103 protein-coding genes, 6 tRNA genes, 1 other RNA gene and 1 pseudogene (2 of these 111 cut by a window edge) are annotated in these 115,343 nt (G+C 38.9%); 54 read left to right on the top strand and 57 right to left on the bottom strand.

Going from position 1 to position 115,343, the window contains the following annotated elements; genetic code table 11:
- Both lysS and FTV32_RS03935 read left to right on the top strand, forming a co-directional pair.
- Positions 1–671: the end of a lysine--tRNA ligase gene (gene lysS / locus FTV32_RS03940; protein WP_092766879.1), read on the top strand. It extends 859 nt beyond the left edge of the window; the window shows 671 of its 1,530 coding nt (coding positions 860–1,530); its start codon lies off the left edge, out of view; it ends in the stop codon at positions 669–671.
- 301 nt (positions 672–972) lie between these two features.
- On the top strand, positions 973–2,436 hold the full coding sequence (locus tag FTV32_RS03935; protein WP_180027977.1) for a capsule assembly Wzi family protein: 1,464 nt from the start codon (positions 973–975) through the stop codon (positions 2,434–2,436).
- A gap of 48 nt (positions 2,437–2,484) precedes the next feature.
- On the opposite strand, the gene FTV32_RS03930 is transcribed toward FTV32_RS03935, so the two are convergent.
- Together FTV32_RS03930 and FTV32_RS03925 are read right to left on the bottom strand one after the other, a co-directional pair.
- Positions 2,485–3,012, bottom strand: a complete 528-nt coding sequence (locus FTV32_RS03930) for a hypothetical protein (protein ID WP_092766877.1) — start codon at positions 3,010–3,012, stop codon at positions 2,485–2,487.
- Between the two features lie 15 nt (positions 3,013–3,027).
- Positions 3,028–3,471, bottom strand: a complete 444-nt coding sequence (locus tag FTV32_RS03925; protein ID WP_092766876.1) for a GNAT family N-acetyltransferase — start codon at positions 3,469–3,471, stop codon at positions 3,028–3,030.
- Positions 3,472–3,612: 141 nt separating this feature from the next.
- On the opposite strand from FTV32_RS03925, the gene cysD reads away from it, so the two are divergent.
- The 4 genes from cysD (at position 3,613) to FTV32_RS03905 (ending at position 8,105) form a co-directional block, all read left to right on the top strand.
- On the top strand, positions 3,613–4,527 hold the full coding sequence (cysD, locus tag FTV32_RS03920) for a sulfate adenylyltransferase subunit CysD (protein ID WP_035266686.1): 915 nt from the start codon (positions 3,613–3,615) through the stop codon (positions 4,525–4,527).
- 125 nt (positions 4,528–4,652) lie between these two features.
- Positions 4,653–6,269, top strand: a complete 1,617-nt coding sequence (cysN, locus tag FTV32_RS03915) for a sulfate adenylyltransferase subunit CysN (protein ID WP_180027976.1) — start codon at positions 4,653–4,655, stop codon at positions 6,267–6,269.
- Positions 6,270–6,859: 590 nt separating this feature from the next.
- Positions 6,860–7,108, top strand: coding sequence for a DUF2798 domain-containing protein (locus tag FTV32_RS03910; RefSeq protein WP_035266689.1), 249 nt, complete (start codon positions 6,860–6,862; stop codon positions 7,106–7,108).
- A 121-nt stretch (positions 7,109–7,229) separates the two neighbouring features.
- Positions 7,230–8,105 (top strand): SDR family oxidoreductase, encoded by an 876-nt coding sequence (locus tag FTV32_RS03905; protein ID WP_092766872.1) that lies wholly within the window; start codon positions 7,230–7,232, stop codon positions 8,103–8,105.
- Between the two features lie 56 nt (positions 8,106–8,161).
- Here FTV32_RS03905 and FTV32_RS03900 read toward each other — a convergent pair whose 3' ends face one another.
- From FTV32_RS03900 to FTV32_RS03890, 3 genes are all read right to left on the bottom strand, one after another.
- Complete coding sequence (locus FTV32_RS03900; RefSeq protein WP_257227580.1) at positions 8,162–10,582, bottom strand: glycerophosphodiester phosphodiesterase family protein; 2,421 nt, start codon at positions 10,580–10,582, stop codon at positions 8,162–8,164.
- A 264-nt stretch (positions 10,583–10,846) separates the two neighbouring features.
- The gene (locus tag FTV32_RS03895) at positions 10,847–13,306 is read right to left on the bottom strand and encodes a glycerophosphodiester phosphodiesterase family protein (protein ID WP_180027975.1); all 2,460 of its coding nucleotides are present in this window, start codon (positions 13,304–13,306) and stop codon (positions 10,847–10,849) included.
- 138 nt (positions 13,307–13,444) lie between these two features.
- Positions 13,445–13,735 (bottom strand): hypothetical protein, encoded by a 291-nt coding sequence (locus FTV32_RS03890; protein WP_155756968.1) that lies wholly within the window; start codon positions 13,733–13,735, stop codon positions 13,445–13,447.
- A 131-nt stretch (positions 13,736–13,866) separates the two neighbouring features.
- On the opposite strand from FTV32_RS03890, the gene FTV32_RS03885 reads away from it, so the two are divergent.
- Complete coding sequence (locus FTV32_RS03885; protein ID WP_180027974.1) at positions 13,867–14,859, top strand: NAD(P)H-quinone oxidoreductase; 993 nt, start codon at positions 13,867–13,869, stop codon at positions 14,857–14,859.
- Between the two features lie 82 nt (positions 14,860–14,941).
- Here the strand turns inward: FTV32_RS03885 and FTV32_RS03880 are convergent, their stop codons facing one another.
- The gene (locus tag FTV32_RS03880) at positions 14,942–15,619 is read right to left on the bottom strand and encodes a YetF domain-containing protein (protein ID WP_035266694.1); all 678 of its coding nucleotides are present in this window, start codon (positions 15,617–15,619) and stop codon (positions 14,942–14,944) included.
- Between the two features lie 309 nt (positions 15,620–15,928).
- Between FTV32_RS03880 and FTV32_RS03875 the strand changes: the two genes are divergently transcribed.
- From FTV32_RS03875 to FTV32_RS03865, 3 genes are all read left to right on the top strand, one after another.
- A complete protein-coding gene (locus FTV32_RS03875; RefSeq protein WP_218947332.1) occupies positions 15,929–17,590 on the top strand; it encodes a sensor domain-containing diguanylate cyclase in 1,662 nt (553 codons plus the stop codon).
- A 58-nt stretch (positions 17,591–17,648) separates the two neighbouring features.
- The gene (locus tag FTV32_RS03870) at positions 17,649–18,686 is read left to right on the top strand and encodes a molecular chaperone DnaJ (RefSeq protein ID WP_180027973.1); all 1,038 of its coding nucleotides are present in this window, start codon (positions 17,649–17,651) and stop codon (positions 18,684–18,686) included.
- Positions 18,687–18,872: 186 nt separating this feature from the next.
- Positions 18,873–19,289: an endonuclease domain-containing protein gene (locus FTV32_RS03865; RefSeq protein WP_180027972.1), complete on the top strand. Its 417-nt coding sequence runs from the start codon at positions 18,873–18,875 to the stop codon at positions 19,287–19,289.
- A 64-nt stretch (positions 19,290–19,353) separates the two neighbouring features.
- Here the strand turns inward: FTV32_RS03865 and FTV32_RS03860 are convergent, their stop codons facing one another.
- The 3 genes from FTV32_RS03860 to FTV32_RS03850 all read right to left on the bottom strand — a co-directional run bounded on the left by FTV32_RS03860 (position 19,354) and on the right by FTV32_RS03850 (position 24,247).
- A complete protein-coding gene (locus FTV32_RS03860; protein ID WP_180027971.1) occupies positions 19,354–20,043 on the bottom strand; it encodes an HNH endonuclease in 690 nt (229 codons plus the stop codon).
- Positions 20,036–21,283, bottom strand: a complete 1,248-nt coding sequence (locus tag FTV32_RS03855; RefSeq protein WP_180027970.1) for an AAA family ATPase — start codon at positions 21,281–21,283, stop codon at positions 20,036–20,038. The genes FTV32_RS03860 and FTV32_RS03855 overlap by 8 nt, the downstream gene beginning before the upstream one ends.
- Positions 21,284–21,352: 69 nt before the next feature.
- On the bottom strand, positions 21,353–24,247 hold the full coding sequence (locus FTV32_RS03850; protein ID WP_180027969.1) for a valine--tRNA ligase: 2,895 nt from the start codon (positions 24,245–24,247) through the stop codon (positions 21,353–21,355).
- A gap of 186 nt (positions 24,248–24,433) precedes the next feature.
- Between FTV32_RS03850 and FTV32_RS03845 the strand changes: the two genes are divergently transcribed.
- The gene (locus tag FTV32_RS03845; protein WP_180027968.1) at positions 24,434–25,114 is read left to right on the top strand and encodes a hypothetical protein; all 681 of its coding nucleotides are present in this window, start codon (positions 24,434–24,436) and stop codon (positions 25,112–25,114) included.
- Between the two features lie 18 nt (positions 25,115–25,132).
- Entirely contained in the window at positions 25,133–25,939 is an 807-nt protein-coding gene (locus tag FTV32_RS03840) for an SDR family NAD(P)-dependent oxidoreductase (RefSeq protein WP_180027967.1), read from the top strand.
- A 159-nt stretch (positions 25,940–26,098) separates the two neighbouring features.
- Here FTV32_RS03840 and FTV32_RS03835 read toward each other — a convergent pair whose 3' ends face one another.
- From FTV32_RS03835 to sdsA, 8 genes are all read right to left on the bottom strand, one after another.
- Positions 26,099–26,539 (bottom strand): YbjQ family protein, encoded by a 441-nt coding sequence (locus FTV32_RS03835; protein WP_092766865.1) that lies wholly within the window; start codon positions 26,537–26,539, stop codon positions 26,099–26,101.
- A 9-nt stretch (positions 26,540–26,548) separates the two neighbouring features.
- Entirely contained in the window at positions 26,549–26,899 is a 351-nt protein-coding gene (locus FTV32_RS03830) for a YbjQ family protein (protein WP_180027966.1), read from the bottom strand.
- A gap of 98 nt (positions 26,900–26,997) precedes the next feature.
- Positions 26,998–28,449, bottom strand: a complete 1,452-nt coding sequence (adeK, locus tag FTV32_RS03825; protein ID WP_180028035.1) for a multidrug efflux RND transporter AdeIJK outer membrane channel subunit AdeK — start codon at positions 28,447–28,449, stop codon at positions 26,998–27,000.
- The gene (locus FTV32_RS03820) at positions 28,449–31,625 is read right to left on the bottom strand and encodes an efflux RND transporter permease subunit (RefSeq protein WP_035267851.1); all 3,177 of its coding nucleotides are present in this window, start codon (positions 31,623–31,625) and stop codon (positions 28,449–28,451) included. The genes adeK and FTV32_RS03820 overlap by 1 nt, the downstream gene beginning before the upstream one ends.
- A 12-nt stretch (positions 31,626–31,637) precedes the next feature.
- Positions 31,638–32,879, bottom strand: coding sequence for an efflux RND transporter periplasmic adaptor subunit (locus FTV32_RS03815; protein WP_180027965.1), 1,242 nt, complete (start codon positions 32,877–32,879; stop codon positions 31,638–31,640).
- Complete coding sequence (locus tag FTV32_RS03810) at positions 32,879–33,514, bottom strand: phosphatase PAP2 family protein (protein ID WP_035267854.1); 636 nt, start codon at positions 33,512–33,514, stop codon at positions 32,879–32,881. Before FTV32_RS03810 ends, FTV32_RS03815 begins: the two co-directional genes overlap by 1 nt.
- Before the next feature lie 163 nt (positions 33,515–33,677).
- Positions 33,678–35,729 carry a site-specific recombinase gene (locus FTV32_RS03805; protein WP_180027964.1) on the bottom strand — a complete coding sequence of 684 codons (2,052 nt, stop codon included), beginning with the start codon at positions 35,727–35,729 and terminating at the stop codon, positions 33,678–33,680.
- A gap of 23 nt (positions 35,730–35,752) precedes the next feature.
- Positions 35,753–36,730 (bottom strand): All-trans-nonaprenyl-diphosphate synthase, encoded by a 978-nt coding sequence (gene sdsA / locus FTV32_RS03800; RefSeq protein WP_035267858.1) that lies wholly within the window; start codon positions 36,728–36,730, stop codon positions 35,753–35,755.
- Positions 36,731–37,137: 407 nt separating this feature from the next.
- On the opposite strand from sdsA, the gene rplU reads away from it, so the two are divergent.
- The 5 genes from rplU (at position 37,138) to serS (ending at position 40,921) form a co-directional block, all read left to right on the top strand.
- Positions 37,138–37,449 carry a 50S ribosomal protein L21 gene (gene rplU, locus FTV32_RS03795; RefSeq protein WP_035267860.1) on the top strand — a complete coding sequence of 104 codons (312 nt, stop codon included), beginning with the start codon at positions 37,138–37,140 and terminating at the stop codon, positions 37,447–37,449.
- 19 nt (positions 37,450–37,468) lie between these two features.
- A complete protein-coding gene (gene rpmA / locus FTV32_RS03790; RefSeq protein ID WP_035267862.1) occupies positions 37,469–37,726 on the top strand; it encodes a 50S ribosomal protein L27 in 258 nt (85 codons plus the stop codon).
- A 217-nt stretch (positions 37,727–37,943) separates the two neighbouring features.
- On the top strand, positions 37,944–38,642 hold the full coding sequence (lolA, locus tag FTV32_RS03785) for an outer membrane lipoprotein chaperone LolA (protein ID WP_035267863.1): 699 nt from the start codon (positions 37,944–37,946) through the stop codon (positions 38,640–38,642).
- Between the two features lie 109 nt (positions 38,643–38,751).
- Positions 38,752–39,537, top strand: a complete 786-nt coding sequence (locus FTV32_RS03780) for an RsiV family protein (RefSeq protein WP_180027963.1) — start codon at positions 38,752–38,754, stop codon at positions 39,535–39,537.
- 112 nt (positions 39,538–39,649) lie between these two features.
- Positions 39,650–40,921 (top strand): serine--tRNA ligase, encoded by a 1,272-nt coding sequence (serS, locus tag FTV32_RS03775; RefSeq protein WP_179997729.1) that lies wholly within the window; start codon positions 39,650–39,652, stop codon positions 40,919–40,921.
- A 54-nt stretch (positions 40,922–40,975) separates the two neighbouring features.
- Here the strand turns inward: serS and FTV32_RS03770 are convergent, their stop codons facing one another.
- The 5 genes from FTV32_RS03770 to FTV32_RS03750 form a co-directional block, all read right to left on the bottom strand.
- A complete protein-coding gene (locus FTV32_RS03770; protein ID WP_180027962.1) occupies positions 40,976–41,995 on the bottom strand; it encodes a helix-turn-helix domain-containing protein in 1,020 nt (339 codons plus the stop codon).
- A gap of 156 nt (positions 41,996–42,151) precedes the next feature.
- Entirely contained in the window at positions 42,152–42,994 is an 843-nt protein-coding gene (locus tag FTV32_RS03765) for a hypothetical protein (RefSeq protein ID WP_035267867.1), read from the bottom strand.
- Between the two features lie 60 nt (positions 42,995–43,054).
- A complete protein-coding gene (locus FTV32_RS03760) occupies positions 43,055–44,140 on the bottom strand; it encodes an LLM class flavin-dependent oxidoreductase (protein ID WP_179997731.1) in 1,086 nt (361 codons plus the stop codon).
- A gap of 30 nt (positions 44,141–44,170) precedes the next feature.
- A complete protein-coding gene (locus tag FTV32_RS03755) occupies positions 44,171–44,692 on the bottom strand; it encodes a flavin reductase family protein (protein ID WP_179997732.1) in 522 nt (173 codons plus the stop codon).
- A 45-nt stretch (positions 44,693–44,737) separates the two neighbouring features.
- Positions 44,738–45,988 carry a dienelactone hydrolase family protein gene (locus FTV32_RS03750; protein WP_180027961.1) on the bottom strand — a complete coding sequence of 417 codons (1,251 nt, stop codon included), beginning with the start codon at positions 45,986–45,988 and terminating at the stop codon, positions 44,738–44,740.
- Positions 45,989–46,187: 199 nt separating this feature from the next.
- On the opposite strand from FTV32_RS03750, the gene cysG reads away from it, so the two are divergent.
- From cysG to FTV32_RS03730, 4 genes are all read left to right on the top strand, one after another.
- The gene (gene cysG / locus FTV32_RS03745) at positions 46,188–47,573 is read left to right on the top strand and encodes a siroheme synthase CysG (protein WP_180027960.1); all 1,386 of its coding nucleotides are present in this window, start codon (positions 46,188–46,190) and stop codon (positions 47,571–47,573) included.
- 28 nt (positions 47,574–47,601) lie between these two features.
- Positions 47,602–48,081, top strand: a complete 480-nt coding sequence (locus FTV32_RS03740) for a tRNA (cytidine(34)-2'-O)-methyltransferase (RefSeq protein WP_035267879.1) — start codon at positions 47,602–47,604, stop codon at positions 48,079–48,081.
- Positions 48,082–48,531: 450 nt separating this feature from the next.
- Positions 48,532–49,866 (top strand): solute carrier family 23 protein, encoded by a 1,335-nt coding sequence (locus tag FTV32_RS03735; RefSeq protein ID WP_180028034.1) that lies wholly within the window; start codon positions 48,532–48,534, stop codon positions 49,864–49,866.
- Positions 49,867–49,974: 108 nt separating this feature from the next.
- Positions 49,975–50,946: an isopenicillin N synthase family oxygenase gene (locus FTV32_RS03730; protein WP_180027959.1), complete on the top strand. Its 972-nt coding sequence runs from the start codon at positions 49,975–49,977 to the stop codon at positions 50,944–50,946.
- A gap of 58 nt (positions 50,947–51,004) precedes the next feature.
- On the opposite strand, the gene FTV32_RS03725 is transcribed toward FTV32_RS03730, so the two are convergent.
- A complete protein-coding gene (locus FTV32_RS03725; protein WP_180027958.1) occupies positions 51,005–52,084 on the bottom strand; it encodes a hypothetical protein in 1,080 nt (359 codons plus the stop codon).
- A gap of 167 nt (positions 52,085–52,251) precedes the next feature.
- On the opposite strand from FTV32_RS03725, the gene FTV32_RS03720 reads away from it, so the two are divergent.
- Positions 52,252–52,704 carry a hypothetical protein gene (locus tag FTV32_RS03720; RefSeq protein ID WP_143047403.1) on the top strand — a complete coding sequence of 151 codons (453 nt, stop codon included), beginning with the start codon at positions 52,252–52,254 and terminating at the stop codon, positions 52,702–52,704.
- A 36-nt stretch (positions 52,705–52,740) separates the two neighbouring features.
- Here FTV32_RS03720 and FTV32_RS03715 read toward each other — a convergent pair whose 3' ends face one another.
- The 7 genes from FTV32_RS03715 to rpoD form a co-directional block, all read right to left on the bottom strand.
- Positions 52,741–54,258, bottom strand: coding sequence for an outer membrane protein transport protein (locus FTV32_RS03715; RefSeq protein ID WP_092766849.1), 1,518 nt, complete (start codon positions 54,256–54,258; stop codon positions 52,741–52,743).
- A 307-nt stretch (positions 54,259–54,565) separates the two neighbouring features.
- Complete coding sequence (locus FTV32_RS03710) at positions 54,566–55,960, bottom strand: APC family permease (RefSeq protein WP_035267885.1); 1,395 nt, start codon at positions 55,958–55,960, stop codon at positions 54,566–54,568.
- A 266-nt stretch (positions 55,961–56,226) separates the two neighbouring features.
- A complete protein-coding gene (locus FTV32_RS03705) occupies positions 56,227–57,411 on the bottom strand; it encodes an iron-containing alcohol dehydrogenase (protein WP_180027957.1) in 1,185 nt (394 codons plus the stop codon).
- A 2-nt stretch (positions 57,412–57,413) separates the two neighbouring features.
- Positions 57,414–57,947, bottom strand: coding sequence for a hypothetical protein (locus FTV32_RS03700; protein ID WP_035267888.1), 534 nt, complete (start codon positions 57,945–57,947; stop codon positions 57,414–57,416).
- Between the two features lie 77 nt (positions 57,948–58,024).
- Complete coding sequence (gene lipB / locus FTV32_RS03695; RefSeq protein WP_035267889.1) at positions 58,025–58,681, bottom strand: lipoyl(octanoyl) transferase LipB; 657 nt, start codon at positions 58,679–58,681, stop codon at positions 58,025–58,027.
- Between the two features lie 129 nt (positions 58,682–58,810).
- Positions 58,811–59,098, bottom strand: a complete 288-nt coding sequence (locus tag FTV32_RS03690) for a YbeD family protein (RefSeq protein WP_035270687.1) — start codon at positions 59,096–59,098, stop codon at positions 58,811–58,813.
- 127 nt (positions 59,099–59,225) lie between these two features.
- Positions 59,226–61,163, bottom strand: coding sequence for an RNA polymerase sigma factor RpoD (rpoD, locus tag FTV32_RS03685; RefSeq protein WP_228133303.1), 1,938 nt, complete (start codon positions 61,161–61,163; stop codon positions 59,226–59,228).
- Between the two features lie 297 nt (positions 61,164–61,460).
- Between rpoD and FTV32_RS03680 the strand changes: the two genes are divergently transcribed.
- Positions 61,461–61,667: a PA3496 family putative envelope integrity protein gene (locus FTV32_RS03680; RefSeq protein WP_092766845.1), complete on the top strand. Its 207-nt coding sequence runs from the start codon at positions 61,461–61,463 to the stop codon at positions 61,665–61,667.
- A gap of 66 nt (positions 61,668–61,733) precedes the next feature.
- Entirely contained in the window at positions 61,734–62,258 is a 525-nt protein-coding gene (locus FTV32_RS03675; RefSeq protein WP_179997742.1) for a YecA family protein, read from the top strand.
- Positions 62,259–62,284: 26 nt separating this feature from the next.
- Here FTV32_RS03675 and FTV32_RS03670 read toward each other — a convergent pair whose 3' ends face one another.
- The 3 genes from FTV32_RS03670 to FTV32_RS03660 all read right to left on the bottom strand — a co-directional run bounded on the left by FTV32_RS03670 (position 62,285) and on the right by FTV32_RS03660 (position 64,430).
- Positions 62,285–62,893, bottom strand: a complete 609-nt coding sequence (locus FTV32_RS03670) for a DedA family protein (RefSeq protein ID WP_257227579.1) — start codon at positions 62,891–62,893, stop codon at positions 62,285–62,287.
- 67 nt (positions 62,894–62,960) lie between these two features.
- The gene (locus tag FTV32_RS03665) at positions 62,961–63,302 is read right to left on the bottom strand and encodes a hypothetical protein (protein ID WP_180027956.1); all 342 of its coding nucleotides are present in this window, start codon (positions 63,300–63,302) and stop codon (positions 62,961–62,963) included.
- Between the two features lie 195 nt (positions 63,303–63,497).
- The gene (locus tag FTV32_RS03660; RefSeq protein ID WP_180027955.1) at positions 63,498–64,430 is read right to left on the bottom strand and encodes a rhodanese-related sulfurtransferase; all 933 of its coding nucleotides are present in this window, start codon (positions 64,428–64,430) and stop codon (positions 63,498–63,500) included.
- Between the two features lie 91 nt (positions 64,431–64,521).
- On the opposite strand from FTV32_RS03660, the gene FTV32_RS03655 reads away from it, so the two are divergent.
- Positions 64,522–65,028 (top strand): DUF1289 domain-containing protein, encoded by a 507-nt coding sequence (locus FTV32_RS03655; protein WP_180027954.1) that lies wholly within the window; start codon positions 64,522–64,524, stop codon positions 65,026–65,028.
- Between the two features lie 58 nt (positions 65,029–65,086).
- On the opposite strand, the gene panD is transcribed toward FTV32_RS03655, so the two are convergent.
- The 11 genes from panD to FTV32_RS03600 all read right to left on the bottom strand — a co-directional run bounded on the left by panD (position 65,087) and on the right by FTV32_RS03600 (position 71,189).
- Complete coding sequence (panD, locus tag FTV32_RS03650; protein WP_035269276.1) at positions 65,087–65,467, bottom strand: aspartate 1-decarboxylase; 381 nt, start codon at positions 65,465–65,467, stop codon at positions 65,087–65,089.
- Positions 65,468–65,614: 147 nt separating this feature from the next.
- Complete coding sequence (gene pth, locus FTV32_RS03645; protein WP_035269278.1) at positions 65,615–66,193, bottom strand: aminoacyl-tRNA hydrolase; 579 nt, start codon at positions 66,191–66,193, stop codon at positions 65,615–65,617.
- A 19-nt stretch (positions 66,194–66,212) separates the two neighbouring features.
- Positions 66,213–66,509, bottom strand: a complete 297-nt coding sequence (gene rplY, locus FTV32_RS03640; protein ID WP_035269282.1) for a 50S ribosomal protein L25 — start codon at positions 66,507–66,509, stop codon at positions 66,213–66,215.
- 98 nt (positions 66,510–66,607) lie between these two features.
- A complete protein-coding gene (locus FTV32_RS03635) occupies positions 66,608–67,561 on the bottom strand; it encodes a ribose-phosphate pyrophosphokinase (RefSeq protein WP_035269283.1) in 954 nt (317 codons plus the stop codon).
- Between the two features lie 36 nt (positions 67,562–67,597).
- Positions 67,598–67,672 (bottom strand) — tRNA-Gln (locus FTV32_RS03630).
- 91 nt (positions 67,673–67,763) lie between these two features.
- Positions 67,764–67,838, bottom strand: a tRNA-Gln gene (locus tag FTV32_RS03625).
- A gap of 19 nt (positions 67,839–67,857) precedes the next feature.
- A tRNA-Gln gene (locus FTV32_RS03620) sits at positions 67,858–67,932 on the bottom strand.
- A 30-nt stretch (positions 67,933–67,962) separates the two neighbouring features.
- Positions 67,963–68,037, bottom strand: a tRNA-Gln gene (locus tag FTV32_RS03615).
- Positions 68,038–68,042: 5 nt separating this feature from the next.
- Complete coding sequence (gene ispE / locus FTV32_RS03610) at positions 68,043–68,873, bottom strand: 4-(cytidine 5'-diphospho)-2-C-methyl-D-erythritol kinase (RefSeq protein ID WP_035269285.1); 831 nt, start codon at positions 68,871–68,873, stop codon at positions 68,043–68,045.
- 12 nt (positions 68,874–68,885) lie between these two features.
- Complete coding sequence (gene lolB, locus FTV32_RS03605) at positions 68,886–69,470, bottom strand: lipoprotein insertase outer membrane protein LolB (RefSeq protein WP_092766842.1); 585 nt, start codon at positions 69,468–69,470, stop codon at positions 68,886–68,888.
- A gap of 6 nt (positions 69,471–69,476) precedes the next feature.
- Positions 69,477–71,189: a tetratricopeptide repeat protein gene (locus tag FTV32_RS03600; RefSeq protein ID WP_180027953.1), complete on the bottom strand. Its 1,713-nt coding sequence runs from the start codon at positions 71,187–71,189 to the stop codon at positions 69,477–69,479.
- 76 nt (positions 71,190–71,265) lie between these two features.
- Here FTV32_RS03600 and hemA point away from each other — a divergent pair, with 76 nt between their 5' ends.
- Positions 71,266–72,549 (top strand): glutamyl-tRNA reductase, encoded by a 1,284-nt coding sequence (hemA, locus tag FTV32_RS03595; RefSeq protein ID WP_180027952.1) that lies wholly within the window; start codon positions 71,266–71,268, stop codon positions 72,547–72,549.
- Between the two features lie 23 nt (positions 72,550–72,572).
- On the opposite strand, the gene FTV32_RS03590 is transcribed toward hemA, so the two are convergent.
- Both FTV32_RS03590 and FTV32_RS03585 read right to left on the bottom strand, forming a co-directional pair.
- Entirely contained in the window at positions 72,573–74,468 is a 1,896-nt protein-coding gene (locus FTV32_RS03590) for a DNA primase (RefSeq protein WP_180027951.1), read from the bottom strand.
- A 129-nt stretch (positions 74,469–74,597) separates the two neighbouring features.
- Positions 74,598–75,614 (bottom strand): outer membrane protein assembly factor BamD, encoded by a 1,017-nt coding sequence (locus FTV32_RS03585; RefSeq protein ID WP_180027950.1) that lies wholly within the window; start codon positions 75,612–75,614, stop codon positions 74,598–74,600.
- 71 nt (positions 75,615–75,685) lie between these two features.
- Here FTV32_RS03585 and rluD point away from each other — a divergent pair, with 71 nt between their 5' ends.
- The 5 genes and pseudogenes from rluD to FTV32_RS03560 all read left to right on the top strand — a co-directional run bounded on the left by rluD (position 75,686) and on the right by FTV32_RS03560 (position 81,214).
- Positions 75,686–76,738, top strand: a complete 1,053-nt coding sequence (gene rluD / locus FTV32_RS03580) for a 23S rRNA pseudouridine(1911/1915/1917) synthase RluD (RefSeq protein ID WP_180027949.1) — start codon at positions 75,686–75,688, stop codon at positions 76,736–76,738.
- A 17-nt stretch (positions 76,739–76,755) separates the two neighbouring features.
- Complete coding sequence (gene pgeF / locus FTV32_RS03575) at positions 76,756–77,538, top strand: peptidoglycan editing factor PgeF (RefSeq protein WP_180027948.1); 783 nt, start codon at positions 76,756–76,758, stop codon at positions 77,536–77,538.
- Positions 77,539–78,100 (top strand): annotated as a pseudogene (locus FTV32_RS03570) (flavodoxin family protein). It abuts the gene before it with no gap.
- A gap of 294 nt (positions 78,101–78,394) precedes the next feature.
- Positions 78,395–79,657 carry a hypothetical protein gene (locus FTV32_RS03565; protein WP_257227582.1) on the top strand — a complete coding sequence of 421 codons (1,263 nt, stop codon included), beginning with the start codon at positions 78,395–78,397 and terminating at the stop codon, positions 79,655–79,657.
- 237 nt (positions 79,658–79,894) lie between these two features.
- Positions 79,895–81,214, top strand: a complete 1,320-nt coding sequence (locus FTV32_RS03560) for a hypothetical protein (protein WP_180027946.1) — start codon at positions 79,895–79,897, stop codon at positions 81,212–81,214.
- 29 nt (positions 81,215–81,243) lie between these two features.
- Here the strand turns inward: FTV32_RS03560 and smpB are convergent, their stop codons facing one another.
- Positions 81,244–81,720 (bottom strand): SsrA-binding protein SmpB, encoded by a 477-nt coding sequence (gene smpB / locus FTV32_RS03555; RefSeq protein ID WP_035269908.1) that lies wholly within the window; start codon positions 81,718–81,720, stop codon positions 81,244–81,246.
- A gap of 138 nt (positions 81,721–81,858) precedes the next feature.
- On the opposite strand from smpB, the gene coaD reads away from it, so the two are divergent.
- The 4 genes from coaD (at position 81,859) to FTV32_RS03535 (ending at position 83,174) form a co-directional block, all read left to right on the top strand.
- Positions 81,859–82,350: a pantetheine-phosphate adenylyltransferase gene (gene coaD, locus FTV32_RS03550; RefSeq protein ID WP_035269911.1), complete on the top strand. Its 492-nt coding sequence runs from the start codon at positions 81,859–81,861 to the stop codon at positions 82,348–82,350.
- A 1-nt stretch (position 82,351) separates the two neighbouring features.
- Positions 82,352–82,615, top strand: coding sequence for a YfhL family 4Fe-4S dicluster ferredoxin (locus tag FTV32_RS03545; RefSeq protein ID WP_180027945.1), 264 nt, complete (start codon positions 82,352–82,354; stop codon positions 82,613–82,615).
- Positions 82,616–82,643: 28 nt separating this feature from the next.
- Positions 82,644–83,025, top strand: an RNA gene (gene rnpB / locus FTV32_RS03540) — RNase P RNA component class A.
- A gap of 72 nt (positions 83,026–83,097) precedes the next feature.
- Positions 83,098–83,174, top strand: a tRNA-Met gene (locus FTV32_RS03535).
- Positions 83,175–83,231: 57 nt separating this feature from the next.
- Here FTV32_RS03535 and FTV32_RS03530 read toward each other — a convergent pair.
- On the bottom strand, positions 83,232–83,594 hold the full coding sequence (locus FTV32_RS03530) for a hypothetical protein (RefSeq protein ID WP_373683286.1): 363 nt from the start codon (positions 83,592–83,594) through the stop codon (positions 83,232–83,234).
- A gap of 202 nt (positions 83,595–83,796) precedes the next feature.
- Here FTV32_RS03530 and FTV32_RS03525 point away from each other — a divergent pair.
- Positions 83,797–83,873 (top strand) — tRNA-Met (locus tag FTV32_RS03525).
- Positions 83,874–83,908: 35 nt separating this feature from the next.
- Here FTV32_RS03525 and FTV32_RS03520 read toward each other — a convergent pair.
- From FTV32_RS03520 to FTV32_RS03510, 3 genes are all read right to left on the bottom strand, one after another.
- On the bottom strand, positions 83,909–84,928 hold the full coding sequence (locus FTV32_RS03520; RefSeq protein ID WP_373683285.1) for a hypothetical protein: 1,020 nt from the start codon (positions 84,926–84,928) through the stop codon (positions 83,909–83,911).
- Positions 84,921–86,546, bottom strand: a complete 1,626-nt coding sequence (locus FTV32_RS03515; RefSeq protein ID WP_180027943.1) for an NAD+ synthase — start codon at positions 86,544–86,546, stop codon at positions 84,921–84,923. Before FTV32_RS03515 ends, FTV32_RS03520 begins: the two co-directional genes overlap by 8 nt.
- A gap of 341 nt (positions 86,547–86,887) precedes the next feature.
- The gene (locus FTV32_RS03510; RefSeq protein WP_180027942.1) at positions 86,888–87,376 is read right to left on the bottom strand and encodes a hypothetical protein; all 489 of its coding nucleotides are present in this window, start codon (positions 87,374–87,376) and stop codon (positions 86,888–86,890) included.
- Positions 87,377–87,658: 282 nt separating this feature from the next.
- Between FTV32_RS03510 and FTV32_RS03505 the strand changes: the two genes are divergently transcribed.
- From FTV32_RS03505 to FTV32_RS03495, 3 genes are read left to right on the top strand one after another with little or no spacing between them, the layout of a single operon-like run.
- Positions 87,659–88,612: a metal-dependent hydrolase gene (locus FTV32_RS03505; RefSeq protein WP_092766832.1), complete on the top strand. Its 954-nt coding sequence runs from the start codon at positions 87,659–87,661 to the stop codon at positions 88,610–88,612.
- A gap of 15 nt (positions 88,613–88,627) precedes the next feature.
- On the top strand, positions 88,628–89,473 hold the full coding sequence (locus FTV32_RS03500) for an SDR family NAD(P)-dependent oxidoreductase (protein WP_180027941.1): 846 nt from the start codon (positions 88,628–88,630) through the stop codon (positions 89,471–89,473).
- Between the two features lie 15 nt (positions 89,474–89,488).
- Positions 89,489–91,066 carry an NAD(P)/FAD-dependent oxidoreductase gene (locus FTV32_RS03495; RefSeq protein ID WP_180027940.1) on the top strand — a complete coding sequence of 526 codons (1,578 nt, stop codon included), beginning with the start codon at positions 89,489–89,491 and terminating at the stop codon, positions 91,064–91,066.
- 155 nt (positions 91,067–91,221) lie between these two features.
- Here FTV32_RS03495 and gltA read toward each other — a convergent pair whose 3' ends face one another.
- Entirely contained in the window at positions 91,222–92,496 is a 1,275-nt protein-coding gene (gltA, locus tag FTV32_RS03490) for a citrate synthase (protein WP_035269948.1), read from the bottom strand.
- A 1,041-nt stretch (positions 92,497–93,537) separates the two neighbouring features.
- On the opposite strand from gltA, the gene sdhC reads away from it, so the two are divergent.
- The 10 genes from sdhC (at position 93,538) to FTV32_RS03440 (ending at position 106,024) form a co-directional block, all read left to right on the top strand.
- On the top strand, positions 93,538–93,936 hold the full coding sequence (gene sdhC / locus FTV32_RS03485; protein WP_179997761.1) for a succinate dehydrogenase, cytochrome b556 subunit: 399 nt from the start codon (positions 93,538–93,540) through the stop codon (positions 93,934–93,936).
- A complete protein-coding gene (gene sdhD, locus FTV32_RS03480) occupies positions 93,936–94,301 on the top strand; it encodes a succinate dehydrogenase, hydrophobic membrane anchor protein (protein WP_035268511.1) in 366 nt (121 codons plus the stop codon). The genes sdhC and sdhD overlap by 1 nt, the downstream gene beginning before the upstream one ends.
- Positions 94,302–94,313: 12 nt before the next feature.
- Positions 94,314–96,212, top strand: coding sequence for a succinate dehydrogenase flavoprotein subunit (gene sdhA, locus FTV32_RS03475; RefSeq protein WP_035268510.1), 1,899 nt, complete (start codon positions 94,314–94,316; stop codon positions 96,210–96,212).
- A 14-nt stretch (positions 96,213–96,226) separates the two neighbouring features.
- On the top strand, positions 96,227–96,937 hold the full coding sequence (locus FTV32_RS03470; protein ID WP_035268507.1) for a succinate dehydrogenase iron-sulfur subunit: 711 nt from the start codon (positions 96,227–96,229) through the stop codon (positions 96,935–96,937).
- Positions 96,938–97,675: 738 nt separating this feature from the next.
- Positions 97,676–100,498, top strand: coding sequence for a 2-oxoglutarate dehydrogenase E1 component (locus FTV32_RS03465; RefSeq protein ID WP_035268518.1), 2,823 nt, complete (start codon positions 97,676–97,678; stop codon positions 100,496–100,498).
- A 17-nt stretch (positions 100,499–100,515) separates the two neighbouring features.
- Positions 100,516–101,736 (top strand): 2-oxoglutarate dehydrogenase complex dihydrolipoyllysine-residue succinyltransferase, encoded by a 1,221-nt coding sequence (gene odhB / locus FTV32_RS03460; RefSeq protein WP_035268505.1) that lies wholly within the window; start codon positions 100,516–100,518, stop codon positions 101,734–101,736.
- Between the two features lie 60 nt (positions 101,737–101,796).
- On the top strand, positions 101,797–103,230 hold the full coding sequence (gene lpdA, locus FTV32_RS03455) for a dihydrolipoyl dehydrogenase (RefSeq protein ID WP_035268502.1): 1,434 nt from the start codon (positions 101,797–101,799) through the stop codon (positions 103,228–103,230).
- Between the two features lie 167 nt (positions 103,231–103,397).
- Positions 103,398–104,564 carry an ADP-forming succinate--CoA ligase subunit beta gene (gene sucC, locus FTV32_RS03450; protein ID WP_035268500.1) on the top strand — a complete coding sequence of 389 codons (1,167 nt, stop codon included), beginning with the start codon at positions 103,398–103,400 and terminating at the stop codon, positions 104,562–104,564.
- A gap of 12 nt (positions 104,565–104,576) precedes the next feature.
- Positions 104,577–105,467, top strand: coding sequence for a succinate--CoA ligase subunit alpha (gene sucD, locus FTV32_RS03445; protein WP_035268498.1), 891 nt, complete (start codon positions 104,577–104,579; stop codon positions 105,465–105,467).
- Between the two features lie 77 nt (positions 105,468–105,544).
- A complete protein-coding gene (locus FTV32_RS03440) occupies positions 105,545–106,024 on the top strand; it encodes a hypothetical protein (protein ID WP_051586602.1) in 480 nt (159 codons plus the stop codon).
- Between the two features lie 4 nt (positions 106,025–106,028).
- Here the strand turns inward: FTV32_RS03440 and rsmD are convergent, their stop codons facing one another.
- Positions 106,029–106,580: a 16S rRNA (guanine(966)-N(2))-methyltransferase RsmD gene (gene rsmD, locus FTV32_RS03435; protein ID WP_035268497.1), complete on the bottom strand. Its 552-nt coding sequence runs from the start codon at positions 106,578–106,580 to the stop codon at positions 106,029–106,031.
- On the bottom strand, positions 106,581–108,662 hold the full coding sequence (mrdA, locus tag FTV32_RS03430) for a penicillin-binding protein 2 (protein WP_180027939.1): 2,082 nt from the start codon (positions 108,660–108,662) through the stop codon (positions 106,581–106,583).
- 236 nt (positions 108,663–108,898) lie between these two features.
- Between mrdA and FTV32_RS03425 the strand changes: the two genes are divergently transcribed.
- The 4 genes from FTV32_RS03425 (at position 108,899) to FTV32_RS03410 (ending at position 111,758) form a co-directional block, all read left to right on the top strand.
- A complete protein-coding gene (locus FTV32_RS03425) occupies positions 108,899–109,414 on the top strand; it encodes a hypothetical protein (RefSeq protein WP_035268492.1) in 516 nt (171 codons plus the stop codon).
- A 64-nt stretch (positions 109,415–109,478) separates the two neighbouring features.
- Positions 109,479–110,795 (top strand): membrane protein, encoded by a 1,317-nt coding sequence (locus FTV32_RS03420; protein WP_035268489.1) that lies wholly within the window; start codon positions 109,479–109,481, stop codon positions 110,793–110,795.
- Between the two features lie 75 nt (positions 110,796–110,870).
- Positions 110,871–111,530 carry an adenylate kinase gene (adk, locus tag FTV32_RS03415; RefSeq protein ID WP_035268488.1) on the top strand — a complete coding sequence of 220 codons (660 nt, stop codon included), beginning with the start codon at positions 110,871–110,873 and terminating at the stop codon, positions 111,528–111,530.
- Between the two features lie 75 nt (positions 111,531–111,605).
- Positions 111,606–111,758 carry a hypothetical protein gene (locus FTV32_RS03410; RefSeq protein ID WP_171076785.1) on the top strand — a complete coding sequence of 51 codons (153 nt, stop codon included), beginning with the start codon at positions 111,606–111,608 and terminating at the stop codon, positions 111,756–111,758.
- On the opposite strand, the gene nth is transcribed toward FTV32_RS03410, so the two are convergent.
- Positions 111,755–112,456, bottom strand: coding sequence for an endonuclease III (gene nth / locus FTV32_RS03405; protein WP_035268485.1), 702 nt, complete (start codon positions 112,454–112,456; stop codon positions 111,755–111,757). The two genes, FTV32_RS03410 and nth, sit on opposite strands and share 4 nt — an antisense overlap.
- Positions 112,457–113,248 carry an RnfABCDGE type electron transport complex subunit B gene (locus tag FTV32_RS03400; protein ID WP_180027938.1) on the bottom strand — a complete coding sequence of 264 codons (792 nt, stop codon included), beginning with the start codon at positions 113,246–113,248 and terminating at the stop codon, positions 112,457–112,459. It abuts the gene before it with no gap.
- Between the two features lie 336 nt (positions 113,249–113,584).
- On the opposite strand from FTV32_RS03400, the gene gdhA reads away from it, so the two are divergent.
- The gene (gdhA, locus tag FTV32_RS03395) at positions 113,585–114,928 is read left to right on the top strand and encodes an NADP-specific glutamate dehydrogenase (protein WP_035268479.1); all 1,344 of its coding nucleotides are present in this window, start codon (positions 113,585–113,587) and stop codon (positions 114,926–114,928) included.
- 51 nt (positions 114,929–114,979) lie between these two features.
- Here the strand turns inward: gdhA and FTV32_RS03390 are convergent, their stop codons facing one another.
- Positions 114,980–115,343: the 3' portion of an META and DUF4377 domain-containing protein gene (locus FTV32_RS03390; protein WP_180027937.1), read on the bottom strand. It continues 413 nt past the right edge of the window; only the last 364 of its 777 coding nucleotides appear in the window; its start codon lies beyond the right edge, outside the window; the stop codon is at positions 114,980–114,982.

Raw genomic sequence — 115,343 nt, 5'->3', positions numbered from 1 at the left:
CAGACTACAAAGACTTGATGGAACTGACAGAGCAAATGCTAGAAAAACTAGCAATTGATATCTTAGGTTCGACAGATGTACCTTATGGCGAAGAAGTGTATAGCTTCAAAGGTCCATTCAAGAAAATCTCAATGTTTGATGCAATTCTTGAACATAACCCACAATTTACACCTGAAAATGTAAATGATCGCGAGTTCTTAGCTGAGTTTGTTAAGAATGAACTTAAAGAGCAAGTGAAGCCAGGTTTTGGTCTAGGTAAGCTTCAAACGATTGTATTTGAGGAAACTGTTGAAACGAAACTTCGTCAACCGACCTTCATTACTGAATATCCTGCGGAAACCTCTCCATTGGCACGTCGTAACGATGACAACCCGCACATTACTGACCGTTTTGAATTCTTCATTGGTGGTCGTGAGCTTGCAAATGGCTTCTCAGAGTTAAATGACCCAATTGACCAGGCTGAGCGTTTCCAAGCACAGGTAGCTGAAAAAGATGCGGGTGATGATGAAGCAATGCACTATGATGCCGACTTCGTTGAGGCGCTTGAATATGGATTACCTCCTACAGCAGGTGAAGGGATTGGTATTGATCGTCTGGTAATGCTATTTGCCAATGCGCCAAGTATTCGCGATGTGATCTTATTCCCACATATGCGTCACAAAAATGCGTAATAGTGAAATTAAAAAAGCCCTTCTTTGAAGGGCTTTTTTAATTTTTCTTAACATAAAATTAAATTTAAATGTTTTTTAGTGTGAGTGTATTTTGAGGTTTTAATCACAAAATATTTAATTAAGGTGATAAAAAATATAGAAAATTATCATTAAAGCTAATCTGTTTAACCAGCTGTATGTTTATCAAAATATTTATACAATGTTGTTAAATGTATCTAATTAAATACTTAATGTAAAGTTAATAGATTTATAAATTAAAAATTCAAATAATCAATAAGATATAATCCTAAATTGATTTGTGATGAACCCGAATAGACTTATAAAAATCCTATCATCGAGCTTACTATTTTCTAGTCCATTGGTCTTTGCCAATGGCATTCTCCTCAACGATGAAAACCTGAGAGATGATTTAAATTGGCTGAATCAACAAGGTGTGATTCAAATAAGCACCTCGACATGGCCACTAAGTGGTGATGAAGTCCAACGTGCCCTCACCAATGCTAAAATTAACTCGATTGAACAACAAAAGGTTATCCAGGAAGTCGAAAGAGCGATTCAGCAGCAAAATGAAACATTAAAAGTTGATGCTTTCGCTGAGAGTGATCAAAAGAAAATCCCACAATCTTTTGCCGATCATCAAAAAGCACAATATGCGCTTGGTGCAGAGTTAAATCTTGGGGGGCAAAATTGGGATGCGAAGCTCAAAGTTAGAGGTGAAAAAGATCTTCAGATAGACAATGGGCAAGACGTTAATCTAGAAGGCTCATATCTTGCGGGTAAACTTTGGAATCAATGGCTCATTGCTGGTCAGATTCCAACCTACTGGGGGCCTGCACACGATGGTAGTTTGATACGTGGAGATGCAAGTCGACCAGTATATGGTTTCACTCTACAGCGTGCTGAACAGGCTGCTTTTGATCATAAATGGCTCTCATGGATCGGGCCTTGGCAATACCAAGCTTTTGGCGGCCAATTGGATGATTATAAAGCTGTGTCAGGTACCCAGTTAATTGGCTTACGTTTTACAGCTCAGCCTCTACCTTATCTAGAATTGGGATTATCACGAATTTTTCAAATTGCTGGTAAAGGTCAACCAAATTCTGTTAAATCTTATTGGAACGCTTTCATTGGAAAAGATAATGAGTGTGAAAATAATAATTGTAGTGGTGAGGGTAATGCATCAAATCAAATTGCTGGACTCGATGCACGTTTGAATCTAAGCTATTTATCGAACCAACCAATAGGCCTTTATGCTCAATACGTGGGTGAAGATGAAGCTGGTGGTTTACCTGCTAAGAAAATGTATCAAGCCGGCGTGGATTATTCTTCATCTTTAAAAAAAATGCCTTATCAGATTTATGCAGAGTGGGTAGACACCACTACAAATGGTAAGGCTCGAGGGATATCTTATAATCATCATATTTACACAGATGGATATTATCAACATGGCTATCCTCTTGCACATGCGATTGGGGGAGATGGTGAGATGATTTCTTTGGGTGGAAATATTCGTTTTGATGCCATGAATAGACTTTCAGGTCGCGTATTATTTGCAAAAGTAAATCAATCAAATCGAGATACCAATGCTGCATTTTCTGAGGAAGATGATATCCAAGCATTAGATTTAACTTGGACGCATTTTGTGAAGCCGAATTTGCCATTAAAGATTAATGGTTGGATTGCAGATTCAGATCGTCATGGTAATGATGCAGGCGCTTCTGTTGGTATTGAAATACCTTTAGATGTCAAAAAACTGGGACGTTAATATTCTTAGATTAGTATTTGAAAAAGCCACCTAAAAAGGTGGCTTTTTTTACATGAGACTTGTTTGTATCCGAACTTTCATTTCTAAGCTAAGTTGCGCGATATAATCCTTCATCCATGGGTAATTCTGTCCCATTGGATTTACTTTAGTGGCTGTGTCTAAAAAACTAAGCTCAGGCTGAATGAATAATTGCTTTTCTAAGCAGTCTTTAAATTGCTCAGCGTTCGCATATAAATCTGTTTCAACTACAAAAAAATGTTTTGGATAATTGTAAAAGGCGTAGCACAAATTAAAAGCTTTTTGATTGCCTTTTAAATGACCAATACTAATTTCACTTCTATGATCTTGATTGCTATGTGTAACGCCAATCAAGAACTTTAGTTTTTGATCAGTATGTTCAACAGCAAACTGTAAGCCAATTTGATCAGCAGTTAACTCGTGCTGAACAAAAATATTTAAAGCAGAACCATTTTCAGTAAACGGTTCTTGTAACACTAGAATTTGATGATGCTGATAAATATGACCAGCAATTTGAGCTCGCTCTAAATGTTGTTTAAGAGATTCAAGGCTAAGCATGGGAGATAAAAATAACTAATTTAGAGATTTTTTATATTGAATGAATCCCGTTTCGGTTGCAACACGATTATACAAAAGTCTAGCATTATCATTGCTTTTATGGGTTAGCCAATACACTCTATCATAACTATTTTTACATTCGTCATAGCTAAATTCTATTAATTTCCTGGCTAAGCCCTGATTTCTATAATTTGCATCAATAAACAAATCTTGGAGATAACAATAAGGGAGTTTAGTCCAAGTGCTTGCGTGAGAAATGAGATGTACAATTCCGACGACGTTTTGATTTTTTATAATGGCATAGCCAAACATATCGGTTTGCGACGCATCAGATAATCGTTTGAAAGTCAGAGCCGCTTGTTGAGGATTCAATTCGGTCTTGTAGAATTCAAGGTAAGCTGACCAAAGGGCTAACCATTCTTGGTATTTTATATTAGAAAGGCCTGTAATTGTTATCATAATTAGATTGTCTCTTTGCTTATATTCTATTTGAGTATATTAATATAAAAAAACGAGATAAAGCTCCGTTGTCTAAATCACTATAATGAATATAAATTTTCAAAAGTGTCATAAGTACACATATTCTAGCTGGTGTTGTCCATGTCATTAAATGAGGAAAGACTTACTCATCTTAAACAGCTTGAAGCTGAGAGTATTCATATCATTCGCGAAGTTGCTGCAGAATTCGAAAATCCAGTCATGCTTTATTCGATTGGTAAGGACTCGGCAGTTATGCTGCATTTAGCGCTTAAAGCATTCTATCCTGCAAAACTCCCTTTTCCACTGTTACATGTAGATACAGGTTGGAAATTTAAGGACATGATTGCTTTCCGCGACAATATGGCTAAGCAACACGGTTTCGATCTTATCGTCCACCAAAATAAAGAAGGTAAGGATGCTGGGATTAACCCATTTGATCATGGTAGTTCGAAATATACTGATATCATGAAAACTCAGGGTTTAAAACAGGCATTAGATAAATACAAGTTCGATGCTGCATTTGGTGGTGCTCGCCGTGATGAAGAAAAATCACGTGCCAAAGAACGTGTGTATTCATTCCGTGATGATAAACATCGTTGGGATCCTAAAAACCAACGTCCAGAACTTTGGAATCTTTACAATGGTAAAGTGAACAAAGGCGAAAGTATCCGTGTGTTCCCATTGTCGAACTGGACTGAGCTTGATATTTGGCAATATATTTACTTAGAAAGTATTCCACTTGTTCCATTGTACTTGGCGGCAGAACGACCTGTTGTTGAGCGTAGTGGTACATTAATTATGGTGGATGATGAGCGTATGCCTTTAAAAGAAGGTGAAGTTCCACAAATGAAATCGGTTCGTTTCCGTACTTTGGGGTGTTACCCATTGACAGGTGCGGTGGAGTCAACTGCTAACACCTTGCCAGAAATTATCCAAGAAATGTTGCTTGCAACGAGTTCTGAGCGCCAAGGTCGAATGATTGACCATGATGAAGCGGGCTCGATGGAAAAGAAAAAGCAAGAAGGTTACTTCTAGAATCTCTCTGCCGCAGCAGTGCTGCTCATCTCTTTGTAAAAGAGAGGAGTCATCCCCCTTTTTCAAAGGGGGAACGAGGGGGATTCAAAAACACCGATTTCAACATATTTGTGGAGCTATGAGCCATGTCTCATCAATCAGATTTGATTAGCCAAGATATCTTGGGTTATTTAAAACAACACGAAAATAAAGACTTATTACGCTTTTTGACTTGCGGTAACGTAGATGATGGTAAATCAACTTTAATTGGTCGTTTACTTTACGATTCAAAATTGATTTATGAAGATCAATTGCAAGCCGTTACACGTGACTCTAAAAAAGTCGGTACAACAGGGGATGCACCTGACTTAGCGCTACTTGTAGATGGTTTACAAGCAGAGCGTGAGCAAGGTATTACGATTGATGTAGCTTACCGTTATTTCTCTACAGAAAAACGTAAGTTCATTATTGCCGACACTCCGGGGCATGAACAATACACACGTAACATGGCTACAGGTGCGTCTACGTGTGATCTTGCGATCATTTTAATTGATGCGCGTTACGGTGTTCAGACGCAAACACGTCGTCATACGTATATTGCAAGCTTACTTGGTATTAAGAACATTATTGTTGCGATCAACAAAATGGACTTGGTTGAATTCTCTGAAACTCGTTTCAATGAAATTCAAACAGAATACGCAGGCTTTGTTGCACAACTTGGCGATCGTAAACCATCTAACATCATCTTTACGCCGATTTCTGCGTTAAATGGTGATAACGTTGTAAACAAATCACCAAATACACCTTGGTACACAGGCGAAACTTTGATGGGTACGCTTGAATCTGTAGAGATTAATCGTACTTCAGCTAAAGCTGACTTCCGCTTCCCTGTACAGTATGTGAACCGTCCTAACCTCGATTTCCGTGGTTTCTGCGGTACGATCACCCTAGGTGATATCAACGTTGGAGATACGATTACTGCGTTGCCATCAGGTAAATCATCTACAGTTAAAGAAATCGTTACTTTTGATGGTAACTTAGAACGTGCAGTTGCCGGTCAAGCAGTGACATTAACGTTAAACGACGAGATTGATATTTCTCGTGGTAACGTACTTGTACGTGCAGACCAAGAAGTACCCGCAATTTCTCGTTCTGTTCAAGCGACTGTTGTATGGATGGCTGACCAACCGCTTGCGATTGGTAAGTTATATAACGTGAAGATTGGTACGCAAACTGTTCCTGCTAAGGTAACAGCAATTAACTTCCGTACAAACGTAAATACGCTTGAAAAAGTTCAAGTTGAAAACTTAGAGCTGAATGCGATTGCGAATGTAACGATTGAATTTGATGCACCAGTCGTATTTGACCGTTATCAAGATAGCCGTTACACAGGTTCATTTATCTTTATTGACCGCTTAAGCAACGTTACAGTTGGTGCAGGTATGGTTGAAGAGGCAGTTGAGTGGACTGCACATAATGAGCCTGTAACATCAGAAGCACGTGCGGCGCGTTTGGGTCAAAAACCTGCTGCGGTAACTGTATCAAATGCTGCAATTGTGAATGCACAAGTATTAGAAAGCTTATTGATCCAACAAGGTGTTGTCGCGATAGCTAAAGCTGGTTTAACTGCTGAGCAAGTTGCATTATTACGTGAAACTGGAGTGGTGGTCATTACTGATACTGCAACAGGTACGGATGCAAGTTTTGAAGTAGAAGCTGCTGAAGAATTGGCTGAGAAGATTGTGGAATTGGTTCGTCTTTAAGATTGACTGATTTAAAAAAACCCGCCTGATGGCGGGTTTTTTTATTTAAAATTCAATAACGACCACACTAGCCCTAATGAGCTAAGATAGAATGAACATTAACGATAAATTCGAGATATGATGAAAATAGTAGCGTATTTGCTTTTGATGCTCTTAACGGCATGTGTTAATGCTCCGATACAACAAAAACACCCTAGTAAAGCTTGTTTAGAATACCAACAAATGATGACAGCGCCTATGCCTAGAGAAGCTATGCAAAAACTGCAAAAAAAATGCTTCGAATCTAAAGAATAGAGATTAACGGTAAAATTGGACTAAAAACTTAAAACATTTTCGTAGAGTAGAAAAGCTAAAAAATAAAATCATCGTTTAAAGTTAAATATTTTTTTATTGCTCATGAGTCTTGATTAAGATGGAAACTAATCCATTCTATTTAATATACATTTACTAAGAAAAATTATTAAATCATGCCTCAAGGTTCAAAATTTTAACGATATTGGATTAGTTTTGTGTGCTTGAAACTTGAAAAATATAGGAATAGTGATTGCAATGGTGCTAAATTAAATGAGATGAAATGATTAGGCGCTACAATGAATAAAGCACTCCCAAAATTTCACCCCAAACATCTCAATTGGCTGATGCCGTTAATTTTGTCATGTTTGATGAGTGGTTCAATTTCTTTAATTAATATTGTAATGAATCGTGGATTTTTTGATGGGATCTGGGCGGTCTGGATAAAGACGTGGGCAATGTCTTGGTTAATCGCATTTCCATTGATCTTAATATTTTTACCTGTGGTAAGAAAAATCTTAATGCGTTTTGTAAAAACGATACCATAGCCCTTGAATGAAAGGTTTGATTAGCATTTAAAACAACAATTATAAAATTCTATGATCTTGCAACTGTTAAAAAATCGGGATAATTTTGCAAGTCGATAAAAATTACAACCTAAGGATTGGCATGACATATAACTCAGTATTCAAGGAAAACTTATTTCAGAATCAGGTCATCATTGTGACAGGAGGTGGTTCTGGTATTGGACGTTGTACAGCTCATGAGCTTGCATCATTGGATGCACAAGTGATTATTACAGGGCGTACCCAAGAAAAACTCGATAAAGTTGTTGCTGAAATCATGGAAGATGGTGGCAGAGCCTATGGCATCGCTTGTGATAATCGTGATGAAGCACAAGTGAAAGCCATGATTAGCGAAGTAACTAAAAAATTCGGACGAATTGATGGCTTGGTGAATAATGCAGGCGGACAATTTCCAGCGCATTTAGAAAAAATCTCAGCAAATGGATTTGATGCTGTCATTCGAAACAATCTACACGCTACATTCTATCTTATGCGCGAAGCTTACAATCAGTGGATGAATAAGCATGGTGGAAGTATTGTCAACATGACTGCTGATATGTGGGGAGGTATGCCGAATATGGGACATTCAGGGGCAGCCCGTGCAGGGGTTGATAATCTGACCAAGACAGCTGCTGTCGAATGGGGCAAATCTGGAGTTCGTGTGAATGCCGTAGCACCTGGATGGATTTTGTCATCAGGTATGGATACATATACTGGTGAAATGGCTGAAAAAGTGATTCCAAGTATGGCGGAGAAAGTTCCTTTGCAACGCATGGGAACAGAAGCTGAGGTGTCATCAGCGATCGTCTATTTATTGTCTGAAGCGTCTAAATTTATATCGGGTGTCACGATACGGATTGATGGCGCAGCTTCTCAAGGCACACGTATATTTCCATTAAGTCCGGCTGAGAATAATCAAGCCTATGATGGATTTCACCGTTCTTTTTTACCCGAAGTGATTCAAAATTTAAAAAAATAAGAAATGCCCAATTGAAGCTTTAAACTTAACAATTGGGCATGTAAATTTAAAGTTTCTTACTGAATCGTGACTGTGACGGGTTTACCGTACAGGGTGTAGCTATAATTCGGCGCAATCGTGTATTGATAGCTCGGCATGACATAGGCTTTGCCTTTTTCACTAAACGTAATCAACTGACCATTTTTACTATATTTGGCAGAACCAGGCAGAACAATCATTGAATTAAAGTTTTGTGCTGAAGCCTTACCTATTTGAGTAACTTTTTCTCCACTAAAAACAACAGGCTGTCCCACTTTCGCATTAATTTGACCTGGAGTATTGATCTTGACGACTAAATCAGAAGATTCATGAGCATAATCGGTGGTTAAGCCATGTGTTCCTTGTACATACATACGATTAAAATCATCTTTATTGGTACGGAATGTCCAAGGCCAGAAAGTTACGCCACGTAAGCTCGCCATTGACATTAACTCTTTGCTTAATCCTGCAAAAGACGGGTTAAATGTAGAAGAATATTTTTGAGTCGCGTCTAATATTCGACGTGTGTTTACAATATTGCTTTGTGCGTTCGGCGTACTCGTTAAGAAGCCTGTAGAAACACCCGGTAAGGTATTTTTCATCTGTAAGATTTGATCACCATTAAAACTAATAACAATCGATTGATCATAGGCATTATGCTTATCTAAAAGCTCTTTAATCTTCGCTACAATTTCAGGCTTAGCACTTTTAATTTCGATGAAATTGGTCACATGGGGGTATTTTTTGACTGCAGCCAAAACCTCATCCATGGTTGGAACTGGGCGACCATTGGGAATCGTACGTAACTGACGAATTTCAGCTAAGGTAAGATCTTCAGTATTTCTATTATCACCTGTGGTACGAGTTAATGTTCCATCATGCATCAGGAAAACATGACCATCTTTCGATAGATAAACATCATATTCAACTGCGTCAGCACCTACCTCAATAGCTTTAATTGTTCCTTCTAAAGTATTTTCATCCTCTAAAGCTGGAATACCACGATGGCCTGTGATGAGGGGTTTTCTTAACAAGGTATTCGGTGCCATCTGCTTCATAATGTTTTGGAAAACATCTGGCTGTTGAGTATAGATCCCATTAATCCCAGTGCTTAAAATATCAGCTGCTTTGAATGCATCAATGCCATCTTTTTGATCTGGATGAAGTGTGCTTGCCCAAGGTGTTATTAATAAGCGTTGTAGATGAGATACGACTTCTGATTGCACTAAGTGCGGCGGTAAAATGACAATTTTTGATAAAGAAGAGTTGGTATTATGCGCAATTTTCACAATATCTGATTTACTATTGGTTAAACCAGATTGTTTTGAATAGTCGAGTGCTGTACGCAATACAGGGATTTCAACACGAGCTTTACGTAAGAGTTCAGGCTGATCCGACACCAAGGTGATATCAGCGAGATCATAGTTTTCTGTCAACGTTTTCAGATTACGAATTGTTTTTTCTGAATTGATCGTTAATAGCGGAATATGACGTCGTGTTGAATCATTTAAATAATCTTTTAAATGAGTAATTTTCTTTTGATCTTGGTTAAGAAGATTGAGTTGCTCATCCAGTTGATAGGCAACATGAGTTGCTAATGGAGCTGAGTTCAGTGTAGTTGCGCCAGCAGGCTGAGCGAGTGCTGGTGCCATAGAGACTGGCAATTGCTGATCGATTAGATCTGTAACTCGATTAGACTCTGGTAGGGCTTCAAGTTGCTCAGTCACTTTAATTGAATCTACACGCATCAAAGCGCCAGCTGTAGAAATGCCGATGCCACCCTGATTTAAATTGTAAGGTAGCGTGCTATCGAGTACGAGTTCATCATTAATATAATGGCGTACGCGTTGGCCATGTACGATGACTGTTGCTTTGTAGGTTTTATTTAACTCAAAATTCTCTTTATGTGCAGATTTCTGTAAAACATTCCATGTGTTGCTAGGTTGACGCATAGACAGTTCAAGACCACTTTCACCTGATGCATCAGCACGAAATGCAAATTGGTAATACGGCGTAAAAGCTGGATCAGCATATTGATCAGCGGCACGATAAATCACGCTACCCCAACGACCACCATTGTTTTTTTCTAAGAACGCAAAATCCATATCAATACGATAATTACGATGTTGTTGTAGTTCATTTGGCAACATAATGGTCGTCATTTGTGTATTGTGCGCCGTACCATTGATGATTAGTGCTCCATCTTTAACCTCAATATTCCCAGGATTGCTACGAAGTTGAGTCCAATTGTTTGGAATAGCAGTTAAAGCATTGAAATTTTCTTCAAAAAGTATTTTGGGTACAGGAACTTCAATTTCTGGTGTTTCAGGTTCTGGAGATGGATTAGGATTTTCCGTTTGATCTGGATTTGATACAGCATTTTTTTGATCATCATCGGAGCAAGCTGTTAAGCTTAATGTTAATAATATTGCTGACGTCAGTGTTGTAAATTTCATCATTAAAAAGTACTCGAAAAGTATGTCCCTAAGCGAGACACAATCTAAGTACGTAAAATGACAATTCTATGGATTTGTCATAAAGTAAAAAAAATATTACATATTAAATATTTATGAAATTCATCAGTTTTAAATACTGTCGTGTTTAAGCGGTGAACATCATTAAAAGTCCAGTTGAAATCTTATGAAAAAATAAGGGAAAATGCGATTTTCGAAAAAAACCAACTCAGCGAACTGAATTGGTCTCCAAATATCAATGTGATGTGCTTATTGAATGGTCACAGTCACGGGTTTTGCATAGATGGTATAGGTGAAATTGGGTGCTATGGTGTATTGGTAGCTTGGCATGACATAGGCTGTACCACGTTCACTGAAACTCACAGATTGACCATTTAGACTATATTTTGCAGAGCCTGATAGTACGAGCATCGTATTGAAGCTTTGGTAACTAGATTGACCCAGTTGCGTTAATTTTTGCCCAGTGATTTGTAAAGGTTGACCAATAGTTGCTGATATTTGTCGTGGAGTTTCAATTTTGACCACAAAATTCGATGCATCTTGTGCATAATCTGTGGTCAATCCATGTGTACCTTGAATGTACATACGATAGAAATCATTTTTAATTAAACGGAACGTCCAAGGCCAGAAGGTCACCCCACGTAAACTTGCCAGATACATGACATCCTGATTCAAACCACTATAATTTGGATTGAATGTTGAAGAAAATTGTCGTGTTGTTTCCAAAATTCTTCGAATGTTTAGAAAAGTAGTTTGTTCCTTTGGTGGATATACCAATAAACCCGTTGATACACCTTTTAGAGTGTTCTTCATTTCAAGAATTTGTTGCCCATCAAAACTTATGACAATGGCTTGACCATATGCATCATATTTATCAAGTAAATCTTTAATTTTTGAAATTATTTCGGGTTTTGCACTCTTAATCTCGATAAAATTGGTGACATGTGGGTACTTTTTAACTACTGCAGCCAATACTTCATCCATCGTCGGTACGGCAAGTCGCTGCCCGGTCGTTTTTAGTTTACGAACCTCTTCGAGCGTCATGTTCTCAATATTTTTTGCGATACCCGTTGTGCGCAAAACCGATTTATCATGCATTAAAACGACATGGTCATCTTTCGTCAGATAGACATCATATTCCACGGCATCAGCACCAACTTCTATCGCCTTAAGAATACCTTCAAGCGTATTTTCATCAACTTGAGACGGGACTCCTCGATGACCTGTAATAAGTGGTTTACGAAGTAGGGTGTTGGGCGCCATTGAGCGCATGATGGAATGAAATAATTCAGGCTGATGTGTATAAATGCCATTTACTCCTGTTGTTAATATCTCAGCAGCTTGATAGGCATCAAGCTTAGGACTGGTCTGTCCAGAAGTATTGTGGGTAAAACCTGCCCAAGGTGTGATCAATAAACGTTGTAAGTGTGCAACCAGATGAGACTGAACCAAATGGGCTGGTAAAATCACAATTTTAGAAAGTGATGTATTGGTTGCCTGTGCAATTTTCACAACACTATTTTGATCTGAAATTAAATTGTCCTTTTCAGACCAATCCAATACTGTACGGATTTCTGGAATCTCCACACGCGCTTTTCTTAATAGATATGGATCATCAGAGACTAGCGTGACATCACTAAAATCATAATCTGAAGACAAAGATCTTAATTCAGCCAGTGTGTTTTCAGAGTCGATATGCAGAAGAGGAAGTGTTCTTTTGGTTTGATCAGAAAGAAGACTTCTGAGGTGCATCGAGGTCTTATTGTCGAAATCTTTTAAAAATAATTGTTCATCAAGTTGGTAAGCAATATAAGTGGCGGTATGAGCGTTATCATTTGTTAATGAGTCGGCTGGTTGCGCTAAAGCAGGCGCCATTGCAACTGGATATTTGTGATCAATGACATCTGTGATCCGATCTTGAGTAGGAAGGGCATCAAGTTGTTCAATCACCTGTATTGTGTTGACCTTCATCAGCAATCCTGCTGCTGAAAGTCCAATGGCACCTTGGTTTAGGTTGGTGGGTAATTCACCATCAAAAACCAATTGATCATTCAAGTAATGACGAACACGTTGATCATGAACAACAACTGTAGCCTTATAAGGTGTATTTAAAGCAATGTTTGATTCGAATTTGGATGTATTGATGACATTCCATGTGTTATTTGAGCGTCTAAGTGCGAGTTCTAGACCATTATAAGCAGATGCATCTGCACGAATAGCAAATTGGTAGTATGGTGTATATTCAGGTTGAGCAAACACATCTGAAGCTCTATAAATAATACTTCCCCAACGAGTACCGTTATTACGCTCAAGGTATTCAAATTCTAACTCAATTTTATAGTTGCGAAGCTCTTGAAAATCCGAACTTAACATGATGGTGGTGGGTTTGGTTAAATCTTTGCGACCATCAATCAGTAAGGCACCTTCTTTAAATTGAATGCTACCTGGATTTGAAGGCAGGATATTCCAATCAGAAGGTATTGAATAAATTTCAGTAAAATCCAGATTTAAATACGTTTTTGGTTGTGGAACATTGATCGGTGTTTCAGGTTCGAGATCCGGTGGTAGAGATGGTTCTGGATCTTCAGGCTGAATTGGTATGGTTGGCTCAGGAGTATTTGGTAAGGTTGATTTAGCTTGATCTTCCCCAGAGCATCCTGCTAAACCGAGCATGAGCGATAGTGTGACAACTAGAGTCTGCTTTTTCATTTTAAAATTCTCGAGTGTACGATCCATGACGACCTTAAAATCTATGAAATTAAGGTTACAATTCCTTTGTAAATCAGAAAAATACGAAGCTTTGTTTGTATTATTGAGTTATTTTAATATTCGTGTCTGAGGCAAGGTTCAAAATAAAAGATTTAAAACTTGCCATCCACCAATAATGACACGAATGATCCCCAAAGCGACGAACAATATCATTTCAAAAAAACAGAAAACTAAAAAAGTCCAACCTGCTGCACCATCCACTTTGCTCGCATCGTATTCAATGTATAGCAATAACAACACCAGCCCAATTTGGAAGTAGATCATCGCAATTACTGCTGAATCCCATGGAAAACTTAACAAAAAAGTCCAACAGATGATGACCAAGGCAGCAAAACTGCATGGCAAAATAAATTGCAGCAAGTAACGCATATTATTTTCCCCAAAAAATAATGATTCGTTTTCATCCTTATACATAAGTAATACAGGACTTTATCAATGCGATCAACTATGATGAAATTGATTGAAATGAATGAAAAGTATTGTAAATAAAGGATTTGATTATGGCACAAAGCATGCAACATGTGATCATTACTGAACCAGGCGGCGTTGAGAAGTTGGCTTATGAAACGGTTGATATTCCGCAACCTAAAGACAATGAAGTCTTGGTGAAAGTACATGCTTTCGGCATTAACCGTCCTGATATTTTACAGCGCCAAGGTTTATATCCAATGCCTAAAGGGGTCACACCTGTACCTGGGTTAGAGGTATCAGGGGAAGTCGTTGCAGTAGGGGCTGAGGTAAACGCCTATCAGGTGGGGGATCAAGTGTGTGGACTTACCAATGGTGGTGGTTATGCGGAATACTGTGTGGTGCCTGAATCTCAGCTGATTAATATTCCTGCAGGGGTGAGTCATATTCAAGCTGCTGCAATTCCAGAAACATTTTTTACCGTTTGGGCGAATATTTTTCAAATGGGCAAAGCTAAAGCGGGGGAAACGGCTTTAATCCATGGCGGAACCAGTGGGATTGGAACAACAGCATTAATGTTGTGTAACGCATTTGGCTTAAAAACTTTTGCGACTGTTGGCTCAGTTGAGAAAGTAAAAGCAATTCAAGATTTGACGCATGCAATTAATTATAAAACGGAAGACTTTGAACAGGTCATTCAGCAAGCGACGGAAGAAAATGGCGTAGATATTGTCTTAGATATGGTTGGAGCGCCTTATTTAGCCCAAAACTTGAATGTATTACGTCGTGATGGGCGTTTGGTTTATATCGCATTTCTTGGAGGAGCTAAAGCTGACGGCGTAAAATTAGGTCAAATCATGATGAAGCGTTTAACCATTACTGGCTCAACCATGCGTGCACGTACCACAGCAGAAAAAGCCAAAATCGCTCAAGATTTAAAGACACATGTTGCGCCGTTATGGGCAAAAGGTGAATGTTTACCGATGATTTATAAAACTTTTAATTTTGATGAGATTCAAGCGGCTCATTTGGCAATGGATGCAGGTGATCACATTGGTAAAATTGTGGTGAAAGTCTTGGATTAATCTCAACCACCTATGTTCGATTGAGTCAGCGCTGAGGATGAATAATCTGCTTCGTCCCAACAGACTTTAGATTATTCATCAGCTAACCAATTCTTAGACTGTTCATTGCTTGCGTCCAATCTTGGCAAGAACAGCGCGGACAATCTTGAAGTGGTTGTTGAAGTTCAGTACAGAATCCACAATGTGTACACGCATATATTACGCTAGGTTTTACCTTGTATATTGATTGAGCTTGATCTGGAAAAATTGGTAAGCCATATTTAACTTGCTCATCGGGATAAAACAAAATACTGAAATTCCCATCGGACTCTAATAGACCGACTCGAATTTGACCTAAATGCTCAACGGATTGACGACGCATTTCCGAAAAGAACTCATCATGCGACATATTACCTCGCTTGAATGCTTCAAGGACGAGCATGCCATCTTTTACGATGTAACAGGATTTACCTTCGACTAAGTCTTCGAAAGGCTGATATTTCATCATTAACCACGTTGTGGTGCGGTAAAGCAAGATGATCACACTCATGACGACTACGGCTTGAATTAAGGGTAAATCCTCCGTAAACATTGGATCTCCAGCAATTGATCCAAGACAAAGAATAATGGCAACTTCAAAGATGGAGAGTTGTCTAACCCCTCGCTTGCCAGTCAAACGAAGAAAAAGAATGATGAGTAAATACATCACCACACATCGGATTAAAATTTCGAAAACAAATACCCATGTGGTGTCGTAAAAAAAGATAGAAGCAAAATCCATTTGTTCCTCAATTTTCTAGGTGATTCTACTTAAGCTATCAAGCGCCAAAAAAAAGAAATACAGAATTATTGTCGAATTATTATGACTTTATGTAGATGTGGTGCGTGACTTGAATATTAAATCATGTTGTTTAAAAGATAGGGAGTGGAATTACAGTTGTTAATGTTAATCAGGATTTTGAATATATGAGATAAGGTTGGCATTTTTTATTCATTACAATGATCCGAAATGTTTGTTATGTATTTGTAATATTCTGTTATATTCTTATGGTTGCATGTTTCGGTGTTTAACCAAGAGTTAAGGTGTATTTTGGATTCATTCCGTAATCGCGTTCTGTTCATATTTGCTGGGTTAACCATCATCCTTGGGATATGCGTATCGCTGTATATTGGAAATATCGCATCTCAGCACTTGGCTAAAGCCAGTGGACAGACCCTACATGTCGCAGCAAAAAATATCAGTAATGCCTTGGCAGCTTCTCTTGCCGAACGCGAGCGCGAAATGGTGCTGCTCAGCCAATCTCCATTCTTTTCAGAAGCCAATCTAGATGATCCACGTGTTCGTACACGCTTGGAACAAGTCAAAAATGCGTATGTCTATTATGCTTGGATGGGGGTAACAGATTTAAACGGTGATGTTCAAATTGCTGCGGATGGTATTCTTGAAGGTGAAAACGTTTCTTCACGGCCATGGTTTAAGGCAGGTTTACAGGGTACATACTTAGGTGATGTGCATGAAGCTGTGTTATTGGCAAAAAAAATTCAAGCTTTAAATCCTCATGAGCCGATGCGTTTTATTGATTTCGCAACACCAATCTATGATCCAAATACTCAAAAATTAAAAGGAGTGTTAGCTGCACATGCAGATTGGGAGTGGGCACGTCATATTCTCAATAAAGCATTATCTCAAACAGCATCTCAGCGTGGCATAGAAGTCTTTATCTTAAACAAACAGGGTGAACTGCTGTATCCATTTAAAAGTATTGGACGAGTCCAGCCACCTCAATTTCAAGTCAACGATGCACTTTATTATATTGATGATTGGAATGAAGGGCAGGATTTCTTAACCGCAAATATTGCGGTGGAGTCCGAGACTAAAAGTGATATTGGTTGGCATGTGGTAATTCGTCAACCTTTGGCGATTGCTTTGGCAGATATGCGTGATTTGCAGTTCAAAATCTTCCTGATTGGTTTATTCGTCTCGCTGTTTATCTTTTATGTGATTTATCAACTTGCCAATAAATTGAGCAGACCCATTGAGGCTTTAGCTAAATCGGCTTATGCGGTCGAACAGGGAGACGTGCATACGGCATTTCATAGTCAAAGCAGCATCCGTGAAATCCAAGGATTATCACATTCTCTACAAAGCATGACGCAAACCTTATTGGAACAGAAACAACAATTGCTTGAGGCAAACCAATCTCTAGAGCGTAAGGTTCAAGAGCGCACTCGAGCACTTGAATTGGCTAATCTTGAGTTGATTCGATTGTCACGACATGACGCATTAACAGGTTTACACAATCGCCGTGCTTTAAACGAACAACTTGAAGACCTGTTTGCTCAACATAAAAGAAATCAAATTGGCTATGCAGCACTTATATTGGATGTCGATTATTTTAAGCAAGTCAACGATCGATATGGTCATGATCAAGGGGATCAAGTGTTACAACAAGTGGCAAAAATCCTTGATCAAGCAACACGTGAGACCGATTTTGTGGCACGTTATGGTGGTGAAGAATTTGTAATTTTATTGCCTGCAACACATCTGATGGGTGCGCAAGTTTTGGCAGAGAAAATTCGTACATTGGTGGAACAAGCTGTTATTTTGGCAGAGAAAACTTTGACCGTCAGTATTGGTGTCAGTGTGACTGATCTCAACGATGCTGATGCTTATGCCATTCTTAAACGAGCAGATCGACATCTTTATCAAGCAAAAGCGAATGGTCGAAATCAAACTGTGATCGATGCTTAAAATAAAGCATCCACAGTTAGTTAAACTCAGTATTCTCTCATTGGACTAAACACCTGACGTGACTTCATTCGAAATTCAATCCAGTTCTTCTGCACAACTTGTTCAAGATCATAAGCTACGGGTTTTGATTAATCAGATTGAGCAGCAAAAATTACAATTATCTGCATGGCAACACGCCCAAGAAGAAATTCGTACCTACACGCAGAAGAAACTTATTCTTGTCTATCGTGATGTTTATCAAGTGCTGTTTCAGCAATTACAAAGTCTATGGAATAGCCTAAGTCAAATTGATTTAAATAAGTCGTCTCAAAAGGTTGTAGAAGAGAAGTGTTTTAGTTTGACCCAAATGTTGAGCAAATCAAATATGCTCAATGAAACTCAACTTGAGACAGTTGAAAAATTACATATTTATTTCGAACAGGTGTTTGCTCAACCACGAAATAAGCAAGATAAAAAGAACAACTTCGAATCTAGTCAAGCACCAGATGCTCATGTTGAACAAAATGATTCAACGATTGATGACGATTCGTTATGGGACAAAGCGCAGTATCAACAAGCAAGGCAGCAAGCCAAACTTAAACGGCAGCAAGATAAACAAGCCGAAGCAGAAAAGTTAGTGAATCAATCGCTAAAAACCGTATATTTAAAGATTGCCTCGATTATTCACCCTGACCGTGAGCCTGATGAGTCGAAAAAAGCGGAAAAGACCGAGCTGTTACAGCGTGCTAATGAAGCCAATGAACAGGAAGATTTGTTCTATTTATTGAAACTTCAGCTTGAAGTTGAGCAAAGTAAAAATGGTTCAAATAAAGGTTTAACAGCGGAGCAAGTTAAGTTTTATCAGCAGGCTTTAGAAGCACAAAGCCAAGCATTAAAAAAGCAAATTCAGGAATTGATTGACTCGCTTGTGTGGTCAAATAAAGCCAAAATTGCGGTGAGGAAGTCGAAAGGGCAATTGAATATTACGGACTTATATAAGCAGATTGATGCGGATGTGTCTGCGGTGAAGCAACAGCTTAAAGCTGAAAAACAAAGACTTAATTTTATGGGGAAAGAGAGTGGGCTTGAGATGTTGTTGGAGCAGGGGGTGCTTTAGGCTTTTCTCTTTCAAAAGCACCTCTCCCTGACCCTCTCCTGAAAGGAGAGGGGAAATCCATTACTTAGCAGATTTAAACTGTAAATTTGGTTATGGTAATTGGTATAAAATTTAATAATAAGACTTAGATTCGCAATGAACGTTCCCTCTCCCTATGGGAGAGGGCTAGGGAGAGGGAAAATAAAAATGAAAATAGATCCTCAACTATTAGAATTTGCCAAATCCATGCGCCACACTGCCACCGATGCTGAACATGTGATGTGGCAAATTCTACGCGCCAAGCGTTTTATGGATCTTAAATTTCGTCGTCAGCATGTGATCAAACCTTATATCGTGGATTTTTACTGTCATGAAATTGGTTTGGTGATTGAGTTGGATGGTAGTCAGCATGGAACGGATGATGCTGTGGAATATGATACTGAACGCACCAAATTTTTAGAGGCTTTAGGTTTAACCGTTGTGCGGTATTGGAATCATGATGTGTTGGGGCGAACGGATGTGGTGTTGGAGGATTTGTGGCGAGTGTGTTTTGAACTGAAAAGCACCTCACCCTTGCGCAGCAGTGCTGCTCATCTCCTAAAAGGAGAGGGAACTCCATTGTGAAACTCATGTAGATACTAGATCAAATGATGCTCCCTCTCCCCAAGGGAGAGGGCTGAGGTGAGGGTTATGCAGATTGTTGCATTTCAATTTTTTCAATTTCTTCGAGGGCATTACGCCATTTAGTGTCCTTTTCCATATGCCCACGCAGAATTGCAGAAAATGGGTAATGTGATTTTAAACGGTGTCGAATTTTTCTAGCTTCAACGATTTTTTCTTCATCAAGCCAATTATCTAGATTCTTGAAGAATTCGCGTCTTAAATCTAGAAATTCACTGTGAACGTCAATGATTTTATCTCTTAAATCTTCTTTACTGACTTCTTGGATGCCGCTATTTGCATTATTAAAACATCTAGTTATTAGCTCTTTAGAAGTTTCAGCTTTATGGTGATATGAGTGACCATTAGGACAAGTATTGATTACTTCAATGTCTTCATCAGGCATTCTGTAATAAACCTTAATCCATTCTTCAACTAAATGATCTTCTTTACAACAATCTAGCATATCATCGTAGTATTTATTTTTGATTGAATTACATCTTGAACATGCGTAATAGAGATTGTTCCAATCAAGCTTTAGTTTTTCATCATCCAAATGTGGAATGAAATGTTCAACATTTAGGTTTGGGAAATGCTTCTGTTCACAGATATAACATTTACCGTGGAAATCTTTCTTTAATTGCTTAACAACCACGGAATCTTTATAGTCCTTAGTAGTCCAATCCGTTGGTCTAGCAGATTTGGATACTTTAAACATCTAAATCCTCCAGTTGATTGTTATCTGCTAGAAGGTTGATGGCTTGTAAATATATATTTTTTAAACTTTTATCTAATAGATCATTTTTTTCTAATTCGACTAAGTTTTTGACGACTGACCTTATCTCTACATAATTTCGTGGGTTGTCAGTTAATAGGTTTTTTAGTATTTCGATTGAATTCTTCGTGTCAGAGCTAATAGGATTGACATGGAATAAACCTTTAATAACAGATTCATACGAATAACGACTTAAATCCTCTTCAAAGAATTCGCCACTAGAGATATCATAAACTACCGTATCATTATCTGTTGAGGTAATAACAAAAGGCGAATGTGTGCTGACAATAAATTGAACTTGCGGAAATAAATTTGTAAAAAAGGGCAGAATTTTCTTTTGTAAAGAAATATGCAAATGCGCATCTATCTCATCTATGAGTACTATTCCACGAAGCTCTAATGGAGATATTTCAAAAAATTCAGAACGTACTAGGAGGTCAGCAAAAATATCAAATATTGCCTGATAACCTGAGGATAAATTTTGAAATTCAACCTCTCTTTCATTTAGTTGAATTTTAAATTTAAAATTTTGATCATTAAAAACAAGTTTGGCAGTATTATTTTCAAATAAAAACTTTAACTGAACATCAAACTGATCGAACCAATTATTAAGAATATTAAATCGATGTTCATCTTTTTTTTCAAATGCAAAAGCTTTATTGACTCGGATGTTGACAAGATGTTGTTCTAATTTATTACCTAAATTACTGAGTTTATTATTTTTGGCATTTTCTTTTTCTTGTTCAATTGAGGTAGAACTTGTTACAGGCTGAATATTTGATTTTCTCATAGCCTCAAAAGATTGATAAATTGCTTTGTAATTGTCATATAGATTTAATAGGTCTAACTCATTTATAATTTCTAAATTGAGAGCATCCTTAATCTTATTTATTTCATTTTGAAAATAATTTAACTGTTGTTTCGCTTGGCTATGCTTATAACTTCCTTGAGGATGAATTTTAAGTTGATTCTGATAATAATTTACTTCTTGTTCATGAGTTTGCTGTTTTTGAATTTGTTTTGAGAAATGTAATGAAAGTTTCTCATTTAATTTTTTAAGAAAACTAGTTTTACCACTGCCATTTTTTCCAGTAATAATTAAATTACGTCCATTTAAAGGAATATTAATATTTGTAATGCCTGCATGTGGAATATCACCACTAATGTTAATTAAATATTTCATGTTTAAAAAAAGACAAAGGGCTGAATAATCAGCCCTTTATACTATAAAAATGATTAAATTAACAACACGTTAAAGCGCCGCAATTTGCTCCATATTTGCTTTAATTTTCGCTAATTGGTCAGCAAACTCAGCAAGTTTTACTTTCTCACCTTCAACCACAGCCGCAGGCGCTTTTGCCACAAAACCTTCATTTGCAAGTTTAGTTGCAATTTGGTCATGCTGTTTTTGAACCTTGTCTAAGTCTTTTTGTAGACGACCCAATTCCGCTTTAGGATCAATTAAGCCCTTCATTGGAACGAATACAGATACATGACCCACAACACTTGATGATGACAATGGCGGTTGTTCAGCATCGGCAAGGAAGGTAATGCTTTCAACTTTAGCCAATGCTTTAAACAACGGTTCAATACGAGCGATTTGTGCTTTTTCAGCTTCAGTGGTGTTTTGAAGCAGAACAGGCAACAAACGCGCATTACCTAGACCCATCTCACCACGGATGTTACGTACCGCACCAATTAAACCTTGCAGCCATTGCATATCTGCTTCAGCTTGTTCATTCACTAATGCTTGGTCAGCAACAGGGTACTGTGCAAGCATAATGGTTTCGCCAGAAATGTTTAACTTCGGCGCAAGTGTTTGCCAGATTTCTTCTGTTAAGTACGGCATTAACGGATGCGCTAAACGTAAAGACGCTTCCATCACAGAAAGAAGCACACGACGTACTTCAGCTTTACGCTCAACCGATACGTTTTCATCATTCAGAACAGGCTTAGTCAGCTCTACATACCAGTCACAGTATTCATTCCAAATGAACTCGTAAATCGCTTGTGCAGCCAAGTCCAAACGATACGTTGCAAATGCTGTTTGCACCGCTTGTTCCGCTTTTTGTAGACGGCTGACGATCCATTGTTCAGGCAATTCCCAAAGGTCTTGACGCACCTCTTGACCAATCACTTGCTCTTCGCAGTTCATCATTACGAAACGAGTTGCGTTCCAGATTTTGTTGGCAAAGTTACGGTAACCTTCAACACGTTTCATGTCGAACTTAATGTCACGACCCGTGTTTGCAAGCGCACAGAATGTGAAACGAACTGCGTCAGTACCGTAAGATTGAATACCTTCAGGGAATTCTTTACGTGTTGATTTTTCAATCTTCGCTGCTTGTTTCGGGTTCATCAAACCTGTGGTACGTTTTTGTACTAAAGTTTCAAGATCAACACCGTCAATCAAATCGAGTGGGTCAAGCACGTTACCCTTAGATTTAGACATCTTTTGACCTTCGCCATCACGTACCAAACCATGTACATATACGGTTTTAAACGGCACTTGAGGCGTACCATCTTCATTTTTCATGAAGTGCATGGTCATCATGATCATGCGGGCAACCCAGAAGAAGATGATGTCAAAACCTGTGACCAACACATCAGTCGGGTGGAAGGTATTTAAGAAGTAGTTTTCTTTATCTTTCGCTTCGTCACCCGTCCAACCTAAAGTTGAGAATGTCCAAAGCCCAGATGAGAACCATGTATCCAATACGTCTTCGTCTTGATCTAGTTGAACATCTGCAGGGATGTTGTTTTTCGCACGAACTTCATCTTCGTTACGACCTACATATACATTGCCTTCTGCATCGTACCAAGCAGGGATACGGTGACCCCACCACAATTGACGAGAGATACACCAGTCTTGAATGTTGTTCATCCACGCCATGTACATGTTGCTGTATTGCTCAGGCACGAACTTAATACGACCATCTTGAACCGCTTCAATTGCAGGTTTCGCAAGTGGTGCAATCTTCACGTACCATTGGTCTGTTAATAACGGCTCAACGATCACACCTGAACGGTCACCACGAGGTGGTTTCAATGTGTATGGTTGAATTTGGTCTAACCAGCCTTCGCTTTCCGCTTGTTCTACTAACTTTTTACGTGCTTCAAAACGCTCTAAACCAATGTAGTCTGCTGGAGCAGGAATGGTTTTCGAAATTTGCTCGCCCGCTTTAGCGATATATTCAAACTCAGCCAACACTTCAGCATTTTTGTTGAAGATATTGATGATAGGCAATTCGCAACGTTTACCTACTTCGTAGTCATTGAAGTCATGTGCAGGGGTGATTTTTACACAGCCTGTACCGAATTCTTTGTCTACATATTCGTCTTTAACGATTGGAATCGCACGACCTGTGATTGGTAGGATAATGTTTTGACCTACCAAGTGTGCATAGCGCTCATCATCAAGCGCAACCGCAACCGCTGTATCACCTAATAATGTTTCAGGACGAGTCGTTGCCACGACGATGTGATCTTTACCATCGTGGGTACGAAGTGATTTGTCTTCAAAGAAGTATTTGAAGTGCCAAAGTGAACCTGCTTCTTCTTTATCAGACTCAACTTCTAAATCAGAAAGGGCAGTTTGGAGTTTTGGATCCCAGTTTACAAGACGTTTACCACGGTAGATCAAACCATCTTCGTGTAGTTTTACAAACACTTCTTTCACAGCATTTGATAAACCTTCATCCATGGTAAAGCGTTCACGTGACCAATCAACAGACGAACCTAAACGACGAATTTGACGGGTAATATTACCGCCAGATTGTTCTTTCCATTCCCATACTTTTTCGATGAACTTATCACGACCTAAATCATGACGGCTCACGCCTTGCGCGCCCAACTGACGCTCTACAACCATTTGCGTTGCAATACCTGCGTGGTCAGTACCTGGTTGCCAAAGCGTGTTAAAGCCAGACATACGCTTATGACGTGTCAAAGCATCCATGATGGCATTGTTAAAACCATGACCCATGTGCAAGCTACCAGTGACGTTTGGTGGCGGAATCATGATACAGAAAGACTCGCCTTTTTCAGACGGCTTAAAGTAACCGCGTTCTTCCCAAGTTTGGTACCATTTTTTCTCGATCTCGGTCGGATCGTAGGTTGTAGCAATATTTTGCGCTGAATCAGTCATAGTTCGAACAGATCAAAAGTAGATAAAAAATTGCATCTATTGTAGCAAAAAAATGCATGGAGAGGCACGTTAAGCAAATGCATTCTCGTTTCAAATCCCACACAATCGAACAGTAATTGATTTTGAATAACACTAAAGCCAGCGTCAACTCGCGGAATCGGCCTGACAATAAAGGATAACAATAGCATGACCTATACTATTTCTTTGCGCTTACAACCTGAAACTTATCAGCAATATCAAACCATTCACCAAAAACTCAATGCAGGAGATCGTGAAGCGCAAGCTAAAATTCTTGGAGATAATCTGTCCAAAATTGCTTGTGAGATTATTGATCAAGCCTTTGGCACACTGGTCAAAGATTCTAATGCGAAGGATCAAGACTCAGCAAAAGTATTGAAACAAGTGCAAGATGCAATCTTGAAATACATGCCTTGGTCGGTATCATTTTTTGGTAATGATCGCTTAACGCCTATGGTGAATCATGTACAAAGTTTGATGTATGAACAAGATGGAAAATACTATATTTCATACCCAGTAGAAAAAGTTATTGTGAATGAGTTACTGGGCTGTGCAGAACGTATGCGTGAAGGTCAAAATCAATATGTTTCTCCTGGCTTAAAAGCCTTCACTAAAGTGGTTGATCAAGGCGTTACGAGCTTAATTCGTGAACCTAAAAAAATGCTGAAATTCAATATGGTGGTGGATAAAACCTTGAATGGTGTGATCAGTCTGACCACAGGATTGGGCTATAAGCGATTCGAAAATTTAAGCAAAATTCATGATGCACAAAGTATCGTGAAGTACTTTGACCATTTTCTGGTTTTTCTTGATAATGAAGGACAGCAAAAAGCAAAATTAAATGCTTAAACCATAAGGATAAAGGGAATGGCAAAGTTGGAACAGCTTGATCTGAAAGTGGTGTGGATTACAGGTGCATCATCGGGTCTTGGTAAAGCGTTGGCTGCTGAATGTGCCAGTTTAGGGGCACAGGTTATTTTGACGGCTCGTCGTTTTGAAGAGCTGGAAACGGTAAGGCAGTCTTTGGCACACCCAGAACGACATATTTCCATTAAAGCGGATATCACAGATGAATCACAAGTTCGTCATGCTTATGAACAAGTTCTCCAACAAAAAGGACGTATTGATTGGTTAATCAATAATGCAGGTCTATCACAACGTGCATTAATTAAAGACACGACCATGCAAACTGAACGTGCGATCATGGAAGTTGACTATTTCTCTCAAGTCTTTTTAACCAAAACGGTTTTACCGACTTTTCAGCAACAAAAGTCAGGACGAATTGCCTTTATCTCAAGTGTCGCTGGTTTATTGGGCACACAATATCGTGCGACTTATTCGGCAGCCAAAGGTGCGATTCATATGTGGGCGAATAGCTTACGTGCTGAAGTTGCGCAAGATGGTGTGGGTGTCTCGGTAATTTTCCCAGGATTTGTGAAAACCAATGTATCCTTTAACGCTTTAAACGGGGAGGGAAAGCCCCAAGGTTATCAAGATGAAGCCATTGAAAATGGTTTAGAAGCAGAGGAATTTGCTAAACAAACCGTACAGGCATTATTGAAAGGGGATGAGTATATTGTCGTGGGTGGGGCAAAAGAAAAATTAGGCGTCTTTATTTCACGGTTATCACCAGCAATACTGTATCGAATGATCCGAAAAATGAAAGTGAAGTAAACTTTAATGATCATGGGCATATCGATGAGAAAAATTTAATCAACTACATTTGGTTTTCTATCTCAATGATCATGCGAGCGATAAGGGGTTTGAAGACGCCTCAAGCAAAGTGTACGGCTTGATTGACTACTACATACTTGTAAAGAAAAAGAGAGACTTTTAGTCTCTCTTTTGTATAGCCGTTCCGTAAGCGAATACTTCAACCATTCCACCTTGAAGACCTAAATCTGTGGTGCTGAGTCTTAATCCTAAGATTTCAGTTGCACCCATTTTTTCTGCTTCAAGTTTAAGTCTAACGATAGCTTCACGTCTTGCACGTTCAACAATACTTTCATAACTGCGTAAGCGTCCACCAAAGAAATTTTGGATTTGCGCAAGTACAAACTTAAAATAATCATGCGAAATCACCACATTACTGCTGATCATTTGTCCATGGTTTTCAGAAGTTTTAAAACGCTGACTATCTAACTTGATATAAGCTAAGCGCGCTTCTTGTTCATCAAGTTGCTTAAGATGCTTTTGTTCATTATAGCGACCAAATCCAAATCCAATACAAAATAGGATGAGAAAGATGACCACCTGAAAAATGATACCATCCATAACGAATCCTTAAGAGGTGAATGGATCAGGAATTTTAGGTGCATTCGGTGTGACATACACAGCTGTGCCATAAACAAATAATTCGGAAGCACCTTGGGTAATATTGGAAGTCGAGAAACGAATTCCGACAATCGCATTCGCCCCTAAGGCACGCGCTTTATCAATCATACGGTTCATTGCTTCTTGACGAGACTCTTCAAGTAATTCCGTGTATGCGGTGAGTTCTCCACCGACGATATTCTTAAGTCCTGCGAGTAAATCACGCCCGACGTGTTTACTTCTGACGGTACTGCCATATACCACGTCAAATTGTTGTTGAATTTGATGACCAGGTACAGATTCTAAATTACTTAACAGCATGTGATTGAAGTCGTTATAAAAAGGATAATTAATGACAAAATATCAGTATTTGGGACAATAAAAAAGCCCACCGAGGTGAGCTTTGTTTAAACAAAAAATTACTTCTTGTCGTATTTTAAATCTGAGCTTGAAGGCTGATAAATCACTTGATCCGTAGTATTGGTTTTTAAGCCACCACCGAGTGATTTATAGAGCTCGATTTGGTTGTTAAGGTTCGCTTGTTCAAGCAGCAATAAACCTTGCTCAGCACTATACGATGTACGTTGCGCATCTAATACAGTTAAGAAACTGTCAATACCAGCGCGGAAGCGGGCATTTGAGAGTTTGTAGGTTGTATTGGTCGCATCAACTAAACGGCGTTGTGCAGTTAAACGTTCACCGATATTTTGACGCACTGCCAAAGCATCATTCACTTCACGGAACGCAGATTGAATTGATTTTTCATAATCAGACAATGCGATCTGTTGCTGTGTTTCAGAGACTTTAATATTGGCACGACGTGTTCCCCAGTCAAAGATTGGAATATCTAGACTAGGACCAACTGACCAAACAAAAGCACCAGACTTGAATAAATCACTTAAGTCTGTTGATGCATAACCTGCTGATCCTGTGAGGCTAATGGTTGGGAATAAACGCGCTTTTGCAGCACCGATATTCGCACCAGCCGCACTTAGCTGATATTCAGCCGCTTTAACATCTGGACGGTTGTTGAGTAGATCACTTGGCAAACCAGCCGCAAAAGCAGTGGTTGATGTCACACGTGTGATTCTCTCTTTAGGCAATAAATTGTCAGGTAGTGGTTGACCTACAAGGAGGTTTAACGCATTAACCGCTTGTGCAATTTGAGTCTTGTATTCAGCAACATCGCCACGTGCCGTCTCAACAGAAACTTGAGCCTGACGAAGCGGAACTTCACTGTCGATTCCCACATCAAAACGTTTTTTGTTGAGATTGTAAGATTCAAGTTGAGCTTTCAGCGTCTGTTCAGCGAGCTTAAGATTCGCTTGCGCATATGAGTAAGCCAACCAAGCTTGAGCTGTTTGGCTAATCAAGGCAATTTGAGTGGCATCACGTGCGCTTGCAGTTGAAAGATAAGTGTCTAGGGCATTGTCTTTCAAACTTCTAACACGACCCCAAAAATCAATTTCATAAGCCGTTAAACCTAAACCTACATTATAGGTTGTTACTGGGCTTGGCGAATTGACCGTGTCTTGTCGTAAAACACTACCACTTGCACCAATCGTAGGCAATTGATTGTTTTGGCTGATTTGAAATTGTTGACGTGCTAATTCGATATTTAGCGTCGCTTTACGAAGATCACGGTTATTTGCCAAGGCTAAATCCAAAACTTGGATTAAGCGTTGATCTACAAAAAAATCCTTATAACCTTGCTCCGCAATAGATGGACCAGAAGCATTGCCAAGATAACTTCCTGGAATATTGGCTTGAGTGACCGGTTCTGGACCACGCATGCTTTGACATGCTGTCAAAGCAAGCGCAATTGCAGATACCGCAATGCTACGACCTGTGATAGACCATACGTTTTGCATCACGAAATTTGCTCCTGTTTATTTTGTTTTGGTTTTGTTTTAAAGATACTTCGGATCCATACGTAGAACACTGGAATAAAGAAGATCCCTAAAAGTGTTGAGCTGATTACACCACCAAGTACACCATAACCCACGGAATGTTGACTTCCTGCACCTGCGCCAGAAGCGAGAGCTAGAGGAAGAACACCAAAACCGAAAGCCAATGTGGTCATAATGATTGGACGCAAACGCATTTTCGCGGCATGCAAGGTTGCTTCGAAGAGTTCTTCACCTTGATCTTGAAGCTCTTTCGCAAACTCTACAATCAAGATCGCATTCTTCGCGGACAAACCAATCACGGCAATAATCGCCACTTGGAAGTAGATGTTATTTGAAAGGTTTGGATCTTTCAAAATAATCATTCCCAAGAATGTTAAGGCAAGTGCACCAACAATACCCAATGGCACAACCATGAGTACAGAGAATGGGATAGACCAACTTTCATATAAGGCTGCCAAGCAGAGGAAGACAATCAATAACGAAAGAGCATAAAGGAATGGTGCTTGTGCGCCAGACTCACGTTCTTCGAGAGATAAACCTGTCCATTCGTAATCGAAGCCTTGTAAGCCCATTGAAGGAAGCTTTGCAATGATTTCTTCAACCGCGGCCATTGCATCACCCGAACTCACACCTGGAGCTGGAGTACCTGTGATGTTCATGGAAGAAACGCCGTTATAACGCTCTAAACGTGGTGAACCATAAGTCCATTCGCCTGTTGCGAACGCTGAGAATGGAACCATCGTACCTTGGTTATTGCGGACATACCACTTGTCTAAGTCTTCAGGCATCATACGAGAGCTCGCTTCACCTTGGACATACACTTTTTTCACACGACCACGATCGATGAAGTCATTAATGTATGAACCACCCCATGCCATACCCATCGTACTATTGATTTCAGCAATGCTGACTCCCATAGCACCTGCTTGAGCATGATCGACGATGACACGATATTGAGGCGTATCTTCTTGTCCGTTAGGACGAACACCTGTTAAACGCTGATCTTGAGAAGCTAAGCCGAGTACAGCATTACGTGCTGCTAATAATTGCTCGTGACTTTGACCTGCAGCTGCTTTTAACTGTAGGTTAAAGCCTGCACTCACGCCCAACTCCGGCATTGCTGGAAGTTGAAGAGGCATGATATAGCTGGCATCTTTCACAATCATATTCAGTGCCATACCACGTTGGATAATGGCACCGACCTGAGATTCAGGAGAGGTACGGTCTTTCCAGTCTTTCAACTTAATGAAGGCAAGACCCGCATTTTGACCAATACCCGTGAACGAGAAACCAGCAACACTAAATACAGATTCAACATGTTCTTTCTCGTTGTTGAGGAAGAAGCCTGTCATTTGATCAATTGTTTTGCCAGTGCGTTCAAGCGTTGCATTTGGTGGTAGCTGAACGAGTGTCATCACCACACCTTGGTCTTCATCTGGTAAGAATGAAGAAGGAAGGTTGACAAATAACCAGCCCATCACAGCAATCACAACACCATAGACCAATCCTGCAAATAGCTTGGCATGTGTTAAACGGTTTACGCCGTTTTGATATTTCACCGAAATTTTGTCAAAACCATTGTTAAACCAACGGAAGAAACGGGCAAAAATGTTATTGCTTTGAGGTTTGTTGGCATCATGTTTTTTCAACATGGTCGCACACAATGCAGGGGTAAAGGTTAATGCAACAATCAATGAAAGAATCATTGCTGTAACGAGCGTGATAGAGAACTGACGATAAATTACACCTGTCGTACCCCCCATGAATGCCATAGGTACGAATACTGCAGTTAAGACAGAGGTAATACCAATCAATGCACCAGAGATCTGTCCCATCGACTTTTCAGTCGCTTCCACAGGCTCAAGATGCTCTTCTGCCATCACACGTTCAACGTTTTCTACGACGACAATCGCATCATCCACCAGAAGACCAATGGCGAGAACCATAGCGAACATGGTTAATGTGTTGATCGAGAATCCGAACATGTTGATCACGGCAAATGTACCCAATACAACCACTGGAACAGCCATTGTTGGAATAATGGTTGCACGCCAGTTTTGTAGGAACAAGAACATGACCAAGAATACGAGGATAATCGCTTCAATTAAGGTTTTCACAACACTTTTAATTGAGAGCTCAATAAATGGTGTTGTATCAAAAGCAAGTTTGTCCACCATACCTGTTGGGTAGTTTGGACGTAATTCTTTTAAACGATCTTCAATCGCTTGGGCTGTATCTAATGCGTTTGCACCCGTTGCCAAACGAATCGCTACACCACCTGCAGGTTGACCATTAAATTTAGAGTCAAATGCGTAGTTGTCTGCACCTAATTCAATTTTAGCGACATCACCTAAACGAACTTGTGCACCATTTGGTGAGTTCTTAAGGAAAATATTTGAAAATTGTTCAGGCGTTTGTAAAAGACTTTGAGCAGTTACAGTCGCATTTAAAACTTGACCTTGTACAGAAGGTGCACCACCTAACTGACCTACCGCCACTTGCGCATTCTGAGTTCTTAATGCATTTGCAATATCACTTGGTGTAACTTGCAAGTTGGCCATTTTGGATGGGTCCATCCAAATTCGCATAGCATATGAACCACCAAATACTTGCACTTCACCAACACCAGTCACACGGCTAAGTGGTTCAGAGATATTTGAATTTACATAGTCTTTAATGTCATTTGCATCTAATGCATCTGACTCAGAATAAAACGCAATAACTTGTAAGAAGCTTGCGCCAGACTTGGTAACTTTTAAACCTTGACGTTGTACGTCTTCAGGCAAAAGTGCAGTCGCTGATTGAAGTTTATTTTGAACTTGTACCTGTGCAATATCAGGATCGATACCTTGTTCAAAATTTAGAGTAATGGAAGCTTGTCCATTACCAGCACTGTTAGATGAGATGTAACGTAACCCATCCAAGCCATTCATTTGTTGTTCAATAATTTGCGTTACTGTGTTTTCTACAGTTTCAGCAGATGCACCCGGATATGTTGCAGAAATCGATACCGTTGGTGGTGCAATCGTTGGGTATTGCGCAATTGGCATCTTGGTGAGGGATAAAATACCCGCCAACATGATGACCAATGCAATCACCCAAGCGAAGATTGGGCGATGGATAAAAAAGTGAGCCATTCAGTCTACTCCTTATGCATTTGAAGTAGCTTTTTGTTCAGATTGAGCTGCTGGCTTTGCTTGTTGACCATCTTTGCCGGCTTGAGGTGCTGCAGCTTGAGGTTGGTAAGGTTTAGCTACAACTTGTTGTTCGGGTTTAACTTTCGCCACACCATCTACAATGACCTTATCACCCGTATTTAGACCTTTGGTCACAATCCAATCTTTACCTTGCACACCTGCAGTCTCAATTGGACGTACTTCAACTGCACCTTTCGCATTCACGATCATCGCAGTCGCTTGACCTGTTGGTGTACGGGTCACAGCCGCTTGAGGCACTAAAATCGCATTAGGAATTACACCTTGCACAATTTGAGCATTAGTGAACATTCCTGGCAATAATAATTGGTTCGGATTTGAGAACACAGCACGTAGGGTAACTGTCCCTGTTTCTGGATTTACACTTGCATCAGAGAATGCAAGATTACCTTCAATAGGGTAGATGCTGCCATCTTCAAGTTTTAAACGAACTTTAGTATTGTTGCTGCGGTCGATGCTGCCTTGACTTAACTGTTGACGTAAACGAAGAAGCTCAGCACTTGATTGGTTGATATCGACATAGATTGGATCAAGCTGTTGGATTGTTACCAATGCTTCAGGTTGATTAGCCGTTACCAATGCACCTGCAGTCATACTAGAGCGACCTGATTGCCCTGAAATTGGTGAGCGAACAGTAGAATAACCTAAGTTAATCTGCGCATTTTTCACCGCTGCTTCTGAAGCTGCAACATCTGCTTGTGCCAATTTTACTTGTGCTTGTAGATCATCAAATTCTTGCTTAGACACAGCATTGATACCGACAAGTTGGCGATAACGGTCAGCTTTAACTTGAAGCGCATTGAGATTGGCTTTTTGACGAACTAAGGCTGCTTTTGCACTGTCTAGGTTCGCACGGTTGGTATTTGCGTCAATTTCGTACAGAGGTTGTCCTTCACGCACAAAACTACCTTCAGCAAACAGACGCTTTAAAATCACACCGCTTGCTTGCGGACGTACTTCAGAAATTTGATAGGCTGAAGTTCGACCCGAAAGCTCGACAGTTTGTTCAACACTTTGTGGTTGAGCAACGATGACACCAACTTCAGTTGGCGGCATTTGCTGTTGTGCAGCGGCTTGCTCTGCATCTTTTGGATCTTTGCTACAACCCACAAGTGCAATACTTGTTGCAAGAGCACAAGCAGTGAGGGCAGGGGCCCAAAGCTTTGCCGACATCATTATTCCACCTCGTTAGATTTTTCTCTAAAAATAATTGTTTGCTTTGCTATCCGTTGTGATAGGACTAACCACAGTATAGTCAGCCATATCAACGCAATACTCCAACCTGCAACAACATCTGTCGGGTAATGAGCACCGAGATAAACCCGTGAAAAACCCATGCCAACAAACCATATACAGGCAGCGACGAAAATGATTCTACTTTGATGATGGTTTCGAAAGATCATGATCATCAAACCAGCAATCACTGCTGCATAGAGACTATGTGCGCTTGGAAATGCGGCTCCATAAGTTTCAACGATTTGATAAATTGCATTTGGACGAGGTCGGTCGAAAGCATATTTGAGTAACCAGCCAAGACAGGCACCACCAACGAGACCAAGTGAGATAAATAGACAGTTAGCATATTGTTTTAATCGCCATTGCTGTAAGGTCCAAATCGCCACGCACATCAGCATGATCGGTAAACCGCCAACATGAGACAATAAAACCGCAATTCCATCTATGAGGGGATTGCGGTGTTGACTCATCCATGAAACAGCAGTGAGATCGAGCTGTTGTATCGTTGGAATATAGATTCCTATACTACTTATCGTTATTCCTAAACAACCTATTAAAATCAGTAAGTAAGGCATATAAAATAACCTGAGTTATATTATAGTCGCATACATTTATTGCATGAATGCGTCAAAGTGTACTCGCCAGTACACTTTTTTTCAAGTCAGTGTAAAAGCATAATTTATAGTAATTTCATTACAATGTGCATCTTATTTTTAGCACAAAAAATAACACAAATATCTAATGAGAAGATTTCTTTGGTGAAATTGGATCTTCGACCTCTAAAGGTTGTTTTGGGGGCCAGAAAAAGTCCATTGGTCGTGTAACAAAGTGAGTAAATACTAATTTTGCCAGAGGTTTCCATTGTTCAAAACGAACACGTCGTGCGCGTAATGCCACAATAATAGTGAGACTAAAGCTGACAAATAAGTTGGTCAAACCAATTAATAATACACCAAGGAATGAAACAATAATGAGTCCTATTTCAGGTGTGCCATTGATACTCAATAGGCCCTGCATAAAGTTTGCTGAAGCAAAGGCAATATGGCGAATATCTAAAGGCAGACCAAGAATAAAACCAATTGTCCCCATGCTGCCTAGCATGATTCCGAAAAGGAAATTCCCGGCTAGTGCGCCTAAATTACGTTCAATATAGTTTGCAAACTTTTCCAGTCTGTCAGCACCTAGCCAGTTTTTTAAGCGATGATGTGCTTTTAAGCGAGGTCCGACTTTACGATACACTGCCATGTTGTCGAAGTAACCTGCGATCAAACCAGATAAAAATAGACATACACCTGCAATAGCTGCATGTGGGACTGCTAGGGATGTAAAAGGATTTAAACTATGAAGTAAATATGTTGCTTTACTGTGATTGAGTAATTGTTCACCCAAAATCAACGGCCACATCATGGTGATCAATGCTGCAACCGGAATTGCAATGGAAATATTGCCGAGAATAGCGACAAACTGCGTACGGATAATATTGATAATCAGCGCAGCAAGTTCTGCGATTTGTGCAGTTCGAGACCCTTTCTTTTGTTGAACTGTCGCGGCTAGGGCAGCTGCAGTCATAGCAGGTTGTTTGGTTGCAACCGTAAAATGGAGTACATGGATCAACATGAAACCTAATGCATAGTTCATGCTATACGCGAAGGCTTGCATGATAGGTGCCATGGCGATGCGCGCAGTGAGAATCTTCAAGGTCGCCATGATAGCGATAATGACGCCTGCACCTGCGGCTGATTTGTACATACTGAAGAAACCAGCTTTATTGGTACTTACATAATGTTCGCCTGTTTTACTGGCATTTTCAGTGACTTGTAATGCGATTAATTCACTGTTTGTTTTTAAAAGCTCTCGAACACTTCGCTCCTCATAGTGAGCCGCAACTAAATCTTGACATAACTCAGCTAGTGCTAAGTATTGAACTTTTCCAGTTTCTGTCAATAAGTTCAGTAATAGTTCAATACGATCTAAACATTGTTCAAGCAAAGACAATAAATAAGTGAGACTTAAACTCACCCCAATTCTTTTCGTAGCACGACGAATCTTCAAAACGACATCGCGGCACTGCTCGATCATCACCAAAGCCTGGTTGGCGTCGGGTACGACCATTTCAGTAAGATCATCAGCTTCACTATAATGTTTTTTGTATAGCTCAATAAATTCAATGATTTCACGATTCTGCACCAAAAAAGGTGACTCATATTCAGTCAGTTCTGGTTGTGCATTAATGAACTCAGGATAAAGTCCAATACCGCTGATACGGTAAGATAAAACTGTAATGGCTTTAATCATGTCGCGTTTGATGCCAAATTTTGCATCTAAGCTGCCATTACTTTGATTGACAATCTGAAAAAACTGAATCCATTGCTGATCTTCAATATTTTCTAGCCAATATTTATCGCTACGTAAATGAAAGACACGGAAGACTAAATCTTTTAGATCAGTTTCATCGGTCAAAAGGGGAAGAACATGCGCTCCCATTCGTTGACCCAACTGATTCCAAAAACCATCTAAAGAAAGAATCCCACTGTCCGCATAAATAGTGGTTTGTTTATAGCGATTGATCAGATGAACGATATAGGCTTGAAAAGTGGTGGCTGCAGTCGGCGTAATTAATAACGCTTGTATCAACGCCTGAAATTTTTGATTAATTTCTTCTAGGTTATAACTGTCTGATGGACGGATGCGATTAACGAGTTCAATGAGTATGTTTTCGTCTGGAGCAGCTTGATGATGGTCAAGTTGCTCCTGCATTTGTTTAAAAAGATCATTAAAGTTTATATGCATACGCAAATTTTTTTAGTTGAAGTTTATTGGATTCGATCTAATGCTAATTGCGCCAAATTATCAAGCGCTTGACGATAAATACTTTCAGGCAGTTGTAACAATGCCTCACGAGCTGCTGTAGTTTCTTCAACAGCACGTTCGCGACAGTAATCTAGTGCACCAGAGTTTTGAACAATCTGAATCACTTGATCCAAATGTTCAGTCCCACCTGTAGTGATGCTACGACGGATAATATCGTGCTCTGCACCAGAAGTTTTTTGTAGAGCAGCAATCAGTGGCAGTGTTGGCTTACCTTCCATTAAGTCATCGCCAATATTTTTACCAAGTGTTTCTGCGTCAGAGGTGTAATCGAGTATGTCATCTATGATTTGAAATGCATTCCCGAAATGACCTGCGTATTTTCTGAGTGCTTCACGATATTGATGTTGATTGGCAAGAATCGCAGCGCCTTCAGTCGCCAATTCAAACAAACGAGATGTTTTGCCGTGAATAATGTCTAAATACGTCGCTTCAGTGGTTTCAGGCTGATGTTGAGATTGCAGTTGAAGTACTTCTCCTTCAGCAATTTCACATGTTCCTGTTGAGAAGTCTTTTAATAACACCATATTGTTCAAATCTACGAGCAAATCGAACGCTCTAGAAATGAGGAAGTCTCCAACGAGGACAGCGGTTTGGTTATTCCATGTTGCATTCGCTGTAGGACGACCACGGCGTAACCCAGACTCATCTACGACATCATCATGTACCAGTGTAGCGGTATGCAGCATTTCAATAATTGCAGCTAACTTTTGGGCATGCTCTAGGTTGGTTTCACCGCAAGCGCGAGCAGCCAATAAACACATAATAGGACGCATGCGTTTACCACCTGCCTCAACCACATGTTTGCTGACTGACATCACCAAAGCAACTTTAGAGCTGATTCCTTCATTAATAAGTTGGTCCATCGCAGCAAAGTCTGTAGCAACAGGTGCGAGAATGTCTTGCTTAAAATCGATGGCCATAACAATGAAGTCCTTATACAAACAGTAGATGTTACTCAGCTAGTGTAACAATTTAAGTGAAAGTTTTGGTCGCTTTGCCACATGAATATGCATGATTTTCTTAATGTTGTTCAGTTTCTATTCATGTTTGTGATTTAATCTTCATAATACCAATAAAACTTGATATGTTATTTGATATTCGAAGTAGTTCATTTTGTGAATAAATATAGTTTAATCAATCAGCAAATTGTTATTTTCATGTAAGAAATAGATATTTCGGGTTGAAATTTAACTTTTAGACAAAAGACCTTGTTGTTTATTTCATTATCACTTAAAATCCTTGCCCTTGAATAACCCCCAGTGGCGTTCGTTTTAAGATCGATATATTCCTTTATCGGCACGACGACACGGGCCTGTTGGAGTACATTATGTACGCAGTAATCCAAAGCGGTGGTAAACAACACCGTGTTGTTGAGGGTGAAACCCTTAAAGTTGAATTATTGAAAGCTGAAACTGGTTCTACTATTACGTTTGATGACGTATTAATGTTAGTGAACGGTGATAGCATTCAAATTGGTGCTCCAGTTGTTGCTGGTGCTAAAGTAACTGCTGAAGTAGTTAGCCATGGTCGTCACGACAAAATCCGCATCATCAAAATGCGTCGTCGTAAACACTATCGTAAACAACAAGGTCACCGTCAATGGTTCACTGAGTTGAAAATTACAGCTATTTCAGGCTAATTACGAGGAGTAAATAGACATGGCAACTAAAAAAGCCGGTGGTTCGACACGTAACGGTCGTGACTCAAATCCTAAAATGTTAGGTGTTAAAATGTTCGGTGGTCAAGCTGTGACTGCTGGTAACATTATCGTTCGTCAACGTGGTACAGAGTTCCACGCTGGTGCTAACGTTGGTATGGGTCGTGACCATACTTTATTTGCTACCGCTGATGGCGTGATCAAATTCGAAGTTAAAGGTCAATTTGGCCGTCGTTATGTATCTGTTGAAACTGTATAAGTTTTATCAGGCATAACCAAAAAACCCACTCTTGAGTGGGTTTTTTTATATCTGAAAGAAAGTTTTTGAACTGAAGTGAATCTTCATCATGATGAAGTATTTTCAACAATTTAGCTAAATAACAATACAAAAGTTCTTATTTTCTCAATTATTAGCGATCAAATTTGGTTTAAGATGACTCCATATCAAATGATGATCAATAACAAAAGGTGGGATCATGACAATGCTTCGTAAAACGATTGGTGCAATTACAATGAGTGCTGCAATGATGGCACCAGTCGCAAGCACTCAAGTTTTCGCAGCGCCAGTGGCTGCTTCGGAGCAACAAGCGACCGCAAACTTGGTTCGTCAATTAAACGGAATAAAAAGTTTAACGGCAAATTTTGAACAAACAACGAAAGCAACTAAATCTAGTAAAGCACCACAAAAACAAGGTTTGAGTGCTCAACATATGAATCAGACTTTTACTGGGGTGATGAAAGTTGCTCGTCCAGGTAAGTTCTATTGGGAAACTACAGCACCAGCAAAACAAACAATTGTGACTTCTGGAAAGATGATTTGGATCTATGACCCAGATCTACAGCAGGCAATTCGTCAAAATATGGATGAGCAAGTTGCCAATACACCAGCATTATTATTGTCTGGTAATACCAATCAAATTATGCAGTCATATCGTGTAACACAGCCAAATAAAGCTAAAACTTATTACACGTTATATCCTAAGCAGAAAGATGGTGCCTTTCAGAGTCTGACCATTAGTTTCGGTGCAAATAAAGCGCCAAGCTTAATGATTTTAGAAGATTCATTAGGACAAACTACACACGTTAAATTTAGTAATGTGAAAGTGAATGCAGGTATTCCGGATTCAACATTTAACTTTACACCGCCTAAAGGCACAGACATTATTGACCAATAATATAAAAGCAGCGTTTATCGCTGCTTTTTTAACTACAAATTTCAACTGAATTCATGTCATCTAGAATTTATAGTCTCTGTGTTAAACACTCATTTTTATTGGAGGCTATATGCTAAAACACATGAATCGGTTTGGAAAATTGAGTGTTATTTGTGCATCAATGATCATGTTAGGCGCTTGTCAGCCTAAATCTGATGCAGAAACTAAAAAAAGCAATGAGACTGCTGCGCAAGCAAAACAATCAGAATCTTGGTATATCGAATCGAAGAACGTCGAATTAAAGCCTAAACAGAAGCAAGTATGCGATGAGGCAGGGTGTACAGAATATTCATTCCAAACGGTTGAAACTAATCATCCGTGGATTAATACGTATTTTAAAAATCGGATAGAAAAAGCAGACCCTATACCATTCCAATCGGCTACTAAGAGCTCAGAGACTAAAACTGTTGATCCGCTGAAGTTGAGTCAAAGTCAGACTGTGGTACGTTATTTAAGTCAACATCAGAATATAGCGAGTTTTGAATATCTGAGCTATGTATATCCTGCTGGTGCAGCACATGGGATGTACCATAAAGAATATGTTCATTTCGATTTAAAAACTAAAAAAAGAATAGCACTACAAGATTTAATTGTGAAAGGTCAAAATAAAAAGCTATTAGAAACACTTTATAGTGCTAATAGTATGTGGCTTACAGATCACAATATTGAACAAGATAAACTCGAATTAAGCGACAATTTCTATTACGGAGTTGATGGTATCGTCTTTGTTTATCCGCTGTATGAGCTCGCGTCCTATGCTGAAGGAATGTCTGAACTCACTTTACCTTATGTGAGTGTGAATGGTTTGATACAGTCAGAATATCTTCCAAATCTACCCAAACTCACTGCTGAGTAATTGACTCTATTTTAATTTGATTCAATAAGCTTCAGCTGTCAGCGCTTCGACTGTATTTTTTTTAACGAAGCGCTTACACTATAGGCAGTTTTTTTCCCTGAAAAGATTAACCATGATCGACCCGAAATTACTTAGAAATAATATAGAGGCTGTAAATTTAGCCTTAGCTAAACGTGGCGTGCAACTCAACGTAGAAGAATGGGCATCTTTAGAGGCTCGTCGTAAAGAAATTCAGTCTAAGACTGAAGCTTTACAAGCAGAACGTAATTCGGGTGCTAAACAAGTTGGTCAAATCAAAAAAGCAGGTGGTGATGCCTCTGAAATCATGGCTCGTATGAGCGCGATCGGAGATGAAATTAAAGCCGCTGAGCTTGCGTTAACAGAACTACAAGCTGAAATTGAAGCAAAATCACTTTCTATTCCAAACCTACCTCATGAGTCGGTGCCAGAGGGCAAAGATGAGAATGACAACGTTGAAATTTTAAAATGGGGTACGCCTCGTGAATTCAACTTTGAAATTAAAGATCACACTGATCTTGGTGAGTGGATGGGTGGACTCGAGTTCGAAACAGCGACTAAGTTAACAGGTACTCGTTTCAGTGTGCTCAAGGGTCCGCTTGCACGTTTACAACGTGCACTAACGCAGTTCATGTTAGATACACATACATTGAAAAATGGCTATACAGAAGCTTATGTACCGTATTTAGTGAATGCTGATTCATTACGTGGAACTGGTCAGTTGCCTAAATTTGAAGAAGATTTGTTCAAGCTTCAAGGTGACAAAGAATATTACTTGATCCCAACTGCTGAAGTGCCTGTGACCAATTTTGTGCGTGATGAGATTATTGATCCTGAGCGTCTACCATTGAAATATGCTGCTCATACACCTTGTTTCCGTAGTGAAGCTGGTTCTTATGGCCGTGATACACGTGGTTTGATTCGTCAGCACCAATTTGACAAAGTAGAAATGGTTCAAATTGTTAAACCTGAAGACTCTATGCAAGCATTGGAAGAGTTGACAGGGCATGCTGAGGGTATTTTACAGGCGCTTGGATTGCCATATCGTAAAATCATCCTATGCGGTGGTGATATGGGCTTTGGTGCAACGAAGACTTATGACTTAGAAGTTTGGGTACCAAGCCAAAATACCTATCGTGAAATTTCATCGTGTTCAAACATGGGGGATTTCCAGGCTCGTCGTATGAAAGCTCGTTACCGTGCTGATCAAAAGAAAACAGAGTTTGTTCATACTTTGAATGGTTCAGGTTTAGCAGTTGGTCGTACTTTGCTCGCGGTAATGGAAAACTATCAACGTGAAGATGGTTCGATTGAGATTCCTGAAGTCTTACGTCCTTATATGGGTGGACAAAGTTTTATCGATTAATCGATAAAACACAAAAAAGCTAACTCAATTGAGTTAGCTTTTTTTTTGAGTGTTTTAATGAATGAGTTGAGCACTACCTGTTTGCCTTTCAATAATTTTTTTTAAGGTCTCACTCGGTTTTTCCCCAAATGCATCTTTATACTCAAGTGAAAAACGACCTAAATGTGTAACACCCCATTTATAAGCAATTTCAGTAATATTAATTTTATGCGTAGACTGTGAAATTTCATTATAAATACATTTAAGTCGGTAATGGCGTATATAAGCATTTGGACTGCATTTTAAATATTTTTTGAAAATTGTATTCAGCTTTTTTTTGCTTAATCCAGATGCATATTCTAAATCTGAAATTTCAATTTTTTGATGTATATTTTTTTGTATGAATTCTAATAAGTGAGTAAAGAAGTCAGGATAATCTAAAGTATTTTTATAAATTAAATCACTATAGTTATTGGGTTGAGATAATAATAATGACTTCACAATAATATATTCAAAATCTGAGCGCATTTCTTGAAAAAATGAAGTATTGGTAAAATTGTTTGTGAAATTTTTAATACTGTCAATTAAATCCCACCATGCTTTAATTTTCGGGTTGTTTTGATCCATTACATTTTGAAATACCAAAGGTTCGGTAACTGGCTGAGAGATTAAATCTGAAAGTATTTTTTCAACAAAAGTCTTTGAAAAAGAAATGAATGTTTGCACACAGTCTTTGTCAATAATTAGTTCAAATTTATCTTCAGGTGAAACAATGGATGCTTGATCATAACAGGCGTAAAAAGTTTGACCATCTTTTTTAAATAGTGGTCGCCCAATTTTAGGGCGCGTTATACAAAAGTGGTTCATATTTTCATGCGTATGCGTTTTGAAAATTACATCTTTACCATATGTTAAATCCCCAATAATCATACGACCGATTTGCGATCCATTAAAACTAAAATCCAATAGTTCATATTGATTAAAATCGACTAAATCATGTGGGCCAATGATTAAATCAAGACAATGGTTGGCATCATGAATATTCTGCGTATGTGATTGAATCGTAGAAATAGACCTGTGTTGCTGGCTATACATAAATACCTCTATCCTTAGCTTGCTTATCATTACTTATGCAAAAATCAATCCATGATTTTGCTTTTTTTGTTTTATCTCAAATAAATAAATTAATCTAAAATAGTAGAATATAAAAATACTCTTTTGGTACTAAATTAGATTAATTTGATATGTTATTTAAAAGTGGTAAGCGACACGTAACATAGGGCTACTCGCGGTCGCTCCTGAACCAGCAACACCAGATGCATCATTACCATATTTATTTTTCCAGTATTGATAAGCAATCCCAGCTTTCAATTTTGGTTGATTGGCAGATTTATCTTTAAGTAAAGAATACATTAAAGACATGTCTACAAAGATTTCACTGGCGGTAGGCTCACCAAAAGGATCTTTCCCTTTGGTACTCATCCAAACACCTATGCCTTGATAATTCCAATTCGATTGCATAATAGGAAAATCCCAAAGCACTTGAAGTGCTAAGTAAGGATCATAGGTATATTTTTTACTCAGTACATTAGCATCATTGCTCTCGTAATAGCCTAGCAAACTGAGATTAAGATAGCCTGGTGTATTTAATGTAACACTTGGACCAGCAACATACATTTGTCGATTTGAACCATAATCATCATTCTTTGTATTCCAGTCAAAACCTACTGTAAAACCATATGTCTTGAACCAACTAGAATCATTCGGTTTGTGTTGCGTGATACTTGGGATATCTAAGGTATGACGATAAATTGCATATGCCTCTTGAGCTCCTCGACCAGAAGCTTTGTTTGCATTTGGTTCAGCTGAGGATTGATGCATATTGAGTTGAAAAAAATTGGTGCCATATTTATAGCCGCTTAGGTGTACAAGACTAAAAATATATTTGTCAAAATCACCGTCTTTAAATGGTTCTGAGAAATCTTGACCATAACTGACAGCCAGTGAAGTATCACTCCAATTTGCCGCTTGAACTGCAGTGCCTAATGCAAAGCAGATTGATCCAGTGAATAACCCCTTTAAAATATAATTCACAGCTAAATTCCCTCTTAAAATAAATAAGCCGACAGTGAAACTGTCGGCTTAAGTGGTGGATTAACGAATATTATGCTTTTCCAAAATTGGTAAAACATGATCACGGAAATACGGAAATTCGCGGCTATAATCGAGGAATGAAAGAGTCGTTCCTCTAAAACCAGCTTCATGTAAATCTAAAATACCTTGCGCGACTTGTTCAGGTGTACCGACTAATGGAAAGCCACCATGGCCTACACTCATTGCATCACGAATGGATTGTTGAACCTCTTTTGGGAAACTTTGAGCATGTGCAAACATTAAGCTCATCAGATTGTCAACGGCGACAGTATCAGCATTGTTTAATTGACGATCCCATTCTGCTTTGGCTTCCTCTTGTGTAGGTCTGCAAATGACATGGGAGAAGGTCATTACATTGACTTCTCGGTTTACGTCGCGACCTGCTTGTTTAAGCTCATCAATTTCAATCTTGCTTCTGCCCAAGTCTGAAGCTGGTGTAAAAAGAAAGTCCGCATTATTAACGGCAAATTCACGTCCATTTTTTGAACCAGCAGCATTGAAGATAGGCGGATGTACAAGTGGTTTTGGTTTTCCATAAGTTCCTTTGGTTTTGAAAAACTTACTTTCAAAATCAAATTTTTCTTCACTGGTCCATACTTTTTTAATCAAGTCATACCAGTCTTGTGCATAACCATAACGAGTTTCGTGATCATCAGGTAAATGTAGACCGAGTGCTTCATATTCAGGTTTATTCCAGCCTGCAACAATGTTGAGTCCAATACGACCTTGACTAATCTCAGATAGCGTTGCAATCTGCTTGGCAACTACAACTGGATGATTGGGGACAGTCTGAATTGTCGCAAAAACTGTAATGTCTTTGGTTAAAGCCAATAATGCGGCCGCCCAAGTCATGGTCTCTAAAATTGTTCCCTGAAAGTCTGTTTCACCGCCATAGCCTGTAAAGCGAGCAATCGGTAACATGAAGTCGATACCAGCTTCATCTAGCATTTTTCCTAGTTCGAGATTCTTTTCCCAGCTCGCACTCCATCGATCTTCAAGAGTTGAAATGGTCATTCCACCTGAGCAGTTAGAAGCAAATGAGCCGAGTAGAAAGCGATTATCATTGAAAAAGTGATGTTGATTCATTTTAAAAAATCCTTAAATTTCGTGAATTCGCTATACACCAGCAAATGCTTGATGAAGATTTGCTTGTTTATATTGCCCGTTATGGAACACCAATGGATTTCCAAGCTGATTACGGCAGGCTTCAATTTGTCCCACAATAATGTAGTGATCCCCAGCTTCATGAAGCTCATACTGACGACAAACAAAAGTGGTTAAGGATTTATTTAGAATGGGGATGCCCATATACTCATCAACGTCATCTAAGCCTTCGAATTTGTCATCAGAAGATTTTGAGAAATGCTTAGACTCTTGATACTGATCTTCACTCAAGATATTGATGGCAAAATATTCTGCCTGTTTGAAATCTTCGAAATGTGTCGCAGATTTTGCGATGTTCCATAAAATTAAAGGTGGATCAAGCGATACAGAAGTAAATGAGTTCGCTGTCATTCCAATTTTTTTATGATTTGAATCTAATGCAGTTACTACTGTAATCCCAGTTGCATACTGACCTAAGAGTTGGCGTAACGAGCGTTGCTCCAACTGTATTACAGGTGTCATTTCATTTAACATGATCATAATCCTTCATCTTAATTCTGATTGTCAGAATGAGTTCCTTTATTCGCCAATCGGTTTATTTTCACTGGATGGCCAAGTTGGCATCAGTTTATTTGAGGGTAAAGTTTCATCTAAAAGTTTCTTGGCAGTTTCAACACCTGCAACAGGTAGTCCAGTTGGATCTAATACGCCAATTTGCACCAGTAAACTTGCCTGATCCCAATAGATATGCTCATGACATAGTTTCGGTCCACGGAACTTGATAATGCCGAGCATTGGAATCTCTACATATTTTCCCGTCGGTTTAATTCCAGGAATTAACCAATCAATTTCCTCATCATGAGTAAAACTCATAATGAATTCATCAACGACTTGAGTTGCGCCTACAGTTCGTGAAATAGGCGTCAGTTTCATATCTTTTGGATTGTTATGAACAAAATGGTATTGATAGAAGCGAGCTAATTGTTTGTAGCCGACGCCACCTGTCAATGTTGGAATGTGATTGACATAAGGCTCTGCCACCATTGTTGCCATCGTGTCTGGAACATTTCGAGTGTCAAATTCAAATCGAACATGCTCTTCCCATAGCGCAGCAAGGTCGTAATTTGGTCCTATTGCTTTGCGTAAAGCTGTAATGGTTCTTTCATGTGCCATGAGTGCACTAGGCTTGTGATAATGCATACTCTGTGGGCGAGCAAAGGCATGATCGACATCTGGATAAATATATGTTTCGACTTTTGAGTTATTTTGCAGAGCAAGTAGGATTTGATCACGAGTGTTAGAATCACAGAACTGATCTTGTTCAGCAAAATGAAGAACCAGTTTGGATTGAATGTTGACTGCTTCTTCTAGGTTTTGCTCGATTCCTACACCGTAGTAAGAAACAGAACACTTTAAATCTGGAATGCGGCAAGCTGCGAGATATGCCAATTTACCGCCTAGGCAGTATCCGACCAATCCAGTACCTGCATCTTGATCAACTGTTTCAAGGGATTTGAGTGTTTCAATTGTAGATTTGATATCCTCAATACCCAGATCTTGATTAAATTGAGTATATAAGTCATATGCTTTTTGAAAGTCTTCTTCGGTATAACCGAGTTCTACATTAGGTTGAATACGCCAAAATAAATCAGGAACAATAACGGTATAACCTTCTTCAGCCAAAAAGTCTGCCTTTTGACGCATAACTTCATTAACACCGAAAATTTCCTGACATAACACAAGACCAGGACCTTTACCTGCTTCAGGTACTGAAAGATATGCTTTAAACGAACCTGCTGATGAATGTACATCAATATATGAACCAGCCATCTCGATAATCTCCTTTACTGTTGAACTTATCATCGGCATCAGCAGGATTTTTGACTATCCAAATAGAGTTCAAGTTTTATCCGTTTTAGGTCCCTTCATCGATATGCATCTGTTAAAAAAGCTACCACTTGCTTACTTTTAAGCAGCTTGAGTCGTGGAGAAGGTGCTAAAATAGAGTGGGCATATGAGGATCGATTCAGTGGATATTTTTCCAATTTCATTAAAATTGCAGCAGCAACCTTGTTTGATTGTCGGTGGAGGGCATATTGCATATCGCAAAGCACTGTTACTGCAAAAATCAGGAGCAAAAATTTCAGTTATTTCACCTGAGATTGAGGCGCAACTTTTAGAAATTGTCGAGAAAAGCTCTGGTCAATATATTCAAGCTCATTTTGAAGATCACGATTTAAAATTAAACGATTACCGTTTAGTGATTGCTGCCACAGATCAGCCTTTTGTGAATCAACAAGTTTTTGAAGAATGTGAAAACTTAAATGTATTGGTGAATAGTGTTGATGATCCACCACATTGCCGATTTATGGTCCCTGCAATTGTTGATCGCTCTCCACTTGTTATTTCAATTGCGAGTAATGGGACATCCCCAGTATTGTCCAGACAGATTAGAACTCAACTTGAGACTGTAATCCCGCATGGAATCGGAACATTAGCTAAAATCTCTGGTGAATGGCGACAACGTGTAAAACAAAAAATTGAAAATCCTGATGAACGCCGTATCTTTTGGGAAGAGCTGTATGCTGGACCTTTCAAAGAGCGTGTATTTAATAATAATCTGGCTGAAGCAGAAAAAATTATTCATCAGTCTTTAATAGAATGGAACAAACCCAAAGGTGAGGTTTATTTAGTTGGGGCAGGTCCAGGTGATCCCGAGCTTCTCACACTCAAAGCTTTAAGGTTGATGCAACAAGCAGATGTTGTGATTTATGACCGTTTAGTTTCTGGTGCTATTATAGAGTTATGCCGCCGGGATGCTGAAAAAATCTATGTGGGTAAAGCAAGGTCAAATCATGCTGTTCCACAAGAAGGTATTAATGCTTTACTCGTGAAATATGCGAATGAAGGCAAACGTGTCTGCCGTTTAAAAGGAGGAGATCCTTTTATTTTTGGGCGAGGTGGTGAGGAAATTCAAGAACTCTATGAGGCAGGAATTTCATTTCAGGTCGTTCCAGGAATTACCGCAGCATCAGGGTGTTCAGCATATGCGGGTATCCCTTTAACTCATCGTGATTACGCACAAAGTGTTCGCTTCTTGACTGGACATTTGAAGGAAGGTTCTCCTGAACTTCCATGGAATGAACTCGTGTATGAACACCAAACATTGGTACTGTACATGGGGCTTGTTGGATTAGAAAAAATCTGTGAAAAGCTTATTCAACATGGTCAACGAGCAGACATGCCTGTTGCTTTAATTTCTAAAGGTACGACACCAGAACAAAAAGTTGTTGTGGGGACTTTGGCAGATATCGCTTCGAAAGTGTTAGAAAATCAAATTCAGGCGCCAACTTTGACCATTATTGGTGAGGTGGTGAAATTAAGAGAACAGTTGAAATGGCAAGACGAACTGTAAAAGTCTGCTATAAAGTTGAGAAATTATTGTGATTCATGTTGTTTTATACGAACCAGAAATTCCTGCAAATACAGGAAACATTATCCGTTTATGTGCAAATACAGGAGCACAATTACATTTGGTCAAACCGCTAGGTTTTGAGCTGGATGATAAGAAGTTAAAGCGTGCTGGATTAGATTACCATGAATGGGCTCGCATGCAGATTTGGGATAATATCGAAGCTTGTCTGGAAAATCTAGCGAGTCAAGGTGTCGATCAAGATTCGATTTATCCTTTAACGACCAAAGGTACCGAAACACCACATACCTCGAATCTTAATAGACCCGTTGCTTTACTCATGGGGCCTGAAACGCGCGGACTACCTGAACATGTTCGTATGATGTTCCCAAAGCAACATTGGATTCGTTTGCCCATGGCACCAAATTCTAGAAGCTTAAATTTATCTAATGCTACGGCAGTGATTGTTTATGAAGCATGGCGACAACAAGGATTTAAAGATTTAACTTAAGTCAGTAAGGTCATCGAAAGGTGACCTTTTTTAATGCATAAAAGTTTAGTAAAACTTGGCTAATATGATGAAATATTCATTAAGAATAAAATTAAAATAATGATTTTAAATACGATTTTATTTTATATTTCGGGAATCCAATTTTTTTGAGTAAAAGTCTAAAAAATATACAAAACGGTCAAATTTTTTCATTTGTTAATGAAATTAATATTTATATAAAACAGAGTGTTAGGTTTGATTTTTGTTGATCTTAAACTAGCTGTCATCCAAATGAGATATTAGAAATTCGACCAATTGGTATATTTGTTGCTTAGCTAAAGTGAATATATGGTTCCGATAAATTTGATAGACGAACTGTGATTTGTACTTAAACGAAATGAATTTATCATTGTACAGCCAATGTCTAAAGATGTTCGACATTGGCTCACATTACCAATGGGGTGGTATGTGATGAAAGAGAATTGGTTTTCCAAATTTACTCCTTTTCAAGGAGATATTGAAAAAACTCCCGTTGCCATGAACGAGTACTTGCCTGCAGGACAAAGTATTGTACTTGGACTTCAACATACATTTGCCATGTTTGGTGCAACAGTGTTGGCACCGCTGCTCATGGGGTTTGATCCTAGTCTAACGATCCTGTTATCTGGTATTGGCACGATATTATTTTTCCTTATCACAGGTGGGAGAGTGCCAAGCTATCTTGGGGGTAGTTTTGCTTTTATTGGTGCTGTGATTGCTGTAACAGGCTATACCGGTTCAGGATTAAATCCAAATATTGGGATTGCCTTAGGTGCAATAGTGGTTTGTGGCATTTTCTATGCCTTGATGGGTTTGCTTGTAATGAAAACGGGTTCTCAATGGATGGAGAATCTTTTACCACCAGTTGTTGCTGGTGCAATCATTATGATTGTTGGATTAAATTTAGCACCTGGGGCGATTAAAGCCGTATCAGGTAATGAGTTTGATACATGGATGGCTTTGTTGACCGCAATGTGTATTGGTGGTGTCGCAGTATTTACAAGTGGAATGTTGAGACGATTATTGCTATTGGTGGGTTTGATAGTTTCGTATCTTGTATATTTTGTTTTAGCTAACATGATGGGAATGGGTAAACCAATCGATTTTAGCTCGGTTTCAAATGCGGCATGGTTTGGTTTACCAACTTTATATCAACCTGAATTTCAAATGAATGCAATTCTGCTGATTCTACCTATCGCATTTATTCTTATTGCTGAAAATCTTGCGCATTTCAAAGTTGTAAGTGAAATGACTGGCAAAAATATTACACCCTATATGGGGAGAGCATTTTTGGCAGATGGAGTATGTACCTCTATGTCTGGTGCTGTAGGAGGAACAGGATTAACTACATATGCAGAGAATATTGGGGTCATGGCGGCAACGCGTATTTACTCTACAGTGGTTTTTGTAATTGCGGGTATTGTCGCCATTATTCTGGGATTATCACCAAAATTTGGAGCACTCATTAGCACATTACCTGTCGCAATTTTGACAGGGACTTCAATGATTGTTTTCGGCTTAATTGTAATTGCTGGTGCGAAAATCTGGATCGAAAATAAAGTCGATTTTACTCAAAACGGCAACATTATTGTGGCATCAGTGACTGTGATTATGGGCGCAGGGAACTATTCGATTATGGTTGGTGGACTTGATCTCGGCGGCATTACAACGGCGACATTTGCGGGAATTATTCTAAATCTGATTTTTAATCGAGCTAAGCAAAAGCAGAATCAAATAGTAGCAGACGTTGTACCAGAAAAAACTTAAGTTTGAGACTTAGCTTTTAAGACAAATTTTAGTCAATCCTAAATTGTCGAAAGTTTCAGCAAGATAATGAAAATGTAAAAGATGTATACCTGATACAAGGGGATAAAAATGGGAATACCAGTAATTGATTTAGCAGGCGTAGATATAAACAAACCAGAAAGTGAGGCGACTAAACGTGCAGTTGCTGAACTGAGAAAAGCTGCGATGCATTCAGGTTTTTTCTATGTGAAGAATCATACAGTTCCTTTAGAAATGATGACGCGACAGTTTGCATTAGCAAAAGAATTATTGGCGCTTCCAGAAGACGTTAAGCAAAAATATGATGTACGTAATTTTTTTGGATTCCGTGGATTTGATAAACTGAATGGTCAGCAATTAGACCCTTACGGCAAGCCAGATTATAAAGAAGGGTTTTATTGTGGTCGTAATTATCCTCAAGATCATCCTTTTGCAATCGCTAAATATCAAAACTATGGTCCAAATCAGTGGCCTGAAGAATTACCTCAATGTGAATTGATTTGTCAGGAGTACATCGATGAAATGTATAAACTGGCAAATTTTCTGATGCAACTTTTGGCATTATCGTTAAATCTGCCATCGAACTATTTTGATGCTTCTAGTAAAGATCCTATGGGAACATTACGCATGTTGCGTTATCCACCTACACCTAGAGATGATGAAACATATGGCGTTGGCGCGCATACAGATTGGGGGTCAGTCACCATTTTGGCACAAGATCAAATAGGCGGATTAGAAGTGTGCATGCCTGACGGAGAGTGGGTTGCAGCACCACCAATTGAAGGAACATTTGTAGTTAATCTAGGCGATATGATTCCAAAATGGACCAATGGTCTATATCACTCCAATCCACATCGAGTAAAAAATAGTTTTTCAAATGGTGCTTATCGTTACTCAATTCCATTTTTTTATGAACCAGACTATCACGCTGTGATTGAGCCAGTTCCAGGAACATTGAAAGAAGGTGAATTACCTTTATATGCACCATGTACGGTAGGGGAGCATTTAGAAGAAATGTATAATCGTTCGTATAAAAAAGCGGAAGAGAATGCAGTAGCTTAGATCTCGCGATACAAAAAAGCATTATCCATATAATGCTTTTTTTAATTATTCCAATGATTTATGAGCGATATTGGTTGATAAACTCCTCAGAACTTAGTCCTTTTTTAGCATGATGAATTGATGCTCTTTCCGCATATATTTGTCTGATATAGCGTGCTACTTCGCAGCTATCTGCAAACATATTATATTTCCAACCCAAACCATAGGACCATAAATTAATATTATCCACGGTCATGATTTCAATATTTGTATCCTCATGATCTAAATAATGGTCAATCATCTTGCGAATGACCTCTTTGGTACAGCTTAATTTATATGCATGCCACTCATCATGAGGACACGCATTTTTTGGTGGCTGCCTAAATGGGTATTGAATGCCTCTTCCAGGGCGATTAAGACCGTGACCTTCCCATGGGCTGTATTCTTGGGACCATGTATTTAATGGTCCGTTTGGAACCGCAGGACGTATTTGCCCCCAATGCACCAAATTTTGATTTAACCAATCATCTGCAAAACTATCGCAGTTGAAAGGATCAAGTTTTCTAATCGCTTCTTGGTCATGTTGAAATGAGATATAAGATTCGATTGGATTTTCGATTTTGAAAATACAGTGGCTATAGTCCATCGCCATTTTAAATGGAATACCTTGATGATTGACTAAAGCTGCAACTTTTTCTACCCGGCGATAATCTTCAGACCAATTATCTACGTGATTTTCAAAGGTAATGGTTATACCCTTACTTTGAGCATACTCATAAAAATATAAATAGGCATCAGCAACTTGTTGATCATTAAGATAGTTGAATTTACTGTCTTTTGCTGCAAGCATAATGTTGTGGTATTTGGCGCCTACGGCACATGATAGCTCGATATTTTCTTTGAATATTTTTTCATGTTCTCCCCAAATATAGCATCCGTAACCTGAATAAACTGGAATATTGTATTTTTGACTCCCTTTAATGTAATCATCAATCATTTCACGATGAGTCGGAATGTGATCGATAAAATCCCACACGCTCGATTCTGCAAGTAGATCGAATTTTTCCATTATTGATGGTTCTTCAAGAGATACTGGATGTTCAAATGATGAGGCTTGTATGCCTAGTCCAGCACAGCCTAATGGAAACATTTTTTTCATAAATTCAATACCAAAAATATATAATTAAATCAGTGAATTGATAATGCAAAAAAAATGCCTTAATCCCTTAATATTTCAATCTATTACATTATTAAAATGGCTTTTTTAAAATATCAGTTGTCTAATACGAACATAAATTTATCGAAATAAATTAGATACGGGGATGTATGATTAAAAACATTAAAAAATACAGCTATGGAATTATAGTAATCATCTGTGCAGGAATGACGACCTCTAAAGTGATGGCACAAAATGAAAATAAAGAACAAGCGGATTTAAATAATATTAATCCATTGACTCAACAGGAAATCGATCAAGCATTAGCTCAGATGAAAGTAAAAATGTTCAAAAATTTGGAAAATTGGAGTACGGCGTTAAAACGAAATGATTTCGAGCGGACAGGAAAAAATTTGGTGTTAAAAAGTAACAAACAGCTTGAATTATGTCATATATATCAAGCTTCTGTAGATGAAACATATTCTTTAGCGCAAAAAAATCGCCATCGTATGTCTATAGATGAACAGAAAATTGTGGATGATCGAAACAGGTTTATTGAGTATTTGGGATTCAAAGATAATCAAATTGATACTAAATTAGGTTTTAGTTGTCGATTAATTTAAAAAAAGCACGGATGAAGAATCCGTGCTTTTTAAACTCTAGAAACGGTAACCAATTTTAAAGCTATATCCAATAGCTGTATTGTCTTTAAAATCTGCATCATAGCGATCGGTTCCGAACCAACTAGCAGATTGAGCTTTTGCATCACCTAACCAAAAATATCGTGCACCCGCTTGAATGAATGTATTTTTATTAAAGCTGTACTGACCACCTAATCCTGCACTCCAAAAACCTTCAGATGGACCTAAAGTTGAAACATATTCACCTGCACCAGAGTCCCATCCTCCGATAATGGTCAATGCGAGTTTTTCATTTAATTTTCTTGCAATACCGAATGTTGCAGATATTTGATCTTTTTCATAAGCGATTAAGTCGAAACCACGAGGTCCTTTACCTTGTCCCTCCGTAATAGAAGAAGTTAAAACTCCAAATTTGTATGGACGGATTTTGAACTCAGACCAATCTACCCAACGTAAATTGATATAAGCTAATGTATCAGCCATGATACCTGATTGGAAATCTAGGTTAACTGATTGTGGAGTTGATGCTGAGGTTTTACCTTCTGTATATTGGTAGTCGGTACCAAGTGCCCCAATTTTATCTACAATATGCCACCCAGGATGTACAATAGGTAATGTATCTGTAATCACTTCAGGCATACTTTCTTCAGCTTGAACTGAATAAGAAATTTTTGATCTGTAGGTTAATGAAGCTCTTAATGCAATTTCAGGAATTTGAAATGCAGCACCCGCTAGCCAACCAAAAGCACCTTCTTCAGGCATACTTGCTTTATAGCCTTGATAATCTTTTCTTGTATCACGACCAAGAAGATCTCTTGAACCTGTACCTTTTTCCTTAAAAGTACTACACAGTGCTACACCACTAGTCTGTGAATTACATAAATAACCTCCCAAAAGACTGTAAGCAGTTCCTTGTAAACTAAGATCACCTTTTACTGTTTGATAAACTGGGCCTGCATAAAAATTAAGGTGTTCATTAGGTTGGAAGCCTACGACTAGAGATAAACTATTTGTCGAAACTTCAGCCTCTGTACTGCCATACTCACTGTGAAATGCACCATATTTTGTCGCAGATTCAAGGTCACCTAATGGCAATCGTCCTGAGCTGTTGACTCTGGAATGTTTTTTATCAGAATTTGAATAAGAGGCTTTTGCTCCGAAAGGTTGGTCATAAATTAAACCTAATGAAATATTGTCAGTCACTTGAAATTTTAAATTAATATTTGCAAATCCGAACGTGTCTGCAATATCACTTAAATTTGAGCCCGCAATTTCCCCACCTGCGTTAATATCATCTGCTGTAGGCATATTCCAACCATTCGGGTCTCTTAATCCTGCAGATGCAGGGCCCGAAGGTTCAGTTCTCATTGTTCCTGAAAGATCAGCATCCAAAATTGAGTAACTAAAATCTACATAGTTTCCTGGCTGTAAAAAGCCATTCATCGATTGGCCTGAACGATCCATAGCTGCAGCATAAGCGCCCGCGGTTGGAAACATTGCGACCAAAATCGCCCCAGTAAGTGTATTCAAACGCATTATTACATTCCCTGTGTAATGAATATTATTAGAGCTTTTACTCAAATATTTTGCTCTTTATACACATCGTGTAATTTTTGGTCAATGAGTATCCTGACAAATATGTAATTTTTTGCCAATCATTTTTTATTTAATTTCATGTATTTGCGTTTAAATGTGTTATTTGTCTCATTATTTTGAAATAAAGCTGCATATTATGATGTAGAGTTTATTTTTTAAATCAGAAATTTTGATTGATGTTTGATCATTTTGGTCAATTTGCATAATAAAAAAAGGCGCCTAAGCGCCTTTTCTAAAAAATCAATTTTTAACGATCATTAAACTCATCATGTTGAGGAGCAGGGTATTTAAAGCCTTTGGTTTTATAACCTAAATACAAAATACCACCAATCGCCCAAATCAAACCATATTTAAGCGATGCTTGATCGACCTCAAGCCACAATGCAAATACTGCAATAAAGCCGAGTAATGGTACGATAACGAAATTAATAATTTCTTTGGCTGTTTTAGTACGACCATCGCGTAACGCATACCGTGAGATAACAGATAAGTTCACAAAGCTAAATGCTGTTAAAGCACCGAAGCTAATTAATGAAATGACAAAGTCTAAATCCATAAAACCAGCGGTTAATGCGACTGCACCTACAATCATGATGTTATATGATGGAGTGAAGTTTTTAGGGCTGATGTGACCAAAAATTTTCTTATTGATGACACCATCGCGTCCCATAACATACATGAGGCGTGATACACCTGCATGTGCAGAAATACCTGATGCCATAACAGTAATGATGGCAAATGCAAGTACATAAGACTGGAACAAAGATCCACCAACCAACAACAAAATTTCAGGTTGAGTTTCTGCAATATTCTGGAAGTATGATCCCGGATTATTAGGGAAATAGATCTGCATGAAATAAGTGCTGACGATAAAGATAATCCCTGCAATTAACGCAGTTAAGAAAATCGCTTTTGGTAGCGTTTTCTCAGTATCTTTAGTTTCTTCAGCGAGAGAACTGAGTGAGTCAAATCCTGTGAATGAGAAGCAGAGTAATGTCGCACCTGTGATTAAGGCACCCACTGAAGTTAACTCATTCCAAAATGGTTCTAAACTCCAAAGTTGGTAGCGTTGTTCAGCAGAGATTGGACCATCCGCGTTATATCCCATTTGGAGCTTGGTATAGACCATCCATGTAAATACAGCGATCACAATTAATTGTACGAATACAATTAAGCTGTTGAAATTTGCAACAAATCGCGCACCACGAAGGTTAATACCTGTCATAAATGCTGTTAACACAATGACCCAGACCCAATGATTGACATCAGGGAATAAAGCCTCAAGATAAATCACCGCAAGGATGATGTTGACCATGGGGGAGAGCAGGTAATCTAACCATGATGACCAGCCAACCATAAAACCAACGTTAGGGTGGATAGATTTTTGAGCATAGGTATACGCTGAACCTGAAGATGGATATCTACGGATCATATGACCATAACTCAATGAAGTCAGTAGGATTGCAACAAGTGCAAAAATATATGATGTAGGAACGTGGAAATTACTTTCTTCTGATACCAAACCGAAAGTATCAAACAACGTCATTGGCTGAATATAAGCTAAACCGATAATAATGATGTGCCAGAGTCCTAGCGTTTTTTGCAGTTTAGCTGCCGATTGAGTCCCAGTTATATTAGTCAACGGCTTTATCCTCTTAATCGTTGATCAAGGATCAGTCAAATCAATTAAGGATCGTTTGAGACGAACGATCCCCCCTAATGTTTTTTCAAAAGTGCGCCAATCTAAACCATATTGGTGCAGTTTGTCAGTAGTTTGTGTGAGTTTTTTAGCAGGATTTATGCCAAAAGTATTGAACTCATGAGTTAAAACAACTAACAAATGAAAAGCCTGATGTCTAAAAAAACATCAGGCTAGTTTTAAGCGTATCTTTACTTATTTTGAGAAAATTACCAAGCTTTTTCTAAGATAGATTTCAAATCTTTTAATGTCGCTTCTTTAGGGTTGAAAATGATAGATCCGTCATTTAACGCTTTTTCGGCAACTTCATCTAATTGAGATTGCGTAACTTTGCCTGTCTCACGTAATGTACGTGGCAGTTTAGTTAAATCATAAATGCGATCACGCATTGTGTTGATAATCGCAATAGCTTTATCTGCACGTTGATTTGCTGGTGTCTGTGCATAGATATCAGTACCTGCAAGCGGTAGTAACAGGTCAGCAATCTTATCGCCGTTCACATCCTTGTTGTAATCGAGCACATAAGGGAGGAATAAGTTCATGCACAAACCATGTGGTAAGTGAGCAACTGCACCTAGAGCGTGTCCAAGGGAGTGAACAATACCGACCATTGCATTTGAGAATGCAATTCCAGCCATGGTTGATGCTTGAGCAAGTTCTAAACGGGCATCAGCATCTTTTGGATTTTCCAAAACTCTAAACAAGTTTTCACTAATTTTTTTAATTGCAGCAGTAGCGTAAGCATCACTAATAGGATTCGCTGCCAAACACGTATAGGCCTCAACAGCATGTGTCATTGCATCCATTCCTGTCATTGCTGTCAGGTGTGGAGGTAATGTTAAAGTCATACGTGGATCTAAAATTGCAGCACTAGGCATTAAATATTTTGAAGCAAATGCCATTTTTTGATTATTCGCTGTATCTGAAACCACAGCAACCATCGTGACTTCAGAGCCTGTACCTGATGTTGTTGGGATAACAAAAAAAGGCTTTAATGGGCGAGGTAGGTTGTGAGCTCCTGAATATTTCAGCAGATCATCGCCTCCTTCCGAGACGAGAATATTGGCAGCTTTTGCTGTATCGATGACTGAACCACCACCAATTGCAATGATGGCATCGCATTGATTGTTACGATACATCTCAGTCACTGCTTTTACTGTTTCTAAACTTGAGTCCGGCGGAACTTCATCAAAAATTGAGCCAATTCTTACTTCTGTCGCTGCAAAAGCAGCTTCCACTGGTTCAAGTAGACCATTGGCACGTACGCCTTTGTCTGTGATGATGAGTGGTTTTTTTGAACCCATTGAATCTAGCTCAAATGGAATGTGTTCAAGCGCAGCATTACCAGCAATCACTTTAACTGGACAGAAAAATTCGTAATATGGTTTAGCCATGCTTAAGCACTCCCTTTAATATATGACTGAGCAACTTTGAGATAAATATTTGCTGCACCTGTCAATTTTTCTTTTAATGACAGATTGACTGGATATTCTTTGACTGCAAGTTCAGCGACTAATTTTGGAAGAATAAGGGCTTCCATTTTATTCAGACAACGCACTAAACGTATTGCATGACCTAAATCGCCATCAGCAATCATACGGTCATTTGCAAATGCTTGTGCAGTACTTTCTTGGAAAGAAAATACCAAAAAAGCATGATGCATATGTTTAAAGGTAATCGTTAAATCTGGTTTTTTTGATGCATGGTCGATTAAGACAAGTTGATGTTGTGGATTCACTTGTGCAATAAATGCTGCATCACTGTTGAAAACGTCCATTGAAATCGTGAAGCCGACAGGAAATTTAGCAATTTCCTGTTTTATTTCTTCATCGACTTGACTTGCCATCGCTAAGCCTCTGCCAATCACGTCAAGCATGAGTTTGACATAAGCTTGTTCTAGCGCGGGCTTTACAGAGTTAATAGAAATCACTCACTTGTCCCTTATCACATAGTTTTATAATTTAGAGTAAATACTCTAAAATTATCTAATGACAAAGTAAAGGAGTTTTAATGATCATTCACGATAATTTGACTGAACAGGTCACTTTTTTTTAGATAGGCAATGAGGTCTTGAACTAACATATCAAAACTTGGGTAGGGATTTATCAAATCAGAGATTCTGACCATTTCAAGACCTGCATAACCACATGGATTAATAGTTTGGAAGCCTTCCAGGTCACAATCTATATTAAGTGAGAGTCCATGATAACTGCGACCTTTTCGGATTTTAAAGCCCAGAGATCCAATTTTTCTACCATCAACATAAACACCAGGTGCATCTGGTTTAGCATAAGCTTCGATACCGTATTTTTTTAATAAATCGATCATGACATTTTCTGCATAGCTGACTAAAGTACGGACATTCCAGCCTAATCGATTTAAATCAAACATAAAATATGCAACTAATTGTCCTGGACCATGCCAAGTGACTTGTCCACCACGATCAGTTTGAACAACTGGGATATGGCTAGGCACTAATATATGTTCTGGTTTGCCAGCTTGTCCTTGGGTAAGCACAGAATTGTGCTGCAAAATCCAAAATTCATCTGCTGTTTGTTCGTCACGCTGTTCTGTCATCAGCTTCATTTCTTGGAAGCGATCTTCATAAGAAGTGGTTTGGGTATAGTGACGAATAATCAATTGAGGTTTGGTTTTGACATCCACGGAGGTTAAGGCTCACATTCAAAAATGAGTTTTATTATAGACAATATTGTTGAATTAAGTGTGACCTAGGCACATACTTGATGAATAATTAACAAACATAAAAAAACACGCATGAAGCGTGTTTTTTTATTAAAGTGCAGTTTTAATTAAAGGGCAAGCAGCCAAGTCTGCATATACTTGATGTACTTGCTCAAGCTCTTCAAAACGAAGTTGCGCAGTAATTGAATGATACTTGCCTGTACGCGATGGTGTCACTGTCATTGCATTCCCATCAAAATCAGGGAAATGTTTAACAAAAATGTCATTCACGGCTTTGCGTAAATCCTCACCTGCAAGACCAATCAATTTAATTGGATAATCCATCGGAAACACCCAAAGATGTTCTTGTAGTTCGCGTGATGGAGTGCGATCGATCATGTCAGTCATAGGACACCTCATTAGTAAAAATACCTGCTAGGCGCAGGTATTTAGAATTATTTGCTACATGCTTTATATTATGGGGGAGTGTCCCACATATTCAAGCCTGTATTATCCTATGGATAGATTAGTCATTCTCAAGGAACGAGCGTAAATGTTCAGAACGCGATGGATGACGTAATTTACGTAACGCTTTTGCTTCGATCTGTCGAATACGTTCGCGTGTTACATCAAACTGTTTACCAACTTCTTCCAACGTGTGGTCCGTCGGCATATCAATACCAAAACGCATCTTCAAGACTTTAGCTTCACGTTCAGTGAGGTTTTCAAGTACCTCACGTGTTGCTTCTTTCAAGCCTTCTGAAGTTGCAGCATCAACTGGTGAAGTGATGTTACCATCTTCAATGAAGTCACCAAGATGTGAGTCTTCATCATCACCGATCGGTGTCTCCATCGAAATTGGTTCTTTAGCGATCTTAAGCACTTTACGAACTTTGACTTCATCCATTTCAAGGCGTTCACCTAACTCTTCAGGCGTAGGTTCACGTCCCATTTCTTGAAGCAATTGACGAGATACGCGGTTGATCTTGTTAATGGTTTCAATCATATGTACAGGGATACGAATCGTACGTGCTTGGTCAGCAATTGAACGAGTAATCGCCTGACGAATCCACCAAGTTGCATAAGTCGAGAACTTATAACCACGACGGTATTCAAACTTATCTACGGCTTTCATCAAGCCAATGTTACCTTCCTGAATCAGATCGAGGAACTGTAAACCACGGTTGGTATATTTTTTCGCGATGGAGATGACCAAACGTAAGTTCGCCTCAACCATTTCTTTTTTAGCACGACGTGCTTTTGCTTCACCAATCGCCATACGTTTAGAAATATCTTTAATTTCACGTACAGTAAGGTCGAGATCTTTTTCGATATCAGCGATTTTTTGTTGGAAAGCAAGAACGTCAGGGCGTACTTTCTCTAAGTATGGTTTTTGGTCAGCAGTGGCTTTAGCAATTTGCTCATCTAACCAAGCTGGATTTGATTCTTGACCAGGGAACGTTGTACGGAATTGAGTACGATCCATACGACCACGACGAACTGCGTAGCGCATTACTTCACGTTCTGCTGTACGAATTTGTTCATGCGTGCCACGAATCATTTCAGAAATGATGTCAAACAAACGTGGTGTGAACTTAAACATCATAAAGACGGTTGCGAGCGACTCAAGAGCTGCTTTACCTTCTTTACTGTTACGACCATGTTTTGCGATCGCATCTTTAGTCGCATTCCACGCAGCTTCTAGCTCTGCAAAACGCACTTTTGCGATTTCAGGGTCTGGACCTGAATCACCCTCAGAATCATCATCACTTTCAGACTCTTCTTCATCATCGTCATCAAGTTTTACATCTTTAGTTGGTTTAGTCTCTGTTTCTTCTTCAAGATCAGCATCAACTTCTTCTAAAACTTCTGGAATTTCTTCATCAGACTCTGGATCTAAATAGCCTGAAAGGATATCGGCTAAACGACGCTCGCCAGTTTCGTAATCTTTATATTCTTGTAATACAACTTCAACCGCATTTGGCCAATAAGCAATTGAGTTTAAAACGTCACGAATACCTTCTTCGATACGTTTTGCAATCTGAATTTCGCCTTCACGAGTCAACAGTTCAACTGTTCCCATTTCTCGCATATACATACGAACAGGGTCAGTTGTACGACCAGGCTCATTTTCTACAGATGCTAAAACTGCAGCTGCTTCTTCTTCAGCAACTTCGTCAGTCGTTTCTGCGCTACTACCATCAAACATTGCATCGTCAGATTCTGGCGCACGTTCGTGTACAGGAATACCGACGTCTTGAAGCATCTGAATGATATCTTCAATCTGTTCGCTTTCAGTGATCGAGTCTGGGAGATGATCGTTAACCTCAGCGTAGGTTAAGTAACCTTGTTCTTTGCCTCGGCTAATCAGAGCCGCTACTTGTGAAGTAGGGGAATGCATATCGCTCATCTTTGCTCTCTTCTCGTTGAATCTGTGGCGGGGAAAAACCGTGCATTCTAGCACAATTAACTTATCTTTAGTATCGTATTAACTCAGTATAATTGGTTTTGAAAACCAATGAATTAAGTTGTTTAAGTCAATATTGGGTCAAAATTGTTCATTTCAAGCACATCATGCTTTTTATTTTAAACCAGCAATAAGGCTCTGATCCTTGATTAAATAATGACATATTTTTTTGTCCAAAAAAAACTAAAATTTTTATAAATATCAGCGAAAAATAAAATAAAACTTGACAAGTATTCTGAACAAAGATAAATAGCGCCTAGCCCCATTCATTTTTTCACACATGAGGTAGTTTTAGTGTCTTCTACAGATTTTGAACTAGATGATAACTACGGTGATGATGATGTTAGTTTTGATGAAACTACGAGCAAAATTAGCGCCAAAGAATCATTAGAAAAGCGTCGCTTGATTGATGACTTACTTGCACAGCGTCGTTTAGATCGTGAATTGAAAGATCTTGAATATGATTTTGACGATGATGATTTCGACGATGATGAAGACTAAATTAGATTGGGTATCCTGATCTAAAATGTTATTCTACGAAATTAAGATACAACCTTTGGAAATATAATGAGTGCATTAGATTTAGACTTGTTAAGTGACTACTTAGATGGCGACCAAAATGAGCATGGTCTAGATTTTGCTGCAACTCATGGTTTTTTGTGTGCGACAGCTGTAGGTCCTCAATTTGATCGTTGGTTGGATGAGTTATTTGACAATAATCAAAAGAAAGTGCCTGCAGAGATCGTAGCTCAAATTAAACTTTGGTTAGAAGATTTACGTCAAAAACTTGCCAATGAAGAAGGTATTGAATTTCCTTTTGAAATTGAAGAAGCAGATGTAGAGTCAAGCCTTGGGGATTGGAGTGTAGGCTTTGTCGATGCAATGTTCTTAAATGAAGATGCATGGTTCACACCTGAGTTTGAAGAGCAATTGGTTGATCTCACTCTGCCAATTATGGTGTTTAGTGGAGTTGACGAAGAAGATCCTCAAATGGAGTCTTTCCGCCGTAACGGTCAATTAATGGATGAGCTTGCAGAGGAAATTCCAGATAACTTGAATGAATTGTATTTGATGTATCATACGCCGAACTAATTAAAAAGCACCGTAAGGTGCTTTTTTTATTTTGAGTTCTTTCTTTTTTGTCTGCGGTACACAATCCAAATGATTATGCTGATCACAATAGCGAGAATGAGATAGCTTACTTGGCTAAATATTTTGTGCATCATTTCAGTATTATTTCCAAAATAATAACCCACATATGCTAAAAAGGTGGTCCATATAACCGTGCCTAAACCACTATAAAACATAAACTTTACAAAAGGCATTTTGCTCATGCCTGCAGGTATACTAATCAGAGATCGTGCTGCTGGAACCATACGTCCAAAAAAAACGATTCGATGTCCATATCTTTCAAACCATTCTAATGATTTATCAACATCAGCTACTTTAATAAATAAATACTTGCCATATTTCTCAACGAACGCATAGAGCTTTTGATCAGAGATCTTACGTCCTAACCAATACAGCGTAGCGGCAGCTAAGAGCGAACCTATACTTCCTGAAATAATGACACCGATCAAAAGTAATTGACCCTGAGAAGCGGTATAGCCAGCTGAAGGCATAATAATCTCTGAGGGTATAGGTGGAAAAACATTATCGAGAAACATCAATAGAGCAATGCCGAAATAGCCCATTTGCTCCATCACTGAAATGATCCAATCTTTCATAAGTGATTTGTATTTTAAAGTTAAACCTATGCTAGATGTTTTTAAGAAAAAATACAGTGAAATTAAGTTAATGCATTAATTTAGGATGTTGAATTTGTATAAGTGTATGAACATAGACTTCTCGTAGGATATAGCTGACGAGAAGGGGAGCTATGCTGATGATGAAGATAAGACTCATTGAATTTCTCATCTGAAAACCGATTGCTAAAGCAATAATTGCGCCGATACAAGCACCTAACGTTACGATAAAATAATGGGATTGGTTTCGTATATGCAATTTAACATCAGAATTATGTGAATCGAGATATGTAAATTTTAAATGTGTCGGTACAGCTGATACACGATCTAAATGATTATGGTGAGCAAAATTCCGTTGAACAGGAAGATATTTGAATGGCACTCGATTCATGACTTTCATCCTTGAGCTAAATTTATTTCCTTCGTATTAAATTTATCTGAATGACTTCATGTGTTTTGTGTTGTTATAAAATAACTTTGTAATGGTGATATATCAGAATTGAAATTTTGTTTGTTCAATGTAAAAAGCGTCATCTACACTGTAATGTAGACAACGCTTTTGTAAGTTAAATAAAATATTTTTTATTTATAGGCGTTTACGTTTTGCAGCAATAATCTGAGACTGGCGCATACGGAATCCCTCTTTCTGCTTTTCTGTTGTTTTATCGATACAATAAACACATGATACGCCATGTTCGTAACTTGGTAATGCTACTTCTTCAGGGGTTAATGGCCAACCACAAGCATGGCACTTCACATTTTGACCTTCTTCCACTCCGTGTGTAACCGCAGTACGACCATCAAAAACAAAGCATTCACCTTCCCATAAACTTTCTTCAGGAGGGGTTTCTTCTAAATATTTAAGAATACCACCTTTGAGGTGATATACCTCTTTAAAGCCTTCTTGAAGAAGTAGTGAAGTTGATTTTTCACAACGAATCCCGCCTGTACAAAACATGGCAATCTTTTTATCTTTATGCTGTTCAAGATTGTTTTTTACATATTCAGGGAATTCGCGGAACGTTTCAGTTTTTGGATCAATTGCCCCTTTGAATGTGCCTGCTTTGTATTCGTAATCATTTCTTGTATCGACTAAGATCACGTCATCACGTGCAATGAGTTCGTTCCATCCTTTAGGGTCTAGATAGTGACCAACTAAGTCGCGTGGCTTCACTGGAACACCTAAAGTCACGATTTCTTTTTTATGTTTGATTTTCATTTTACGGAATGGTTTTTCGTCACTGTGTGACTCTTTATATTCCATATCATTAAATCCTTCATTTAAAAGGAATTGATGAATGACATCAATTGCATGACGGTCACCTGCAACTGTTCCGTTAATCCCTTCATGGGCAACAATAAGAGTACCGCATAGGTTGATGGTTTTTACCAACTCAAGTAATTTTTGTTGAAGTGCTAGAGAATCTTCAACCTCTTTAAATTGATAAAGTGCCGCAACAACCCAACCAGTGGTCGCTTGCTGTTCTACAGGTGCAAGCTGTTCTACAGTAGCGTTCATGGAGTACTCCAAATGTATTAATATAGGGATAAAATCAGGCGCGTATTCTAACGCGATTTTTGAAAATATGCGAGAAAGCCATAGAAAATTTATGGTTTTATATGAGGAAAATGTTTTGAATACAGCGCGTCGAATCCCTTCATTAACACCATGTGCGGGACGTTGTTCAACAGTGTTTGGTGATGCGGTATGTCGTGGTTGTCGACGTTTTAATCACGAAGTAATTCAGTGGAATACTTATAATGAGGAACAACGACTGAGTATTTGGAAACGTTTAGATCAACAACTGGATCAAATTTTGGTTCCAATGCTTCCTCATGCTCAACTTTCTGAGGTGGAAAAATTCATTGAATCAAAAAGAATCCGAGTATTGGAGAATGCTTCAAAAGGCCGAAAATTATATCATGCGCTTAAAATTTGTGAAAAAAACAAGCATTTAGCAGAGCAGAGTGGTTTAGGTATTTCAGCTCCACATGTTAAACCGATCTGGACTGAGTTTGAACGTCGGGTTCTAGCTTTGGCGAATGCCAGTTATGAATTAGCTTGGTTAAGAGCAGATGGGATTAGCCAGAGCTTGCAGTTGGTGGATGAAGAGTAATTCTATGATAATTTGTTATAAAAAAACTCGCTCAAGTAAGCGAGTTTTTAGTCAATCATTAAGCAACTTGGACAGGAATACAGTTTGCTGTGTGATTCACAGTGTTATCTGGATTTGCATAAACCAAACGTGGTTTATGTGCATCAGCTTCTGCAACAGTAAAATCACCGAAAGTCGCGATAATAATAATGTCACCTAAATCTGCTTGGTGAGCAGCACCACCATTTACAGAAATAATGCCTGAGTTTTCTTCACCACGGATTGCGTAAGTTGTAAAACGCTTGCCATTAGTTACATTCCAAATATGAATTTCTTCATATTCACGAATACCAGCTAAATCTAGTAATACACCATCAATTGCACATGAACCTTCATAATGAAGTTCAGCTTGTGTTACAACTGCACGGTGGATTTTAGCTTTTAATAAACGAGATAGCATGGGAAGCGTCTCCTGAGTTGTTCTAAGATTGTTTTATTATCTAGAAACAACAGTTTTTTAATTTGGGTGAAGCATTTGAAAGCGCATTTTGCCCTCAAATTTTCATCGTGGCAAGAAAAATTGTTGAACAAAAATTAAATTTATCAACTACGGCTTGTAGGCATTTATTTGATTCATTGCCTGCTGAATTTCACCATTCACTAATAATTTTGTACGACTTAGTGCGTGATGAATTGCATCGTCAATGAGCGTTTGTTCACTTGAGGGTGCTTTACCTAGAACATGACCTGATACACGGTCTTTTGATCCAGGGTGTCCAATTCCAATACGTAAACGATGGAAGTTAGGGCCAGTATGAGGAACAATGTCACGTAAACCGTTATGACCACCATGACCACCACCCGTTTTGAGGCGAATGATACCTGGATCCATATCAAGTTCATCGTGAGCAATAAGCATTGCTTCTGGAGAGATTTGGTAGAATTTTGCGAAGGGTACAACACTTTGACCAGAACGGTTCATAAAGGTTGAAGGTAATAAAAGTCGAACATCTTGTCCTTCTACATTACCGCGACCACTTAATCCATTAAACTTAGGGTCATTTTTAAGTGTTATGCCATATTGTTCTGCAAGACGTTCTACATACCAGAAGCCTGCATTATGGCGGGTTTGAGCATACTCTTTACCAGGGTTGCCCAAACCAACAATCAGTGAAATATGAGACACTAATTTACACCATCAACACTTATGCGCGTTTGAAGTCAGCGTGCATTGGAGTGTTTTTAGCTGGGTGACGTTGTAAAGCTTGGATTTTAACGCTTTCAACTTTACCATCAACATCAATTTCAATTACTTCTTCAAAGAAAGCGTTGTCTTCTAAGTATTTAACAAGCTGACGAAGCTCAAGTGTAATTGCTACAGGTGCAGCATCACCACCATAGATGATAGCAGGAACTTTAGATTGAAGACGAAGGCGGCGGCTCGCACCTTTCCCTTGTACTGCTTCTTCACGTGCTACTGCATTTAATACGAAGTTTGCCATGAGAGACATCCTATTTAAGTTAAGTGAACTAGATCTGCGACCGATCTAGTGATAGAAAGCCCTACCAAAAGGCAGGGCTTTAAAATTTTAGCGCTCTATTATAGATAAGAATCAAACATTGCGCTAATAGATTCTTCGTTGTTAATACGACGAATTGTTTCAGCAACCATACTCGCAACTGAAACTTGGCGAATCTTACCAAGAGCTAAAGCTTCTTCTGAAAGCGGAATTGTATCTGTCACAACAAGTTCGTCGATAACAGAGTTTTTCAAATTCTCGATCGCTTTACCAGATAAAACAGGGTGAGTAGCATATGCTACGACACGACGCGCACCAAAAGTCTTCAATGCATCAGCGGCTTTACATAAAGTACCAGCTGTATCAACCATGTCATCAACGATCACACAGTCGCGATCTTTAACATCACCAATCAAATGCATCACTTGTGATTCATTTGCTTTTTGACGACGTTTGTCGATGATAGCTAAATCGATATCGCCCATTTGTTTCGCAACAGCACGAGCACGAACAACACCACCAACGTCTGGCGAAACAACCATAAGGTTGTCATGAGACTGTTGACGTAAGTCAGCTAAAAGAGCTGGCGTACCGTAAATGTTGTCTACAGGGATGTCGAAGAAACCTTGAATTTGGTCAGCATGAAGATCGATCATCACAACACGGTCAATACCTACAGTTGTTAGCATATCTGCTACTACTTTTGCAGTAATTGGAACACGTGAAGAACGAGGACGACGGTCTTGGCGAGCATAACCGAAATAAGGAATCACAGCAGTGATACGACCAGCACTTGCACGACGCAATGCATCTGCCATTACTAAGATTTCCATAAGGTTATCATTAGTTGGAGCACAAGTAGGCTGAACGATGAATACGTCTTTACCACGGACATTCTCAGTGATTTCGACAGCGATTTCACCATCAGAGAATTGACCTACAGATGCAGCACCTAGAGGGATATGCAAGTGGCTAACGACTTTTTGGGCGAATTGTGGATGCGCAGTTCCACTAAAAACGACAAGATTGGGCATGAAGCACCCTTGGCGGTTGAAATGTATAGAATGAGATGGCAGGGGCGGCTGGATTCGAACCAACGGATGGCGAGATCAAAACCCGCTGCCTTACCACTTGGCGACGCCCCTAATGCGGCAGAACTTTAATGGTTTTATATGGGTTTGTCAAGATTGTTTGACTCAACTCATGATACCAATGTTCTGTCTTTTTGAACTAAATTGGCAGGGGCGGCTGGATTCGAACCAACGGATGGCGAGATCAAAACCCGCTGCCTTACCACTTGGCGACGCCCCTAAATCGATGTTGTGTTTAATGGCAGGGGCGGCTGGATTCGAACCAACGGATGGCGAGATCAAAACCCGCTGCCTTACCACTTGGCGACGCCCCTAAAACACGATACATCTTACAGGTGAAATGATGGCAGGGGCGGCTGGATTCGAACCAACGGATGGCGAGATCAAAACCCGCTGCCTTACCACTTGGCGACGCCCCTATCATTTAAACGATGATTTGATTCAATGGTGATTGTTCTAAACTATTCACTAAGTAAGCTTTACAAGGTGAATGAGCAAGAATGTCATCAATGTTCATTTCAGTCGTTACTTCAGTAAAAACACAAGCACCTGTACCTGTAAGTTTTGCAACACCGAACTGATCTAAATATTGCATTGCTTCATCGACTTCAGCATATAGACTTCTTGCCAGAGGTTCAAAGTTATTTCTGAAATCAGATGGCTTTATCTGATAGGCGCAAAATTTAGAGGTCTTCGTGTCTCTTGTCAACGATTTTTGTGAAAAAAGCAGTTGAGTGCTGATAAAACAGTCAGGTTTTAACACAATGTATTGTTTTTGATCTAAGTCTATGAATGTTAAGTGTTCACCAATACCTTCTGCCCATGCATTACGACCATGGATGAAGATGGGAACATCAGCACCCAGTTGTACACCAATTTCTGCTAATTGATCACGATTTAAGCCACATTGCCAAAGTTGATTCATGATTAATAACGCGGTAGCCGCATTTGAAGAGCCACCACCGAGTCCTGCACCCATCGGTATATTTTTTTCGATGTTGACATGAATGCCTAATTTTTCACTTTTGGCATAGGGTTTCAGCATCATCATTGCACGATAAATCAAATTTTGTTCAAGACTTACTTCTGATAGGCCTGAAATGGAGATAGATTGGTTAGAGATTGGAGTAAATTCCATCCAATCACAAAGATCTATCAACTGAAAAATAGTTTGCAACTCATGGTAACCATTTTCACGGCGCCCCGTAATGTGTAAAAACAAATTCAGTTTTGCAGGGGAGGGTACACGAATCATAAATAATCAAACTTAACGATTTTGAATTACCATTGTAATACGATTTTCAGTTCCATCTTCAAGTTGTTGCTTTAAAATCAAACGGTTTGGTTGTGTAGATTGACCGTTGTAAGATAATTGAATATGCCAACCTTGTTCTTTAATTTCACTGATTCGCATCGATTCGTCTTTTTGAATTTCAGCTTCTTCAGTCGCTTGCTTAGCTTGTACCCAATCGACTAAATAAGTAATTGGTGCTTCCCAACCTGTTGCACGAAACAATAACTCTTCAGGTGAGTTGGCTGTAATTTCACCAGTTTTGGCACTGTTCAGTGTCACTTGACCAGGTTGACCTGAGATTTGAGTTTTACCGACTCCAAGAATTCCGCTTAACTCGATATCAAACTGTTCATCTTGCTGTTGCCAAGTAAAAAAAGCACTGCCTGATTGCTTGGGGGTCTTAACGCCAATTTTACCCTGAAGATTAAATTGATTTGATTGTTCAAGGTTTTGCGTTGTTGGCGGTGATGGTTGAGTTTGAATTGCTTGACAGCCAGTTAACCCAAGAAGCGCACTACTTGTGGCAATCAGCAATAATGATTTTAAATTTAAGATCATACAGTATTAACTCTTTTTGATATTTTGTGGCAACAATAAACTATCGAGTTGATCCAATTGAGGATGATTTGGATGATTTTTATGGAGTTGATGTAACACTTGGCTAAATTCTTCCAGTGAACCCAGCATATAAAGCGATTTAGCATATCGAATGCCGATATTTGGACTTTGGCTGAGTTGATATGCTTTCGCAAGTACACGGGTGGAAGTGTCAAAATCGTTTTGAAGAAAGCAGATATAGCCTAAGGTATCTAAGATAGATGCTTGTTCTGGGGCATTGTCTAAAGCTTGTTCGGCATATTGTCTCGCCTCATCTAAACGACGATTTTGCAACGCAAGTGTATATGCATACGCATTTAGATATGTTGGGCTATTCGGTTCAATCGTGAGTAATTTTTTAAGCAATTCATCTAATTGATCGCGATCCGTAAATGGATCAAGTAATAAGACTTGAGAATATAAAATTTCAGGGTCATCAGTTAAGTTTTTAGCAGCTTCTTTGAGTAAGCCCAAAGCAGCTTTGTTATTGCCCATTTTTTTGAGTATTTCAGCTTGTGCTTGGTATAAGAAACTCGCATGTTGAGGGTAATTCACTCGCTCTTGAGTCAGGAAGCGCAGCGCATCACTTAAGCGATTTTGTTTGTCATAGATTGAAATTAGATTTCGTCTAGAAACCATATATAAATTACCATCTACGAGTCGATAATAAGCTTTAGCTGTTTCAAAATGTTGTTTTCGTTCAGCATTTAATGCCAAATAAAAATAAGCATCATTTTGATACTGTCCAGATGCACGTAGTTCGACCAAATACTGTTCAGCAAGCTCATATTCTTTGAGATCAATTGAGGTTAGACCAGCGATAAAAAGAGCTTCTTCCGAATCAGGCCATTTTTTTATGATGCGTTTTAATTTGCTTAAAGCCTGTTCATTTTTATTCAGTTTAATTAAGTAGCGGATTTCAGCCAGACTGAGCTCTAAATTATTACGATTTTTACGAGCACTTTTTTCAAACCATTTTAGCGTCTGTTCTTCGTCGCCTAAAGCCATGAGTAAGTTTGCTTTCAGTAAGATAAACCCTGTTGATTTGGGGCGTTTTTTTAATGCTTTATTTAAAGTAATTAAGGCATTTTCGATTTCATTATTTTGTGCTTGTAAACTCGCAATCAAAACGAGAATTGAAGGATTGTTACGCGTTTTACTATTACGCAAAGTGTTTAATAAATATGCTCGATCCTCAGGGGATTCCGGAGAAATTCCTTCAAGAATTTGTTCTAAATCTGATTCAGGATCTAAATTTAAAATATCATCGAGCACATCAGCAGCAAGTTCATATTCGTGTGACTTTAATGCGATATGCGCAAGATAGAATTTTGCAGGTACATCTTTGGGTTCTTGCACGACCCAATGGGTTGCAATATCTAAAGCGGCTTGTAAGTCGTTTTGTTCGAGTGCGACGTTAAGTGCACGTTGTTTTAAAGCTGTTGAACTGGTTTGGATTGCAAGTACGGTATAGTTGTGTAAAGCAGTCGGTGTGTCATGTGCAGCTAAAGCAAATTCTGCAACCATCGCCTGTTGTAAAACTTTATGATTTAAATTGGCATGGTAAAATTCTCCAGATGCTCTAATATGAGCACTGTAAGTCATGCTACTCACTAACAAGAGTGTGGTAGAATACTGTCGAATTGTTATGCCGGTTGTGCGGCTCATTGTTTGACGCAATTTTTTTATCCAAGTACTGCTTTTTATGACACCGTTATTGCACAATAGCATAAATTTAGCCAATTGATGATCTGATATGTCTTTCTTTGCATTGGGTGTCAACCATCAAACAGCCTCAGTTGAATTACGAGAGCAAGTTGCTTTTAACCCTGAAAAGTTAAAACTATTGTTGACTGAACAAAGTCACCATGACCAGCTGAACGATATGGTTGTGGTGTCAACCTGTAATCGTACTGAAGTCTACGCCATCGCTGATAATGCGGAGATGGTATTAGATTGGCTCGCTCAAAAAAATGGCATTGATGTAAAACAATTACAAAATCATATTTACCGTTATGAAAATACAGATGCTGTGACACATTTGATGCGTGTTGCATCAGGATTAGATTCACTCATGCTTGGAGAGCCTCAGATTATGGGGCAAGTTAAGTCTGCACTTAATTTAGCAAAAGAGTCTGAAGTTGTTTCACAAAATTTAAATCGTATTTTCGAATATGCATTTTATGCTGCTAAGAAAGTGCGTTCAGAAACAGCGGTCGGTAGTCATGCTGTATCCATGGGTTATGCGGTAGCACAGTTAGCACTACAAGTTTTTAGTAAGCCTGAACAATTAAGCGTTATGGTGGTTGCAGCAGGTGAAATGAATAGCTTGGTTGCAAAGCATTTAGCCGAAATGGGCGTTGCTAAAATTTTAATTTGTAACCGTGGTCAGGAACGGGCGGAAATTTTAGCGCAAGAAATATCACATCGCGTTGCGGTAGAAATTATTCCTTTTGTTGATTTAGCTCAAAATTTACATCGCGCTGATGTGATTTCAAGTTGTACAGGAAGTTTACATCAGGTCATTTCCTATCAAGATGTTAAGTCAGCACTCAAAAAACGTCGTTACCGTCAAATGTTGATGGTGGATTTGGCTGTTCCTCGCGATATTGAATCTAAGGTTGAAAGTTTGGATGGGGTTTACCTTTATGGGGTGGACGATCTTCAAGGTGTTATTGATGAAAACTTAGCGCAGCGACGCCAAGCCGCTGTTGAAGCTGAAGTGATGGTCAATCAACTAGCAACACAATTGGTGACTCAGCAGAAAGTTTCACAAGCTGGAGCGACAATTAGTGAGTATCGTGCTCATGGAGATAAAGTTAAAGCATTTGAATTAAACCATGCATTAGATCGTTTAGCCTCTGGCGATGATGCAGCCATTGTCATGCAGGAAATGGCTCATCGTTTGACGCAAAAGCTATTACATCCTACTTCCATCTTACTCAGAGAAGTCGCTAAAGATGAAAATCCTGATGTCTATGAAACGATTAAAGAACATTTAGAAGATATTTTTAGTGCTCAGCGAAAACTAAAAAAATAAAAGCGGTCACTGACCGCTTTTATTTATTCATGTAGTAAGCGTAGTCCAATTTTTTTGGTTAGCTCATTCAGTTGTTGTCTTAAGTTTTTAGACTCGTTTAATGATTTTGCTGCTTTAAATTTGATTCTCAGATATTTTTCTTGAAGTGAAAGCGAGTATTCTGAGGCAAGTTTATCAGCCATTTCAGGGGCTTCAGTGAGTGTTTGAATATTGGTACGTTTTAAAATCTCAGAGAGTTCATGATGAAATGGGCTACATGCACCCAAAATATAATAACTCGCCAACTCTTGGTCATCTGGCAGATCATCAAAAATGACATTAAAGATTTTTAATACTTTTGCAAGCAATTCATCTTCAGGAATCACTGCGCGTAATACTTCAAAATGAATATAAAGAAAAGGATGGTACATTAACATTGCCACTGCGAAATCTTCATCTCGTGTGCGAATATTAAATGATAATGAAGCGTCAAGACTCACTTGAGGCTGCCACTTTTTATTGAATCCTAATTTCTCTTTGAAATATTGACGAATCAAATAGCGATACGAACCTTGCTTAGGCATCAGATTGGTGAGTTGATTTAACTCAGCCATGACCTGACTTTTACCTTCAGGTGTATTGATTTGATATTGTTGACTGAGAAGAGAAAAAGCAAACTCTGATAAGAGTGGTGATTGTTGCCAAAGTCGATTGAAAGTTTCAACACCGTCCTTACGAACTAATGAGTCAGGATCATGCTCCGCAGGTAGAATAAAAAATTTCAGTTCACGACCATCATTTAAGAGGGGAAGTGCAATTTCTAAAGTGCGTCGAGCTGCTTTTTGACCAGCCGAATCACCATCAAAAGCAATAGTTAACTGATTGTTTTGTTTAAATAATAGATTCAAATGATCAGTATTGCTCGCCGTCCCCAAGGTGGCAACTGCGCCAGGAATGCCAGCTTGCTGTAATGCGATGACATCCATGTAACCTTCAACCATTAACCAATGATTGGCTTTGAGCTTACGACCTTCATATAAGCCATAGAGTAGTTGGTTTTTATGGAAAACTTCAGAGTCAGGCGAGTTGATATATTTGGGTTTGATCTCGTCATTCAATGCTCGTCCACCAAATCCGACAACGCGACCTTTTGCATCACGTATAGGAAAAATGACACGTTCTCGTAGTAGATCAAAATCACGACCAGAATCACTGGTTCTGATCAAACCGAGTAGTTTTAATCCTTCAATATCTTGCGGAAATGCTTTTTCAAGATGTTGCCAATCTTCTGGCGCATAACCTAATCGCCAATACTTAATCGTGGTATCACTTAGTCCGCGTCGCTGAAAATACTGTTGCGCAATTTGGCTATTTGGAAGTTGTTTTTCATAAAATAAAGCAACATTTTCAAGAAGATCGTATAAATTACCTTCAGGTGCGACCTCAACTGAATTCAAGTCATCTGAATTAAATTGATACTCATCGAATTCATAGTTTTGAAATGCTTCAAAAGGATCTACATCAAAAGCTGAAGCAGGCGGAGAAATGATTTCTCCTGCATCTGCTTCAATGGGGGCCTGCGGTTGCTTTTCTGGGTTAGGTTTAATAGGTTCTCTCTTGTATGAGAGTTTTTTATTATCTTGATTGTCTTTAGGTAATTCGATACCGGTTTGGCTTGCCAGGTCTTTAATCACCTCGATGAAATTGCGATTATCAATATCCATCATAAAGCGAATTGCATTTCCATTGGCTTGGCAACCGAAACAGTGGAAATATTGCTTATCACGGTAGACGTGAAAAGAAGGTGTTTTCTCTTGATGAAAAGGACAACAGCCTGAATAGGTACGACCTGACTTTTTTAATTTCACACGTTGGCCAATAAGATCGACGATGTCAGTTCGATCTAAAATTTGATCAATCGTATGTTGTGGAATTGCCATAATTAAAAAGCCAAAAGAATGAGGAATAAAGTGATTGAATTAAGTCTATCCTAAACACTTAAGACGATAAATAAAGCCATGCAATAAAAAAGGTGGGTAATCCCACCTTTTTTGATTCATAAGAATGGATTATTGACGCTGTGGGTCGTACATACTTTCATTTGCTGGCGCACTTTCCACATTGTGATCTTTATTACCAAGCAAGCCAAAGCTTAAGCGATTCAATAAACTGGGTTGTGTATTGGTGTTGTCAGATTGCTCTGCTGATACTTCTGCTGTTGTTTGACTGCGTGCTTCACGACCTAAAATACCCAAGGTTGCACGATTTAACCAACTTCCATCTTTACGTGCTGCGCGTAAATCGACCTCACCATTAGACTTCACAAGATGAGGGTAGTTTAGCTTTAGCACTTCAACGTATTGTTGAGATGTTGCCTTGTCACCGAGTTTATCGTATCCGTAAGCAATCGTTGCAAGCGCTTCTGGTACTTGAGGTGTTTGAGGGAAATGTTCCACAACCCATTGTCCACGCTCAACTGCTGCAAGCCAAGCTTTACGCTTTAAGTTAAAGCGAGCCGCATTCATTTCACTTTCAGCAAGTTCTTGACCAATAAACTTCATGCGCTGAGCAGCATCTACAGCATACTGACTACTTGGGAAACGACGAATGAAATCAACAAAATTTTGATATGCAACTTTCAAATAGCTGACATCACGATGAGCCTGTTGGAGTGATGTGTAGCGGATGAGACCATCATAGTTTTGCTCCATATTCGCCACACCACGAACATAGTAAGCATAATCAACATTAGGATGTTGAGGGTTTAACCGAATAAAACGGTCTGCTAGAGCAATAACAGCTTCATAGTCTTTTTGTTGAAAACGAGCATATAAAAGATCGAGTTGAGCTTGTTGAGTATATTGACCTGTAGGGTAATAAGTTTCAATTGCTTCTAATGATTGTGCTGCATCGCTATATTGACCACGATCTAATGCTTTTTGTGCTTTATCGAAATAAGATTGTTCGGTTGATTTAGGTCCAGTATCCACAACATCCTTCTTGGGATTACTGCTACAGCCCACAAATGTTGCTGCTAAGCCTAGCGATAAAGCAAGCATTGTAACTTTATAACGTGGTAGCGACATAAAAATTCCTCTGTTTATACGGGCAATAGGCTACAATTGCACTATTAAACCACTTTTGTCCGAATGAGCAAATGACTTCAGCACAAACTTCTAATTCTAATTTCCCAGAAATCGACATCAATTTACTTGAAGATTCTGAGGATGCAGATAACCATACTTCAGCCCCAACTGCAACACGTTTATCGTTGCAATTTCAAGTGGATGAGAGTTCTCTTGGTCAGCGAATAGATCAAGTTGCAGCACTCGCTTGGAACGAATTTTCGCGTGAAAAATTGAAACAATGGTTGAAGGATGGTCATTTGTTGGTAAATGGTCAAGTTGTGAAACCAAAATATAAAAGCGAAGGGAATGAGCTACTCACGCTTGATGTAGAGCTTGAAGCCCAAGTCACCAGTCAACCTGAAAATATCCCTTTAGATATTATTTATGAAGATGATGACATCTTAGTCATTAACAAGCCAGTGGGGATGGTTGTACATCCTGGCGCAGGAAACCCGAATGGTACTTTGGTTAATGCACTTTTATATCATTTTCCTAAATCAGCAGAATTATCTCGAGCTGGTCTAGTACACCGTATCGATAAAGATACCAGTGGTCTCTTGGTTGTAGCTAAAAATTTAGAAGCTCAATTTTCCTTAAGTAAACAGTTAGCGAAAAAATCAGTTTATCGAATTTATGATTTAATTTGTTATGGCAATATTATTGCAGGCGGTAAAATTGATGAGCCGATTAAACGTCATCCTGTAGATCGTGTAAAAATGGCGATCTTACCAGGTGGTCGTGATGCCGTGACTCACTATAATGTGAAAGAAAGATTCCAAAATTTCACACGTGTTCAAGCACAATTAGAAACTGGACGTACTCATCAGATTCGTGTGCATTTCACTTATATTGGTTTCCCTTTGGTCGGTGATCCAGTGTATGTCAGTCGTGTCAAAGTACCTGCGGGTGCTTCGGAAAAACTTGCTACTCATTTACGAGAGTTTAGACGTCAAGCGCTTCATGCATCAAAATTGGGGTTAATACATCCACGGACAGGTGAAGAAATGATGTTTGAAGCACCATGGCCTGAAGATTTCACAGCATTACTTGAGACTCTTCGTACGGAAAATAAGGCTTACTAAATTAAAGGAAAGTTTACATGCAAATTGTGCAAGGTTTGCCCAAAGGTGTCGTGGTAGGACAAACAGAATTGAGTCACCCTCACGCACTGAAAACACCACAGACTGATTTAGAAGGTTTTAACTTGGCGTTGCATGTAAATGATCAACCAGAACGTGTTCATCGGCATAGAATAAGCTTGTTAAATGACTTTTCAGTCTATGGGGTGAATCGATTAACTTGGATGAACCAAACGCACAGTACAATCTGTCACGTTGTAAATGATGACATGAGCTTACACGCCCTAAATGGCGATGGTTTAGTGACACAGCAAAAACAACATGCATTAATGATGATGACGGCAGATTGTTTACCGGTGGTTCTCGGTAACAAAGATGGTACTGAAGTCGCTAATTTGCATGCAGGTTGGCGAGGATTGGCAAATGGTATTATTGAAAATACAGTTAATGCCATGAGCACTCAACCCTCTTGGGCGTGGTTAGGTGCGGCAATTAGTCAGCCATGCTTTGAAGTGGGTGAAGAAGTAATGCACACATTCTGCGATAGGATTCCAGAATTAAGTTCAGCATTTCAAAAGGGAGATCTAGAGGGTAAGTATTACGCAGATCTGTATGCGATTGCTCGCCATATATTGAAAAGTTTAGGGGTGGAACAGGTTCTTGGAGGTGAGCGGTGCAGTTACACGGAGGATCAGACATATTATTCTCATCGCCGTAATTCAAAAACCGGCCGCATGGCAACATTTGTATTTATGCACAGTAATCAAGAAACTCATCTGATTTCTCAAAGTTTCATACTATGACTGACCAAACTTCGTAAAAGCATCGCTATCGTTTATTACATCCCATTTTGTCACACTAACAAAGTCGCCAAACATATCGCCATTGGTGCACAAAAACTCAATATTGAGGTATTGCTCATCAATGTTACAGACGTGAACTGGGAGTTGCTTGATCAAGCTGAATCTATTGTATTTGGCTGTCCTACTTATATGGGAAGTCTAACCTCAGCGTTGAAATTATTTATGGATCAATCTTCAAAGCGTTGGCTAGCGAGAACATAGCAGGGCAAATTGGCAGCTGGTTTCACAAATGGTGGAGGATTAAGTGGATATAAGTTGGCTGTGCTTCAGCATATCAATCTTTTTGCAATGCAACATGGCATGATTTGGTCTGTACTACCGCTAATGTCTACAGGTAGATCGCATCAAGATCTCAATCGTATGTCTAGTTTTTTGGGGACTCATGACGCAGTCTGATAATGCGCCTGTGGAGGTAACACCTCCGAGTGGGGATATTGAAACGGCCACATGGTTTGGTGAACATTTAGCGAATACCGTATTCAGGTTAAATTGCATGGATTAAAAAATCATTTTCATCTAATTTAATTATTTATTGCTCGCTTGAAATGTAATGATGAAATGAAGTGAAGTTAACTAGGTTGTTGAAATTAAATTTATAATTGTTTATTCAGACAAAGAGCTGATCAATTAATTACAAAATAGTGTTAAATATTTCACATTAAATTTTAAAAATAATTATAATTAATCATCGAATAAAAAACGTGCGCCATTGGACTTGGTTGCCTAAAAATTACAAGGCTTGGAGTCATTCATGACCTACACTTCAAAAAATATTGGGTTCAATTCAGCTGTTTTAATGTTTGTTCTCATGTTATCACCACTGGTGCACGCTCAAACAACCATGGAAAAATTGGACGATCGGGAGTTGTCTGACATTTCTGGTCAAGCTTTATTAAGTATGAGTTATATCGATTCCAATGATGGGGCAAACAATATGCGAGGTAAAGGCGTTGGCTTTTATAAACTCGGAATGGAAGCAGATATAGAGCTCAATGCAAATATTAAGCATTTACAACTTGGCTGTGGTGGTATTAATGGAGCAGGTGGATGTGACATTGATATTGAAAATCTGAGTTTGAGTGGTGTGTCAGACACCAGAGAAGGTCGTGCAGGTTCTTCAGCCAAGTTAACCAATCCATTTTTAGAGTTTGCGGTAAAAAATCCAACATCGGCATCAACGCGAGAAGTCGTTGGATTGCGTCTCAGTGCTGAAAAAGTATTAGGTTTGCTGACGCTTGGTGATGAAAACTCTGACAAACCGAATGGCATTAACTCACTCAGTGGTTATTTAAAAATTAATCCGACCCAAGGTATGGCTTATACCAATGCTCGTAATATGTCCTATAGCGATACTAATTTAACGATCGATGGGAGAGTAAAGCCAAACATTTGTATACCAATCTTGGGATGTTTAGGGATTCCATTAGGATTTAAATCTGATGATTACAACCTCGCGTTACAAGAAACCTCAGCTCCATTAACACTGAATGGTGCTGTGATATCTGGCACTCGAATGAACTCTGCAAGGTTAAGTGGTATCGCGCATATCAATCCACTGTACTTTGATGGTGATTTAAAGGCTTCCTTAAATGTATCTCTTGGGTTATTAAATTTACAAAAAGAAGTGACTGGAAATATTACAGGTTTAAAAGCCAATATTACTGTTGATCAAAACCTAGGCTTTATCCATAAAATCATGCTCAACAACCCATTTTCACTTTCTCTACAAAATAGTGAGGTCTGGTGGCCAAATGCTGATGTTGCCGCAAAGCAAGGTTGGTGGATGGCATTTAATGATTCAATTGATATTGGGGATGTTACACCTGAGAAACGTATTGATATTACTAATGATGTATTAAAACAAGTGGTTGGACCTATTGGTGAATACATTACTCGAAATCCCATCGAATGTACTGTCTTGAATTGTCTTTTTGGGGATAAGTTAGGTGTAGGTAATGTCAATTTACCGAATACAAGTGTGAATTTTCCATTAAAAGACTTGCAACTAAAAAATCAAACCTTTGCTCCAAACTGTTATGGAAATTTAAGATTCTGTTAAATAGGTGATGTACTTGAGTTTTTGAGTTCGCATTTCATCGGATAAATGATTATTTACATCACATATTGATACTGTTGATTGTGATGTAAGTCTCTAAAAATATTCAATTTTATTATTATTTCTCTATTTCAATTCGTTAAGTCAAGTTTTGAGCCTCTTTATTTTTTTCATTAATTTATAGATAGTAATGCTGTTGCTTATGGATTAAGCCTGAATAAAAATAATACGGAGACTCTAATGTTGAAGAGTTTACTTGTTTCTATCAAATTGATTTTATCAACATCTTGCTTAGTGTTGATTCCTTTGTCTGCAACTGCTAATAACATTCAGAATGATTTAAAAATGATGACTGATGAAGAGTTATCTGCGACAAACGGTCAAGCTTTATTAAGTATGAGTTATATTGATCCCAATGACGGGGCAAACAATATGCGAGGTAAAGGCGTTGGCTTTTATAAGCTTGGAATGGAAGCAGATATAGAACTCAATGCAAATATTAAGCATTTACAACTTGGCTGTGGTGGTATTAATGGAGCAGGTGGATGTGATATTGATATCGAAAATCTGAGTTTGAGTGGTATGTCAGACACTAGAGAGGGTCGTGCGGGTTCTTCAGCCAAGCTAACCAATCCATTTTTAGAGTTTGCGGTAAAAAATCCAACATCTGCATCAACTCGAGAAGTTGTGGGTTTGCGTCTCAGTGCTGAAAAAGTATTAGGTTTACTGACGCTTGGTGATGAAAACTCTGACAAACCGAATGGTATTAACTCACTCAGTGGTTATTTAAAAATTAATCCCACTCAGGGTATGGGCTATACTAATGCTCGAAGTATGACTTATGCTGATACTGGTCAAACTATCGATGGAAAAGTGAATGCAAGAATTTGTTTGATTTGTATTATTGCACCTACTTTGACACTCGATTTTAAATCGGATAGTTATAATCTAGCATTACAAGAAACGACAGCACCAATTCAAATCAATGGCACTACGGTATCTGGTATTCGAATGAGTTCTGCGCAACTGACAGGTGTTGCCAATATTAATCAGTTGAATTTTGGTGGTGATCTCAAGGCCAATATCCAAGTGCTAGGGGTAGGATTGCTGAATTTGCAAAAAGAGGTCAGTGGTAACATTACGGGCTTAAAAGCCAACATTACGGTAGATCAAAACTTAGGTTTAATTCATAAAATCCCTGTAAACAATCCATTCTCACTCTCTGTTCAAAATAGTGAGATCTGGTGGCCAAATGCTGATGTTGCTGCACAGCAAGGTTGGTGGATGGCATTTAATGATTCGATCAATATTGGAGATGTTACACCTGAGAAGCGTATTGATATTACAAATGATGTGTTAAAACAAGTAGTTGGACCAATCAGTGATTATATCAGCCGAAATCCTCCATCTTGTAATGCACTTGATTGTTTGTTTGGTGACAAACTTGGTGTTGGAAATGTTCATTTGCCGAATACCAATGTAAATTTTCCATTAAAAGATTTACAACTTAAAAATCAAACTTTTGCTCCAAACTGTTATGGAAATTTAAGGTTCTGTTAATAAAAAAACCGCTCATTTGAGCGGTTTTTTTATTTATGAAAAATTCTTGCTTTATCGCGCTGCCAATCGCGGTCTTTTTCAGTGGCACGTTTGTCGTGTAATTGTTTACCTTTAACAAGTGCAATTTCGAGTTTGACTAAACGACCTTTCCAATAGCACGCCAAAGGTACACATGTGTAACCTTTTTGATTGATCGCCCCTTGGAGTTTCTCGAGTTCGCGACGTGAAAGAAGTAGCTTACGAGTACGTGTTGCTTCGGGAACGATGTGAGTTGAAGCAGAAAGAAGAGGTTGAATTTGAGCACCAAATAAATAAGCTTCATTATTTTTGAAAATAATATAGCTTTCCGTGATACTCATGCGTCCAGCACGAAGAGATTTTACTTCCCAACCTTGTAACGCTAAACCAGCTTCAAATTTTTCCTCAATAAAATAATCGTGACGTGCACGTTTATTTAGTGCAATAGTGCCACTATTATTTTTTTTAACTACAATCGATTTCGACATAATACAAATATTCCAAGATTAGGCCTATTTTGCCTCAAACTTGGCTTGAGGTGAAGTCATTTCACCGTCAACAAGTGTGCGTGTGAATTAGTTTTTGTTAAACTATGCGCCTACATAATAATCTTAGAGTATAAATGGATGTCTAAAACTCGTGTCATCTATCCGGGAACATTCGATCCTATTACCAATGGTCATATTGATCTTGTATCTCGTGCTGCAAAAATGTTTGATGAAGTTGTAGTTGCGATTGCAATTGGTCATCACAAAAATCCAGTGTTTAGTTTAGATGAGCGAGTTGCGCTTGCAAAATCATCATTAAGCCATTTAGACAACGTAGAATTTGTTGGTTTTGATGGTTTGTTGGTGAATTTTTTTCAAGAGCAAAAGGCAACAGCTGTACTCAGAGGTTTAAGAGCAGTATCTGACTTTGAATATGAGTTTCAACTTGCAAATATGAATCGTCAATTAGATTCAAATTTTGAAGCTGTATTTTTAACGCCGTCAGAGCAATACTCGTTTATTTCATCCACATTAGTTCGTGAAATTGCACGTTTGAAAGGTGATGTGACGAAATTTGTGCCAAAAGCAGTTGTTGAGGCATTTGAACGTAAGCATCAGCAAGGTTGGTAGAGTGTCTTTAATTATTACGGATGAGTGCATCAATTGTGACGTTTGTGAGCCTGTATGCCCAAATGAAGCGATTTATATGGGTGAACTGATCTATGAAATTGATCCGAATCTATGTACTGAATGTATTGGTCATTATGACCAACCCCAGTGTTCATTATTCTGCCCGGTAGACTGTATTCCTAAAGATCCTAATCATGTGGAATCTGAGGATGAATTGCTGGAAAAGTATAAAAAACTAATTGCTCAAAAAAGCACGAGCAATTGATCTCAAAGTTTGTTAAGATGCGCCACTTGAAGTGAGCCAGACGATCGCTGCTGTGAAGGTCTTCGTGACTAAAGCAGGGGAGGAAAGTCCGGGCTTCATCGGGCAAGGTGCCAGGTAACGCCTGGGAGGCGTAAGCCTACGGAAAGTGCAGCAGAGAGTAGACCGCCATTTTGCAACTGAACTTCGGTTTAGCCTAAAATATGGTAAGGGTGAAAGGGTGCGGTAAGAGCGCACCGCATGACTGGTAACAGTTCATGGCATGGTAAACCCCACCTGAAGCAAGACCAAATAGGAATCCTTAAGGTATGGCCCATACTGGATTCGGGTAGGTCGCTTGAGCATATGAGTGATTGTATGCCTAGAGGAATGATCGTTCTAGACAGAACCCGGCTTATCGGCTCACTTCAACAAATTTTGATCAAACAGTGCCGATATTACTTGACGGATACATCAATCAAGTAGATAATGCGCCCACAGTTTACGGCTATGTAGCTCAGTTGGTTAGAGCACCGCACTCATAATGCGGGGGTCACAGGTTCAAGTCCCGTCATAGCCACCATTTTTATAGACCACACTCACTAGTGTGGTCTTTTTTTATGTGTGAAATCTTGAGTTTTCATTGGCACTGAATAAGCTGAGAATCTAGCTTAATTTTTGGAAACCCTTGTTCAAATTGTGCTAAAACGGCTCTCTGATTTACATTTGAAAACACAATATTTTGCAAGCTTTCAATTTTTTGCTCAGACAAATAAAGCTGTGCACAATGAAGAGCAACCGCATTCTCTTTACTCACGGCAAGTTTATGATCTTCAGGAATGACATCAATATGCACGAGCTTTTGTTGAGCACGGCTTAATTGAACTAGAGTTCGTTTTTGTTGCATGGTTATAAAGTTTTGAGCATTGATCCATTGAGCGACATCCATGCGTACACCGTGATAATTCACAAATATGGGATGAATCGTTTGGCATCCGCTCACAAGGGTTAAACAGCATATGAGAATAAAATATTGAGGATTGAGCATGATTTTGATGTTATTGAAACCTTACTATTACAATAAAATCATATAATTATGGATTAATTTTGTTCAAATAAGGTTTATTTGTATAAAGGGTGATCATTAGTGCTTTCGTATGCTTGACGATACAACGATAACTTAAGATAATGCGCACACAGTTTACGGCTATGTAGCTCAGTTGGTTAGAGCACCGCACTCATAATGCGGGGGTCACAGGTTCAAGTCCCGTCATAGCCACCATTTTTATAGACCATGCTCACCGCATGGTCTTTTTTTTATCTCTCAAAATGTCCTGAGATAAGGTCAAGTGTAGATTGTGCTTGATAAAAAGGCTGAATCAAACTTTGAATTAATTGTTCTAGAATGCCAAAATCATTTAACATGGTGATAAGTTGAGGTGCAAAACGATGGGCTTCGATCATTAAATCTTCTTGAGTTAGTCCAACAGCCGTAAGTAAAGCTTGTAAACTGTAATCACCAAAATATTCATAGAACTCATCAACCACTTCTAAAATGATGGACTGAATCTCAGCGGATTGGCGTAAATTTCTCCAGGTTTCATAGACCAGAATAAAAAAATCTTCGACATCAATGGCTTCAATCTGCTCAAGCTGAGCTGAAATTTTTTGAAATTGGAGATCTGACCAAATATGTTGAATGATTTCATAAAGTTCATTTTGAGGCAGCGTGATAATTTCGCCTAATTGAACCAATATTGCATTTGCAAGTTGGGATTCTAGTTTTAACTCTAATGTATGTTGCTGATCTTGGAGAAAATTAAAAATCTTTGATTTGACCGTATGATTTTGAACTTTATTTTTTCGAAGCCTATCCAGCCAAGGTGTATATTTTTCTAAAATCTGATTTGCTAATTGAAGACTTACTGCATGTGCCTTCTCATTACTTAAAATTTGTTGTTTTAAACCATAACGTACTTGATCTAATTCAAGAATTTTATTTAGCCATAGCCCAAAATCATGGTCTGAAATTAAATCTCCGATTAAAGCATTTGAATTCTTTAAATGAAGGTAAATACGTTGTGCAACAGCGCCAATAAACTCTAGTAAATCAGGTCCAAGATTTAACTCAAAAGTATATTTCGAAACAACAGCATGAAGTTGTTCAATATTTACAATATCTTTTAATTTGATTCGATTAAACTGAGCATAAGCTTGTGAAACAAACGTGTCTAATACCGCATTTGATTCAGCATTTAATAAATGTTGTTGGGTAAACCGAATTTGCTCAAGCATAAGTGCTTGAGCAAATTGATTGAGTTGTGTCGAGTTAGACACCTGCTTTCCATCCATTTACGATTGGATAGCGGCGTTCGCGGCTAAATGCACGAGAGGATATACGTGGACCAATTGCACCCTGACGGCGCTTATATTCGTTGCGATCAACCAATCCAATGACTTTAGTCACGATATCTCGATCAAAACCTTTAGAGATAATATCTTCAAGACTCTGATCTTCTTCAATATATGCATATAAAATTGCATCAAGAACATCGTAAGGTGGTAATGAGTCTTGATCTTTTTGATCAGGTCGTAATTCAGCAGAAGGTGGGCGAGTAATCACACGTTCAGGGATTACAGGCGTATCTTCCAAACTATTACGGTATTTCGCTAACTCAAATACAATCGTTTTATAAACATCTTTAAGTACAGCAAAACCACCGACCATATCACCGTACAGTGTGCAGTAACCAACAGATAATTCAGATTTGTTACCTGTAGATAAAACAAGATTACCAAATTTATTCGACAGACCCATTAATAAGGTGCCGCGTGCGCGAGCTTGTAAATTTTCCTCAGTTGCATCAGCAGGAGAATTGCCGAAGAATGGGTGTAATGTCTGCATAAAGCTGTTGACGATTGGGTGAATTTCCGCAATACCAAAAGTGACTCCCATGCGTTTTGCCTGTTCAGTCGCGTCTTCAACACTGATTTGAGAGGTATATGTGTAAGGCATCATAACCGCTTGAACTTTATCTGCTCCAATAGCATCGACAGCGATTGCGAGAGTAAGCGCTGAGTCAATACCACCAGAGAGACCAAGAATGACGCCAGGGAAACCTGAGCGTTGTACATAATCTCGTGTTGCTAAAACCAAAGCTTGGTAAATTTCTGCAATCGTATCTAATGCAGGTGCTTTGGTAGCGGCTTTAAAAGATTTAAGCTCTGCTTCATATTCAACATGAAAAAGGTCTTCTTTAAAGCTTGGTGCTTCAAGTACAACTTCACCATTTGCATTCACAACGAAACTTGTTCCGTCGAAAATGAGATCATCTTGCCCGCCTACTTGATTGACATAAACAAGATTGAGATTCAATTGTTTAGCTAACTCTTTAAGCGTAACAACACGGTGTTGAGGCTTTCCAACTTCGTATGGTGAGGCATTTAGCACAAGAACAGTTTCAACATTTAGTTTGGCAAGTTGTTGAACACTCTCTAGCGTCCAGACATCTTCGCAAATTAATACACCGAATTTATGTCCTAAATATTCAAATACAAGGTGTTGATGACCCTCAGCGAAATATCTCTTTTCATCAAAAACACTATAATTTGGTAAATTTTGCTTGTTATAAATACCTAATACTTGCCCATCTTTCATAACGGCTGCAGAGTTATAGCGTGCACCCGAATCAGCTTGATTAACAAAACCAAATACCATCACAATGTCTTTCACTTCAGCCAGTTTTTCGAAAGCTGATGCTGTACGTTTGCTTAGGCTTGGACGAAGTAGGAGATCCTCTGCAGGATAACCAATGGTCGAAAGTTCAGGAAACACAATGATATTGGCATTTTGCTGTTTGGCTTCGTTAGCGAGTCCAATCATTCGTTGAACATTGGCTTCTAAATTGCCGACAAATGGAGAGAATTGAGCAAGAGAAACTTTAAAACTATTCATTTAAACCAAGTCCTATCCTATAGGTTTATATACAGCACGTGCTGATTTTATTGGAGTAATTATTCAGCTGTGTGTATGTGATATTACATAACTGCCAAATGGCTCAAATTTACATCATTAAAACATGATAAAAGATCTTATTTCTTGCACAGCAAAAACTACGATTCATATGTATTCTATCTAAAATAAAAGTAGATACTAGCTTTTGCCATTGTTTGTACATAAAAAATTAAATCGTAATGGATTTGCGACACAGTAAATCAGATGTCAAAGCTGATATGGTGTTTCTGATTCACAAATCAATAGCTTGAATAAAAAATATTCTTTTAATTTTACAATTTTTATTGATTCAAAATAATATTCGGAATCTTTTTCAAAAATATATCTCTAGCTATATCGCCTTGTTGTTCAATGTTGTAGTCATTGAAATTTTTTTTAGGGTCAAATTTATAGGCATAAGGATTATACTTTTTGAAGGAAATAAAATACGCACTTTGCAGAAAAGCGCCTTTAAGCAAAACATTTTGTCCTTGTTGGTGTTGTAAAATATGAGTCATCTCGTGAATGAAAATTCCTTGATAGATTTTATTTTCTTTCGAATAGTCAGTTTTGAAATGTTTGTTACGAATATGCAAATAGCCCTTTGGTGCCATAAATACCGCTGAGGGTTGCCACGGTAGAAACGGATGATTCATGATTTTCACCCTGTCATAATCTATAAGATCACCAAAGACACTTTGGCTCAACGTGATTTCACCTTGGGTGAGTGATCTACATCTAAAAGCGTCAAATTTTATCCATTTTAAAATAAGTGGCATCCACAATATCATACTTATTTCTTAATCTACTTAAAGTTTATGTGACATTCAAAATATCACTATTTGGAATCATTACTTGTTAAAAATGGTGTTGACCTTTAATGATAATGAAATGGTATTTACTGATTAAAACTTAATAATTTTGTTAGACAATCTTGATGAATGAGCAATTATGCCATCTCTAAAGATTTATTATGCAAATGGCTATTTCGTCTTTTTATCTTAATTTTTTAGAAACGTCGAAGAATTCACATTATTTGAATTTATTCACTGAGATAAAAGAGAAGGTTCGCCATGTTATTAACTCAGCCACTAAAAAAAATTTCAAAATTTCTAAACGGTTCTAAATTTGATCCTGAGAATCAATCAAAAGCTATTCCAATTCGTCATATGAAATTTGATTTTGATCATCAAAAGATTGATCCAAAATTTTATTTGAATGCGGAATTAGCAAGTGCTTACTTTGCCTCACTTTCAATTTTTTTAACCTATGGTGAGGATCTCGTTATTGATACAGCACGTTATCATCGTGACTTTATTCAAGATCCATTACTCAAGCAAAGAGTGACAGCACTGATTGGGCAAGAAGCTTTACATTCTAAACTTCATGAAGAATTAAATGACGCTTTTTTAAAGGCAGATTTGCCTGTCAAATTGTTTAGATTTCTGGCGCATCACGTTTTTGAATATGGTTTTAATCGGTTGCCTCAGCCAATGAAATTATCGCTTATGGCTGGGATTGAGCATTTTACCGCAGTGCTTGCTGAATACATGATGAATCATGAGCATATTTTCTTCGAATCTCAAGATGAGAAACAACGCGCAATTTGGATGTGGCATATGCTTGAGGAATCAGAGCATAAAGATATTGCATATGATGTGTTCCAACTTCTTTCGAGTAACTATGCTTTAAGAATAGCAGGCTTTTTCCCAGCGCTTATTACGATTTTAGTGCTGATTTCTGCTGCATCCTTAATTGTGCCATTTTATCGTAAGCCATCAAATCTAATCAGTTTAAGTTACTACAAAGATATGTACCGAAGTGTAGGTTTGATTTTTGGTCTAAAAGATGGGGTTTATGGCAGTTCGATCAAACATATTTTCGAATATCTCAAACCAGACTTCCATCCGAATGATCATGATACATCAGCGTTTTTAGAGTACTACAAAGAACGTTTATTAAATCCAGTGGATGGTATTTTAACACCATACTTTACGAAGGAATTCATGCCTGCTTTAAAGGTATAAGAATAAGGATAGTTCATGCTTTTTTTTAAGAAGAAAATTAAACCGAGCCATCAGGCTTATGCTGTGGTAACGGGTGCGGGAAGTGGTATTGGACGCAGTTTTGCATTGGAAATTGCAAAACGTGGTGGTCAAGTGGTGTGTGCTGATATTAATTTAGCTGCAGCTGAAGAAACTGTTCAGCTGATTTCTCAGACCACAGGGCAAAAAGCATTTGCTGAATCCTGCGATGTGGGAAAAAAGGAAGATGTTGAGCGAGTGGCGAATCAAGCAGAAAACCTTTTTAATCATCCTGTGACACTAGTGATTAATAATGCTGGCGTGGGGTTAGGTGGTAAGTTTGATGAGATGACACTAGAAGATTGGCAATGGTGTATGCATGTCAATTTATGGGGCGTGATTCATGGTTGCCACTTTTTTGTACCGAAGTTTAAACAACAAGGTTATGGGGCAATTATTAATGTTGCTTCAGCAGCAGGATTTACAGCTGCACCTGAAATGACAGCTTATAACGTGACGAAATCTAGTGTACTTGCATTATCTGAAACGTTATCTGCAGAACTACATCAAGATAATATCCGTGTGAATGTGCTTTGCCCAACTTTAGTACCTACTAATATTATGAAGAATGGGCGATTACCTTCCAATTACTCGGGTTTAGCGGATGATTTATTGCAGAATCATGCATTTGTCACAAGCGATCAAGTTGCACAAAAAACCTTAAACAATTTAGATAAAGGCATTCTTTATACGATTCCACAACCAGACGCGAAATTATTTTGGTTGATGAAGCGTGCTTCACCGACCTTATATACCAAAATGTTAGGTGTGGGTTATCCATGGTTTAAGCGTTTTGTAAAATAATAGAGAGATAAAAGAATGACACTCGATAACGAATTAGAGAGCAATGCAGATTTAAAAATTCAAACTGCTGATCAATCTGAAAAAGCAGAAGTAAAAGTAAAGAAAAAAAATAACGCAGATAAAGAACTTAAAGTCGAACAATCACAAAAGGTGTATGACACGATTGTTGTTGGTGCAGGTATTTCCGGTATCGCTGCGGCATATAAAATGAATCAGGCAGGATATCGCGACTACATTGTGCTGGAAAAAGCGAACCGAGTTGGTGGTACATGGCGCGATAATAATTATCCAGGATGTGGATGTGATGTTCCTTCAGCCTTATATTCTTTTTCCTTTTCGCCAAGTCACAAATGGAGTCATTTGTTTGCCAAGCAGCCAGAAATCTTAAGTTATCTTGAGGAAGTGGTTGAGAAGCATCAACTGAATGAAAAAATCCAATTTAATCATGAATTAAAAGCAGCACGTTGGGATAACGAGAAGGCGCAGTGGTCGTTAGAAACTTCTCAAGGAAAGTATCTAGCAAAAACGGTAATCTTTACAACGGGACCCATTACTGAGCCATCATTTCCAAAAATTAAGGGCATAGAAAGTTTCAAGGGGGAAATGTTTCACTCTGCAAGATGGAATCATGAGTACGATCTTAAAGGTAAACGTATTGCTGTTATTGGTACAGGTGCTTCAGCGATTCAATTTATTCCTCAGGTTCAGCCATTAGCGAAAGAACTCTTTGTGTTTCAGCGTACAGCACCTTGGGTTTTGCCAAAAGCTGATATGAATTTGAATGATCAAGCGAAATCACTGATCCAGAAATTTCCCGTTATTCAATCCACTTGGCGGAGCAGTATTGCCCAAATTTTAAATGGCATTAACTTTGGTTTGCGTAATCCAAAAGTGCTGAAACCTGTGAATTTCTTAAGCAAACAATTATTGAAGTTGCAAATTCAAGATGATGAATTAAGAAAAAAAGTCACACCAAATTTTGATATTGGTTGTAAACGTCTTTTATTTGCCAACAATTATTATCCAGCATTGCAACAAGATAATGTGAAACTAATCAATGAGGGGTTGGTTGAGATTGATGGGAATACGGTTGTTGCGGCCAATGGTGAGCGTCATGAAGTAGATGTCATCATTTGGGGTACGGGTTTTGAGGTATCGCATCCGCCAATTGGTAAGCGCATTTATGATATGGATGGGAAGCTCTTAGCGGATCGCTGGAAAAATAGTTCACCAGAAGCTTATTTAGGTGCAAGTATTACCAATGTACCAAATGCATTTTTGGTGTTAGGACCAAATATTCTGGTTTATGACTCATTTATTGGTATTGCTGAAGCTCAATTAGATTATATTCTTGATGGCCTACTAAAGATCAAAAAGCAAAATATTAACAAGCTTGTGATTAAAGACGACGTTGTTAAGCGACATAATCAATTGGTTCAAAAACATCTTAAAACCAGTGTATTTAATGCAGGTGGCTGTAAGAGTTACTATTTGGATGAAAATGGTCGTAACTTTGCAGCATGGCCATGGTCTCTTGCAAAATTAAAACAGCAGTTAAGCTCATTAAACTTGGATCATTATTCACAACACTGATCAAAAAGCCTGATTTAATCAGGCTTTTTTTGTTTGTAGATATTCTATATATACGAGGTTTGTATTTCATCAGGGCTGAAAACAATATTTTGTTGTTAATCAGATAATAAAAAACCACCCAAAGGGTGGTTTTTTGACTGTCGACGTAGTTCGAATTAACGAACGATATCGCGTTGAACTTCGCCAGTGTAAAGCTGACGAGGACGTCCGATCTTGTATGGGCCGCTGTGCATTTCTAACCAGTGGCTGATCCAACCAACAGTACGTGCAAGTGCGAAGATTACAGTGAACATTTCTGTTGGGATACCAATCGCTTTAAGGATGATACCTGAATAGAAGTCAACGTTTGGATAAAGGTTACGCTTGATGAAGTATTCATCAGAAAGTGCGATACGCTCCAATTCCATTGCTAAAGCTAACTGTGGATCATTGATACCTAAAGCACCAAGAACTTCATCACAAGTTTCTTTCATTACTTTAGCACGTGGATCGAAGTTTTTATAAACACGGTGACCGAAGCCCATAAGTTTAACTTCTTTAGTCTTCACTTTTTCCATGAAGCCAGCAACGTTTTCTACAGAGCCGATTTCATCAAGCATCTTAAGAACAGCTTCGTTTGCACCACCGTGAGCAGGGCCCCAAAGTGCAGAGATACCAGCAGCGATACATGCATACGGATTAGCACCAGTAGAACCAGCTAAACGTACTGTAGACGTAGAAGCATTTTGTTCATGGTCAGCATGAAGCGTGAAGATACGATCCATTGCTTTTGCAAGAATAGGGTTAACTTTGTAATCACGATCTGCTGGAGTAGCAAACATCATGTACAAGAAGTTTTCTGCATAGCTTAAGTCATTACGTGGGTAAACGAATGGTTGACCAACAGTATACTTGTAGCTCCACGCAGCAAGGGTAGGAATTTTAGCAATCAAACGGATCGCAGTAATTTCACGGTGATCAACATTTTCGATATCAAGGTTGTTGTGATAGAACGCTGATAACGCACCAACAACACCAACCATAATCGCCATAGGGTGTGCATCACGGCGGAAACCGTTATAGAAGCGGCTAACTTGATCGTGAACCATAGTGTGGTTACGAACTTTAGCGTCAAACTCTTCTTTTTGCTCAGCTGTAGGAAGCTCACCATTTAATAATAAGTAGCAAGTTTCTAAATAATCAGCTTTAGTAGCTAGTTGGTCGATTGGATAACCACGGTGTAATAGAACACCTTTATTACCATCGATAAATGTGATTTTAGACTCGCAAGACGCTGTAGCCATAAAACCAGGATCAAAAGTGAAGTGACCTGCGGCCAATACATCTTTAACGTCGATTACATCTGGGCCCAATGTGCCGCTGTAAATTGGTAATTCAATTTCTTTGCCATCAAGCTGTAATACGGCTTTTTTGCCAGTTGCTTCAGACATTCAATAGATCTCCTGTCCTGGTGAATGTTTTATCTAACCCGAAATAATCTGTTGTAATCCGTGAGTTAGACGGTTTCAAAATTTGCTCTAAGCTTAGTGAGTAGTCAAAAATTGTCAATTATACTTATGGATAAAAATGACGACCTAAAGTGACTGGTTCTAAACTCAGTTAATCAGTAGGAATTTATCTGCTTTTCACTAGCGCCGCCGTATAATAAGACAATTTCAACGGTAGTGGCATAAAAAAAAAGACAAAAACGTGCATATTTTGATGATTTAAACCAAGTAATGCTTGATTATTAATACCTTTTATCAATATGTTAAAGGTTGTGAAAAGCGATTGTTTATAGAATTTGTCTGTTTTTTTAAGATGATAGACTGAATAAATAGACCAATAATGACAATGAAATTTTTTTTTTCACTTTATTTACTAATTGATTAAAAAGTGTCTAATTTATAATGTTTCATTACATTTTAAGTGGTGAGCTCAACATTAGAAAATGAAGTTCATTTTGTAATTAATTTATAAGTGCATATGATTTTTATCCTTTTTTACATTTGAAATTACTCAATTCAATTAGATAAAAAAACAATGACCATGTGAGCAATATTCATTTTTCTAATTAGTTTTAAAAGTACAAATTATTTGAGAATTAATTTTATTTAAGTTTTTGAAAAATAAAATAAATATTATATTTCTTAAAAAAATATATTTTTGTAGTGAGTTGTGCTTTAGTCTAATTAAGACAAATCGAACATTTGAGTTCAGTAACACTAAATTAAAATAAATTGATATAAATATTAATGGCTTAGTGTTTGTATTTAAATGGAGAGATGACTTAACTGTAAGAAAGTAGATGTAAATGATTCTTATTTAAAAATATTTTATGGTTGACGCCTGCTTCGTAGGTTTGTAATTTGAAATTGCACGTTTTATAATTCCGTGTCGTATAAAGGTTTAGACAATTTATTTGTCTAACAAATGCCAGCTTTCCTTCGAATTAATTCCAACAAACTCCGGATGGAGTTTTTAACTACAGGATGCCCGCTGTGAAAAGCAACAGACCTGTCAATTTGTCCATGGGTCAAGTTTTAGACGTAAACTTAAAATCCCCTGTGGCTATTGCATCTATTTTACACCGTCTTTCAGGTGTCATCGTATTTTTACTCGTACCAGTTCTTTTATGGATCTTAGACAAATCATTGTCTTCTCCTGAGGGCTTTGCACAAGTTCAAGCTATTTTTGATAGCTTTATCGTGCGCTTCATCGTATGGGTATTTGTCGCTGGCTTAATCTACCACTTCATCGCAGGTATCAAGCATTTGCTTGCTGATATGGGTATCGCTGAAGAGTTACAAAGTGGTCGTGTAGCAGCAACAATCGCATTAATTTTATCTGCAATTGGTATCGTTGCATCATTTGTATGGATCGTACTCTAATGAAAAGTGCTACTGGTTTAACGGGTTCAGGTTCTCGCGATTGGTTTATCCAGCGTGTAAGTGCTGTAGTTTTAGCTGTTTATACTGTTGTGGTGTTTGGTTGGATCCTTTGTAATGGTGGTTTCAACTTCGAACAGTGGTACGGCTTTATGATGACATTACCGATGAAGATTTTATCTTTATTGGCAGTCTTATCTCTTGTTGCACACGCATGGATTGGTATGTGGCAAGTATTCACTGACTATGTGACGACTCGTCAAATGGGTCCATCAGCATCAGGTTTACGCCTTGTACTGACTTCAGCAGTTATTATTGCTGTATTTGCATATGCGATCTGGGCAATCCAGATTTTTTGGGCGAATTGATAGGAAACAATCATGGGCGCTATAAACCCTAAAGAAGATTATACAAATATTCCACACGAAACTTTCGATGCTGTCATCGTTGGTGGTGGTGGTTCTGGTATGCGTGCTTCTTACCAACTTGCTCAAGCTGGTTTGAAAGTTGCGGTATTGACTAAAGTATTCCCAACGCGTTCTCACACTGTAGCTGCACAGGGTGGTATTGGTGCTTCTCTTGGTAACATGCAAGAAGATAACTGGCACTACCATTTCTATGACACAGTAAAAGGTTCTGACTGGTTAGGTGACCAAGACGCAATTGAGTTTATGACTCGTGAAGCGCCACAAGTTGTATATGAACTTGAACATCTAGGTATGCCATTTGATCGTAACGCTGACGGCACAATTTACCAACGTCCATTCGGTGGTCACTCTGCGAACTATGGTGAAAAAGCTGTTCCTCGTGCTTGTGCTGCTGCCGACCGTACAGGTCACGCACTTCTTCACACGCTTTATCAAAGCAACGTGAAAATGGGTACACAATTCTTCGTAGAATGGATCGCGCTTGATTTGATCCGTAATGAAGCAGGTGATGTACTTGGTGTTACAGCAATTGACCAAGAAACAGGTAAAATTGCAGTATTCCAAGCGAAAGCAACATTGTTCGCAACGGGTGGTGCTGGTCGTGTTTACCGCGCATCTACAAACGCATATATCAACACTGGTGACGGTCTTGGTATGGCTGCTCGTGCAGGTATTCCATTACAAGATATGGAATTCTGGCAATTCCACCCAACGGGTGTTGCAGGCGCAGGCGTATTGTTAACTGAAGGTTGTCGTGGTGAAGGTGCAATCCTTCGTAACAAAGACGGCGAACCGTTCATGGAGCGTTATGCTCCAACTTTGAAAGACTTAGCACCACGTGACTTCGTATCACGCTCTATGGACCAAGAGATCAAAGAAGGCCGTGGTTGTGGTCCTAAAGGTGATTATATCCTTCTTGATATGACGCACTTGGGTGCTGATACGATCATGAAACGTCTTCCATCTGTATTTGAGATTGGTAAGAAGTTCGCGAACGTTGACATCACAAAAGAGCCAATTCCTGTTGTGCCAACAATCCATTACCAAATGGGTGGTATTCCAACTAACATTCATGGTCAAGTTGTTGTTCCTGAATCGCGTGAAACTACTCCGCTAGAAGCACATTACGACAAAGACAGCGATACTTATTCTACCAATGCTGCGGATCGCAATTTCACTAAACCAGTGAAAGGTTTCTATGCGATTGGCGAATGTTCATGTGTGTCTGTACATGGTGCTAACCGTTTAGGTACAAACTCATTGCTTGACTTAGTTGTATTTGGTAAAGCTGCTGGCGAACATATCATTGACTATGTGACTAAGCATCACGGTGATGAATATGCGCCGCTTCCAACAACTGTGCTTCAGCAAACTGTTGAGCGTATCCGTCGCTTAGATGAGTCAACTTCTGGTGAGAATGCGCAAGAAGTTGCTGATGCAATTCGCGATATCGTTCAAGATCATGCTGGTGTATTCCGTACAACTGAACTTCTTGAAAAAGGTGTGAAAGAGATTCTTGCACTTGAGCCTCGTATCCGTAATATCCACTTAAAAGACAAATCAAAAGTATTTAATACTGCGCGTATTGAAGCACTTGAAGTGGAAAACTTATACGAAGTTGCAAAAGCAACCTTAATCTCTGCTGCTGCACGTAAAGAATGTCGTGGTGCGCATACTGTTGTAGATTTTGAAGAATCTCCAGATCATCCAGCATATCCTTACGGCCGTCGTGATGATGAGTGGATGAAGCATACTTTATGGTTCTCTGCTGATAACCGTCTTGAGTACAAGCCAGTACGTTACAAGCCTTTATCAGTTGATGCTATTCCACCTAAACCACGTACATTCTAATTGGGAGAAGTAAGATGAGTAGAGGTACTCGTACATTTAATATCTACCGCTACGATCCTGATAAGGATAAAGCACCGTACATGCAAACATTCAAGCTTGAGTTGACTGATAAGCACCGTATGTTGCTTGATGCGCTACTTGCATTGAAAGTTCAAGACGAAACTTTAACGTTCCGTCGTTCATGCCGTGAAGGTATTTGTGGTTCAGATGGTGTAAACATCAATGGTAAAAATGGTTTAGCGTGTCTTTGGAACCTAAACGATTTGCCAGAAGTAATTACTATTCGTCCATTACCAGGTCTTCCAGTAATCAAAGACTTGGTTGTAGACATGAATCAGTTCTATGATCAGTACGACAAAATTCAACCGTTCTTGATTAATAATCAACCTGCACCACCTAAAGAGCGTTTACAATCTCCAGAAGAGCGTGAGCATCTTGATGGTTTGTATGAATGTATTCTTTGTGCATGTTGTTCAACGTCTTGCCCATCATTCTGGTGGAACCCTGATAAATTCTTGGGTCCTTCAGCATTGTTGAATGCATATCGTTTCATTATTGATTCGCGTGATACTGCAACTCAAGACCGTTTGGCTCGTTTAGACGATCCTTTCAGTTTATTCCGTTGTAAAGGTATCATGAACTGTGTATCAGTATGCCCTAAAGGTCTAAATCCAACAAAAGCGATTGGTCACATTCGTAGCATGTTGTTAGATCAAGCTGGATAATGCTGTTCCAAAAAAAGCACACTTAGGTGTGCTTTTTTTTTAATCAAAACTTGATGTTAAATTTAGTTTTCGAGATATTTTGGTTGAAGTGGTTAGATTTGCCCCAATCATAAAAAAATATGCACTTTAGGGATAAATGAAAACGTTTTGCATCTGCAAATATCTTTTTAAAATGTTAAGATATCGGTTTTATGATCCAAGTTGCATGTATTTAAATCTATAATTTTAGGCTTTAGTCTAATAATTATGAATTTTAATAGAATTTATCTAAATGCACCTTATATTATCTCAATGGTTTATAGTTGTATTTAGCTAATTTATGAATGGTATGTGTCAATAAAATCAGTTTGAAGTGAAGTTCATGGTAGGATTTGAACAAAATTTTTAGCATGAATATTATTCAATCTGTACATTAAATCAACATTTTGGTGGTTTGGTGTTAAGCTGAAAGCAGGGATAATCAAATTGAAAAGTTGCTTTAGAAAAGACTAATATTTTTATTTTTTTCTAAGTCAATTTGCAAAAATTGCTCGGTAATTTTATCGAGTATAAAGATGAGTGATGATGCCAATGAGGGCGTTATGATTCGTCATTGGTATTAGAAACTCTCTAATGCTATACGCCCCATGGTCTTTTGTACCAGATGGGTGAATGTCAATTTACCGATTTGGCATTATCAATCATGGGCGAGCTTAGAAAGCTCCCTGTAATGTTTTGCAATAGGAAATGGGTCCACAAATGCAAGAAGTTGCTGACGCATTGCGTCTTGACACTGAACTTTCCGCTGACAGTGCAGCGTATATTGAAGAACTTTATGAGCAGTATTTAGTTGCTCCAGAATCAGTCGGTGCTGATTGGCAAGAATACTTTGGTAAGTTCCCAAAAGGGGATCAACCACACAGCAATGTACGTGAGCAATTCCTTTTATTGGGTCGTAACTCAAACCGTATTCAGCCTGTCGTTCAAAGTTCAGTTAGTTCTGAGCACGAGCGTCGTCAGATTGGCGTATTACAATTAATCGCTGCATACCGTAACCGCGGTCATCAAAAAGCAAAATTAGATCCATTAGGTTTGGCAAAACGAGAAGAAGTGCCTGATCTTGATCTAGCGGCTCATGGTTTAACCAAATCTGACTTAGATACTGTATTCAATACAGGTAATCTTGCAATTGGCAAAACTGAAGCAACTTTAGGTGAAATGGTCAATGCGATGGAGGCGACGTATTGCGCTTCTATTGGTGTTGAATATATGCACATTGTTGACACTAAAGAGAAACGTTGGATTCAACAACGTCTTGAAGGTGTGAAAGGTCAATTTGGTTTTTCAGCAGAACAAAAGAAACATGTTCTTGAACGTTTAACTGCAGCTGAAGGCTTAGAGAAATACTTAGGCAATAAGTATGTTGGCGCTAAGCGCTTTGGTGTGGAAGGCGGTGAATCTTTCATTCCGATGGTTGATGCTGTTATTCAACGCGCAGGTTCTGTGGGATGTAAAGAAGTTGTGATCGGTATGCCACACCGTGGTCGTCTCAACTTGCTTGTCAATATCATGGGTAAAAACCCAGCAGATCTTTTCGGTGAATTTGAAGGTAAATCACTTCACAAGAAAGGTTCTGGTGACGTTAAGTATCACCAAGGTTTCTCGTCAAACGTAATGACTCCAGGTGGCGAAGTTCATTTGGCATTGGCATTTAACCCATCACACTTAGAAATCGTAGGGCCTGTAGTTGAAGGTTCAGTACGTGCTCGTCAAGTTCGTCGTAAAGACATTGGTGGTGATGACGTATTACCCGTAATTGTACATGGTGATGCTGCATTTGCTGGTCAAGGTGTGAACCAAGAAACCTTCCAAATGTCACAAACACGTGGTTATACGGTAGGTGGTACAGTTCATATTGTTGTCAATAACCAAGTTGGTTTTACAACATCAGATCCACGTGATGCACGTTCTACTGAATACTGTACTGATATCGCGAAAATGATTCAGGCACCAATCTTCCATGTGAATGGTGATGATCCTGAAGCTGTATTGTTTGTTGCTCAACTTGCGCATGATTTCCGTCATACTTTCCGTAAAGACGTTGTTATCGATATGTTCTGTTACCGTCGTCGCGGTCACAATGAAGCAGATGAGCCAGCAGCAACTCAGCCAATGATGTATCAAGTCATTAATAAGAAAACGACGACTCGTGCATTATATGCTGACAAATTAGTACAAGAAGGTGTAATTGATCGTGCGACTGCAGATCAGATGATCGAAGATTACCGTGCTGATTTAGAAGCAGGTAAACATGTTGCGAATGCACTTGTACTTGAACCGAATAAAAAAATGTTCGTTGACTGGACGCCATACTTAGGTCACGAATACACTGACGTTTGGGATACTACTTTCCCTGAAGAGCGTTTAAAAGAACTTGGTCGCAAAATGCGTGAGCTTCCTGAAGGCTTCGTGATGCAGCGTCAAGTTTCTAAGGTGATCGATGATCGTCTTAAAATGCAAACTGGTGAAATGCCATTGAACTGGGGTGCAGCTGAGACTCTAGCTTATGCTTCGTTATTGGACGAGGGTTATCTTGTTCGTTTAACTGGTGAAGATGTTGGTCGTGGTACATTCTCGCATCGTCATGCGAAGCTTCATAACCAAGTAGACGGTTCGACGTATATTCCACTTTGCCATATTAAAGAAAATCAACCGCGTACAGCGATTTATGACTCATTATTGTCTGAAATGGCAGTATTGGCATTCGAATATGGTTATGCAACAACTCTACCTAAGAGCTTAATTATTTGGGAAGCACAATTTGGTGACTTCGCGAACTGTGCTCAAGTTGTTATTGACCAATTCATTGCTTCTGGTGAGACAAAGTGGGAGCGCGTTTGTGGTTTAACGATGCTTCTTCCACATGGTTTTGAAGGTCAAGGCCCAGAACACTCATCTGCACGTTTAGAGCGTTTCTTACAGCTATGTGCTGAAGAAAACATGCAAGTGATGACGCCTACAACTCCTGCACAGATTTTCCATGCTTTACGTCGTCAGGCGATTCGCCCAATTCGTAAACCAATGATTATCATGTCTCCAAAGTCATTATTACGTCACAAATTAGCGGTATCTAATCTTGATGAATTGGCGAACGGTACTTTCCAAACCGTGATTGATGAAGTTGATAACATTAATAAGTTGGATGTGACTCGTGTAGTGCTTTGCGGTGGTAAGGTTTATTACGATTTACTTGAAAAACGTCGTGAAAATGAATTGAACAACACTGCTATTGTTCGTGTTGAACAATTGTACCCATATCCAGAAGCACGTTTAGCGGAAGTACTTGCACAATATCCAAATATGAAAGAGCTTGTTTGGGCGCAAGAAGAACCGAAGAACCAAGGCGCATGGTTATTCATCGCACCACGTTTATACGAAGGTGTTATGAAGTCAGGTCAACAAATTCAAATCAGCTATGCAGGACGTGAAGCATCTGCTGCACCGGCTTGTGGCTCACCATATTTACATGCAAAACAACAAGCACAACTCGTTAACGAAGCGCTTGCGATCGTAGCAGAATAATCAGGAGAATCTTAAGAATGGCAACCGAAATTAAAGCACCGGTATTCCCAGAGTCAGTTGCAGACGGAACAATTGCAACTTGGCACAAACAACCAGGTGAAGCGGTATCACGTGACGAAGTGATCTGTGATATCGAAACGGATAAAGTTGTACTTGAAGTTGTTGCTCCTGCAGATGGTACGATTGCAAATATCATCAAAGGTGAAGGCGACACAGTTCTTTCTGATGAAGTAATTGCTACATTTGAAGCAGGTGCTGTTTCAGGTGCTTCTCAAACTCAAGCTGTTCAATCTGAAGAGAAAGTTGAGCAAGCTGCTGCTGCTACAGAAGCGGGTGCTGCTCCTGTTGTTGAACGTGCTCAAGCTCCTGTTCAAGACCAAGCTCCAGCTGTTCGTAAGGCATTAACTGAAACTGGTATTAATGCATCAGAAGTTTCAGGTACAGGTCGTGGTGGCCGTATCACTAAAGAAGATGTGGCGAATCACCAATCTAAACCTGCTGCTCCTGCTGCTGCACCATTAAGCGTAGCTGTAGGTGAGCGTATTGAAAAACGTGTTCCTATGACACGTCTTCGTAAGCGTGTGGCTGAGCGTTTACTTGCTGCAACGCAAGAAACAGCAATGTTAACGACGTTCAACGAAGTCAACATGAAGCCAATCATGGACATGCGCGCTCAGTACAAAGATGCTTTTGAAAAGCGTCATGGTGCTCGTTTAGGCTTTATGTCATTCTTTGTTAAAGCTGCAACTGAAGCACTTAAACGCTACCCAGCTGTAAATGCTTCAATTGATGGTGATGATATCGTTTATCACGGTTACTATGACATCGGTGTAGCGGTATCTTCTGACCGTGGTTTAGTAGTTCCAGTATTACGTGATACTGATCGCATGAACTATGCTGAAGTTGAAAATGGTATCCGTGATTACGCATTCAAAGCACGTGATGGTAAGCTGGGCATTGAAGACATGACAGGTGGTACATTCACGATCACTAATGGCGGTACTTTCGGTTCATTGCTTTCAACACCAATTTTAAATACGCCACAAACTGCAATTTTGGGTATGCATAAAATCCAAGAGCGTCCAATGGCGGTAAATGGTCAAGTTGAAATCTTACCAATGATGTATTTAGCGCTTTCTTATGACCACCGTTTAATTGATGGTAAAGAAGCAGTAGGTTTCCTTGTAACAATCAAAGAATTGTTAGAAGAACCAGCTAAACTTATCCTTGATCTTTAATTCTAAAGAATAAATCCATGGGCTTAGAGCGATCCTCTAGGCCCATTTTTGGAGAGAAGAATGTCTCAACAATTTGATTTAGTAGTAATCGGCGGTGGTCCAGGTGGTTATGAAGCTGCTATTCGTGCAGCACAACTGGGTTTCAAAGTTGCGTGTATTGAAAAGCGTATTCATAAAGGAAAACCATCATTAGGTGGTACTTGCTTGAACGTGGGTTGTATCCCATCTAAAGCACTTTTAGATTCTTCACATCGTTATGAAGATACTGTTCATCATTTAGATGATCATGGTATTACAACGGGCGAAGTGAAATTCGATCTTCAAAAATTACTTGCTCGTAAAGATAAAATCGTTAACCAACTTACAATGGGTATTGATGGCCTGTTGAAAGGTAACGGCATTGAATGGTTGCAGGGTACAGGTAAATTATTAGCTGGTAAAAAAGTTGAGTTTGTTCCACATGAAGGTGAAACTCAAATTTTAGAACCTAAATATGTCATTCTTGCCTCTGGTTCTGTTCCTGTAAATATTCCTGTTGCTCCTGTAGATCAAGATCTTATCGTCGATTCTACTGGCGCGCTTGAATTCCAAGAAGTACCTAAGCGTTTAGGTGTAATTGGTGCAGGTGTCATTGGTCTTGAACTTGGATCAGTATGGCGTCGTTTGGGTGCAGAAGTTGTTGTTTTTGAAGCAATGGATGCATTTTTACCAATGGCTGATAAAGCTTTGGCAAAAGATTACCAAAAAGTATTAACTAAGCAAGGTCTTGATATTCGTGTTGGCGCAAAAGTAGCTGGTACAGAAATCAATGGTCGTGAAGTGACAGTTAAGTACACTCAAGGTGGCGAAGACAAAACTCAGACTTTCGACAAATTGATCGTTTGCGTGGGTCGTAAAGCGTATGCAGAAGGTTTATTAGCAGAAGATTCAGGCATTAAACTTACTGAACGTGGTTTGGTTGAAGTAAATGATTGGTGTGCAACTTCTGTTGAAGGTGTATATGCAATTGGTGACTTAGTACGTGGTCCAATGCTTGCACATAAAGCAATGGAAGAAGGCGTAATGGCTGTTGAACGTATTCATGGTCACGCAGCTCAAGTGAACTATGACACGATTATTTCTGTGATTTATACACACCCTGAAGCGGCGTGGGTTGGTTTAACAGAAGAACAAGCTAAAGAAAAAGGTCACGAAGTTAAAACAGGTCAATTTGGTTTCGCAGCGAATGGTCGTGCGATGGCAGCTGGAGAAAATGCTGGTTTCGTGAAATTTGTTGCTGACGCTAAAACGGATCGTTTGCTTGGTATGCACGTGATTGGACCTGCTGCGTCCGATATCGTTCACCAAGGCATGATCGCACTTGAATTTGTATCAAGCGTTGAAGATCTTCAATTAATGACATTTGGTCACCCAACATTCTCTGAAGTAGTTCATGAGGCTGCGCTAGCAGTAGATGGGCGAGCAATTCACGCGATTCAGCGTAAACGTAAATAACACAAAAAAGAGCGGCTGAGGCCGCTCTTTTTGCATTTGGTGGTTGTTTTTGTTTGAATAATCATCTAAAAATAGAATACTAAATTTAATAAATGCCAATATTTATTGCGAAGGAAGTTTAAATATTGGTGTGTCATAAAAAGTGAAAAGTAGTAAAAGGTAAAACAATGAATTTACACGAGTATCAGGCGAAATCGCTGTTAAAAAAATATGGTATGCCAGTTCAGGAAGGCATCATCGCTACAAATGCAGAGGAAGCAGTAAAAGCATTTGAACAGCTAGGCGGCAAATTCGCTGTTATGAAAGCACAAGTACATGCCGGTGGGCGTGGAAAAGCTGGCGGCGTTAAAGTCGTTAAGTCAGCTGATGAAGCAAAAGAATATGCTTCGCAAATTATTGGTACTCGTTTAGTTACATATCAAACGGATGCAAATGGGCAACCAGTTAACAGTGTACTCGTTGCAGAAGATGTCTATCCAGTTGAGCGTGAATTGTATTTAGGCGCAGTTGTTGATCGTTCATCACGTCGTATTACTTTCATGGCTTCTACTGAAGGTGGTGTCGAAATTGAAAAAGTCGCTGAAGAAACTCCAGAAAAAATTATTAAAGTTGAAGTAGATCCATTGGTTGGCTTACTTCCTTTCCAAGCTCGTGAAGTCGCTTTTGCTTTAGAGCTGAAAGATAAACAGATTAATCAATTTGTTAAAATTATGTCTGCAGCTTATCAAGCGTTCGTAGAAAATGATTTCGCATTGTTTGAAATTAATCCATTGTCAGTCCGTGAAAATGGTGAAATTTTGTGTGTTGATGCCAAGGTCGGTATTGATTCGAATGCTTTATATCGTTTGCCAGAAGTTTCTGCTTTAAGAGATAAATCGCAAGAAAATGAGCGTGAGCTCAAGGCATCTGAGTTTGACCTTAACTATGTTGCTTTAGAAGGTAATATTGGTTGTATGGTGAATGGAGCAGGTCTTGCAATGGCAACCATGGACATCATTAAACTCTATGGTGGTCAACCAGCAAACTTCTTGGATGTAGGTGGTGGCGCAACCAAAGAGCGTGTAATTGAAGCATTCAAGATCATTTTAGCGGATCAGTCAGTACAAGGTGTGCTGATCAATATCTTCGGTGGTATTGTGCGTTGTGACATGATTGCTGAAGCAATTATTGCAGCGGTTCAAGAAGTAAATGTAACAGTGCCTGTTGTTGTTCGCTTAGAAGGGAATAATGCAGAACTAGGTGCAAAATTACTTGATGAATCTGGTCTTAAACTAATTTCTGCAAACGGCTTATCTGATGCCGCAGAAAAAATTGTTGCTGCAGTAAAAGCATAAGGAGTATCAATCATGAGCGTATTAATTAATAAAGACACTAAAGTATTGGTACAGGGCTTTACGGGTAAAAATGGTACATTCCACTCAGAACAAGCTTTGGCTTATGGTACTAAGGTTGTGGGTGGTGTGACTCCAGGTAAAGGCGGTCAAACTCATTTAAATCTACCTGTATTCAATACAATGAAAGATGCAGTGAAAGAGACTGGTGCTGATGCATCGGTCATTTACGTTCCTGCACCATTTGTATTGGATTCTATCGTTGAAGCAGTTGACTCTGGCGTTGGACTGATTGTTGTTATCACTGAAGGTGTACCAACCATTGATATGCTGAAAGCGAAACGCTATCTAGAAACCAATGGAAATGGCACTCGCTTAGTGGGTCCAAACTGTCCAGGTGTTATCACGCCGGGTGAATGTAAGATTGGTATTATGCCAGGACATATTCATCAGCCAGGACGAATCGGTATTATTTCGCGTTCAGGTACGTTGACCTATGAAGCTGTTGCACAAACTACGAAGTTAGGATTAGGTCAATCAACGTGTATTGGTATTGGTGGAGATCCAATCCCTGGTATGAATCAGATTGATGCTTTGAAACTGTTCCAAGATGATCCAGACACAGATGCAATTATTATGATTGGTGAGATTGGTGGTACAGCTGAAGAAGAAGCGGCAGAATATATCCAATCAAATGTGACCAAACCTGTTGTTGGTTATATTGCTGGTGTGACTGCACCGAAAGGTAAGCGAATGGGTCATGCTGGTGCTATTATTTCAGGTGGTAAAGGCACGGCAGAAGAAAAATTCGCTGCGTTTGAACGTGCTGGAATGGCATATACACGTAGCCCAGCTGAACTTGGTTCAACGATGCTAGAAGTACTTAAAGAAAAAGGTCTAGCTTAATGCTTTAAGTAAAAAAGCCTCCTGAGTGGAGGCTTTTTTTCATGCATAATAATAAGATATAGAAACGTAAAATTAATATGATTCAAAATTTAAAACTTTATTTACAAGCTTTGATGTTTTTTTCAATTTCTGCTGTTCACGCGAATTCCTTGGATCATGATGAAAATACGAATGATCAAAATCTCATTTTTAATTTTTTTGAAGCTCAGCAAGAACTTCACTATGAGCCTGCCATAGAAGATTTAAATAGTGAACAGACCAAGATTGCAGAATTAAATGAGAAAGAATATTCGAGATTTGATGTATTGACGCATTCAATTTTTCAATCCGAACGTATTCAATTTTTTAATTTCACGGCTTTTGATCGGAATGAATTGAAGAATAAACTTGATACAGGTCATTTTGACTTATCAAATCTGGAACAATTAAGCATTACGTTTGGATATGGTGTTGAGTATTTGCTGAAACAGAATCAAACGATAGGGTACGAGTTTTTATCCTCGTTTCCCTACGATCGAGGCAGATTGATTCGGATTTTTTGGAATCAGACATTTTAAATGTCTAATCTATTTTTCGATAAAGGCCTGATTTAACTGTTCCAGCTTTGGTTTCTTTTATGAGGTGCCATGAAGAAGGTAGATTAAGTGATGACAATGGTTGATCGGCTTCGACATAAATAAATGCATCTGCTTTGAGTTTTGGGTCAATCAATGAAGCCAACTCCTCCCAAAGATTTAAACTATAGGGAGGATCTAAAAAAACTACATCGAATTGATTGTTTGAGAGTTGCTTTAGCGCGATTTGGGCAGTGCTTTGAATCAGTTTTGCATTATTCACATTTAAAAGCGCTAAGTTTGATTTTAAAAATTTATTTTGCTCTAAATTAGGTTCGATCATCGTGACATGAGCTGCCCCTCGAGATAGCGCTTCAAAACCTAATGCACCAGATCCAGCGCAAACATCTAGCACCTGCGCTTGTTGAATATCCCACATTAACCAATTAAATAAAGTTTCGCGTACACGATCTGGTGTTGGTCTTAAACCCTCAATAGTGGCAAAAGGTAATACACGGCGTTTCCATTCACCACCAATGATGCGGAGTTGATTTTTCATTTATTGACTCGTGTTACGTTGAGTGTCAGTGTTTGCATTCGTTGCATTCGTTGCATTCGTTGCATTCGTTGCATTCGTTGCATTCGTTGCATTCGTTGCACTGTTGCTGTTACGTGATGTTTGGAGTTCACGAGGAAGTGCATTTGGATCGGCTGATAAATTACTAGATCCGCTAGGTAATTCACCAGGCTTAATGCCTGCTGTCATTAAGCCGCCGCTGACAACATGATTCATCGGCTTTATTGGCTTACGATCACGATGGAGTAACCAATAATCTAATACAGGACGTGCGAGCGCGGTTGCTCCTGAACCTCCACGACCATTTTCCCATATCACTGCAATCGCTATTTCTGGGTTGTCGGCAGGGGCGAAGCCTACAAATAAGCCGTGATCGAGTTGACGTTCAGTTAATAAAGCTTCGTTATACTTTTTACCTTGCGCAATACTCTTGACCTGAGCGGTACCTGTTTTACCCGCAATTTGATATTGCAGTCCACCACGAATCCCTTTACCTGTTCCAGATTGGATCACATCCACCATGGCATCACGCATCTTAATCCAATCTTCATCAGTACCATTGAAGGCAATTTTATAATCTGGTGCATTGTGGACTTTGAATTGCTTTGTTCCTTTGGTTTCACGTAATACATGCGGTGTAACATGGGCGCCATGATTTGCAGTAATTGCAGTTGCCATCGCAAGTTGCAAGGGGGTAGAAGTGAACGCACCTTGCCCAATACTGACTGAGATTGTTTCCCCTTTGAGCCATTTAGAATTGCGAGTACGCATTTTCCATTCTGGCGAAGGATACAATCCTGTACTTTCGCTAGGAAGGTCTACACCTGTTTTCTCACCAAATCCAAACTGACGCATCCATGTGTTCATACGATCGATCCCCATCTGGTAAGAAAGAACGTAATAGTAAGTATCACATGAGACAACAATGGACTTGTGCATATTGACTACACCATGCCCCGTTTTTTTCCAGTCGCGGAATTTGTGAGAATCTCCTGGTAAGTGGAAATAACCTGGATCTGAAATAGCAGTTGACCAATCGACAATACCGTAGTGAATACCCCCTAATGCAGCCATAGGCTTAATGGTAGAACCTGGTGGATAAGTCCCTTGAACTGCGCGGTTATACAACGGCTGATCTAAATTGTCACGCAGCGCACTATAGTCTGTATGACTGATACCAGTCACGAATAAATTTGGGTTGAAACTTGGACTCGAAACGAGTGCCAAAATTTCACCTGTACGTGGATCCATTGCAACAATTGCACCACGACGCCCCGCAAGTTGCTCAGCAGCTACTGTTTGGAGACCATAATCAAGTGATAAATAGAGGTCATTACCGCGTACAGAATCTTTACGCCCTAATTTCCGTAAGACATTACCGAAAGCATCTGTCTCAATAGACTCAAAGCCAGGTGAGCCATGCAACAGGTCTTCATAAAATTTTTCTACACCAATTTTACCGATCAGGTTTGTACCTGCGTAAGCATCTTTATCAATGCTTTTGAGTTCTTTATCGTTAATACGACCGACATACCCAATAACATGGGCAAATAATTCACCATGCGGGTAATAACGCGTCATTTGGGTTTCAATAGAAACACCAGGAAATTTAAACTTTACTTCACTAAATTTAGCGATATCTGTTTCAGTTAAGTTTAGTTTAAGCGTGACACGTTCAGTCTTTTTTGCGGTTTTCACACGACTCATGAAGCGTTCGATGTCTTCTTCGCTCAAGTCAATAATCTTTCTAAGGCGTTCTACTGTATCTTCAATATCAGGTACATCCGCTTTACTTAATGTAGCCGTAAAAACTGGATAATTGTCAGCCAGTAGAATGCCGTTACGATCAAAAATATAACCGCGGGCAGGGGAAATCGGTTGTAAACGAATTCGGTTTTTGTCCGATGCATCTTTAAACTGGTCGTAATGCACAATTTGCAAATAAGCATATCGAGACAATAGAACAATTAAAAAAAAGATTACCACGCAAATAGCAAACACCACTCGACTGCGAAAAATTCGCTTTTCTTGTTGTACATTCTTCAGTGGGAACTGCTGCTTCATAGATCTTTACTTTTTTGCGGGTAAAAGCTGACTTTATATCAAAGTATTTTAACTCAGATTAACTATAAAATTTGAAAAATTAATAAATAGTTCGTATGTTATAAAAATTAAAATTTGACCAAATAGACACTAATTTTAAAGCTTGTTGTATATAAGAACGAAAATTATTCTGTTAAAGTCGAAGCACTATGGATGAATAATAATATTGTTCTCAGTTTGAGAGAATGGAGAAAATAATGAGAAAAATCGTTTCCTTTGCTGTCATGATGTGGGTAGGGAATTTAGCATACGCAGATTTTTCATCGTTTTATCCTGAAGCAAAATTGAAACCAGAACAATTTTCTAAAATAAATGTGGGTGCTGGTGTTACACAACGGTTAGCGCATGGGAATTTAGAATACGTCACTCCATACGGTATTGGATACGGAAAGCTTGGCGCTTTCTTAAATGACGACCACGATGTGGGTGCTCAAGTCGGTTTTCGTTACCCAATAATTCTCGGAACTAAGGACTTAAATGGATTTTATTTAGGTGCATTTGCTGGTCATCTAAAATCAAAAACAGTCAATGGTGAAAAGGAATCTCAACTCGGTGGTGGTATAGATTTATCATATGTCATGCTGAATAAAGAAAGAATTAGTACATTTAGTGTAGGGATAAAAGCAGGAGAGGAAATCACGCAAGGAAACCAAGTGATTTTTGAAACTAAACCAGAACTACAGTTTGCTTACACCTTAAGTGTAGGATTTTAGAAAGCTTTATGGTTTTATACCTCAAGTTCGACTGCAATTAGATATATGAATATGAGAGTCATGAATGTTTGGATATGTGAGTGATTTGTGGCAAGCCTTCGTCAATCGACCTGATTTTTATGCAGTACTGAGTATTATCCCAGTAACCGCATTTGTGACTTGGGCTCACGTCTGGATGGCACTCAAGATGGTGTTTTATCCAATTAAGTTTTGGGGTTTTCACTTAGGTCCGCTTCCGGTGGGATGGCAAGGAATTGTTCCACGTAAGGCAGGACGTATATCGGGTATTATTACCGACAATACACTATCAAAACTTGGCTCCTTACGAGAGTTCTTAGATGCGATGGATCCCGAGGATACTGCTCGTATCATTGGTGAACAGGTTGGCTTTGAGTTAGAGCACTTAATTGATGAAGTGATGATGGATCGCAATGCGGTTCTATGGGAAAACTTACCTTACTCAATCAAGAGACGTATTTATGCGCAAGCACATAAGCAACTTCCAAATGTTTTGAAAGAGCTCGTAACCGAATTAACTTTAAATGTTGAGTCGCTCGTGGATATGCGTGCGATGGTAGTGAGTCAAATGGAAGGCGACCGTCAATTGATGGTCAATATGTTCCTAAAAGTGGGTCAAAAAGAAATTAACTTCATTTGGCATATCAGTGCATTAATCGGTATGTTCTTCGGTATCTTCCAAATGATCGTTTGGTTTGTGGTGCCTTGGCATTGGACTGTACCATTCTGGGCAGCAATTTGGGGCTTTTTAACAAATTGGATTGCAATTTGGATGGTATTTAATCCAGTTGAACCACACTATATACGTTATCCACAATTCTTTGAATTAACGAAAGATCGTAAATTCCCTTGGATAAAACCTGTCATTCCACGCATTGGTTCTTATAATATTCAAGGTGCGTTTATGAAGCGCCAAGAAGAAGTATCTGATGTATTTGCCCGTGTAGTGACTGAAGATTTGATTACATTGAAATCTATTATGATGGAAATGATGTATGGTGGAAAAAAAGACAAAACACGCCGTATTGTTAAACGTCATATCAATGAAATCATGGAAACACCATTGGTTCGTACATCATTACAGCTATCTTTAGGTCCAAAAGAGTATGCAAAACTCAAGACAGACTTGATCGATCGCTCAATTGAAATTACGATGGTGCCTGTATGCGACCCAGCTTTTAATGCGAGCCGCGCACAGAAAATCTATCAAATGTTTAAAGAACGTATCCGTGAATTAACGCCGCGCGAGTTTCAAAATCTATTACGTCCTGCATTCCAGGAAGACGAATGGATCTTAATTGTGCTAGGTGGGGTAACAGGTTTCTTCGCGGGTCTGATTCATTTATTTGTGGCTTTCTTATAAATAGATGCTGGATTGGTGCCTACCAAAGACATTAACCAAGTATCGTCGATATAGTTAAAATGAGGATGTTTATTTATGCGCATTATATTACTCGGACCACCTGGAGCAGGTAAAGGTACTCAAGCTCAGTTGATCTGCAAGCGCTACAATGTCCCACAAATTTCAACCGGTGATATGCTCCGTGCTGCAATTCGTGAAGGAACTGAACTCGGTCTACAGGCAAAATCTGTTATGGACAATGGTGGTCTAGTTTCTGACGAACTGATTATTGGTCTGGTTAAAGAGCGTATTGCACAACCAGATTGTGCAAATGGTTGTATCTTTGATGGTTTCCCTCGTACGATTCCTCAAGCTGAAGCTTTGGAAAAAGAAGGCATTGATATTGATCACGTGATCGAAATTGATGTGCCTGATGAAGAAATCGTTAAACGCTTATCGGGTCGTCGCCAACATCCAGCATCAGGTCGTGTTTATCATATCGTCTACAACCCACCAAAAGTGGAAGGCAAAGATGATGAAACTGGTGAAGATTTAGTTCAGCGTCCAGATGACCAAGAAGAAACAATTCGTAAGCGCTTAGGTTCGTATCATACTGAAACTGAACAGTTGGTTGGCTTTTACCAAGGGCGTGCAGCTTCAGGTGAAAATGCGCCAACGTATGATAAGTTGAATGGACTTCGTCCTATTGAAGAAGTTCAAAAAGAACTTTTTGCAATTTTAGATCAAACTAAATAACCATTATTCAGCTTTGACAAAAAAGAAGCCCTAAGTCATATTAGGGCTTCTTTTTTATGATGTGAAGGTAAACAAGTGCAAAATATTGCCATTATTTTATTGATGCTTGCATGCTTGGCAGTATTGTCTTTTTTGGTATTTATAAGTTTTAAATTACTTCGCGATAGTCAAAAACAGATGAAATTAGATAAAGAGAAAAAAGATCAAAAAAAATCTCTTGATCGTTAAACCTGTTTTAAATCGATCTGTCTTGTCGCTCCATATTCGAAACGTTCAGGCCAGTTGCACACATCACTCACAACACACTCATTGCACTTTGGCCTCCGCGCAATACAGCAATAACGTCCATGTAAAATTAACCAATGATGAGCGTCTACAATAAACTCTTTTGGAATCACTTTAACTAGACGGTGTTCAACTTCGAGTACATTTTTTCCTACCGCAAGTCCAGTACGATTACCTAATCGAAAGATGTGGGTATCAACGGCCATGGTTGGTTGACCAAAAGCGGTATTTAATACCACATTTGCAGTTTTTCGACCTACGCCCGGAAGTGCTTCTAAATCAGCGCGGTTGTGAGGAACAATACTGTTGTGTTGTTTAATCAATATTTCACAAGCTTTGATGACATTTTCAGCTTTAGAGTTATAGAGACCTATTGTTTTAATATAAGATTTTAATCCTTCTACACCTAAGGCATAGATTGCTTCAGGTGTGTTTGCTACAGGGAAAAGCTTATCTGTGGCCTTATTTACGCTTACATCAGTGGCTTGTGCTGATAAGGTCACAGCAACTAACAACTCAAAGGGTGAAGAATAATTCAGCTCTGTTTTAGGGTTTGGGCGTTGAGCTCTTAATCTTTCAAAAAAAATTTGAATTTGCTTTTTTGTCATGTTTTTTACAGTTTTAGGTGTTTTAACGTTCATTTAAACACCCTCAATTGAATTGAGTTTTTCATATAAAGTATTGAGTTGCTCTTGCTTATCGACACTCTCACGTACAGCAAGTTGTTTTTCAAGCTTTTTAATTTGTGTACGTAATTTGGCAAGTTCGATTGTAGATTTTGCATCTAATGTCTTATGAAGCGCTGTTTTTTTTATCGTTTGAATAGTAGGTACTGATTGTAATTGTTTTGAAAATTGAGCAAAAAGCGCAGTATCAATTTCAGCTTTAACGACAGGACCTTTGCGATGAAGACTGCGATTTTCCTCACGTTGAATATGAGCATAATAACGATTTCTAAGATCATTTTGTTCTAGGATGCGGGCTTGCTCATTTGGTATGGGCTGTAAATCTTCAACAAGATCGATACAGTCAACTGGACAAGGTGGTATACATAATTCGCATCCAGTACAAAGATCAGTTAACACAGTATGCATTAACTTTCCTGATCCAATGATGGCATCTACAGGGCAAGCACTGATGCATTTAGTGCAACCAATACACTCGTCTTCACGTATGATCGCTTTCATACGCTGTGGGCGACCATCAGATTGAATTGGCCAAACGCTTTCTTCAGCTTTAAGCTTAGGGCGATTCAGTAAGTGAGCAATTGCGTCAGCAACAGGTTGACCGCCAGGGACACATTTATTCGCGTCTTCTCCTTCTACAATAGCTTTAGCATAAGGTAAACAACCATCACGGTGGCCACATAGACCACATTGGGTTTGAGGTAGGAAAGCATCAACTTGTTGTATCAATGAGATTTGTGCGTGCATGTACGTTAAAACTTAATCAAGCGAAAAGGAGATCATAGGTGCGAAATATGAATGATTTTAACATGATTAGTGTTAGTTTGGGGTGCGCTGTTATGGGTCATTTATCGCGCAATAAAAGCGCCGAATAAGCATTAATTTATAATTAAAAGTAATGAATTTGATAATTTAAAATTATTAAATACTATAATTAAGTAATTGAAATTAAAAAAATATTAAAAAAAATTATGAAAACTATTGTACAGTGCCTGTAAAAGATATTTAATACTTTGCGCCAAAACTTATCAATATATTGAAATTTTGACCAATTTTGATCCATTTTCTGCTGAGGATTAAGCGTTGAAATACAACAGCCTTAACGACTTCCTAGACTACGTTAAAACACGTGATGCACATCAACCAGAATTTCTTCAAGCTGTTGAAGAGGTGATGACAAGCTTATGGCCTTTTATTGAAAAGAACCCTAAGTATGCAGCTCATGGTTTATTAGAACGTTTAGTTGAACCTGAACGTGCGATTCAATTCCGCGTTTCTTGGGTTGATGATCAAGGTCAAACACACGTTAACCGTGCGTTCCGTGTTCAGTACAACTCAGCAATTGGTCCATTCAAAGGTGGTATGCGTTTCCACCCTTCAGTGAACCTTTCAATCCTAAAATTCTTAGGTTTTGAACAGACTTTCAAAAATGCGTTAACTACACTACCAATGGGTGGTGGTAAAGGTGGTTCTGATTTTGACCCTAAAGGTAAATCAGAAGGCGAAATCATGCGTTTCTGCCAAGCACTCATGATCGAGTTATACCGTCACTTAGGTTCTGACACAGATATTCCTGCGGGTGATATTGGTGTTGGTGGCCGCGAAGTTGGTTACATGGCGGGTATGATGAAGAAGCTCAGCAATGACACTTCATGCGTATTTACAGGTAAGGGTTTAACTTTTGGTGGTTCACTAGCACGCCCTGAAGCAACTGGTTACGGTACAGTGTATTTCGCTGAGGAAATGCTTAAGACTCGTAACGACAGTTTCAAAGACAAGGTAGTTACAATCTCTGGTTCGGGTAACGTTGCACAGTTTGCTGCTGACAAAGCAATGTATTTGGGCGCAAAAGTTGTTTCACTTTCAGATTCAGCTGGTACTGTATACATTAAAGACGGTTTAACTCCAGAGCTTTTAGCTGAAGTAATGGAGCTTAAAAACGTTCAACGTGGTCGTATCTCTGAGTTTGCAGCGAAGCATGGTTTTGAATATCTTGAAGGGCAACGTCCTTGGGGTATTAAGTGTGATATCGCACTTCCATGTGCCACACAAAATGAATTAGATGCTGATGATGCGGATAAATTGCTTGCAAATGGTGTGATCTGCGTAGCTGAAGGCGCAAATATGCCTTCTACACTTGCTGCAGTTGAAAAATTCGTTGATGCAAAAATTCTATATGCTCCAGGTAAGGCATCTAATGCAGGTGGTGTTGCAACTTCTGGTCTTGAAATGTCTCAAAATGCGCTTCGTTTAGGTTGGTCTTTCGAAGAAGTAGATGAGCGTTTACATGCAATCATGAAAGAAATTCACCGTAACTGCGTAAAATTCGGTACTCAAGAAGATGGTACTGTGAATTATGTAGATGGTGCGAACATTGCTGGTTTCGTAAAAGTTGCTGATGCGATGTTAGCTCAGGGTGTATTCTAAGAATATATTCAAAAATAAAAAAACCGAGGCTTAGCCTCGGTTTTTTATTCTTTATAAAGAACCTTTTACAGCTTCACGCTCTACAGCCATATCAAAAATATAAGCATACTTTGATTGATCTGCAGCAGGATTTTTAATTTCATAACGTTTTACACGAATGATTTGACGTTCATTCGGACTATGTGAAAAACCTTCAATTTGATCGTAGAATAAAGTCCAGTCTTTATCGACTTGCGTTTTAATACCACTATCGTTGTATTTTACTTCTCTGACTTGTAGACAAGTTTGGGGAGCTACACCAGTACATTGTTTAGTTTCTGGCGAAATTTCAAGAAATATGGTTTCACCTTGAGTTTTGTATTTGGTTTCAGGTGTCATTTTACCCGTGAAGATAATCTTTTCACCATTCGGCTGT

This window comes from Acinetobacter sp. YH16032 (assembly GCF_013417345.1).
In the GTDB taxonomy this organism is placed as follows: domain Bacteria; phylum Pseudomonadota; class Gammaproteobacteria; order Pseudomonadales; family Moraxellaceae; genus Acinetobacter.
This window is presented reverse-complemented; position numbering and strand designations above follow the sequence as displayed.

Coding starts and splice junctions, on each gene's coding strand:
- FTV32_RS03935 (WP_180027977.1), top strand. CDS start 973: ATGAACCCGAATAGACTTATAAAAATCCTATCATCGAGCTTACTATTT.
- FTV32_RS03930 (WP_092766877.1), bottom strand. CDS start 3,012: ATGCTTAGCCTTGAATCTCTTAAACAACATTTAGAGCGAGCTCAAATT.
- FTV32_RS03925 (WP_092766876.1), bottom strand. CDS start 3,471: ATGATAACAATTACAGGCCTTTCTAATATAAAATACCAAGAATGGTTA.
- cysD (WP_035266686.1), top strand. CDS start 3,613: ATGTCATTAAATGAGGAAAGACTTACTCATCTTAAACAGCTTGAAGCT.
- cysN (WP_180027976.1), top strand. CDS start 4,653: ATGTCTCATCAATCAGATTTGATTAGCCAAGATATCTTGGGTTATTTA.
- FTV32_RS03910 (WP_035266689.1), top strand. CDS start 6,860: ATGAATAAAGCACTCCCAAAATTTCACCCCAAACATCTCAATTGGCTG.
- FTV32_RS03905 (WP_092766872.1), top strand. CDS start 7,230: ATGACATATAACTCAGTATTCAAGGAAAACTTATTTCAGAATCAGGTC.
- FTV32_RS03900 (WP_257227580.1), bottom strand. CDS start 10,582: ATGATGAAATTTACAACACTGACGTCAGCAATATTATTAACATTAAGC.
- FTV32_RS03895 (WP_180027975.1), bottom strand. CDS start 13,306: ATGAAAAAGCAGACTCTAGTTGTCACACTATCGCTCATGCTCGGTTTA.
- FTV32_RS03890 (WP_155756968.1), bottom strand. CDS start 13,735: ATGCGTTACTTGCTGCAATTTATTTTGCCATGCAGTTTTGCTGCCTTG.
- FTV32_RS03885 (WP_180027974.1), top strand. CDS start 13,867: ATGGCACAAAGCATGCAACATGTGATCATTACTGAACCAGGCGGCGTT.
- FTV32_RS03880 (WP_035266694.1), bottom strand. CDS start 15,619: ATGGATTTTGCTTCTATCTTTTTTTACGACACCACATGGGTATTTGTT.
- FTV32_RS03865 (WP_180027972.1), top strand. CDS start 18,873: ATGAAAATAGATCCTCAACTATTAGAATTTGCCAAATCCATGCGCCAC.
- FTV32_RS03860 (WP_180027971.1), bottom strand. CDS start 20,043: ATGTTTAAAGTATCCAAATCTGCTAGACCAACGGATTGGACTACTAAG.
- FTV32_RS03855 (WP_180027970.1), bottom strand. CDS start 21,283: ATGAAATATTTAATTAACATTAGTGGTGATATTCCACATGCAGGCATT.
- FTV32_RS03850 (WP_180027969.1), bottom strand. CDS start 24,247: ATGACTGATTCAGCGCAAAATATTGCTACAACCTACGATCCGACCGAG.
- FTV32_RS03845 (WP_180027968.1), top strand. CDS start 24,434: ATGACCTATACTATTTCTTTGCGCTTACAACCTGAAACTTATCAGCAA.
- FTV32_RS03840 (WP_180027967.1), top strand. CDS start 25,133: ATGGCAAAGTTGGAACAGCTTGATCTGAAAGTGGTGTGGATTACAGGT.
- FTV32_RS03835 (WP_092766865.1), bottom strand. CDS start 26,539: ATGGATGGTATCATTTTTCAGGTGGTCATCTTTCTCATCCTATTTTGT.
- FTV32_RS03830 (WP_180027966.1), bottom strand. CDS start 26,899: ATGCTGTTAAGTAATTTAGAATCTGTACCTGGTCATCAAATTCAACAA.
- adeK (WP_180028035.1), bottom strand. CDS start 28,449: ATGCAAAACGTATGGTCTATCACAGGTCGTAGCATTGCGGTATCTGCA.
- FTV32_RS03820 (WP_035267851.1), bottom strand. CDS start 31,625: ATGGCTCACTTTTTTATCCATCGCCCAATCTTCGCTTGGGTGATTGCA.
- FTV32_RS03815 (WP_180027965.1), bottom strand. CDS start 32,879: ATGATGTCGGCAAAGCTTTGGGCCCCTGCCCTCACTGCTTGTGCTCTT.
- FTV32_RS03810 (WP_035267854.1), bottom strand. CDS start 33,514: ATGCCTTACTTACTGATTTTAATAGGTTGTTTAGGAATAACGATAAGT.
- FTV32_RS03805 (WP_180027964.1), bottom strand. CDS start 35,729: ATGCATATAAACTTTAATGATCTTTTTAAACAAATGCAGGAGCAACTT.
- sdsA (WP_035267858.1), bottom strand. CDS start 36,730: ATGGCCATCGATTTTAAGCAAGACATTCTCGCACCTGTTGCTACAGAC.
- rplU (WP_035267860.1), top strand. CDS start 37,138: ATGTACGCAGTAATCCAAAGCGGTGGTAAACAACACCGTGTTGTTGAG.
- rpmA (WP_035267862.1), top strand. CDS start 37,469: ATGGCAACTAAAAAAGCCGGTGGTTCGACACGTAACGGTCGTGACTCA.
- lolA (WP_035267863.1), top strand. CDS start 37,944: ATGACAATGCTTCGTAAAACGATTGGTGCAATTACAATGAGTGCTGCA.
- FTV32_RS03780 (WP_180027963.1), top strand. CDS start 38,752: ATGCTAAAACACATGAATCGGTTTGGAAAATTGAGTGTTATTTGTGCA.
- serS (WP_179997729.1), top strand. CDS start 39,650: ATGATCGACCCGAAATTACTTAGAAATAATATAGAGGCTGTAAATTTA.
- FTV32_RS03770 (WP_180027962.1), bottom strand. CDS start 41,995: ATGTATAGCCAGCAACACAGGTCTATTTCTACGATTCAATCACATACG.
- FTV32_RS03760 (WP_179997731.1), bottom strand. CDS start 44,140: ATGAATCAACATCACTTTTTCAATGATAATCGCTTTCTACTCGGCTCA.
- FTV32_RS03755 (WP_179997732.1), bottom strand. CDS start 44,692: ATGTTAAATGAAATGACACCTGTAATACAGTTGGAGCAACGCTCGTTA.
- FTV32_RS03750 (WP_180027961.1), bottom strand. CDS start 45,988: ATGGCTGGTTCATATATTGATGTACATTCATCAGCAGGTTCGTTTAAA.
- FTV32_RS03735 (WP_180028034.1), top strand. CDS start 48,532: ATGAAAGAGAATTGGTTTTCCAAATTTACTCCTTTTCAAGGAGATATT.
- FTV32_RS03730 (WP_180027959.1), top strand. CDS start 49,975: ATGGGAATACCAGTAATTGATTTAGCAGGCGTAGATATAAACAAACCA.
- FTV32_RS03725 (WP_180027958.1), bottom strand. CDS start 52,084: ATGAAAAAAATGTTTCCATTAGGCTGTGCTGGACTAGGCATACAAGCC.
- FTV32_RS03720 (WP_143047403.1), top strand. CDS start 52,252: ATGATTAAAAACATTAAAAAATACAGCTATGGAATTATAGTAATCATC.
- FTV32_RS03715 (WP_092766849.1), bottom strand. CDS start 54,258: ATGCGTTTGAATACACTTACTGGGGCGATTTTGGTCGCAATGTTTCCA.
- FTV32_RS03705 (WP_180027957.1), bottom strand. CDS start 57,411: ATGGCTAAACCATATTACGAATTTTTCTGTCCAGTTAAAGTGATTGCT.
- FTV32_RS03690 (WP_035270687.1), bottom strand. CDS start 59,098: ATGATCGATCGCACTCCATCACGCGAACTACAAGAACATCTTTGGGTG.
- FTV32_RS03675 (WP_179997742.1), top strand. CDS start 61,734: ATGAGTGCATTAGATTTAGACTTGTTAAGTGACTACTTAGATGGCGAC.
- FTV32_RS03670 (WP_257227579.1), bottom strand. CDS start 62,893: ATGAAAGATTGGATCATTTCAGTGATGGAGCAAATGGGCTATTTCGGC.
- FTV32_RS03665 (WP_180027956.1), bottom strand. CDS start 63,302: ATGAATCGAGTGCCATTCAAATATCTTCCTGTTCAACGGAATTTTGCT.
- FTV32_RS03660 (WP_180027955.1), bottom strand. CDS start 64,430: ATGAACGCTACTGTAGAACAGCTTGCACCTGTAGAACAGCAAGCGACC.
- FTV32_RS03655 (WP_180027954.1), top strand. CDS start 64,522: ATGGTTTTATATGAGGAAAATGTTTTGAATACAGCGCGTCGAATCCCT.
- panD (WP_035269276.1), bottom strand. CDS start 65,467: ATGCTATCTCGTTTATTAAAAGCTAAAATCCACCGTGCAGTTGTAACA.
- rplY (WP_035269282.1), bottom strand. CDS start 66,509: ATGGCAAACTTCGTATTAAATGCAGTAGCACGTGAAGAAGCAGTACAA.
- FTV32_RS03635 (WP_035269283.1), bottom strand. CDS start 67,561: ATGCCCAATCTTGTCGTTTTTAGTGGAACTGCGCATCCACAATTCGCC.
- ispE (WP_035269285.1), bottom strand. CDS start 68,873: ATGATTCGTGTACCCTCCCCTGCAAAACTGAATTTGTTTTTACACATT.
- lolB (WP_092766842.1), bottom strand. CDS start 69,470: ATGATCTTAAATTTAAAATCATTATTGCTGATTGCCACAAGTAGTGCG.
- hemA (WP_180027952.1), top strand. CDS start 71,266: ATGTCTTTCTTTGCATTGGGTGTCAACCATCAAACAGCCTCAGTTGAA.
- FTV32_RS03590 (WP_180027951.1), bottom strand. CDS start 74,468: ATGGCAATTCCACAACATACGATTGATCAAATTTTAGATCGAACTGAC.
- FTV32_RS03585 (WP_180027950.1), bottom strand. CDS start 75,614: ATGTCGCTACCACGTTATAAAGTTACAATGCTTGCTTTATCGCTAGGC.
- rluD (WP_180027949.1), top strand. CDS start 75,686: ATGACTTCAGCACAAACTTCTAATTCTAATTTCCCAGAAATCGACATC.
- pgeF (WP_180027948.1), top strand. CDS start 76,756: ATGCAAATTGTGCAAGGTTTGCCCAAAGGTGTCGTGGTAGGACAAACA.
- FTV32_RS03565 (WP_257227582.1), top strand. CDS start 78,395: ATGTTTGTTCTCATGTTATCACCACTGGTGCACGCTCAAACAACCATG.
- FTV32_RS03560 (WP_180027946.1), top strand. CDS start 79,895: ATGTTGAAGAGTTTACTTGTTTCTATCAAATTGATTTTATCAACATCT.
- smpB (WP_035269908.1), bottom strand. CDS start 81,720: ATGTCGAAATCGATTGTAGTTAAAAAAAATAATAGTGGCACTATTGCA.
- coaD (WP_035269911.1), top strand. CDS start 81,859: ATGTCTAAAACTCGTGTCATCTATCCGGGAACATTCGATCCTATTACC.
- FTV32_RS03515 (WP_180027943.1), bottom strand. CDS start 86,546: ATGAATAGTTTTAAAGTTTCTCTTGCTCAATTCTCTCCATTTGTCGGC.
- FTV32_RS03510 (WP_180027942.1), bottom strand. CDS start 87,376: ATGATATTGTGGATGCCACTTATTTTAAAATGGATAAAATTTGACGCT.
- FTV32_RS03505 (WP_092766832.1), top strand. CDS start 87,659: ATGTTATTAACTCAGCCACTAAAAAAAATTTCAAAATTTCTAAACGGT.
- FTV32_RS03500 (WP_180027941.1), top strand. CDS start 88,628: ATGCTTTTTTTTAAGAAGAAAATTAAACCGAGCCATCAGGCTTATGCT.
- FTV32_RS03495 (WP_180027940.1), top strand. CDS start 89,489: ATGACACTCGATAACGAATTAGAGAGCAATGCAGATTTAAAAATTCAA.
- gltA (WP_035269948.1), bottom strand. CDS start 92,496: ATGTCTGAAGCAACTGGCAAAAAAGCCGTATTACAGCTTGATGGCAAA.
- sdhC (WP_179997761.1), top strand. CDS start 93,538: ATGCCCGCTGTGAAAAGCAACAGACCTGTCAATTTGTCCATGGGTCAA.
- sdhD (WP_035268511.1), top strand. CDS start 93,936: ATGAAAAGTGCTACTGGTTTAACGGGTTCAGGTTCTCGCGATTGGTTT.
- sdhA (WP_035268510.1), top strand. CDS start 94,314: ATGGGCGCTATAAACCCTAAAGAAGATTATACAAATATTCCACACGAA.
- FTV32_RS03470 (WP_035268507.1), top strand. CDS start 96,227: ATGAGTAGAGGTACTCGTACATTTAATATCTACCGCTACGATCCTGAT.
- FTV32_RS03465 (WP_035268518.1), top strand. CDS start 97,676: ATGCAAGAAGTTGCTGACGCATTGCGTCTTGACACTGAACTTTCCGCT.
- odhB (WP_035268505.1), top strand. CDS start 100,516: ATGGCAACCGAAATTAAAGCACCGGTATTCCCAGAGTCAGTTGCAGAC.
- lpdA (WP_035268502.1), top strand. CDS start 101,797: ATGTCTCAACAATTTGATTTAGTAGTAATCGGCGGTGGTCCAGGTGGT.
- sucC (WP_035268500.1), top strand. CDS start 103,398: ATGAATTTACACGAGTATCAGGCGAAATCGCTGTTAAAAAAATATGGT.
- sucD (WP_035268498.1), top strand. CDS start 104,577: ATGAGCGTATTAATTAATAAAGACACTAAAGTATTGGTACAGGGCTTT.
- FTV32_RS03440 (WP_051586602.1), top strand. CDS start 105,545: ATGATTCAAAATTTAAAACTTTATTTACAAGCTTTGATGTTTTTTTCA.
- rsmD (WP_035268497.1), bottom strand. CDS start 106,580: ATGAAAAATCAACTCCGCATCATTGGTGGTGAATGGAAACGCCGTGTA.
- mrdA (WP_180027939.1), bottom strand. CDS start 108,662: ATGAAGCAGCAGTTCCCACTGAAGAATGTACAACAAGAAAAGCGAATT.
- FTV32_RS03425 (WP_035268492.1), top strand. CDS start 108,899: ATGAGAAAAATCGTTTCCTTTGCTGTCATGATGTGGGTAGGGAATTTA.
- FTV32_RS03420 (WP_035268489.1), top strand. CDS start 109,479: ATGTTTGGATATGTGAGTGATTTGTGGCAAGCCTTCGTCAATCGACCT.
- adk (WP_035268488.1), top strand. CDS start 110,871: ATGCGCATTATATTACTCGGACCACCTGGAGCAGGTAAAGGTACTCAA.
- nth (WP_035268485.1), bottom strand. CDS start 112,456: ATGAACGTTAAAACACCTAAAACTGTAAAAAACATGACAAAAAAGCAA.
- FTV32_RS03400 (WP_180027938.1), bottom strand. CDS start 113,248: ATGCACGCACAAATCTCATTGATACAACAAGTTGATGCTTTCCTACCT.